102 protein-coding genes and 1 rRNA gene (2 of these 103 running past the window's edge) are annotated in these 113,651 nt (G+C 72.6%); 56 read left to right on the top strand and 47 right to left on the bottom strand.

What is annotated here, in order from left to right:
* Positions 1-284 carry the 5' portion of a hypothetical protein gene (locus tag OG764_RS16795; protein ID WP_328969229.1) on the bottom strand. The gene continues 73 nt to the left of window position 1, outside the view, so the window shows 284 of its 357 coding nt (coding positions 1-284); the start codon lies at positions 282-284; its stop codon lies beyond the left edge, outside the window.
* A 119-nt stretch (positions 285-403) separates the two neighbouring features.
* Between OG764_RS16795 and OG764_RS16790 the strand changes: the two genes are divergently transcribed.
* The gene (locus OG764_RS16790; RefSeq protein WP_328969228.1) at positions 404-838 is read left to right on the top strand and encodes a hypothetical protein; all 435 of its coding nucleotides are present in this window, start codon (positions 404-406) and stop codon (positions 836-838) included.
* Positions 839-1,483: 645 nt separating this feature from the next.
* On the opposite strand, the gene OG764_RS16785 is transcribed toward OG764_RS16790, so the two are convergent.
* Positions 1,484-1,750, bottom strand: a complete 267-nt coding sequence (locus OG764_RS16785) for a hypothetical protein (protein ID WP_328969227.1) — start codon at positions 1,748-1,750, stop codon at positions 1,484-1,486.
* A gap of 306 nt (positions 1,751-2,056) precedes the next feature.
* On the opposite strand from OG764_RS16785, the gene OG764_RS16780 reads away from it, so the two are divergent.
* Entirely contained in the window at positions 2,057-2,530 is a 474-nt protein-coding gene (locus tag OG764_RS16780) for a GNAT family N-acetyltransferase (RefSeq protein WP_328969226.1), read from the top strand.
* A 264-nt stretch (positions 2,531-2,794) separates the two neighbouring features.
* On the opposite strand, the gene pabB is transcribed toward OG764_RS16780, so the two are convergent.
* The gene (gene pabB, locus OG764_RS16775) at positions 2,795-5,041 is read right to left on the bottom strand and encodes an aminodeoxychorismate synthase component I (protein ID WP_328969225.1); all 2,247 of its coding nucleotides are present in this window, start codon (positions 5,039-5,041) and stop codon (positions 2,795-2,797) included.
* An 87-nt stretch (positions 5,042-5,128) separates the two neighbouring features.
* Entirely contained in the window at positions 5,129-5,842 is a 714-nt protein-coding gene (locus OG764_RS16770; RefSeq protein ID WP_328969224.1) for a class I SAM-dependent methyltransferase, read from the bottom strand.
* Between the two features lie 230 nt (positions 5,843-6,072).
* Between OG764_RS16770 and OG764_RS16765 the strand changes: the two genes are divergently transcribed.
* Positions 6,073-8,271: a helix-turn-helix domain-containing protein gene (locus tag OG764_RS16765; RefSeq protein ID WP_328969223.1), complete on the top strand. Its 2,199-nt coding sequence runs from the start codon at positions 6,073-6,075 to the stop codon at positions 8,269-8,271.
* On the opposite strand, the gene OG764_RS16760 is transcribed toward OG764_RS16765, so the two are convergent.
* On the bottom strand, positions 8,247-9,488 hold the full coding sequence (locus OG764_RS16760) for an IS701 family transposase (protein ID WP_328969222.1): 1,242 nt from the start codon (positions 9,486-9,488) through the stop codon (positions 8,247-8,249). The two genes, OG764_RS16765 and OG764_RS16760, sit on opposite strands and share 25 nt — an antisense overlap.
* A 334-nt stretch (positions 9,489-9,822) precedes the next feature.
* Here OG764_RS16760 and OG764_RS16755 point away from each other — a divergent pair, with 334 nt between their 5' ends.
* Both OG764_RS16755 and OG764_RS16750 read left to right on the top strand, forming a co-directional pair.
* Positions 9,823-10,335, top strand: a complete 513-nt coding sequence (locus OG764_RS16755) for a SigE family RNA polymerase sigma factor (RefSeq protein WP_328969221.1) — start codon at positions 9,823-9,825, stop codon at positions 10,333-10,335.
* Between the two features lie 81 nt (positions 10,336-10,416).
* A complete protein-coding gene (locus tag OG764_RS16750) occupies positions 10,417-11,661 on the top strand; it encodes a hypothetical protein (RefSeq protein WP_328969220.1) in 1,245 nt (414 codons plus the stop codon).
* A gap of 41 nt (positions 11,662-11,702) precedes the next feature.
* Here OG764_RS16750 and OG764_RS16745 read toward each other — a convergent pair whose 3' ends face one another.
* Positions 11,703-13,364 carry a bifunctional 3'-5' exonuclease/DNA polymerase gene (locus tag OG764_RS16745; RefSeq protein ID WP_328969219.1) on the bottom strand — a complete coding sequence of 554 codons (1,662 nt, stop codon included), beginning with the start codon at positions 13,362-13,364 and terminating at the stop codon, positions 11,703-11,705.
* A gap of 398 nt (positions 13,365-13,762) precedes the next feature.
* Entirely contained in the window at positions 13,763-14,956 is a 1,194-nt protein-coding gene (locus OG764_RS16740) for a DUF2786 domain-containing protein (RefSeq protein WP_328969218.1), read from the bottom strand.
* Positions 14,957-15,489: 533 nt separating this feature from the next.
* Here OG764_RS16740 and OG764_RS16735 point away from each other — a divergent pair.
* The gene (locus tag OG764_RS16735) at positions 15,490-17,535 is read left to right on the top strand and encodes an FUSC family protein (RefSeq protein WP_328969217.1); all 2,046 of its coding nucleotides are present in this window, start codon (positions 15,490-15,492) and stop codon (positions 17,533-17,535) included.
* A 149-nt stretch (positions 17,536-17,684) separates the two neighbouring features.
* Positions 17,685-17,924, top strand: a complete 240-nt coding sequence (locus tag OG764_RS16730) for a DUF397 domain-containing protein (RefSeq protein ID WP_328973039.1) — start codon at positions 17,685-17,687, stop codon at positions 17,922-17,924.
* A 111-nt stretch (positions 17,925-18,035) separates the two neighbouring features.
* On the opposite strand, the gene OG764_RS16725 is transcribed toward OG764_RS16730, so the two are convergent.
* Entirely contained in the window at positions 18,036-18,560 is a 525-nt protein-coding gene (locus OG764_RS16725; RefSeq protein WP_328969216.1) for an ATP-binding protein, read from the bottom strand.
* Positions 18,561-18,881: 321 nt separating this feature from the next.
* Here OG764_RS16725 and OG764_RS16720 point away from each other — a divergent pair, with 321 nt between their 5' ends.
* The 3 genes from OG764_RS16720 (at position 18,882) to OG764_RS16710 (ending at position 22,078) form a co-directional block, all read left to right on the top strand.
* Positions 18,882-19,745 carry a helix-turn-helix domain-containing protein gene (locus tag OG764_RS16720; protein ID WP_328969215.1) on the top strand — a complete coding sequence of 288 codons (864 nt, stop codon included), beginning with the start codon at positions 18,882-18,884 and terminating at the stop codon, positions 19,743-19,745.
* Positions 19,746-19,838: 93 nt separating this feature from the next.
* The gene (locus OG764_RS16715; RefSeq protein ID WP_328969214.1) at positions 19,839-21,296 is read left to right on the top strand and encodes an aldehyde dehydrogenase family protein; all 1,458 of its coding nucleotides are present in this window, start codon (positions 19,839-19,841) and stop codon (positions 21,294-21,296) included.
* Between the two features lie 191 nt (positions 21,297-21,487).
* Entirely contained in the window at positions 21,488-22,078 is a 591-nt protein-coding gene (locus OG764_RS16710; RefSeq protein WP_328969213.1) for a DinB family protein, read from the top strand.
* Positions 22,079-22,081: 3 nt separating this feature from the next.
* Here the strand turns inward: OG764_RS16710 and OG764_RS16705 are convergent, their stop codons facing one another.
* Positions 22,082-22,663, bottom strand: a complete 582-nt coding sequence (locus OG764_RS16705; protein WP_328969212.1) for a PadR family transcriptional regulator — start codon at positions 22,661-22,663, stop codon at positions 22,082-22,084.
* A gap of 43 nt (positions 22,664-22,706) precedes the next feature.
* Positions 22,707-24,053, bottom strand: coding sequence for a chloride channel protein (locus OG764_RS16700; protein ID WP_328969211.1), 1,347 nt, complete (start codon positions 24,051-24,053; stop codon positions 22,707-22,709).
* A 102-nt stretch (positions 24,054-24,155) separates the two neighbouring features.
* On the opposite strand from OG764_RS16700, the gene OG764_RS16695 reads away from it, so the two are divergent.
* Positions 24,156-24,917: a MerR family transcriptional regulator gene (locus OG764_RS16695; RefSeq protein WP_328969210.1), complete on the top strand. Its 762-nt coding sequence runs from the start codon at positions 24,156-24,158 to the stop codon at positions 24,915-24,917.
* A gap of 123 nt (positions 24,918-25,040) precedes the next feature.
* The gene (locus tag OG764_RS16690) at positions 25,041-25,739 is read left to right on the top strand and encodes a VTT domain-containing protein (protein WP_443055953.1); all 699 of its coding nucleotides are present in this window, start codon (positions 25,041-25,043) and stop codon (positions 25,737-25,739) included.
* A gap of 177 nt (positions 25,740-25,916) precedes the next feature.
* Here the strand turns inward: OG764_RS16690 and OG764_RS16685 are convergent, their stop codons facing one another.
* The gene (locus OG764_RS16685) at positions 25,917-27,557 is read right to left on the bottom strand and encodes a threonine/serine ThrE exporter family protein (protein ID WP_443055951.1); all 1,641 of its coding nucleotides are present in this window, start codon (positions 27,555-27,557) and stop codon (positions 25,917-25,919) included.
* A 152-nt stretch (positions 27,558-27,709) separates the two neighbouring features.
* The gene (locus OG764_RS16680; protein ID WP_328973038.1) at positions 27,710-28,201 is read right to left on the bottom strand and encodes an inorganic diphosphatase; all 492 of its coding nucleotides are present in this window, start codon (positions 28,199-28,201) and stop codon (positions 27,710-27,712) included.
* 181 nt (positions 28,202-28,382) lie between these two features.
* Here OG764_RS16680 and dacB point away from each other — a divergent pair, with 181 nt between their 5' ends.
* The 6 genes from dacB to folE all read left to right on the top strand — a co-directional run bounded on the left by dacB (position 28,383) and on the right by folE (position 36,083).
* Positions 28,383-29,861 carry a D-alanyl-D-alanine carboxypeptidase/D-alanyl-D-alanine endopeptidase gene (gene dacB, locus OG764_RS16675; protein ID WP_328969208.1) on the top strand — a complete coding sequence of 493 codons (1,479 nt, stop codon included), beginning with the start codon at positions 28,383-28,385 and terminating at the stop codon, positions 29,859-29,861.
* Between the two features lie 83 nt (positions 29,862-29,944).
* Positions 29,945-31,171 (top strand): zinc-dependent metalloprotease, encoded by a 1,227-nt coding sequence (locus tag OG764_RS16670; protein ID WP_328969207.1) that lies wholly within the window; start codon positions 29,945-29,947, stop codon positions 31,169-31,171.
* Positions 31,172-31,427: 256 nt separating this feature from the next.
* Positions 31,428-32,477, top strand: a complete 1,050-nt coding sequence (tilS, locus tag OG764_RS16665) for a tRNA lysidine(34) synthetase TilS (protein ID WP_328969206.1) — start codon at positions 31,428-31,430, stop codon at positions 32,475-32,477.
* Positions 32,478-32,541: 64 nt separating this feature from the next.
* Complete coding sequence (gene hpt, locus OG764_RS16660) at positions 32,542-33,102, top strand: hypoxanthine phosphoribosyltransferase (protein ID WP_030228417.1); 561 nt, start codon at positions 32,542-32,544, stop codon at positions 33,100-33,102.
* 225 nt (positions 33,103-33,327) lie between these two features.
* A complete protein-coding gene (gene ftsH / locus OG764_RS16655; RefSeq protein WP_328969205.1) occupies positions 33,328-35,349 on the top strand; it encodes an ATP-dependent zinc metalloprotease FtsH in 2,022 nt (673 codons plus the stop codon).
* A 128-nt stretch (positions 35,350-35,477) separates the two neighbouring features.
* On the top strand, positions 35,478-36,083 hold the full coding sequence (folE, locus tag OG764_RS16650; RefSeq protein ID WP_328969204.1) for a GTP cyclohydrolase I FolE: 606 nt from the start codon (positions 35,478-35,480) through the stop codon (positions 36,081-36,083).
* A gap of 46 nt (positions 36,084-36,129) precedes the next feature.
* On the opposite strand, the gene OG764_RS16645 is transcribed toward folE, so the two are convergent.
* From OG764_RS16645 to OG764_RS16620, 6 genes are all read right to left on the bottom strand, one after another.
* The gene (locus OG764_RS16645) at positions 36,130-36,624 is read right to left on the bottom strand and encodes a DUF3180 domain-containing protein (RefSeq protein ID WP_328969203.1); all 495 of its coding nucleotides are present in this window, start codon (positions 36,622-36,624) and stop codon (positions 36,130-36,132) included.
* 49 nt (positions 36,625-36,673) lie between these two features.
* Positions 36,674-37,282, bottom strand: coding sequence for a 2-amino-4-hydroxy-6-hydroxymethyldihydropteridine diphosphokinase (gene folK, locus OG764_RS16640; RefSeq protein WP_328969202.1), 609 nt, complete (start codon positions 37,280-37,282; stop codon positions 36,674-36,676).
* Positions 37,279-37,638, bottom strand: a complete 360-nt coding sequence (gene folB, locus OG764_RS16635; protein WP_150209025.1) for a dihydroneopterin aldolase — start codon at positions 37,636-37,638, stop codon at positions 37,279-37,281. Before folB ends, folK begins: the two co-directional genes overlap by 4 nt.
* 305 nt (positions 37,639-37,943) lie before the next feature.
* Positions 37,944-38,393: a nuclear transport factor 2 family protein gene (locus OG764_RS16630; RefSeq protein WP_328969201.1), complete on the bottom strand. Its 450-nt coding sequence runs from the start codon at positions 38,391-38,393 to the stop codon at positions 37,944-37,946.
* Entirely contained in the window at positions 38,390-39,265 is an 876-nt protein-coding gene (gene folP, locus OG764_RS16625) for a dihydropteroate synthase (protein ID WP_328969200.1), read from the bottom strand. Before folP ends, OG764_RS16630 begins: the two co-directional genes overlap by 4 nt.
* Before the next feature lie 30 nt (positions 39,266-39,295).
* Positions 39,296-41,158 (bottom strand): phosphatidylglycerol lysyltransferase domain-containing protein, encoded by a 1,863-nt coding sequence (locus tag OG764_RS16620; RefSeq protein ID WP_328969199.1) that lies wholly within the window; start codon positions 41,156-41,158, stop codon positions 39,296-39,298.
* Between the two features lie 149 nt (positions 41,159-41,307).
* Here OG764_RS16620 and OG764_RS16615 point away from each other — a divergent pair, with 149 nt between their 5' ends.
* Complete coding sequence (locus OG764_RS16615) at positions 41,308-42,417, top strand: alpha/beta hydrolase (RefSeq protein ID WP_328969198.1); 1,110 nt, start codon at positions 41,308-41,310, stop codon at positions 42,415-42,417.
* Positions 42,418-42,435: 18 nt separating this feature from the next.
* Here OG764_RS16615 and OG764_RS16610 read toward each other — a convergent pair whose 3' ends face one another.
* Positions 42,436-43,407 carry an ABC transporter ATP-binding protein gene (locus tag OG764_RS16610; RefSeq protein WP_328969197.1) on the bottom strand — a complete coding sequence of 324 codons (972 nt, stop codon included), beginning with the start codon at positions 43,405-43,407 and terminating at the stop codon, positions 42,436-42,438.
* 134 nt (positions 43,408-43,541) lie between these two features.
* Between OG764_RS16610 and OG764_RS16605 the strand changes: the two genes are divergently transcribed.
* The 5 genes from OG764_RS16605 to OG764_RS16585 all read left to right on the top strand — a co-directional run bounded on the left by OG764_RS16605 (position 43,542) and on the right by OG764_RS16585 (position 47,870).
* Positions 43,542-44,252, top strand: a complete 711-nt coding sequence (locus OG764_RS16605) for an ABC transporter permease (protein WP_328969196.1) — start codon at positions 43,542-43,544, stop codon at positions 44,250-44,252.
* Positions 44,253-44,256: 4 nt separating this feature from the next.
* Entirely contained in the window at positions 44,257-44,919 is a 663-nt protein-coding gene (locus OG764_RS16600; protein ID WP_328969195.1) for an ABC transporter permease, read from the top strand.
* A gap of 93 nt (positions 44,920-45,012) precedes the next feature.
* Positions 45,013-45,993 carry an ABC transporter substrate-binding protein gene (locus tag OG764_RS16595; RefSeq protein ID WP_328969194.1) on the top strand — a complete coding sequence of 327 codons (981 nt, stop codon included), beginning with the start codon at positions 45,013-45,015 and terminating at the stop codon, positions 45,991-45,993.
* 163 nt (positions 45,994-46,156) lie between these two features.
* Positions 46,157-47,230 (top strand): hypothetical protein, encoded by a 1,074-nt coding sequence (locus OG764_RS16590; RefSeq protein ID WP_328969193.1) that lies wholly within the window; start codon positions 46,157-46,159, stop codon positions 47,228-47,230.
* A 142-nt stretch (positions 47,231-47,372) separates the two neighbouring features.
* On the top strand, positions 47,373-47,870 hold the full coding sequence (locus OG764_RS16585; protein ID WP_328969192.1) for a peptidylprolyl isomerase: 498 nt from the start codon (positions 47,373-47,375) through the stop codon (positions 47,868-47,870).
* Positions 47,871-47,923: 53 nt separating this feature from the next.
* Here the strand turns inward: OG764_RS16585 and OG764_RS16580 are convergent, their stop codons facing one another.
* The 3 genes from OG764_RS16580 to OG764_RS16570 all read right to left on the bottom strand — a co-directional run bounded on the left by OG764_RS16580 (position 47,924) and on the right by OG764_RS16570 (position 50,258).
* The gene (locus OG764_RS16580) at positions 47,924-48,133 is read right to left on the bottom strand and encodes a hypothetical protein (protein ID WP_328969191.1); all 210 of its coding nucleotides are present in this window, start codon (positions 48,131-48,133) and stop codon (positions 47,924-47,926) included.
* Between the two features lie 12 nt (positions 48,134-48,145).
* The gene (locus OG764_RS16575) at positions 48,146-49,030 is read right to left on the bottom strand and encodes an arylamine N-acetyltransferase family protein (protein ID WP_328969190.1); all 885 of its coding nucleotides are present in this window, start codon (positions 49,028-49,030) and stop codon (positions 48,146-48,148) included.
* An 85-nt stretch (positions 49,031-49,115) separates the two neighbouring features.
* Positions 49,116-50,258, bottom strand: a complete 1,143-nt coding sequence (locus tag OG764_RS16570; RefSeq protein ID WP_328969189.1) for an NADH-quinone oxidoreductase subunit D — start codon at positions 50,256-50,258, stop codon at positions 49,116-49,118.
* 31 nt (positions 50,259-50,289) lie between these two features.
* Between OG764_RS16570 and OG764_RS16565 the strand changes: the two genes are divergently transcribed.
* On the top strand, positions 50,290-50,790 hold the full coding sequence (locus OG764_RS16565) for a PH domain-containing protein (protein WP_328969188.1): 501 nt from the start codon (positions 50,290-50,292) through the stop codon (positions 50,788-50,790).
* On the top strand, positions 50,787-52,112 hold the full coding sequence (locus OG764_RS16560) for a PH domain-containing protein (RefSeq protein ID WP_328969187.1): 1,326 nt from the start codon (positions 50,787-50,789) through the stop codon (positions 52,110-52,112). Before OG764_RS16565 ends, OG764_RS16560 begins: the two co-directional genes overlap by 4 nt.
* Before the next feature lie 48 nt (positions 52,113-52,160).
* Here OG764_RS16560 and OG764_RS16555 read toward each other — a convergent pair whose 3' ends face one another.
* Both OG764_RS16555 and OG764_RS16550 read right to left on the bottom strand, forming a co-directional pair.
* On the bottom strand, positions 52,161-52,841 hold the full coding sequence (locus OG764_RS16555; RefSeq protein WP_328969186.1) for a response regulator transcription factor: 681 nt from the start codon (positions 52,839-52,841) through the stop codon (positions 52,161-52,163).
* A gap of 3 nt (positions 52,842-52,844) precedes the next feature.
* Complete coding sequence (locus OG764_RS16550; RefSeq protein WP_328969185.1) at positions 52,845-54,047, bottom strand: sensor histidine kinase; 1,203 nt, start codon at positions 54,045-54,047, stop codon at positions 52,845-52,847.
* 107 nt (positions 54,048-54,154) lie between these two features.
* Between OG764_RS16550 and OG764_RS16545 the strand changes: the two genes are divergently transcribed.
* Positions 54,155-55,162 (top strand): SAM-dependent methyltransferase, encoded by a 1,008-nt coding sequence (locus tag OG764_RS16545; RefSeq protein WP_328969184.1) that lies wholly within the window; start codon positions 54,155-54,157, stop codon positions 55,160-55,162.
* Between the two features lie 108 nt (positions 55,163-55,270).
* Here the strand turns inward: OG764_RS16545 and OG764_RS16540 are convergent, their stop codons facing one another.
* On the bottom strand, positions 55,271-56,827 hold the full coding sequence (locus OG764_RS16540; protein ID WP_328969183.1) for a M28 family metallopeptidase: 1,557 nt from the start codon (positions 56,825-56,827) through the stop codon (positions 55,271-55,273).
* A gap of 329 nt (positions 56,828-57,156) precedes the next feature.
* Positions 57,157-58,422, bottom strand: a complete 1,266-nt coding sequence (locus tag OG764_RS16535) for a threonine aldolase family protein (RefSeq protein WP_328969182.1) — start codon at positions 58,420-58,422, stop codon at positions 57,157-57,159.
* Between the two features lie 43 nt (positions 58,423-58,465).
* On the opposite strand from OG764_RS16535, the gene OG764_RS16530 reads away from it, so the two are divergent.
* From OG764_RS16530 to OG764_RS16485, 10 genes are all read left to right on the top strand, one after another.
* A complete protein-coding gene (locus tag OG764_RS16530; RefSeq protein ID WP_443055949.1) occupies positions 58,466-59,446 on the top strand; it encodes a Rossmann-like and DUF2520 domain-containing protein in 981 nt (326 codons plus the stop codon).
* Positions 59,443-60,435, top strand: a complete 993-nt coding sequence (panC, locus tag OG764_RS16525; protein WP_328969180.1) for a pantoate--beta-alanine ligase — start codon at positions 59,443-59,445, stop codon at positions 60,433-60,435. Before OG764_RS16530 ends, panC begins: the two co-directional genes overlap by 4 nt.
* A complete protein-coding gene (locus OG764_RS16520) occupies positions 60,432-62,135 on the top strand; it encodes an L-aspartate oxidase (protein WP_328969179.1) in 1,704 nt (567 codons plus the stop codon). The genes panC and OG764_RS16520 overlap by 4 nt, the downstream gene beginning before the upstream one ends.
* A gap of 2 nt (positions 62,136-62,137) precedes the next feature.
* Positions 62,138-63,121, top strand: a complete 984-nt coding sequence (gene nadC / locus OG764_RS16515) for a carboxylating nicotinate-nucleotide diphosphorylase (protein ID WP_328969178.1) — start codon at positions 62,138-62,140, stop codon at positions 63,119-63,121.
* Positions 63,121-63,930 carry a type III pantothenate kinase gene (locus OG764_RS16510; RefSeq protein ID WP_328969177.1) on the top strand — a complete coding sequence of 270 codons (810 nt, stop codon included), beginning with the start codon at positions 63,121-63,123 and terminating at the stop codon, positions 63,928-63,930. Before nadC ends, OG764_RS16510 begins: the two co-directional genes overlap by 1 nt.
* Positions 63,931-64,496: 566 nt before the next feature.
* Positions 64,497-65,102 (top strand): hypothetical protein, encoded by a 606-nt coding sequence (locus tag OG764_RS16505; protein ID WP_328969176.1) that lies wholly within the window; start codon positions 64,497-64,499, stop codon positions 65,100-65,102.
* A gap of 14 nt (positions 65,103-65,116) precedes the next feature.
* Positions 65,117-65,296, top strand: coding sequence for a hypothetical protein (locus OG764_RS16500; RefSeq protein ID WP_328969175.1), 180 nt, complete (start codon positions 65,117-65,119; stop codon positions 65,294-65,296).
* A gap of 132 nt (positions 65,297-65,428) precedes the next feature.
* Positions 65,429-65,887: a BlaI/MecI/CopY family transcriptional regulator gene (locus tag OG764_RS16495; RefSeq protein ID WP_328969174.1), complete on the top strand. Its 459-nt coding sequence runs from the start codon at positions 65,429-65,431 to the stop codon at positions 65,885-65,887.
* Between the two features lie 10 nt (positions 65,888-65,897).
* Positions 65,898-66,467 (top strand): amino-acid N-acetyltransferase, encoded by a 570-nt coding sequence (locus OG764_RS16490; RefSeq protein ID WP_328969173.1) that lies wholly within the window; start codon positions 65,898-65,900, stop codon positions 66,465-66,467.
* Positions 66,468-66,630: 163 nt separating this feature from the next.
* The gene (locus OG764_RS16485; protein ID WP_328969172.1) at positions 66,631-66,969 is read left to right on the top strand and encodes a histone-like nucleoid-structuring protein Lsr2; all 339 of its coding nucleotides are present in this window, start codon (positions 66,631-66,633) and stop codon (positions 66,967-66,969) included.
* On the opposite strand, the gene OG764_RS16480 is transcribed toward OG764_RS16485, so the two are convergent.
* Complete coding sequence (locus OG764_RS16480) at positions 66,948-67,595, bottom strand: SCO3374 family protein (protein WP_328969171.1); 648 nt, start codon at positions 67,593-67,595, stop codon at positions 66,948-66,950. The two genes, OG764_RS16485 and OG764_RS16480, sit on opposite strands and share 22 nt — an antisense overlap.
* Positions 67,596-68,054: 459 nt before the next feature.
* On the opposite strand from OG764_RS16480, the gene OG764_RS16475 reads away from it, so the two are divergent.
* A complete protein-coding gene (locus OG764_RS16475) occupies positions 68,055-70,574 on the top strand; it encodes an ATP-dependent Clp protease ATP-binding subunit (RefSeq protein WP_328969170.1) in 2,520 nt (839 codons plus the stop codon).
* 87 nt (positions 70,575-70,661) lie between these two features.
* On the opposite strand, the gene OG764_RS16470 is transcribed toward OG764_RS16475, so the two are convergent.
* Entirely contained in the window at positions 70,662-73,784 is a 3,123-nt protein-coding gene (locus OG764_RS16470) for an NACHT domain-containing protein (protein ID WP_328969169.1), read from the bottom strand.
* A 397-nt stretch (positions 73,785-74,181) separates the two neighbouring features.
* Between OG764_RS16470 and OG764_RS16465 the strand changes: the two genes are divergently transcribed.
* Positions 74,182-74,886: a M23 family metallopeptidase gene (locus OG764_RS16465; protein ID WP_328969168.1), complete on the top strand. Its 705-nt coding sequence runs from the start codon at positions 74,182-74,184 to the stop codon at positions 74,884-74,886.
* Positions 74,887-74,910: 24 nt separating this feature from the next.
* Here OG764_RS16465 and OG764_RS16460 read toward each other — a convergent pair whose 3' ends face one another.
* Entirely contained in the window at positions 74,911-75,486 is a 576-nt protein-coding gene (locus tag OG764_RS16460; protein ID WP_328969167.1) for a TetR/AcrR family transcriptional regulator, read from the bottom strand.
* Between the two features lie 185 nt (positions 75,487-75,671).
* On the opposite strand from OG764_RS16460, the gene OG764_RS16455 reads away from it, so the two are divergent.
* Positions 75,672-77,204, top strand: a complete 1,533-nt coding sequence (locus tag OG764_RS16455) for an MDR family MFS transporter (protein ID WP_328973037.1) — start codon at positions 75,672-75,674, stop codon at positions 77,202-77,204.
* Between the two features lie 574 nt (positions 77,205-77,778).
* Here OG764_RS16455 and cseC read toward each other — a convergent pair.
* From cseC to OG764_RS16425, 6 genes are all read right to left on the bottom strand, one after another.
* Positions 77,779-79,092, bottom strand: coding sequence for a two-component system sensor histidine kinase CseC (gene cseC / locus OG764_RS16450; protein WP_328969166.1), 1,314 nt, complete (start codon positions 79,090-79,092; stop codon positions 77,779-77,781).
* Positions 79,089-79,790, bottom strand: a complete 702-nt coding sequence (cseB, locus tag OG764_RS16445) for a two-component system response regulator CseB (protein WP_328969165.1) — start codon at positions 79,788-79,790, stop codon at positions 79,089-79,091. Before cseB ends, cseC begins: the two co-directional genes overlap by 4 nt.
* A gap of 9 nt (positions 79,791-79,799) precedes the next feature.
* Positions 79,800-80,417: a hypothetical protein gene (locus OG764_RS16440; RefSeq protein WP_328969164.1), complete on the bottom strand. Its 618-nt coding sequence runs from the start codon at positions 80,415-80,417 to the stop codon at positions 79,800-79,802.
* A gap of 35 nt (positions 80,418-80,452) precedes the next feature.
* Positions 80,453-81,013 (bottom strand): SigE family RNA polymerase sigma factor, encoded by a 561-nt coding sequence (locus OG764_RS16435; protein ID WP_328969163.1) that lies wholly within the window; start codon positions 81,011-81,013, stop codon positions 80,453-80,455.
* A 171-nt stretch (positions 81,014-81,184) separates the two neighbouring features.
* Positions 81,185-82,162 (bottom strand): A/G-specific adenine glycosylase, encoded by a 978-nt coding sequence (locus tag OG764_RS16430; protein ID WP_328969162.1) that lies wholly within the window; start codon positions 82,160-82,162, stop codon positions 81,185-81,187.
* Positions 82,163-82,190: 28 nt separating this feature from the next.
* Entirely contained in the window at positions 82,191-82,796 is a 606-nt protein-coding gene (locus OG764_RS16425) for a phosphatase PAP2 family protein (RefSeq protein WP_328969161.1), read from the bottom strand.
* A 158-nt stretch (positions 82,797-82,954) separates the two neighbouring features.
* Here OG764_RS16425 and OG764_RS16420 point away from each other — a divergent pair, with 158 nt between their 5' ends.
* Complete coding sequence (locus OG764_RS16420; protein WP_328969160.1) at positions 82,955-83,782, top strand: hypothetical protein; 828 nt, start codon at positions 82,955-82,957, stop codon at positions 83,780-83,782.
* 151 nt (positions 83,783-83,933) lie between these two features.
* On the opposite strand, the gene disA is transcribed toward OG764_RS16420, so the two are convergent.
* Entirely contained in the window at positions 83,934-85,058 is a 1,125-nt protein-coding gene (gene disA, locus OG764_RS16415) for a DNA integrity scanning diadenylate cyclase DisA (protein ID WP_328969159.1), read from the bottom strand.
* 111 nt (positions 85,059-85,169) lie between these two features.
* Entirely contained in the window at positions 85,170-86,615 is a 1,446-nt protein-coding gene (gene radA / locus OG764_RS16410) for a DNA repair protein RadA (protein ID WP_328969158.1), read from the bottom strand.
* A 137-nt stretch (positions 86,616-86,752) separates the two neighbouring features.
* Between radA and OG764_RS16405 the strand changes: the two genes are divergently transcribed.
* On the top strand, positions 86,753-88,615 hold the full coding sequence (locus OG764_RS16405) for a BACON domain-containing protein (protein ID WP_328969157.1): 1,863 nt from the start codon (positions 86,753-86,755) through the stop codon (positions 88,613-88,615).
* Positions 88,616-88,779: 164 nt separating this feature from the next.
* Here the strand turns inward: OG764_RS16405 and OG764_RS16400 are convergent, their stop codons facing one another.
* A complete protein-coding gene (locus tag OG764_RS16400; protein ID WP_328969156.1) occupies positions 88,780-89,625 on the bottom strand; it encodes a hypothetical protein in 846 nt (281 codons plus the stop codon).
* Positions 89,626-89,706: 81 nt separating this feature from the next.
* Between OG764_RS16400 and OG764_RS16395 the strand changes: the two genes are divergently transcribed.
* The 4 genes from OG764_RS16395 (at position 89,707) to ilvD (ending at position 94,216) form a co-directional block, all read left to right on the top strand.
* A complete protein-coding gene (locus tag OG764_RS16395; protein ID WP_328969155.1) occupies positions 89,707-90,633 on the top strand; it encodes a Ppx/GppA phosphatase family protein in 927 nt (308 codons plus the stop codon).
* A gap of 121 nt (positions 90,634-90,754) precedes the next feature.
* Positions 90,755-91,588, top strand: coding sequence for a sugar phosphate isomerase/epimerase family protein (locus OG764_RS16390; RefSeq protein WP_328969154.1), 834 nt, complete (start codon positions 90,755-90,757; stop codon positions 91,586-91,588).
* Complete coding sequence (locus OG764_RS16385) at positions 91,585-92,235, top strand: TetR/AcrR family transcriptional regulator (RefSeq protein ID WP_328969153.1); 651 nt, start codon at positions 91,585-91,587, stop codon at positions 92,233-92,235. The genes OG764_RS16390 and OG764_RS16385 overlap by 4 nt, the downstream gene beginning before the upstream one ends.
* Before the next feature lie 130 nt (positions 92,236-92,365).
* On the top strand, positions 92,366-94,216 hold the full coding sequence (ilvD, locus tag OG764_RS16380; RefSeq protein WP_328969152.1) for a dihydroxy-acid dehydratase: 1,851 nt from the start codon (positions 92,366-92,368) through the stop codon (positions 94,214-94,216).
* Positions 94,217-94,315: 99 nt separating this feature from the next.
* On the opposite strand, the gene OG764_RS16375 is transcribed toward ilvD, so the two are convergent.
* Positions 94,316-96,634 (bottom strand): protein kinase domain-containing protein, encoded by a 2,319-nt coding sequence (locus OG764_RS16375; RefSeq protein WP_328969151.1) that lies wholly within the window; start codon positions 96,632-96,634, stop codon positions 94,316-94,318.
* Positions 96,635-96,733: 99 nt separating this feature from the next.
* Between OG764_RS16375 and OG764_RS16370 the strand changes: the two genes are divergently transcribed.
* From OG764_RS16370 to OG764_RS16355, 4 genes are all read left to right on the top strand, one after another.
* On the top strand, positions 96,734-97,021 hold the full coding sequence (locus OG764_RS16370; protein ID WP_328969150.1) for an SH3 domain-containing protein: 288 nt from the start codon (positions 96,734-96,736) through the stop codon (positions 97,019-97,021).
* A gap of 24 nt (positions 97,022-97,045) precedes the next feature.
* Positions 97,046-97,561 carry a hypothetical protein gene (locus OG764_RS16365; protein WP_328973036.1) on the top strand — a complete coding sequence of 172 codons (516 nt, stop codon included), beginning with the start codon at positions 97,046-97,048 and terminating at the stop codon, positions 97,559-97,561.
* 110 nt (positions 97,562-97,671) lie between these two features.
* On the top strand, positions 97,672-98,811 hold the full coding sequence (locus tag OG764_RS16360; protein ID WP_328969149.1) for a right-handed parallel beta-helix repeat-containing protein: 1,140 nt from the start codon (positions 97,672-97,674) through the stop codon (positions 98,809-98,811).
* Between the two features lie 35 nt (positions 98,812-98,846).
* Positions 98,847-99,905 (top strand): methyltransferase, encoded by a 1,059-nt coding sequence (locus tag OG764_RS16355; RefSeq protein WP_328969148.1) that lies wholly within the window; start codon positions 98,847-98,849, stop codon positions 99,903-99,905.
* 81 nt (positions 99,906-99,986) lie between these two features.
* On the opposite strand, the gene OG764_RS16350 is transcribed toward OG764_RS16355, so the two are convergent.
* The 7 genes from OG764_RS16350 to OG764_RS16320 form a co-directional block, all read right to left on the bottom strand.
* Complete coding sequence (locus tag OG764_RS16350; RefSeq protein WP_328969147.1) at positions 99,987-100,319, bottom strand: TcmI family type II polyketide cyclase; 333 nt, start codon at positions 100,317-100,319, stop codon at positions 99,987-99,989.
* A 53-nt stretch (positions 100,320-100,372) separates the two neighbouring features.
* Positions 100,373-100,852 (bottom strand): SRPBCC family protein, encoded by a 480-nt coding sequence (locus OG764_RS16345; RefSeq protein WP_328969146.1) that lies wholly within the window; start codon positions 100,850-100,852, stop codon positions 100,373-100,375.
* 1 nt (position 100,853) lies between these two features.
* Positions 100,854-101,111 (bottom strand): acyl carrier protein, encoded by a 258-nt coding sequence (locus OG764_RS16340; RefSeq protein WP_328969145.1) that lies wholly within the window; start codon positions 101,109-101,111, stop codon positions 100,854-100,856.
* A 57-nt stretch (positions 101,112-101,168) separates the two neighbouring features.
* Positions 101,169-102,419 (bottom strand): ketosynthase chain-length factor, encoded by a 1,251-nt coding sequence (locus OG764_RS16335; protein WP_328969144.1) that lies wholly within the window; start codon positions 102,417-102,419, stop codon positions 101,169-101,171.
* Positions 102,416-103,684: a beta-ketoacyl-[acyl-carrier-protein] synthase family protein gene (locus OG764_RS16330; protein ID WP_328969143.1), complete on the bottom strand. Its 1,269-nt coding sequence runs from the start codon at positions 103,682-103,684 to the stop codon at positions 102,416-102,418. Before OG764_RS16330 ends, OG764_RS16335 begins: the two co-directional genes overlap by 4 nt.
* The gene (locus OG764_RS16325) at positions 103,681-104,115 is read right to left on the bottom strand and encodes a cupin domain-containing protein (protein WP_328969142.1); all 435 of its coding nucleotides are present in this window, start codon (positions 104,113-104,115) and stop codon (positions 103,681-103,683) included. The genes OG764_RS16330 and OG764_RS16325 overlap by 4 nt, the downstream gene beginning before the upstream one ends.
* 106 nt (positions 104,116-104,221) lie before the next feature.
* Positions 104,222-105,340 carry a SchA/CurD-like domain-containing protein gene (locus tag OG764_RS16320; RefSeq protein ID WP_328969141.1) on the bottom strand — a complete coding sequence of 373 codons (1,119 nt, stop codon included), beginning with the start codon at positions 105,338-105,340 and terminating at the stop codon, positions 104,222-104,224.
* A 260-nt stretch (positions 105,341-105,600) separates the two neighbouring features.
* Here OG764_RS16320 and OG764_RS16315 point away from each other — a divergent pair, with 260 nt between their 5' ends.
* The 5 genes from OG764_RS16315 to proC all read left to right on the top strand — a co-directional run bounded on the left by OG764_RS16315 (position 105,601) and on the right by proC (position 111,382).
* Positions 105,601-107,238, top strand: coding sequence for an FAD-dependent oxidoreductase (locus tag OG764_RS16315; protein ID WP_328969140.1), 1,638 nt, complete (start codon positions 105,601-105,603; stop codon positions 107,236-107,238).
* A 40-nt stretch (positions 107,239-107,278) separates the two neighbouring features.
* The gene (locus OG764_RS16310) at positions 107,279-108,766 is read left to right on the top strand and encodes an MFS transporter (protein WP_328969139.1); all 1,488 of its coding nucleotides are present in this window, start codon (positions 107,279-107,281) and stop codon (positions 108,764-108,766) included.
* Positions 108,767-108,839: 73 nt separating this feature from the next.
* Complete coding sequence (locus tag OG764_RS16305) at positions 108,840-109,655, top strand: ABC transporter ATP-binding protein (RefSeq protein WP_328969138.1); 816 nt, start codon at positions 108,840-108,842, stop codon at positions 109,653-109,655.
* On the top strand, positions 109,652-110,389 hold the full coding sequence (locus tag OG764_RS16300) for an ABC transporter permease (protein ID WP_328969137.1): 738 nt from the start codon (positions 109,652-109,654) through the stop codon (positions 110,387-110,389). The genes OG764_RS16305 and OG764_RS16300 overlap by 4 nt, the downstream gene beginning before the upstream one ends.
* A gap of 183 nt (positions 110,390-110,572) precedes the next feature.
* A complete protein-coding gene (proC, locus tag OG764_RS16295; RefSeq protein WP_328969136.1) occupies positions 110,573-111,382 on the top strand; it encodes a pyrroline-5-carboxylate reductase in 810 nt (269 codons plus the stop codon).
* An 82-nt stretch (positions 111,383-111,464) separates the two neighbouring features.
* Here the strand turns inward: proC and trpS are convergent, their stop codons facing one another.
* Positions 111,465-112,463: a tryptophan--tRNA ligase gene (trpS, locus tag OG764_RS16290; protein ID WP_328969135.1), complete on the bottom strand. Its 999-nt coding sequence runs from the start codon at positions 112,461-112,463 to the stop codon at positions 111,465-111,467.
* An 869-nt stretch (positions 112,464-113,332) separates the two neighbouring features.
* Between trpS and OG764_RS16285 the strand changes: the two genes are divergently transcribed.
* A 16S ribosomal RNA gene (locus tag OG764_RS16285) occupies positions 113,333-113,651 on the top strand; it runs 1,205 nt beyond the window's last position.

Raw genomic sequence — 113,651 nt, 5'->3', positions numbered from 1 at the left:
ACCGCCTCGAACGCGCCGTCGGGGTAAGCGGCCAGTCGACCGCTGCGGATGGCCTGCGCGGCCGACGATGCCCGAGCGATCGACGCGAGCCGCTGCACGATCGCCCACTCGCCCGGACGGTCGGCGAGCTCCGTCGCGATCAGCGCGTGCTTGGTGTTCCGGCTGCGCGGCGGCGGCCCGGTGAAGACGACAGACACAAGATCCCCCATGTGTTCTCGGACAGGAACGGCGACGGGCACAAGCTGCCCGGTACAGACTGTTTGTCTGTTGCTGTTCTCGAACAAGAACAACCTAGTCTTGGCTGAATCTGCACGTCAACGCAGTTCCGGGGTGTGCAATCCGGGGTAATGGCTGGTTAGATAAGATCGTTCGCGTTCTGCGACAAGAACGGAGATGAGAACCCGTGTCCCCCATAGGCGGCGAGAGCTCGACGCCCTTCACCGACATGGTTCGCGAGGTGCTCGCCGTCCCGGGCGCGACCCTGCGAAGCGTGGCCGAGCGGGCAGTCGACCCCGAGACGGGCAAGAAGCTCCAGTGGACAACCCTCGCGAAGATCAAGAACGGCGAGAGCTACCGGCACGACAAGTGGATCGTCGGCGCAGTCGCGGCGGCGACCGGGCTCGATCCCGTCGAGGTGCGGAAAGCGGCGGCGGCCGAGTGGGTCGGATTGACGGCCGGCGACATCCTCGGCATGTCAACACCCAAGGTTTCCATCGTCGTTGCCTACCAGCCAGGAACACGGCCGGAGGATCTGCCGTTGGTTAAAGAGGCGCTCAAAAATCTTGATCTTGAAGATGCAACGATCACGATCGCTGAGGAGTCTTACGGAGCGTCGTAGTCGCGTGACCTGCGGCGATATGGGCGCTAATGTGGATCGAGCCTTGCCTCGGACATATGTTCGAGCAAGGTACTCGGCCATGCCACGAGGGGGGCATCTTGTACCGCGTCCGCCGTACCCGACTCGACGACGAAGCACCCGCAGCAGGGCGTGCCACCGCTGACAAGCGCGACATCCTGCTCGACGACAGACACATCACGGACACCGGGGCCATAGCCCTTGAGGCCGTCCTGAACGCCCTGCCCCCCACCGGTGGCGGTCGGGAACGAGCTTCGAAGTGTTCGCCGCGTCCCGAAGCGGGCGGGGCGTAAAGACGGCAAAGGGGCCGCGCGGCGCGAGCCGTGCGGCCCCTTCTGCATGTCAGGGTCCCGGTGTAGCGTGAGGTTTGAAGGTGCACCGTTTACGCAGGTCAGGGCCCCCTTTTTGAGTGCCCACCGCGTGCCCAATGCGTGCCCATCGCGTGCCCGAACTGCTCTGAACCGGTTGTCACGGGTTGGCACGGGGAAGTGCCATCACATCGCGTTGACCTGCGGAAACCGCCCCACGATGGCACCCCGTGAACCTATCCGACAGGAAGCGTCTGGGGCTCGTAATGCGTAGGTCTCGGGTTCGAATCCCGAAGGCGGCTCGGATCAGCCCCAGGACTCACTCGCCGTGACCTGGGGCTTTTTCATGCCCTCTGACTGCTGCGATGGCGTGTTTCCTCGTCATGTGGGACTGCCAGGCACGGCGGGACAGCCAGCCGGTGGCGAGGGAGGCGAGGGCGGCGCCCCAGTCGATGACGTGGGGGAGGCCGGGGAGGAAGGCGAAGCAGGCGAGGGATGCGGCGGTGCCTGTGGCGAAGGCGGCGACGCCAGTGCGCCGGCGCTCGGCTTTCGCGGCGCGGTCTTCCGGGGCGGGCTGGGGGGTCACGTGTGGCTCACTTCGTGGTGTGGTGGCACCGGCTGGCCCGGCGAGCGGCGTTGCTGCCTGGGTGCACGCACGCCTTGCCGAGGGTGTCTGTTGATCGGAACTCCTGCTCGTCTGCTCGGGGTGCTGTCCCCGGGAGCAGTCCACTGCGAAGAGTGATCGCCGGCCCGGCGCGATGACCACCCGTCACCGATTCCCGGGGTGCAGGAAGATAGGGGGAGTTGGCATGTGGTGTTGGGGTGAAGGAGAGGTTTTGTTGTGAGTGGTGGGGTGGCTGTGCGGGTGGCCGGGGTTGCGGAGTTGGGGGCTGTGGGTGAGCTGTTTCGGGGGTATCTCGACTTCTACGAGGTCGAGGTCGTCGATGAGGAGCGGCCGCGGGCGTACCTGGAGGAGCGGGTCCGGAACGGGGAGTCGTTGATCCTGCTGGCCGAGGACGGTGCGGGGGAGGCCGTCGGGTTCGCGCAGGTGTACCGGACGTTCTCGTCGCTGTCGATGGCGCCGGTGTGGGTGCTCAGCGACCTGTTCGTGGCGCCCGGCGGGCGGCGGACCGGGGCGGGGCGGGCGCTGCTGCGGGACGTGCTGGAGCGGGCCCGGGCCGAGGGCGTGGCCGGGGTCCAGCTGGAAACCGGGTACGACAATCACGTCGCGCAGGGCCTGTACGAGGCCGAGGGGTTCGAGCGCGACCCGTACCACATCTACTTCCACGGGCTGAAGGATCTGAAGGATCTGAAGGATCTGAAGGATCTGAAGGATCTGAAGGACCTGAAGGGCCCGAAGGAGTAGCCCTGGAGCGGGGTGTTCCGATGGACCTGACGTAGTGTCCCGGGCGGCGTTGCCGGGGGTGGGCCGCTGCGGTCAGGCTGGTGCCATGTCCGCAGCGTCCGAGTCGGGTCGCGTCGGTCACCGGGGAGCAGGCCCGACCACCCTGCGCCCCCGGACAGAGGCACGGACGCAGGCCTGCCTTGCACTCCCCTGGCCGGGCAGGCGCTGCGGAGCACAGCCCAACCCGCGAGGGGTGGCGGGGGCGATGGATGAGGGACGTCCCGGTCAGACGCTTTCGCGGTCCGGGAACGGCGCGGTGGTGAGGGACAGGAGAGGGGCGGCCTTCACGGCGGTCTCCTCGAACTCGGCCGCCGGGTCGGACAGGGCCACGATGGCGCCGCCCACGCCGTAGCGGACCCGGCCCGGTGTGACCACGGCCGTGCGTATGGCCACGCTCAGATCGGCCGCGCCCGAGAGCGAGAAGTAGCCGATGGCGCCGGAGTAGACGCCGCGCGGGCCCTGTTCCAGGCCGTCGATGATCTGCATGGTGCGGAGCTTCGGGGCGCCCGTCATGGACCCGGCGGGGAAGGCCGCGCGTACGCAGGCCACCGTCGAGCGGTCCGGCCGCAGCCGGGCCCGTACGGTGCTGACCAGCTGGTGCACGGTCGCGTACGTCTCCACGCGGAAGATGTCCCGGGCGTCCACCGAGCCGGTCAGCGCATGGCGGCCGAGGTCGTTGCGGACCAGGTCCACGATCATCAGGTTCTCGGCGCGGTCCTTCTCGTCGGTGAGCAGGTCCGCGACCAGCGCCGCGTCCTCCTGCGGCGTCGCGCCGCGGGGGCGGGTGCCCTTGATCGGCTTGGACTCGACGGATCCGTCCGCGCCGATCCGCAGGAACCGCTCGGGCGAGGTGCTCAGCACCGACAGGTCCCCGAAGCGCAGCAGCGCGCCGTACGGGGCCGGGCTGAGGCGGCGCAGCTTGCGGTAGGCGGCCCACGGGTCCAGGTCGCCGGCGGCCTCGGCCATGTTGGTCAGGCACACCTCGTACGTCTCGCCCGCCGCGATGTCCTCGTGGCAGGCGGCGATCAGCCGCAGGTAGTCGTCCCGGCCGTGCCGCAGCCGCAGGCCGGGCAGGGGCTCCGGGGCGGCCGGCCCGGAACCGGCCGGGGGCGGTCCGGCGAGCAGGGCGGCGGTCGAGTCCAGCCAGGCCCGTGCCGCGTCCGCCGTGTGCTCCTCGTCGTCCTCGACGAGCGCGAGCAGGGTGGTGGTGTTCTCGGCGTGGTCGAAGATCAGGGCCCGGTCGGCGAAGACCAGGGTGGCGTCAGGGTCCTCGGAGGTGTGGGCGGCCGAACCGCCGCACTCGGCCTTCAGCTCGTAGCCGAGGTAGCCCACCCATCCCAGGGTGAACGCGCAGTCCAGCGGAGGTACTTCGGTGTGCAGCGCGGCGAGGTCCCGGTCCAGCCAGTCGAAGAGGCCGCCGGTTATCTCCTCGGTGCCCGACGCGGACCGTACGGTCACGGTCCGGGCGCTCACGTCGGCCCGCGCGACCCGCGCCAGCGGTCCGGACGCGTCGCCCATCACGGAGAACCGGCCGGCTCCGCTGCCGCCGGTGCTGCCGTCGAGCCAGAACGGGTGGTCGCCGGTCCGGGCCGGAAGCCCGGCCCCGGCCGGATCCCCCGCCCCGGCCGGATCCCCCGCCTCGGCCGGATCCCTCGCCCCCGCCGGATCCCCCGCGCCGGCCTGAGTGCCCGGCCCACCCGGATGCCCCGGCCCGAAGAGCCTTCCGAAGGCGTCTTCTTCGGTCCAGGCGGTGGTCAGGGTCTCGGCGAGCACCCGCAGCTTGCGGGTGGCGGGGAGCGGCGCCGGGGTGGGCGGCCGGGGCGTGGCGGGTGCGGCGGCCGTGTGCTCCGGGACCGGCCGGACCGCGCGGGCCGGCCGCGCGGGTCGGGCCGCGTGCCAGTCGGCGGCCAGGCGGGTGAAGTTGGCCAGGAGGTCGTGCCCGTGCCGGGTGAGGATCGACTCGGGGTGGAACTGCACGCCCCACAGGGGACGTTCGCGGTGTTCGAAGCCCATCAGCACCCCGTCCGCGGTCCACGCGACGGGGGTCAGCGCGGCCGGCAGGTCCGTGACGGCGAGTGAGTGGTAGCGGACCACGTCGAACGGTGAGGGCAGGCCCGCGAAGAGGCCGGTGCCGGTGTGCGTCACGGGTGAGAGTCGGCCGTGCCGGGGCTCGGGGGCCCGGTCCACGGTCGCCCCGTGCAGCAGTGCGGCGCCCTGGTGGCCGAGGCAGACGCCGAGCGTGGGCAGCTCGCCCGCCGCCACGATCTCGCGGCAGATCCCGAAGTCGGCGGCGACCCCCGGGTGCCCGGGGCCGGGGGAGAGGACGACGGCGTCGAAGTCCGCCAGCCGGCTCATGTGCCAGCCCGAGTCGTCGTTGGGGATCACTTCGGGGTCGCGGCCGGTGATCTCGGCGAGGTAGTGGAAGAGGTTGTAGGTGAAGGAGTCGTGGTTGTCGACGAGGAGGATGCGCACAGGGGTTTCCGGGCTTTCGGGCAGGTGAGGTGTGTGAGGGCGGGCGGTCAGGCCGCCGTACAGACCTTGGCTGGGGTCACTGGGGGGTCACTGGGGGGTCGCGGCGGCGACCTCGAAGAGCAGGTGCTCCACGGTCTCCGCGCCCTCCGGGTCCCGGCGGGAGTCCAGCAGGCGCAGGCTCCGGCCGTGCCGCCGGGCCAGGGTGTGCAGCAGGTCGAGGTCGCCGCGGTCGCTGAACTGGAGCAGCACGCGGCCGCCGGGGGTGAGCAGGTCCGGCGCCTGGGCGAGGTACCGCTCGTGGGCCCGGTAGCCGGCGTCCACGTAGGCCCGGTCGTGGGTGTGCTCGTACTCGAAGTCTTCGGGCGCCAGCACGAAATTGGAGTGCCAGTAGATCGTGTCGAAGCGCTCGCCGGGTGCCAGCGCGTCGAACAGGTCGCTGTGCACCGCGCGCAGCCGGCCGGCCACCCCGTGGCGCCGGGCGTTGAGCTCGGTGTTGGCCACGGCCTGCGGGTTGATGTCGGTGGCGACCACCCGGTCGCAGCCGGCCAGGGCCGCCGACACCGCGATGATCCCGGTGCCGCAGCCGACCTCCAGGAAGGACCCGGTGTGCGGCCGCGGCGGCTCGGCGAGGCCGGCGAGTTCCATGGCGACCGCGCTGGAGCGCGAGAAGGGGGGCGCGAACACGTCGTCGAGCAGGTCCCAGGTGCGCCCGCACAGCGTGAACGTCTCGGGCCGGTCCTGCCGGGTCCGGGCGGCGCGGCTGCGCTCCAGGGACCGCATGTAGCTCGTGAACTCTGTCATTCCCACCCCTTTGTGAGCCGGAGGAGGTCAGGCCTCCGGTTCCCCCCGCGACCATCGTTACCGGGCGTCCGTGCGGGTGGGAAGGTGCGCGGGTGACACTGTCCCGCGCGGTTGAGGTGCTCGGAGCACACCGCCCGCAGCCACCCAAACCGCCCGGCGCCCCACGTTGCGGTATCTTACGATCCTAGGCCGATTTGACCCAAATTTTGCTGTATTCTGAGGGGCTTTGCGTGATATGGCATGAGGCGCCCGGTACGGGTGACGCCGATGCGCTGTCCGTCCTCGCGCTGCTCGCCCAGGAGGCCCCGCGCGAGCGCTTCGACGACCTGCTGCGCACGGCCCGGGGCAACCCCTCGATCACCCCGGAGCGGCTGGCCTCGCTCGACCAGGCGGTTCAGCTCGCGCTGACCGTGCACGCCTCGGCGGACCAGCGCCGCCGCCGCGAGTCCGGCATGGCCGCCCTCGTCGACACCGCGCGGGACATGACCTCCCCGTACGACCTCGACGGCCTGCTCAGCGTGATCACCGGGCGGGCCCGCCGGCTGCTCGGCTTCGACATGGCGTACATCAGCCTGCGGCGGCCCGAGGGCGGCTCGTACGTGCACTCGTCGGACGGCGAGACCACCATGTTCAACGTCGGCCTGCAGATCGACACGGGTCACGGCCTCGGCGAGGCCGCGCAGGACAAGCGGGCGCCGTTCTGGACCGCCGACTACCTCAGCGACACCGCGTTCCCGCACTCCGCCCGCATCGACGAGGTCGTACGGGCCGAAGGCCTGCGCGCGATCCTGGCGGTGCCGCTCTGCCACGGTGCGACGACGGTCGGCGCGCTCTACGGGGCCGACCGCAAGCTCCGCCACTTCACGCCCGACGAGGTCAGCCTGATGCGCTCGCTGGCCGACCTGGCGGCGGTCGCGCTGGAGAAGGCCCGGCTGATGGAGGGCACCAAGACGGAACTCGCGCAGCTGTCCCGGCGCAGCACCCGGGAGCGGGCCGTACTCGGCCGGGTCACGGCGCTCGCGGCCGGCCGGGACCGGCTCTCCGCGATGGTCCTCGACGGCGCGGACCTCGGCGAGGTCGCCGCGGTCGCCGGTGAACTGCTCGACGGGACCGTCCACATCCACGACCCGGCCGGGCGGCCGCTGGGACGCACCACCGAGGCGGCGGCGCGCGCCGGCCTGCTCCCCGAGGAAGCCGTGGCCAAGGCCGCGCTTGCGGCGCTCGCCGCCCGGGGGCCGGTGCCGGTCGCGGGGGCGCTTGCGGTCGCGGGTTCGGTCACGGCGGCGGGGATTGCTCCGGTCGCGGGGGCGGACGGGGTACCGCGTGCGGGTGCGGTCCTGGAAGCGGGCGCGGTCCCGCGCGCGGGTGCGGGCAGCGGGGCGGCCGCCGGCGCCGACTCCGCCGCCCAGTCCCAGTCCCAGTCCCAGCCCCACTCGGGGCCCGGGCCCGATGCGGGCGCACCCGCCGAGGTGCTGTGGGCCACGCCCGTGTGCGCGGGCACCGAGGAGCTCGGTGTGCTGCTGCTCCGGACGCGTACCGCTCCCGGACCGGAGGAGGCCGGATTCCTCGGGCACGCCGGCCGGGCCGCGGCCCTCGTGCTGCTGCTCCAGAGAGGCGCCGCCGTCACCGCGGGTCCGGTGCGCGACGAACTCTTCGACGACCTGCTGGTCGGCACCACCCGCTCGCCGCGCCAACTCGCCGAGCGGGCTCGCCGGTTCGGCATCGACACCGAGCGGCCGCACTCCGTGGTCGTGGTCCGCCCCGAAGGCGTCGAGCAGGGCCAGGCCGTGGCCTGGGCCTCCCTCTACGCCCACCGGAACGCCGGCCTGAAGACCGTGCACGGCGGCTGCGTCGTCCTGCTGCTGCCCGACCCCGATCCGTCCGCCGCCGCCTCGGCCGTACACCGCGAGATCTCGGGGCTGCTCGGCCAGCCCGTCTCGGTCGGCTCGGCCGGGCCGGCCCGCGTGCTGTCCGAGATCAAGGAGGTCTACGAAGAGGCGCACCGCTCCCTGGAGGCCCTGATCGCCCTCGGCGGCGAGGGCACCGCGGCCGCCACCGGCGACCTCGGCTTCCTCGGCATGCTGCTCTCCGACGACCTCGACGTGGACCGGTACATCGACTCGACGTTCGGCGCGGTCCTCAAATACGACGAGCAGCGCGACGCTGAGCTGGTCCGCACGCTGGAGGCGTACTTCGCCTCGCAGGCCAGTCCGACGCGCGCCGCCGGGATCCTGCACGTCCACCCCAACACCGTGTCGCGGCGGCTGGAGCGGCTGACCGAACTGCTCGGCGCCGACTGGCAGGAGCCGTCCCGGGCGCTGGAGATCCAGCTCGCGCTGCGGCTGCTGCACACCCGCGAGTTGCTGCGGCACCGGCAGGGCGGCACGCACCGGGGGCTGCCCCGTCAGGCCGACAGCGCGGACGGGTAGCCGGTCCGGCGCCTGGCCCCGGCCGGTGTGCCCGGGGCCGCCCGCTCGTGGCCCGGCGGCAGGTCGCCGAGGGCGGCGAGGGCGTGCGCGGCCGAGGCCAGCGTGATGTGGCGGTGCCAGCCGCGGAAGGACCGCCCCTCGAAGTCGCGCAGCCCGGCGGCTTCCCCGTACCGCTCCAGGTCGTGGTCGACGCGGGAGGTCAGCCGGGTGGTGCGGAGCAGGGTCTCGGGGCGCACCCGGGGCGTGTTGGTGACCCACAGGGCGGCCGGGCCGGAGCGCGGATCGGTCCACTCCCCGAGCAGCAGCAGCCCGCCGGCGGTGCCGGCTCCGGGGGCCGCCGCGGTGGTGGCCGCGCCGGGGGTGCCCGCGGCCGGTGCCGGGCCGGGCAGGCCCACCCGTACGGCGGCCACGAGCGAGGTGCGCGGCAGTGGCGACGCGACCGCCGGGTCGCTCCAGGTGGCGGGCCGGCGCAGGCCCGTGACGGAGGACAGGATCTGACGGGCCGGGAGCAGTCCGCGGCCGTGCCCGGGCAGCGCGGGGTCCTCCACACTGAAGCGGGTCTCGTCGCCGACCCGTACGACGGCGGGCACCCCGGCGGCGCTGAACTGGCGCAGCACCGCACCCACCCGGTTGACGGGCAGGTCCAGGACGACCGGCCGGCGCGGGCCGTACGAGAACCGGACGGCCTCCAGGGCGGCTTCGACCGCGCACTCCTCCAGGGTTTCGGTGCCGAACTCCGCCGGGATCTCGGCGCGACGGCGCCGCAGCCGGTCCTCGGTCCAGCTTTCCGGCAGGTGCAGCCGCCAGTGCACGGGGACGCCGAGGGCGGGCGCGGTCTGCCAGACCCCGAAAGCCTGCTGGCCGCGGAACGCGTGCCCGAGCCGGGGGTCGATGCCGCGGTCAACGCCGACCGAGCGCTCGCCGGTCTTGGGAATGGAGAGCGGCCGCACCACGAGGGCGTGCGGGGGGACGATCCGGCCGGTGCCGGCGGCGAGCGCGGCGCGGACCGGCATCCAGTCCCAGGTGGAGCTGGAGATGAAGTGGTGCAGGCTCTGCTCCAGGGCGGCCTCGCCGAGGTGGGCGGCGATGTTCCGGATCGACTTGCGGCCCTCGGAAACGAGCAGCCCCCGCAGGTACTGCTCGCCCTTGAGCCGCTGGTCCCGCCGGGCCAGGGAGGCGAACAGGGCGTCGTGGACCTCCCCCGCCTCCGCGCTCATGGCACTGCCGGATCTCGGCCGGCGCCTTTCCCGGACCATGTCCATGCTTTCCCCCTGGCGGTGACATCGGCGGACTATCCGCCGCCCCCGCACCAGGCTCGCCGTCAGGGGGCGGCCCGGAGAAGGTGCGCCCGCCACCTTCCTGGGCCTTCGCGCAGGTGCCCGGCCACCGCCGGGGCACGGTGGTGTACGGGGACCTGCGGCGCGGCGCGGCTGCGACCGCCGGTAACGGGGGTGGCCGGGCCACCGGTCGCCGCGAAAGAGTTTCCGTACGGGTGAAACATTGTGGCGGGGCCGGCGCGTCATTGAGGTGAAGCAGAAGTGAGGGGGAGTCATGAGGCAGTCGCGCCGTGACGGGTTCCGCGAGTTCGCGGACGCCCGCACCGGCCATCTGTTCCGTTCGGCCTGCCTGTTGACCAGCGGCGACACGCATCTCGCCGAGGACTTGGTGCAGGAGACCCTCGGTCGGATGTACCTGACGTGGGGGCGGATCGCGCGGATCGGCAATCCGGCTGCGTACGCGCAGACCGTCCTGGTGCGTACGTTCCTCACGCACCAGCGGCGCCGCTCGTCGACGGAGCGGCCCGTCGAGGAGGTCCCGGAGAGCACGTCCGCGTACGCGTGGGCCGATCCGGCGCTGCGCGTGACGCTGCTCGACGCGCTCGCCCGGCTGTCGGCGCAGGACCGGGCCGTGGTGGTGCTCCGCTACTGGGAGGACCGCAGCATCGAGGAGACGGCCGACGCCATGAACGTCAGCTCCGCCGCCGTCCGCAGCCGCGCCAACCGGGCGCTGGCCCGGCTCCGGGAGCAGCTCGGCGGCTCGCTGTGGGAGTTCGCCGCCCGCTGAGGCATCCCGCTCAACGCACCGTATTCAGCTTCAGCTCATCGCATCCACCTCATCCTCATTCCGCGGAAGGTCTGGTTTCCCATGCCCTTTGAAGACGAGCTCGGCGAGGCGCTCCGGAGCGCCGGGGGTTCCTTCGCCACCGACCGGCACGCCCTGGTCGAGGGCGGGGAGCAGCGCGGCCGGCGGCTGGTGCGCCGGCGGCGGGCGGCCGTCGTCGGAGGCAGCGTGCTCGCGCTGGCCGCGATCGGCACCACCGGCGCCTTCACGGCCGGTCTGCTGGGCGGCGGCGCGGAGAAGACCTCGGTCGCCGCGCCCGGCGAGCTGAAGCCGTCCCCGACGGGCGTCGACAGCAGGCAGCGGCCGACCGGGGGCGGGAACGTCTCCGGGGAGCAGCTGGTGCAGGTCCTCAAGGAGCTGCTGCCGGGCGGCACCCTCACCGGCACCACCGGCCGCGGCACCGCCGAGGGCCCGATGGCCGGCGGCGTGTACGACGACGGCAACGGCAAGGCCGCGATCAACGTGGGCATGTGGCGCCTCGACCCCGGCGGTGTCCAGGCCAAGGAACTGACGGTCTGCCCGGACCCGGACAACGTGCCCGTCGACGGATGCACGTCCAAGAACCTGGCCGGTGGCAGCCGACTGCTGGTCGTCAAGGGGTACGAGTACCCGGACCGGCGCGTCGACACCAAGGCCTGGCGGGCCACGCTGGTCACCAAGGAGGGATACGTCGTCGACGCGAGCGAGTGGAACGCCGCCGCCGAGAAGGACGCGCCGATCTCCCGGCCCACCCCGCCGCTGGACCCCACGCAGCTCGAGGCGCTGGTCCGGTCGGAGAAGTGGCTGCCCGCGCTCCGGGACCTGACGCCCGCGGAGAAGGAGCAGCCGGTTCCGCCGGGCCGGGGGCTGAACCGCCCGACGCTGCCGGTGCTGCTGTCCCACCTGCCCGACGACCTGACGGTGGTCCGCAAGGAGGGCGGCGGCGAGTTCGCCGAGGTGCGGCTCGACGACGGGAACGGCGTCTTCCACGTCACCGTCCAGCTCCAGGAGGGCATGAGCGGGGTGCTGGAGTCCTTCAACCCGAAGGGCCGCATCAAGACCCTGCCGGACGGCACCAAGATCGTGCGGGAGCAGCGGCCCGGCGAGAAGGGTGGCGAGGGCGTGGTCTGGTGGACCGTGGACACGGTCCGCCCGGACGGGGTGCGGATCATCGTCTCCGCCTTCAACTCCCCGGCCCAGCACCTGGCCGCGACCCGTCCGGAGCCGGGGGTGACCATGGCCCTGATGGAGAAGATCGCCACGGACACCCGCCTCACCCGCGACAAGTAGCGGGTACGGGGGCGACGGCCGGCGCGACGGCCGGCCCCGGTCTACTTCGCGTCGGCGTAGCACTCCACCACCGCCGTCGTGAAGGGGAAGCGGACCGGTGTCTCACCGAAGGCGATCCGCCCGGCCAGCCCGGCGGCCGCGCGGATCGCCTCCGTCACCTGCCCGGCCTCCTCGGCCGGGCAGTGCACGATCACTTCGTCGTGCTGGAAGAAGACCAGCTCGGCCCGCAGGCCCGTCAGCGCCTGCCGCAGCGCCGCCAGCATCAGCAGCGCCCAGTCGGCGGCGCTGCCCTGGACGACGAAGTTCCGCGTGAAGCGGCCGCGGGCGCGGGTGTTGGTGGAGGCGTAGCCCGGGGTCCACTCGTCCTGGGGCAGCCCGGCCTCGCCGCCGTCCTCGTCGGCGCCCGCGGCCGGCGGGCAGGTGCGGCCCAGCCAGGTCCGTACGAGCCGGCCTTCCTCGCCCGCCTTCGCCGCCTCGTCCACGTACGCCACGGCACGGGGGTAGCGGCGGCGCAGGGCGGCCAGGTTCTTCAGGCCGTCGCCGGAGGTCTGCCCGTACACGGCGCCGAGCACGGCGATCTTGGCGGCGTCGCGGTCGCCGGCGAAGGCCCGGTCGGAGACGGCCTTGTAGAGGTCGCCGGGCTGGCCGGCCACCTCCATCAGGCCCGGGTCCCGGGAGATCGCGGCGAGCACCCGCGGCTCCATCTGGTCGGCGTCCGCGACGACGAGCCGCCAGCCCGGGTCGGCGACCACGGCCCGGCGGATCACCTTCGGGATCTGCAGGGCTCCGCCGCCGTTGGTGACCCAGCGGCCGGTGACCGTGCCCCCGGGCACGTACTCGGGGCGGAAGCGGCCCTCGTGCACCCAGTCCTGGAGCCAGCCCCAGCCGTGCGCGGTGTAGATCCGGTACAGCTTCTTGAAGGCGAGCAGCGGCTCGACTGCCGGGTGGTCCAGCTCCTGGAGTTCCCAACGGCGGGTCGACTTCACCTTGATGCCGGCCTCGGCGAAGGCCTTGACCACGTCGGCCGGCAGGTCGGGGCTCACCCGGCGGCCGAAGGCCCGGGAGATGTCGTCGGCGAGTTCGGCCAGCCGGCGCGGCTGCCCGCCGCCCGCGTACCGCTCGCCGAGGAGTTCGGTGAGCAGCGCGCGGTGGACGTCGGCCCGCCAGGGCAGACCGGACCTGTTCATCTCGGCGGCCACCAGCATCGCGGCGGACTCGGCGGCCGTCAGCAGCCGCATCCGGCCGGGGTGTTCGGCCGCGTCGTGGCGGCGCTGCTGCTCCGCGTAGACCTCCAGGAGCGCGTCGAAGGACACCGGGGTGCTCTGCGGCTCGAACAGGGAGGACTGGCTGCCCGGCAGCGCGGAGCGCAGTGGCGGGTCCGGGGGGACCGGGGCGTGGCGCAGCCGGGCGTGGGCGGCCGCGGCCGAGCGCGGCTCGCCGAAGCGGCCCTCGTGGCCGAGGAGGAGCAGTTCGGCGTCCTCGATGTCGTAGCACCGCTCGACGCGGACGCCGGCGGCGAGCAGCCGCGGGTACACCTCGTGGGTGGCGCGCCAGACCCACCGGGTGCCCGCGGGCGCGGCGGCGACGGCCGCGGCGAGGTCCGGTGCGGTCCGGGCGGAGCCGGCCGGGAGCCCGTCGCGGCCCAGGGGCACCGTGTGCACGGCCCCGCCTTCGCCCTCCGCGAGGGCCCACCGCTCGTTCATGAGTGCGAGTGTGACACCGGGCACTGACAATGCCCGGCCACCACGCGGGCCAGGTCAGGGGTGTGTTCGAGGGCTTCTCGGGGGTCGGTCGGGGGCGGCTCGGGGGCGGATCAGGGGTGGCTGGGGGTGCCTCGGTCCCGGGGCGCGGGCAGGACTGGTTCAGGGCGTCGGTGTGGGGTTGGCGCCGGTGCCGGATGCAGGACCGAGGGGCGAGGGCGGGGGCAGCGATGTCAGAGGTTGTGGCGGTCGACGGGGTCGTGGCGGTCGACGGGGTCGTGGAGGCCGTGGAGGCCGACGAGGGCGTAGAAGTAGCGGGAGAGGTGAGGGCGGTGGCGGTGCCGGGGGCGGCGGTCGGGCCGCGGGTGCCGCGGGTGCCGGGGGTGGCAGGGGCGCCGGTGTCAGGGGAGGCGGGGGCGGCCGGGGGAGACGTTGGCGCGGTCGGCGGCAGCGGTGCCGTCCGTCCAGCCGTCGTAGTCGGTGGCGCCGCGCAGCCGGGTCGTGGTCGTCCGGGGGAAGAGCTCCTCGGCGCGCGAGGTCACCGCCACGTCGCGGGCCGCCAGCACGGGCAGCAGCGAGGCGCCGCCCGCGGCCTCGGTGGTGCGGGTCGCGGTCTCCTCCAGCCGGTGCCCGATCCGGCTCGCGTAGGCAAGGAAGAAGGACTGCCGGAAGGTCTTGGTGCGCTTGCGGCCGCCGGCGCGCTGGGCGTGTTCGGCCCGGGCCATCGCGGCGGTGCCCTGCACCAGCAGCGAGGTGTACAGCAGCTCGACCGCCTCCAGGTCCGCCTCGAAGCCGACCACCGTGGAGAAGTCGAAGCTGCCGTTCCACACGGCCCGGCACCGGTTCGCGGTCGACACCGCGTCCAGCAGGACCGCCTTCGCCTCCTCGTACGGCGGCTCGACGCCGATCCGGCAGGCGGCCGGCAGCTGCGCGGGGCCGGTGCCGCGGGCCGCGAGCAGCGCCTCGTCGACGGTGTGCCGGGCCATCAGTTCCTGGGCCTTGGCGCTGAGCGCCTCGGCCTCCTCCGGATACTGCGTGGCCTCCGCCTTGGCGAGCAGGGCCCGGATCCGGGCCAGCATCTTCGGGTCGCCGTGCACCGCCGCGACCGCGGCCAGCGGATCCCCGGGGGGCGGGCCGACCGGTTCGATGCCGGGCAGCCGGATCAGCAGCCGCAGGAGTTCGAGGAACGCGGTGGCCAGGGTGAAGCGGTCCGCGGCTTCGCGCCGGGCCAGCCCCGGGGCGTAGGCGGCGTCGCCGTCCCACCACACCGCGGCGGCGCCGTCGAGCGCGGCCAGCTGTGCCTGCCAGCGCTCAGGCAGCTGCGCGTACCGCCGGCCCTCCGCCGCGATCAGGTCGGCGCACAGCCGCAGGTGCCGTTCGTCGAGGTCCCGCCGGACCAGCCGGGCGACGTCCGCGGGCTGCCACCCCCGCTCCCAGGCCTGCCGTACGAAGTCCTCGCCGCGGCGCAGCAGCTCGCGGCCGGTCTCCGGCCAGGCGGCGGCGTCGGCGGCGAGCAGCGAGGCACCGGTGTCGAGGCCGGTGTCGTCCTGGGAGTAGAGGGCGGCCGCGAAGGCCTGGTCGACGAGGGTGCGCATGCCTTCAGGGTAAGGAGCGGCCGGCGCCGGCGAGCCGCCCGGCTGTCCACAGGGTGTGGACAGCCGATCCGCTCACCGCCTTGGGACGGGCCGGCCGGTCAGGGGCGGCGGGTCAGGTAGGGGGTGCAGGCCAGGGGCGGTGGTCCAGGTAGGGGGCGCAGGCCAGGGGCGGGGTGGGCGGACCGTCGCCGTCCAGGGTGCCGCGGACCCGGTCGGGCCGGACGTCGGGGGTGACAGCGACTGCGTGCGGGCCGGCGTGCACGCCGGCTGGCCTGCCCGGAGGTCGCCCGGCTCGGCCGTGAAGACGGTGCCGGCGACCCGCACCCCGGCTGGCGCCGGGCACCGGGCTCCGCCCGGACCCGCGCCTCGAACGCCGGCGAGGCTGGTGATGCCCCGGCCGCCGGCGAGGCTGATGATGCCCCGGGCGCCGGCGAGGCTGGGAGGCGCGCCCGGGGGCTGTTCGGGCAGTGGTGGGGTGGGGGGGGGAGAGGGGGATAAGTCCGGAATGGGGGTGGGAGGTTAGGGTCGGCGGTATGAGCTGGGTGCGGGCGCTGAAGGAGACCGTCCGGTCGGCTATGACCGTGGAGCGGACCCGCCTGGAACCCCTCGTCGCACTCCGCGCCGCCACCGGCCTGGCGATCGTCGTCTTCGCCGGCCTCGCCCTGTTCGGCCCCGGCTCCGCCGCCAGCTCGGCGTTCGGCGCGTTCCAGGCGGCCATCGCCACCTTCCAGCGCAGTTGGCGCCCCCGCCCCGTGCTCGCGCTGGCCTCCGGAGCGACCCTGGCCGCCAGTACGTTCATCGGCTACCTGGTCGGCTCCTCGCACACCGCGGCCTTCCAGGTCCTGCTCGCGGTGTGGGCGTTCGCAGCCGGCATGGCCTGGGCGGCCGGTCCCACCGCGGGCATCATCGCCTCCGGCAACGTGGCGATCATGCTGGTGACCGTCACCCTGCCGACCTCCGTCGCGCAGGCGGCCGGGCACGCCGCGCTGATCGCCGCGGGCGGGGTCGTGCAGGCGCTGCTGATCGTGCTGTTCCCGGTACGCCGCTGGGGCGCGCAGCGCGACGCGCTCGCCGACGCGCTGGCCGCCGAGGCCGACTACGCCCGCCGGCTGCGCCACGAGCCGCTCGCCGCCTTCGACCCGCAGCCGTTGATGACGGCCCGCGCGGCGGCCGCCGTCACCCCGCGCCAGGCACGCCGCCGCCCGCTGGAGCTGCACGGCGCCCGGGGCCTGGCGGAGCGGATCCGCCCGGTGCTCGCCTCGCTCGCCGACCCCGCGGTGGGCGTGCCGGAGGAGGGCCCGGCCCGGGACCGGGCCCGCGAGGTGCTCGCCGCGGCCGCCGCCGTGCTGGACGCCGCCGCCCGCGCGATCCGGCACGGGGAGCCCGTACGCCTGCCGGCGCCGGCGCTCTCCGTGCTCCGCTCGCCCGACACCGGTGACCTGCTGACCGGGGCGCCCCGCCGGGCCGCAGCCCGGCTGGCGCACCTCCTCGACGACGTCGTGGAGACCGCGGCGCCCGGTTCGGGGCGCACCGCCAGCCCCGAGGAATCGATCATCCGGCCCACCCTGCCCCGGCTGGTGCCCCTCGCGCTCAAGGAGGTCCGCGCGCAACTGCGGCCGGACTCGCCGGTCTTCCGGCACGCCGTACGCGTCTCGGTGGTGGCCTCGGCGGGCTACCTCATCGGGCAGGCGCTGCCGCTGGGCCACGCGTACTGGGCGCCGATGGCCTCCGTGATGGTGATGCGCCCCGACTTCTCGCAGACGTACTCCCGGGCGGTGGCCCGGTTCGCCGGCACCCTGGTCGGCGTCGCCGTCGCCACCGGCATCGTCCAACTCCTCCACCCGGGCATGTACCTGTCGGGGGTGCTCGCCGTGCTCAGCGCCGGCCTCGTGTACGCGCTGCTGCGCACCGGGTACGCCGTCTCGCAGGTCTTCGTTTCCTCGTACGTGGTCTTCCTGCTCGGCATGGGCGGCACCCGCTGGGACCAGACCGTGCCCGACCGGGTGGCGCTCACCCTGGTCGGCGGGCTGCTCGCGATGCTCGGCTACGCCCTCTACCCGGCGTGGGAGACCCCGCGGCTGCGCACCCGGCTCGCCGACTGGACGGCGGCGGACGGCCGCTACGCGGCAGCGGTGCTGAGACAGTACGCCGACCCGGCGGGCGCCCGGCGGTCCGAGGTCCGCGAAGCCCTGCTGGCCGTACGGGAGGCCCGGATCGCCTGGCGGGAGGCGGTCGCCCGGGCGGCCGGCGAGCCGGTACGGCACCGCGGGCTGTCCCGGGCGGCGGCGGACGCGGCGGACGAGGCGCTGGCTCTGCTGGGCCGCAACGCGATGATCCTGGAGGCGCACCTGCCCGACAGCGGGCAGGATCCGGCGCCGGGCGCGGCGGGGCTGGCGGACGCCCTCGCCGCGGCCACCGAGCGGGCGGCGAAGGAGATCCGGGACGGCAGGGTGCCGGACTGGGGCCCGGTGCGGGCGGCCCTCGCCGCCTGTGACGCCCCGGGCGCGGACGTCTTCCGGTGCGGCGCCGACCGTCTGGTGGCGGACCTGGAGGAACTTTCGGCAGCCCTCCGCACGTGAATCCTGCTGTGGGCACGCGTTCGCGGACGGCGCACCACTGATCGAGTGACGGGGCCGCCACCCCCCGTGCACGTGCATCTGCCCATGCAGGCGCATATGAACACAGCTATGATCCGGTGGAGTTGACACTGCACAATCGGGGGCGTCCTGTGGACCACGCGTACAACGGCATGGCGGCCACAGAACTCGACGGGGTGATCTGGCAGAAGAGCAGGCACAGCAACTCGCAGGGATCCTGCGTGGAGTTCGCCAAACTGCCCGGTGGTGAGGTCGCGGTGCGCAACTCGCGGTTTCCCGAAGGGCCGGCGCTGGTGTACACACCCGCGGAGATAGAGGCACTGCTGCTCGGGGTCAAGGACGGGGAATTCGACCACCTGATCGCCCCCTGACCGCACACGCGCAAGAGCGCCCGGCCATCCGGCCGGGCGCTCGCCCGTGTGTGACGCGCTGTCGTCCGCGGGGTCAGGTCCCGAGCGGGCGCCCGGCCTCCGAGCGGGGACTCAGTCCTGGAGCAGGAACAGGGCCCACACGACCTTGCCGGTGAGCCGGCCCGCCAGCGGGTGCCAGCCCCAGTTGTCGCTGTAAGAGTCCACCAGGAACAGCCCGCGGCCCGACTCCAGGTCGAAGTCCTCGGTCCGCTCCGGCGAGAACCGCTCGCCCGATCCGGCCGGACAGTCCTCGCTGGGATCCCGTACCGCGCACACCAGCCGGGTGCTCCACCGCATCAGGTGCAGCCGCACCGGCGACTCCGGGTCGCCCTCGCGCGGGCACGCGTCGCGCGAGCCGTCCGGCAGGGCGTGCCGCAGCGCATTGGTGACGAGCTCGGAGACCACCAGGGAGACGTCGTCGAAGCGGTCGTCGAGGCCCCACTGGCCGAGCGTGGAGCGGGTGAAGGAGCGGGCACCGCGGACCGCCTCGAAGCGGGGGGGCAGGGCGCACGACGCGGACCCGGAGACGGCCGTGGGGTCGACCGGGGGCAGCCCCTGCCGTAAAGGCTCGAGCATGGTCGATCCATTCGTCCCCATGCGAGGCACTCCCGGAAGTCGCGGACGGAGCGGTACTGCGGGGCGGGCCCTGTGCGCATGCGCGGATTGCACGCTGCTGCGCGGCACCATGGTTCCGAATGCGTAGGGCAGATGCAAGGGCAGATGCACGTGCACGCGCCGGACCTGTCCGCTCCCGTGACGGTTCTTGCTCATTTCTTCCTACGCATACTTACGGACTTCTTCACCGCGACCCCCGATTCCGTTACAGAACGAGTACGGCCCAATGCGTTTTGGTGGCAGACTGCGGGACCTCGGGGCACGGGGGCCCGCACACATACCGCGATGGGGAGGGTTGGAGAAGTGACCGCGACTGAATCCAGTGGATCAGTGGTGCGGCGCATCCTCCTGGGGTCTCAGCTCAGGCGACTGCGTGAATCCCGTGGGATCACCCGTGAGGCGGCCGGCTACTCGATCCGCGCGTCCGAATCGAAGATCAGCCGCTTGGAGTTGGGAAGGGTGAGCTTCAAGGCCAGAGACGTCGAGGATCTGCTGACCCTCTACGGAGTCACCGACGGCGCCGAGCGCGAGTCGCTCCTGGGTCTCGTGCGCGAGGCCAACGCGGCGGGCTGGTGGCACAGTTACGGCGACGTGCTGCCCGGATGGTTCCAGACGTACATCGGCCTGGAAGGCGCCGCCTCCCTCATCCGCATCTACGAAGTGCAGTTCGTCCACGGCCTGTTGCAGACCGAGGCGTACGCGCACGCCGTCGTCAGCCGGGGCATGCCCGACGCCTCGGCCGCCGAGATCGACCGCCGCGTCGCACTCCGGCTGGAACGGCAGAAGGTCCTCGTCGCCGAGAACGCGCCGGTCTTCCACGCCGTGCTCGACGAGGCCGCGCTGCGCCGCCCCTACGGCGACCGCGACGTGATGCGGGGCCAGTTGGAGCACCTCATCGAATTCTCGCAGCGCCCCAACGTGCGCCTGCAGGTCATGCCGTTCAGCTTCGGCGGGCACGCCGGCGAGAGCGGCGCCTTCACCCTGCTGCGGTTCCCCGAGTCGGATCTCCAGGACATCGTGTACCTGGAGCAGCTCACCAGTGCCCTCTACCTCGACAAGGACGAGGAGGTCGGCCAGTACGAGCGGGCCATGGAACGGCTCCAGGCGGACTGCCCGGGTCCGGATGCAACCCGGGATCTTCTTCGCGGACTGCTCCAACTCTCCTGAACCACAAGTAGGATGACGGCCATTCAGGGTAGTAGGAGTCATCGGGGTCCGGCGGGCGCAACGGTGCGCGCGCCGCTCGCAGTAAGGGATGGCATGTCCATATTCACCGAGCTGGCTCACCAGTACATAGACGGCGAATGGCTGGCCGGCACCGGCTCGTGGGACATCATCGACGTCAACCCGTACAACGGTGAGAAGCTCGCCGCGATCACCGTGGCCACCGTGGAACAGGTCGACCGGGCCTACCGCGCCGCCGAGCGGGCCCAGCGGGTCTGGGCCGAGACCAGCCCGTACCGCAGACGCGCGGTCCTGGAGACCGTGCTCCGGCTGACCGCCGAGCGCGAGGCGGAGCTCGTCGAGGCGATGGTCGACGAGCTCGGCGGCACCCGCACCAAGGCCGCCTACGAGATCTACCTGGCCCAGGAGTTCCTCCGCGAGGCCGTCCAGCTCGCCGTCCGGCCCGAGGGCCGGATCCTCCCGTCGCCCGTGCAGGGCAAGGAGAACCGGGTGCAGCGGCTGCCCATCGGCGTCGTCGCCGTCATCAGCCCCTTCAACTTCCCCTTCCTGGTCACCCTGAAGTCCGTGGCCCCGGCGCTCGCCCTCGGCAACGCCGTCGTGATCAAGCCCAACCAGAACGCGCCGGTCGTCGGCGGCGGTGTCATCGCCAAGCTCTTCGAGGACGCCGGACTGCCCGCCGGGCTGCTCAACGTCCTGGTCACCGACATCGCCGAGATCGGCGACGCGCTCCTCACCCACCCGGTGCCGAAGGTCATCTCCTTCGCCGGCTCGGACCGGGTCGGCCGGCACGTGGGAGCGGTCGCCGCCCGCCACTTCAAGCGGACCGTGCTCAACCTCAGCGGGAACAGCGCCCTCGTCGTGCTCGACGACGCCGACCTCGACTACGCCGTGGACGCTGCCGTGTTCAGCCGCTTCGTGTACCAGGGGCAGGTCTGCATGGCCGCCAACCGGATCCTGGTCGACCGCAGCATCGCGGACGAGTTCACCGCCAAGTTCATCGCCCGGGTCCGGGGCCTGAAGACCGGGGACCCCCGCGACGAGGACACCCAGATCGGCCCCCTGATCAACTCCTTCCAGGCCGATGCCCTCACCGCGCTCGTCGACCGCGCCGTCGAGGACGGCGCGACCGTGCTCGTACGCGGCACCACCCGCGGCAACCTGGTCGAGCCGACCGTCCTCACCGGCATCGACGAGGACTCGCCGCTGCTCGGGCAGGAGATCTTCGGGCCCGTCGCCCTCCTGGTGCCCTTCGACGGCGAGGAGGACGGGGTCCGCCTCGCCAACGCCACGCCGTACGGGCTCAGCGGGGCCGTGCACACCCGTGACGTGGAGCGCGGCGTCCGGTTCGCCCAGCGGATCGAGACCGGCATGATCCACGTCAACGACTCGACCATCGGGGACGAGCCGCTGGCCGCCTTCGGGGGCGAGAAGGCCTCCGGGCTGGGCCGCCTCAACGGCGACTCCACCGTCGAGGCCTTCACCACCCAGAAGTGGATCTCGGTGCAGCACGGCCGGACGGAATTCCCCTTCTGAGCCGTCCGAGCCGCCTGAGGCCGTCTGAGGTCTCTGCCTGGCGGGCCCGGGGCCGCCGGACCCGGGCGTTTTCCGAACTCCCGGCCCGCGCCACGCGGATCGAGGACAGAACCTGACCGCATTGGTTCGTAGTGTGTGTCTTGTCAGCAGGACGGCAACGGCAACACCCCGGACCACAAAGGCGGTTGAACATGGTGACCCACGTTCCCTCGGAGCAGTACGGCGACGAGCGCGGAGCGCTCCTGGCCTTCGCGCAGGCCCAGCGCGGCGCGATCCGCCGCTCGGTGCTCGGGCTGACCGAGGAGCAGGCCGCGAGCCGTCCCAGCGCCAGTGAGCTCTCGTTGTCCGGGCTGGTCAAGCACGTGGCGGAGACCGAGCTGGGCTGGCTGCGGCTCGCCCAGCAGCGGCCCAACGAGAAGGAGCGGACCCGGGAGACGTGGTCCGAGAGCTTCCGGCTGGTCACGGACGAGTCGCTGCCCGCCATGCTGGAGTTCTGGGACGCGGTCGCGGCGGAGACCGAGGAGTTCGTCCGCTCGGTGCCCAGCCTCGACGACACCTTCCCGCTGCCCGAGGCCCCCTGGTACCCCAAGGACAGCAAGGTCTCGATGCGCTGGCTGGTGCTGCACCTGATCGAGGAGTTCGCCCGGCACGCCGGGCACGCGGACATCGTCCGCGAGTCCCTCGACGGCCGGACCGCCTTCGAACTGATCGCGGACCTGGAGACGGCCGGCCGGTCCCCGGAGCCGGAGCCGGAGCCGGAGACGGAGTCCCGGGCCTCGTAGCCCTCATGGTCTCCGCAGGCGCCCGGTGTCGTCCGCGAAGGCGTACGCTCCGCCCTCGATGCGGGCCGCCAGCCCGCGGGTCCACTCGGCCTCCGCGTCCGCGGCGTGGACCCACATGTGTGCGACCTCCGCGAGGTGGGCCGGCCGCTCGGCGCCGTCGCCGGCCCGGTCCTGCCGGGTCGCGGCGCGGTGCCGGCCGGACAGCTGCTCCAGCCGTTCCCCGAGCAGCCGCAGCACCTCCGCCCGCGGCAGGTCCACCATGAAGCCGAGCGCCGCGGCGAGCACGTCCCGGTGCGGCTCGTGGCCGGCCAGCGCCGCGCGCAGCAGTCGTACGTACTCCTCGCGGCCGGCGTCCGTCAGCTCGTACTCGGTGCGCGGCGGCCCGCCCGCCGCGCTCGGGGCCACCTCGTGGGCCAGCAGGACGCCCTGCTTCGCCATCTGCTTGAGCGCGTGGTAGATCGAGCCGGGCTTGGCGTTCGACCACGCGTGGGCGCCCCAGGACTCCAGATCGCCCCGCACCTGGTAGCCGTGCGCCCGCCCGTGCTGGCGGACCGCACCGAGGACGAGGAGCCGGATCGCGGACATGCGCCAAGCCTAGGGCCGGGCCGGCGCTCGGTGTCCCGGCCGTTCAGCGCAGCGGAGTTCCGGCTTCCGTCAGCTGCATCTGCGGGCGGTCCGAGACCAGGAGCCAGGCCGGGAGGCTGGCCAGGCACAGCAGCGGGATCAGGCCCGGGGCCGCCCCGGCGAGCACCGCCGCCGTGAACAGGCTCAGCCAGCCCTGCCGGGTGACCGCCATCAGGACGCCCAGGACCGCGCACGTCACCCCCACCGTGGGGTGCACGGACGGCACGAGCGCGTGCGCGGCGAAGCCCAGGGCCACGCCCGCGAACACCGCCGGGAAGATCCGCCCGCCCCGGAACCCGGACGCCGACGCGGTCGTCAGCGCCACCAGCTTCACCGCCGCCATGCCCAGCAGCGCGGCCCCCGAGTACGCCCCCGGGTCCAGGGACAGCTCGTGGACCTCGTCCAGCCCCTTGAAGAGCGTCAGGGGGCCGCCCAGCGCCCCCAGCAGCCCCAGCACCAACCCGCCCGCGGGCAGCATCAGCAGCGGATGGCCCAGCCGGCCGAACGCCCGGTGCGCGTACGGGAACAGGAACACCGCGGCCAGCCCCGCCAGCGCCCCGGCCGACGCGACCACCAGGGCGGCCAGCAGGTCGGCCCAGCCCGGCCCGTCGAAGTCCGGCAGGGTCAGCTCGAAGGACGGGTGCGCGATCAGGGTCGTCGTCAGCCCGCCGGCAGCGGCCGCCACCAGCGGCGCGAACAGCCGGTCCCACAACGCCGGAGCCCGCCCCGCCCCGCCGGGCCCGCCCGCCGAGCCCGCGCTGCCCGCCCCACCCGTACCATCCGCCGCACCCGTACCGCCCGCACCAGCCGCCGCCCCCACCGCCGCCGGCCGGGTGGCGAGCATCTCCGACAGGACCAGCGCCGCCGCCACCGGTGTGCCGAAGAGCGCCCCGATCGTGCCCGCGGCCGCCAGCGCCGCCCACACCTGCGCCGGGCTGTCCGGTGCGAGTCTGCGCCCAAGCCACCACGCCAGCGCGATGTTCGCCGCGGTGATCGGGTTCTCGGGCCCCAGGCTCACCCCGCCCGCCAGCGCCAGCATGCTCGCGAGCAGCAGGCTCGGCACCACCGCGGCCGGCAGCGGCGCGTCCACCAGTCCGGTGGTCGCCGGGTCCGGCCCGGCGTGCCCGGGCACCTTCCACACCACCAGCCCCACGGCCATGCCGGTCGCGGTCAGGACGCAGAGGATCCACACCACCGAGTACCGGCCCAGCCCCATCGCGTCCGGCAGGGTTTCCCACAGCACGTCCTTGAAGGACTCGGCCAGTTCGCTGACGCCGAGCAGCAGCAGGCTCGCGCCCACTCCGACCACGAGCGCGGGTACGGCGGCACGCAGGAGCAGGCGAGGATCCATCGGCCCACCGTATAGGGACAAATGAGACGCGGCGGCTTCGGCTTGCACCTCACCCGACGTGAGGTCACACAGTGGGGTGCGTACCGAGAAGGAGCGGAAACGATGAGCTACTCCGTGGGCCAGGTCGCCGGTTTCGCCGGAGTGACGGTGCGGACCCTGCACCACTACGACGAGATCGGCCTGCTCTGCCCGAGCGGGCGCAGTGCGGCCGGCCACCGGCGTTACGAGGACGCCGACCTGGACCGGTTGCAGCAGATCCTGTTCTACCGGGAGCTCGGATTCCCCCTCGACGAGGTGGCGGTCCTGCTGGACGCCCCGGACTCCGACCCGCGGGAGCACCTGCGCCGGCAGCACGCGCTGCTGTCGGGCCGGATCCGGCGGCTCCAGGACATGGCCGCCGCCGTGGAGCGCGCAATGGAGGCACGCACGATGAGCATCAACCTCACCCCCGAGGAGAAGTTCGAGGTCTTCGGGGACCACGACCCCGACGCGTACGCCCAGGAGGCCGAGCAGCGCTGGGGCGACACCGACGCCTACCGCGAGTCCGCCCGCCGCTCCGCCTCGTACACCAAGGCGGACTGGGAGCGGATCCGGGACGAGGCCGAGGAGAACACCCGCCGGATGGTGGCCGTGATGGCGTCGGGGGCCGCCCCGGAGTCGGCGGCGGCGATGGACGTCGCCGAGGAGCACCGCGCCATGATCACCCGCAACCACTACGCCTGCTCGTACGAGATCCACCGCGGGCTCGCCGAGATGTACGTCGCGGACCCGCGGTTCACGAAGAACATCGACGAGGCCGCCCCGGGCCTCGCGCGGTACACCCGGCGGGCGATCCTGGCCAACGCGGCGCGCCACGATCGGTAAAAGCATGGCAAAGTTACCCCTGCCCGGTACTGGAACCGGGTGGGGGTGACGTGCGTTGATAATTGAAGGCGGACTCTCTGCCCCCGCATCGCCGCGACCCCTCAAGCCAGGAGCCCGGAACCCGTGTACACGACGACGCTTGCACTCGCCCCCGAGTGGCTGTCCCCGGACTACCTGATCTCGGAATACGGCTTGATCGGCATCCTGGTCATCGTCTTCGCCGAGTCGGGGCTCTTCGCCTTCCTCCCGGGTGACTCGCTGCTCTTCACGGCCGGTCTTCTGGTCGCCAACGGCGAGTACATCGACGAGCCGCTGTGGCTGGTCTGCACCCTGATCGTGGCGGCCGCCGTCGTCGGTGACCAGGTCGGCTACATGATCGGCAAATTCTTGGGGCCGAAGCTCTTCAACCGGCCGAACTCCAAGCTCTTCAAGCGCGAGAACCTCGACAAGGCGCACGAGTTCATGGACCACCACGGTCCCAAGGCCATCGTGCTGGCCCGTTTCGTGCCGATCATCCGCACCTTCGCGCCGATCGTCGCGGGCGCCGGCTCGATGAAGTACCGCACCTTCCTGACGTACAACATCATCGGCGGCATCGGCTGGGGCGCGGGCGTCACCCTGGCCGGCTACTGGCTCGGCCAGATCAGCCTGATCAAGAACAACATCGAGCCGATCCTCGTCCTGATCGTCCTGCTCTCCCTGATCCCGGTCGCCTTCGAGGTCCTCAAGGCCCGCAAGGAGGCCCGCAACGCCGCGGCCGGCGCGGTCGAGGACGGCGCCACCCCGGCGCCCGCCCAGCGCGGCCGCCACGCCAAGCGCTGACCCGGGCCGCAGGCCGCAGACCGGCCCCGACCCGGACGCCGACCCCGACCGCCGCCCGCCCGACCGCAGTCCGCGGACGGGCGGGCGGCGGCCGTCGTTGCGGCGGGCGGTCGCAAGCCCCTCGGCGGGCGGTTGCAAGCCCCTGGCTGGGGCAGTCGCAAGCCCCCGGGCGAGCCGTCAGAAGCCGCGCGTCCGCTTGGCCGCGCTGCGCTTGGCCGCCCCCGGGATCCGGATGAACAGACGGGACACCTCCGACCCCAGGTTCACCCCGATCGCGATGGCGAGCGCCACCGCCACCGCGTTGGTGAGCGAGCCGAGGCCCTTGTTCAGCTCGTTCTCGGCGATCGACAGCAGTCCGAAGTACGTGGCCGAACCCGGCAGCAGCGGGCCGATCGCGGCCGTGGTGTACGGCAGCGCCGAGCTGTGCCGGTAGCGCGAGAAGAGCTGGCCGAACAGGCCGACCACGCCGGCCGCGACCGCGGTCGAGGGCACCGGCGGGATGTCGCCCGCGTAGCGCATCGCCCCGAAGATCACCCAGGCCACGCCGCCGTTCAGGGTCACCATCAGCACCGTGGAGCGCTCCTGCTGGAGCAGGATCGCGAAGGTCAGCACCAGCACCATTGACGCGGCGATCTGCACCAGCGGCCGCTCGGTGATGTGCAGGACCGTCTCCGGGTCCAGCGGCGGGCCCAGCTGGAGGCCGAAGTACAGCACCACCAGCACGCCGACGATGATCCCGATGAAGAGGTACATGACCTCCAGCAGCCGGGCCGCGGCGGTGATGTAGTAGCCGGTCAGGCCGTCCTGCACGGCCGCGACCAGGGCCCGCCCCGGAAGCAGCGCGAACAGCCCGCCCGTGATCACCGCCGAGGCCTTCACGTCCGCGTGCATCAGGGACAGCGCCACCCCGATCGCGGCCGGCGGCATCGCGGCCACCGTGAACTGGTAGAACTCCGGCAGCCCGCGCCCGGCGGACAGCCACGCCAGCCGGTCGCCGAGGACCGCGCCGAGGGCCGCCGCGAAGAACACCAGCACCCCGCCGCCGACCAGCGTCGAGGCCGCGCCCGCCAGCAGCCCCGCGGCCCCGGTCAGCACCCAGGTCGGGTACGGGTGCCGGTTGCGGCGGATCTCGGCGAGCCGGCGGTACGCGTCCTCCAGCGTGATCTCGCTCTCCGGCGCGCTGATGTCGGCGACCAGCCGGTAGACCGCCGCCAGCCGGTTGTAGTCGGTGCCGCGGCGGCGGACCGTACGGCTGGCCGTGACCGGGTCCGCGACCAACGAGGGCTGGTACGAGATCGACAGCATGGTGAAGGTGACGGTCGGCTCGCAGCGGTCGAGCCCGTACGAGCGGCTGACGGCGAACATCGCCGCCTCCACGTCCTCCGCCCCTTCGCCGCCGGACAGCAGCAGCTCGCCGATGCGCAGGGTGAGGTCGAGTACGCGGCCGACCGGCGGACCGGCTTCGTCCGGTTTTGCCGCCGCCTCGGCCACGGGCCGCTCGCCGACCGGCATCCGGAGCATCGTGCGCATCCGGTCCTGCCAAGGTGACTCCGGCATCCGGCCGCCGGGAAACCCCTGGCCGGGCGGGTACCCGGTGCCGGGCTGGTGGGCGCTGTAGCTGCTCGGATGGACGAAAGCGGAACCCTCGGGCTCCGTCTGCGCGGCGGCCATGCCCGGCGGAATCGCGAATTCCGAGGACGGATGGTCCTCCTCGGGCGGCCCCCCGGGATCCGTTCCGGGCGGCGCCGTGAACGCGCTCCGCGCCTCGTCGGACCGTGGTTTACGGTCCTCTGCCCCCTCGGACTCCGCCACACGCACTCCATCTGTCCAGGCCCGTGATCACAGTATGCGGAATCGTTTCATCCAAGGGCACCGGGGATACGCCGACGGGCGGCACCCCCGTGGGGATGCCGCCCGTCGAAGCGGAATCGGACCGTGAGCGGCGCGCGGGCCGCCCGCGGCGCGCCGGCTCAGTGGCCGCCGTGCTCCTGCAGACGCTTGAAGGAGGCCTCGATCTCGACCTCGGCCTCGGCGCGGCCGACCCAGTTGGCGCCCTCGACCGACTTGCCCGGCTCCAGGTCCTTGTAGACCTCGAAGAAGTGCTGGATCTCCAGGCGGTCGAACTCGGACACGTGGTGGATGTCGCGCAGGTGCTCCACCCGCGGGTCCGACGCCGGGACGCACAGCAGCTTGTCGTCGCCGCCCGCCTCGTCGGTCATCCGGAACATGCCGATCGCGCGGCACTTGATCAGGCAGCCGGGGAACGTCGGCTCGTCCAGGATCACGAGGGCGTCCAGCGGGTCGCCGTCCTCACCCAGGGTGTTCTCGACGAAGCCGTAGTCGGCCGGGTAGCTCGTGGAAGTGAAGAGGCGACGGTCCAGGCGGATCCGGCCGGTCTCGTGGTCCACCTCGTACTTGTTCCGCGAACCCTTGGGGATCTCGATGGTGACGTCGAACTCCACGTCCTGCTCCTCCATGATCAGCTTCATGCTTCGAGACTGCATTGAATTCAATTGCGTGCGCGTCCGGCCCAGCCACCGCTGGGAGGTGCCCCCAGCCGGGTGGGGTGCCATGCTCGCGGCAAGACGCAGTGGTTAAGTGTCCCTCACGCAGTCGTGTGATCGCGAAAGGGGCTGGTCCGAGGTGCCTTTGGTCAGAACGTGGCAGGTCGCCGCGGGTTCGGCCGCCATTGGCCTGACCCTGGCGATCGGAGCGGTGGCCGCATCCGGTCCCTGGGACTCCGGCCAGCGTAAGGCCGAGCGGGACTGGGCCGCCTCCCGGAGCCGGATGGGTGGCGCAGATCACGGAGCCCCCGCCCCCGCCGCGCCGCCCACCGCAGCCCCCAGCGCCCCGGGTGTACTCCCCGCCCTGCCCTCCACGGCCCCCGCCGGCCCGGCGCACCGCACCCTCGCCGCCGCCCTCGCCCCGCTGCTCGCCGACCCGGCGCTCGGCCGCTCCCGGTCCGCCTCCGTCGTCGACGTCGCCACCGGCAAGGTCCTGTACGCCGCCGACCCCGCGCTGCCGCAGACCCCCGCCTCCACCATCAAGATCGCCACCGCGGCCGCCGTGCTCGCCGCCCGCGGACCCGAGTACCGCATCGAGACCCGCGTGCTCGCCGACCCCGGCGGCCGCCGCATCGTGCTGACCGGCGGCGGCGACCCCACCCTGACCGCCCGTACGGACCGCCCCGGCGCCGCCAGCCTCCTCGCCCTCGCCGACGACACCGCGGCCGCCCTGAAGGCCCGTACGGCCCCCACGGGCGCCCCTCGGGGCGCCGCCGGCACCCCCGGCGCCAAGAGCGCCGCCGCGCCCCCCGCGCCCGCCGTGACCCTCGCGTACGACGAGTCGCTCTACACCGGACCCGTCGACCACCCCATCGGCACCAACGGCAACCTCGCCCCCGTCACCCCGCTCATGGCCGACGAGGCCCGCCTCGACGACTCCACCTCCGGCGACCACGAGCGCAGCCTGACCCCCGCCCCCGACGCCGCCCGCACCTTCGCGCGGCTGCTGAGCGAACGCGGCATCACCGTCCACGGCGAACCCGCCGCCGGCCGCGCCGCCGCCGACGCCGCCCCGCTCGCCCGCACCCTCTCCGCGCCCCTCGCCGCCCTCGTCGAGCGCATGCTCACCCACAGCGACAACGACATCGCCGAGGCACTCGCCCGCCAGACCGCCCTCGCCGACGGCAAGCCCGCCTCCTTCACCGGCGCCGAACAGGCCGTCACCGCCCGCCTGCGCACCCTCGGCGTCGACCTGCGCGGCGCCCGCCTCGCCGACGGCAGCGGCCTCGACCGCGCCGACCGGATCAGCGCCGGACTCCTCACCTCCCTGCTCGTCCGCGCCGCCGACCCGGCCCGCCCCGAACTGCGCCCGGTCCTCACCGGCCTGCCCGTCGCCGGCTTCACCGGCACCCTCGCCGGCCGCAACGCCGACGGCGCCGCCGCCGGCCTGGTCCGCGCCAAAACCGGCACCCTCACCGGCGTGAGCTCCCTGGCCGGCACCGTCGTCGCCCCCTCCGGACGGCTCCTCGCCTTCGCCTTCCTGGCCTCCGACGGCACCGACCGCACCGCCGCCCCCGCGGTCCTCGACCGGCTCGCCGCCGCCCTCGCCGGGGTCTGAGCGGGCTCCGGGACCGCCCGGACCCGAGCGGACTCGCCGCGTACCCCTCACCGGGCGGGCGCCGGTCCACGTACGGTTGACGCATGACGAGCATCCGTGGTGCGGAGATGGTCGACTGGAACCTCGCGGTGGCGACCGCGACCCGACTGGTGCGGCCCGGTCCCGAGGTGACCCGGGACGAGGCCCGCGAAATCGTGGCCGAGCTGCGCAGACACGCCAAGGCCTCGGAACGGCACGTACGGGCCTACACCCGGATGCTTCCCGACGGCGCCGACGTGCACGACACCCCGGTCCTCGTGGTGGACCGGGCCGGCTGGGCCAAGGCCAACGTCGCGGGCTTCCGCGCGCTCCTCGGCCCCCTCCTCGACTCCATGCAGGAACGCCGCGGCCCCACCGCGGGCGGCGCCGTCCTCGGCGCGGTCGGCGGCAAGATCACCGGCGTCGAGCTGGGCATGCTCCTCGGCTTCCTCGCCTCCCGGGTCCTCGGGCAGTACGAGACCTTCGCCCCGGCCACCCGCGAGCTGCCCGGCTCCGGGCCCGCCGGCGGCCGGCTGCTGCTGGTCGCCCCCAACATCGTCCACGTCGAGCGCGAGCTGGACGTGAACCCGCACGACTTCCGGCTGTGGGTGTGCCTCCACGAGGAGACGCACCGGACGCAGTTCACCGCGGTGCCCTGGCTCCGCGACCACCTCCAGGGCGAAATCCAGTCGTTCCTCGGCGCCACCGAGATGGACCCCATGACCGTCCTGGAGCGGCTGCGCGAGGCCGCCCAGTCGCTGGCCGGAGCCCGCCCCGAAGGCGAGACCGGCGAGGCCGGACGCTCCCTGGTCGAGCTGGTGCAGACCCCCGAGCAGCGCGAGGTGCTCGGCCGGCTCACCGCCGTGATGTCCCTGCTGGAGGGACACGCGGACTACGTGATGGACGGCGTCGGCCCCGAGGTCGTGCCCACCGTCACGGAGATCCGCGAGAAGTTCCAGAAGCGCCGGGCCACCGGGGCCGGCCGCCTCGACGCGGCGCTGCGCAGGCTCCTGGGCCTCGACGCGAAACTCCGCCAGTACCGCGACGGCGAGCGCTTCGTACGGGCCGTCGTCGGCCAGGTCGGCATGGACGGCTTCAACCGCGTCTGGACCTCGCCCAACACCCTCCCCACCAAGGCGGAGATCGCCCGCCCCGCCGACTGGATCGCCCGCGTCCACGGCCGCCCGGCCGGCGGCGGGAACACGGCCGAGACCGCCGGGGAAACGGCCGGGGACACGCCCCGGGACGAGGACCGCGGGCAGCGCGGGGACCACGAGACGGGCGAGGGGTGACGCAACGCGAGTGACGTATGAGGCTCAAAGACGTCTCTGTGAGGGCCCCAGCATCACCCATCCGAGGGACCGTGAGCCGTGGATAGGCGTGCGATGCTCAGGGAATGGCTCGGCTCTGTCACCATCGACGCACTCTGAGTGACGTCCCACCGGCCCCGCCCCGGGCGGAAGCCGGCGGACCACCCCGAGCGCCAGCCCGAGCCACACACCCCGAAGCCACCCCGAGGCACCCCAACTCCACCGAAGGGCACCGGACATGGGTCCCCATCCTGCGGTCGCAGCGATACGCCTGGCGGTCCGCCGCGTACTCCACGACGTCCTCACCGACCTCACCGACGTCACCACCACCCCGGCCACCGCCGGCACCGAGGGGGACCGACCCCTCGTGCTCGTCGCCTGCTCCGGCGGCGCCGACTCGATGGCGCTCGCCTCCGCGCTCGCCTTCGAGGCCCCCAAACTTTCCGTTCGCGCCGGCGGGATCACCGTCGATCACGGCCTCCAGCCCGGCTCGGACCTGCGCGCAGCCGAAGTCGTCACCCGCATGACCGCCCTGCGCCTCGACCCGGTGGAATCCGTCGCCGTACGCGTCGGCCGCGACGGCGGACCCGAGGCCGCCGCCCGCGACGCCCGCTACGGCGCCCTCGACGAGGCCGCCGAGCGGCTCGGCGCCGCCGCGGTCCTGCTCGGCCACACCCGCGACGACCAGGCCGAAACCGTCCTGCTGGGGCTCGCCCGCGGCTCCGGCATCCGCTCGCTGTCCGGCATGGCCGAGAAGTCCGGCGGCACGGGATCCGGCTCCGGCACCGCCCGCTACCGGCGGCCCTTCCTGAACATCGACCGCCAGACCGCCCGCAAGGCCTGCATGGTCCAGTCCCTGCCCGTCTGGGACGACCCGCACAACACCGACCCCGCCTACACCCGCTCCCGGCTGCGCCACGAGGGACTGCCCGCCCTCGAGAAGGCCCTGGGCAAGGGAGTGGTCGAGGCGCTCGCCCGGACCGCCCAGCTCTCCCGGGACGACGCCGACGCGCTCGACTCCTGGGCCGCCTCCGCCGAGGCGACCGTACGGGACGAGGGCGGCCAGCTGGAGTGCGCCAAGCTGTACGCCCTGCCCCCGGCCGTCCGCCGCCGGGTGCTGCGCAGGGCGGCCGTCGCGGCCGGTTCCCCCGCCGGCTCGCTCTTCGCCCGGCACATCGAAGAAGTCGACCGGCTCATCACCGGCTGGCGCGGTCAGGGAGCCATCAACCTGCCCGGCCGGGTCGAGGCCCAGCGGCAGGGTGGCAGACTTGTCATCCGGCAGGGCTGATGGTGCTGAAACACGGCTGAGTCCTCCGGGGCACCCCCCGGAGCCCCGGCCGACAACGAAAGTGATGCGGGTGGACGAGAAGGACATGGGCAGCGACCTCCAGTCGGTGCTCATCACCAAGGAAGAGATCGACGCGAAGCTCGCCGAGCTGGCCGCGAAGATCGACGCGGAGTACGCGGGCAAGGACCTGCTCATCGTCGGCGTCCTCAAGGGCGCGGTGATGGTGATGGCGGACCTGGCGCGTGCCTTGTCCACCCCGCTGACCATGGACTGGATGGCGGTGTCCTCGTACGGCGCGGGCACCCAGTCCTCCGGCGTGGTCCGGATCCTCAAGGACCTGGACACCGACATCAAGGACAAGCACGTCCTGATCGTCGAGGACATCATCGACTCCGGTCTGACGCTGTCCTGGCTGCTGTCGAACCTGGGCTCCCGCCAGCCGGCCTCCCTGGAGGTCGTCACGCTGCTGCGCAAGCCCGAGGCCGCCAAGGTCGCCATCGACGTCAAGTGGGTCGGCTTCGACATCCCCAACGAGTTCGTCGTCGGCTACGGCCTCGACTACGCCGAGAAGTACCGCAACCTGCCGTTCGTCGGCACGCTCGCCCCGCACGTCTACGGCGGCTGAGCCACCGCTGCGCGCGACCCCGGCGGCCCAGGCCGCCGGGGAACCCTCCGGGGATTCCTGCCGTTGGAGCAGGGGAAGGCGGGTTTGTCAGCCGAACCGCGAGGTCACGGGTGACAATGCAGGGGTACATTCCGAAGAACCGAAGAACAGTTCTTACTCTCAGACTCACTCACAGCAGCATTTACCTACGGGCAGGAGGGACGGGGTGCACGCCGCCCCGTATGGATGGACGTGAAGCGATACTTCCGTGGGCCGGTCATGTGGATCGTGCTGGCCGTCCTCGCCGTGGTCGTGTTGATGAATGTCGTTGGTTCGTCCGGCGGCTACAAGTCGGTGGACACCAGCAAGGTTCTGCACGCGATCAGCCAGAACCAGGTCGAGTCGGCGAAGCTGACCACCGGTGACTCCCAGATGATCAAGATCGAGCTGAAGGACGGCCAGAAGCTCGGCGACGAAAGCGGCAGCAAGTTCCAGGCGAACTACATCGGCGACCAGGGCGTCGACATCGCCAAGCAGCTCCAGGCCAGCTCCGACAGCGGGCAGATCCCCAGTGGCTACTCCGTCTCTCCCGACAAGACGAACCCCTTCCTCGGGGTGCTGCTGTCGCTCCTGCCGTTCGTCCTCATCGTCGTGGTGTTCCTGTTCCTGATGAACCAGATGCAGGGCGGCGGCTCCCGGGTCATGAACTTCGGGAAGTCCAAGGCCAAGCTCATCACCAAGGACACCCCGAAGACGACCTTCGCCGATGTGGCGGGGTCCGACGAGGCCGTCGAGGAGCTCCACGAGATCAAGGAGTTCCTCCAGGAGCCGGCGAAGTTCCAGGCCGTCGGCGCCAAGATCCCCAAGGGCGTACTCCTGTACGGCCCGCCCGGTACGGGCAAGACGCTCCTCGCGCGCGCCGTCGCGGGCGAGGCCGGCGTTCCCTTCTACTCGATCTCCGGTTCCGACTTCGTCGAGATGTTCGTCGGTGTCGGTGCCTCGCGTGTCCGTGACCTGTTCGAACAGGCCAAGGCCAACGCTCCGGCGATCGTCTTCGTCGACGAGATCGACGCCGTCGGCCGGCACCGCGGTGCGGGCCTCGGCGGCGGTCACGACGAGCGCGAGCAGACCCTCAACCAGCTGCTCGTCGAGATGGACGGCTTCGATGTGAAGGGCGGCGTCATCCTGATCGCCGCCACGAACCGCCCGGACATCCTCGACCCGGCGCTCCTGCGTCCCGGCCGCTTCGACCGGCAGATCGCCGTCGACCGTCCGGACATGCAGGGCCGCCTGGAGATCCTCAAGGTCCACCAGAAGGGCAAGCCGGTCGCTCCGGACGTCGACCTGGGTGCTGTCGCCCGTCGCACGCCCGGCTTCACCGGTGCCGATCTCTCCAACGTCCTGAACGAGGCCGCGCTCCTCACGGCCCGCTCGGACAAGAAGCTGATCGACAACCACGCCCTGGACGAGGCGATCGACCGCGTCGTGGCGGGCCCGCAGAAGCGGACCCGGATCATGTCGGACAAGGAAAAGAAGATCACCGCGTACCACGAGGGCGGACACGCCCTGGTCGCGGCGGCCTCCCCGAACTCCGACCCGGTGCACAAGATCACGATCCTGTCCCGCGGCCGGGCACTGGGCTACACCATGGTCCTGCCCGACGAGGACAAGTACTCGACCACGCGCAACGAGATGCTCGACCAGCTGGCGTACATGCTGGGCGGGCGCGCGGCCGAGGAGCTGGTCTTCCACGACCCGACCACCGGCGCTGCGAACGACATCGAGAAGGCCACTGCCACGGCCCGCGCGATGGTCACGCAGTACGGCATGACCGAGCGGCTCGGCGCCATCAAGTTCGGCGGCGACAACACCGAACCGTTCCTGGGGCGCGAGATGTCGCACCCCCGGGACTACTCGGAAGAGGTCGCGGCGCTCGTCGACGAAGAGGTCAAGAAGCTCATCGAGACGGCGCACAACGAGGCCTGGGAGATCCTGGTCGAGAACCGCGACGTCCTCGACAACCTGGTCCTGGCGCTCCTTGAGAAGGAGACGCTGAACAAGGAGCAGATCGCCGAGATCTTCTCGACCATCGTCAAGCGCCCGGCCCGCCCCGCGTGGACCGGATCCTCCCGCCGCACCCCGTCCACCCGTCCGCCGGTGCTCTCCCCCAAGGAGCTGTCCCTGACGAACGCGGCGAACGGCAGCGCGGCCCCGGTCACCACCGAGAAGGCCCTCGACGTGTCCCCCGAGGACCGCCCCGAGGCCTGATCACCGGTCCCGGACAGCCCGGAATGGATGCCGCGCCCCCCAGGTTCTAGCCTGGGGGGCGCGGCACTTTCGCATGCGTACGAAACTTGCGTACGAACATGCGCACGGAACACAGGAACGAGGCACAGATGACCGACCCAGTGACTCTGGACGGCGAGGGCACGATCGGCGAGTTCGACGAGAAGCGCGCCGAGGCCGCCGTTCGTGAGCTCCTCATCGCGGTCGGTGAAGACCCGGACCGCGAAGGTCTCCAGGAGACACCGGCCCGCGTGGCCCGGGCGTACAGGGAGATATTCGGCGGCCTGTGGCAGAAGCCCGAAGAGGTGCTGACCACGACGTTCGACCTCGGCCACGACGAGATGGTGCTGGTCAAGGACATCGAGGTCATGTCCTCCTGTGAGCACCACCTCGTGCCGTTCCACGGCGTCGCGCACGTCGGCTACATCCCGTCCACCGACGGCAAGATCACCGGCCTGTCGAAGCTGGCCCGGCTGGTGGACGTCTTCGCCCGCCGCCCCCAGGTCCAGGAGCGCCTGACCACGCAGATCGCGGACTCCCTGATGGAGATCCTGGAGCCGCGCGGCGTGATCGTGGTCATCGAGTGCGAGCACATGTGCATGACCATGCGCGGAGTCCGCAAGCCCGGCGCGAAGACCATCACCTCGGCGGTCCGCGGCCAGCTCCGCGACCCCGCGACCCGCAACGAGGCCATGAGCCTCATCATGGCCCGCTGACCCCGCCCCACAGCGGGCGAGGACGCCCGGTAAGCCCCGCCGCCGCTCAGGCGCGGGCGCGGGTGGTGGTGGGCGGGGAGTCGTCGGGGTCTTCGGGAAGCTTGCAGACGCGCTCCAGGAAGAGGGCCGCCGCGATGACGCAGGCGCCCGCGAGGACCGCGAAGCCGGCGTAGACGGCCTGGTCGCGGCGGGCCGGTACGTCGAGGCCGTCGAGGACCAGGAAGAGCCCGGTGCCGCCGTACATGCCCGCCACGAGGGCCGCGACCAGCGCGCTGGACTGCCCGAAGACCACCGACCGGGCCGCCATCAGCGGCTCCACGCCCTTGGCGCCCGGCCGCCGCTCCCGCTGGGCCTTGAGCCGCGAGCGCAGCGAGAGCGCGGTCGCCAGCAGGACGACCGCGATCACGGCCAGCACGATGGGCGCCGCCAGCGGCACCCCGGGCAGCGTGCCGTGGGCGTTCCACAGCTTCGCGCCCGCCCACGACAGGACTCCGGCGATCAGGAAGATCCCGGTGAGGACGACCGGCCTCAATTGCTTCACGTGCCTGTTCCCCACTTTCGGCGACTCGCAGTGAACAGGCTACTAACGACTACTCCGGCAGGCGGAGTTCCAGGTCGGGGCGCGGCGTGACGACGGTGGTGTCGAGGGCCGCGAGGAGGGTGGCGACCGGGCCGTGGCCGGGGAGCTGGGCTTCCGGCTGGACGTCGTTCCAGGGGGCCAGCACGAAGGCGCGCTGGTGGGCGCGCGGGTGCGGGAGGGTGAGGACGGGGTCGTCGGAGACCACGTCCGCGTAGGTCACGATGTCCACGTCGATGGTGCGCGGTCCCCAGCGCTCCTCGCGGACCCGGTCGAAGGCCTCTTCGATGGCCTGTCCGCGCTCCAGGAGCGAGCCGGGGGGCAGCGTGGTCTTCACGACGACGACCGCGTTGAAGTACGACGGCTGGGAGCCGGGCTCGACGCCCCAGGGCTCCGTCTCGTACACGGGGGAGACGGCCTTGACCCGCATGCCCGGGGTGTCCCCGAGGGCGTCGATGGCGCCCTGGAGGGTGTCCAGGCGGTTGCCGAGGTTCGCGCCGAGGGCGATGACGGCCCACTTCGGGTTGGACAGGGTGACGTCGGCCGCGTCCACGGCCTCCACGACGGAGGCGGGTACGGGCTGTACGGTCGGGTCGCTCTGGGCGTTCAGACCGTTGTTCATGCGCGGCTCCGGGTGATCGTGATGGTCACGTCGTCGAACGGCACCGTGATCGGGGCGTCCGGCTTGTGGACGACCACCTCGACCTGGGCGACCGCCTCGTGCTTCAGGCACTGCTGGGCGATGCGTTCGGCCAGGGTCTCGATAAGGTCGACCGGCTCGCCCTGGACCACGTCGACGACCTCCTCGGCGACGACGCCGTAGTGGACGGTCTTGGCCAGGTCGTCGTCGGCCGCCGCGGGGCGGGTGTCGATGTGCAGCACCAGGTCGACGATGAAGGTCTGGCCTTCCTCGCGCTCCCGGGGGAAGACGCCATGGTGCCCGCGGGCCTTGAGGCCGCGCAGTGCGACACGATCCACGCGAATCACTCCTGCTTTCGTAGGTACTTCCGGGTCCGGGGCTCCCCGGTCCCATGGGCCTACGCCGAGTGCGGTCGGCGTCGTCCTCCTTCGAATTTACCTGCGAGCCATGACATCGGTCGCCCATGGGGTGGCCGAGGGCGGCTCCGCGCCTCGGGATCGGGTGTTCTGCCGGGGGCGGAGGCCAGGCTTCCGCAGGGTGGCCGGGGCGGGCCGCGGGGCGCCCGCCGGCCCGCCGGCCGGAGGCCGTCCGCGGGGCCGGGCCCTTGCGGCGCCCCGGCCCCGGGCGCGCGCCGGGGTGCCCGTCAGCTCCCGGGCTCGTCCTCGTCGTCGTCGGAGTCCGCCAGTACGGGCGAGCCGTGGTGGGACCAGATGCGCCAGCCCTCGGGTGTGCGCCGGAACACATTCGTGGCGACCACGAGCTGGCCCACGAGCGGGCCCAGCTCGCCGCCGTCCTCGGCGGGGCCGCCGCTGAGGATGTTCTCCGTGCACGTGACGACCGCGCTGTCGCCGATCACGGTGACCTTGGTGTCGGTGAGGAAGAACTGGATGTACTCGGTGTTCGCCATGATCAGCGCGTACGAGCGCAGCACCTCGCCGCGGCCGGACAGGACCGGCCAGCCGGGGTGCACGCAGGAGATCTCGTCGTCGAGCCAGAGCGCGGACAGCTCGTCGAAGTCGCCGCGTTCCAGTGCGTCGTAGAAGGCCGTGTTGAGCTGTTCGACGGCCTCGGCCTCGGAACGTCTCCGGGTCACCGGGCGCCCTCGACGGCCCGGGCCACGCGGACCGCGTCGGCGGTGGCCCGTACCTCGTGGACGCGGACGGCCCAGGCGCCCTCGTGGGCGGCGATCGCGGAGACGGCGGCGGTCGCGGCGTCGCGTTCGCGGGCGGGCGGCGGGGTGCCGCCGGGGGTGCCGGCCAGTACCCGGCCGAGGAAGCGCTTGCGGGAGGCGGCCACCAGGAGGGGGCGGCCCAGCGCGCGCAGCTCGCCGAGCCGGGCCAGCAGCGCGAGGTCGTGTTCGGCGTCCTTGGCGAAGCCGAGGCCGGGGTCCACGAGGAGGCGCTCGGGGGCGATGCCGCCCTCGATGACGGCGTCCATCCGGGCCCGCAGCTCGTCGGCTACCTCGGCGACGACGTCGCGGTAGACGGCCCGGCTGTTCATGTCGGCGCTGAAGCCGCGCCAGTGCATCACCACGAAGGGCACCTGCGCGGTGGCGACGGCGGGGATCATGGCGGGGTCCGCGAGGCCGCCGCTGACGTCGTTGACCAGGGCCGCTCCGGCGGCCACCGCCTGCTCGGCGACGGCCGCGCGCATGGTGTCGACGGAGACGGTGACGCCCTCGGAGGCGAGGCCGCGGACCACCGGGACGACCCGGCGCAGCTCTTCGTCGAGGTCGACGCGGCTGGCGCCGGGGCGGGTGGACTCGCCGCCGACGTCGACGAGGTCGGCGCCCTGGGCGACCAGTTCCAGGCCGCGCTTGACGGCGGCGCCGGTGTCGAACCAGCGGCCGCCGTCGGAGAAGGAGTCGGGGGTCACGTTGACGACCCCCATCACCGCACAGCGGTCCCAGTCCGGCAGTCCCTCGACCCGGCCCCTGGCGATGCCTGCACCGCGCAACGTGTTCATGGCATCAAGGGTAGGGCCGGGCGCCGTGGGTCATGCAGCGCGGATCTCGCGCTCGCCGGCCGGGGCCACGACCTTGGCGGGGGTGAGGGCGGCGTGGGCGCAGGGCCGCTGCTTGGGGCCGGAGCGGCGGGACAGCAGCCGGGGCAGGGCCAGCGTGACGAAGCCCTCGGCCTGCATGGCGGCGAAGCCGATGCGGGGCAGGTCGCGGGTGGTGCGGAAGACCACGAAGCGGGGTTCCCAGCGGGGGCGGAACTTCGCGTTGAACTTGTAGAGCGACTCGATCTGGAACCAGCGGGACAGGAAGACCAGCAGGCCGCGCCACATCCGCAGGACGGGGCCGGCGCCGATCTTCTCGCCGCGGGCCAGGGCCGAGCGGAACATCGCGAAGTTGAGGGAGACCTTCTCGATCCGCAGGCCGGGGGCGGCCTGCAGGGCGGCGCAGATCAGCAGCTCGTTCATGCCGGGGTCGGCGGCGCGGTCGCGGCGCATGAGGTCGAGGGACATGCCGTCCGGGCCCCACGGAACGAAGTGCAGGACGGCCTTCAGGTCGCCGTACGGGGAGGCGGGGTCGCCCTCTTCGGCGGCCCGGTGGGCGGTGGCGATGATGCAGTCGCCGTCGCCGGGCTCGCCGACGCGGCCCAGGGCCATGGAGAAGCCGCGCTCGGTGTCGGTGCCGCGCCAGGCGGAGGCCGCGGCCCGTACGTGCGCCAGCTCGGTCTCGTCGAGCTCGCTGACCCGGCGGACCTTGGTGGTGTAGCCGTTGCGCTCGATGCGCTTGACCATCTGGCGGACGTTGCGCATCGCGCGGCCGCTGAGGGAGAAGTCCGCGACGTCGACGATGGCCTCGTCGCCGAGCTCCAGGGCGTCGAGGCCGGTCTCGCGGGTCCACACCTCGCCGCCGGTCTCGCTGCAGCCCATGACGGCGGGGGTCCAGGAGTGGGCCTTGGCCTCGTCCATGAACCGCTCGATCGCGCCGGGCCAGGCCTCGACGTCGCCGATCGGGTCGCCGGAGGCGAGCATCACGCCGGAGACCACGCGGTAGGTGACGGCTGCCTTGCCGCTGGGGGAGAAGACGACGGCCTTGTCGTGGCGCAGGGCGAAGTGGCCGAGGGAGTCGCGGCCGCCGTGCCGGGCGAGCAGCTCGCGCAGCCGGGCCTCGTCCTCGGCGGTGAGCCGGGCGGCCGGGTGCTCGGGGCGGAAGGCCAGGTAGATGGTGGTGATGGCGGTCAGCATGCCGAGCGCGCCGAGGGAGTAGCCGACGGTCCAGGACACCCGGCCGGCGTAGTCGACCGGGCCTTCGAAGCCGAAGAGCCCGTAGACGACGTGGGTGATCTGCTCGGCGATGCCGGGGTTGCCGATCACCCGGCCGGGGTGGGAGTTGACGATGACCAGGCCCAGGCCGATGGAGCCGGCGCTCAGCAGGACGAAGTTGGCGAGGGCCTTCCAGCGGCTGCGCGGGTCGGGCAGCGCGTCGAATTCACCCTGGTGGCGCAGGAGCAGCGCGAGCAGGGCCGCGGCGATGAGCACGCCGATGATCGAGTGCCGGTAGGTGAACTGCGCCACGGCGCCGGCGGGCAGCAGGACGACGGCGGCCCGCCAGGCGCGGCGCTTGCGGCGCTTGAGCCCGTGCGCGAGCAGCAGCAGGAGGACGCCGGCGCTGAGCGCGAGGGCGGCGGCGAAGGGGCCCAGGGAGCCGGGCAGCACCTCGGTGACGGCGTGGATGCGGCTGTGGCGGAACCGCGGGAAGACGCCCGCGGCGATGTCGAGGAGACCGACGACGGCGGCCGCCGTGCCGACGAGGGAAGGCACCGACTCGGGCCGTGGCCCGCGGAGGATGCGACGGACCTTGTGCGGAACCTGTCCCGACTTATCGCCATCTATCCTGCTAGACATCGCTTCCCGTACTCCGTAAGTGATCCTGTGGCCGAGCTGCCACAGCGGCATCCGGACATGTGCGACCACTAGGACGGCGCAGACCGGGAGCGGGTTCACTGTTTTGGCAGAAAAAACTCCACCCGCCACCAGAAAGTCACTCACTGCTCATGGGTCTCACCAGCAATACGGTTCTGGCGCTCGCCATCGTCGCCGGTGTGCTGCTCTTCGCGGCCACCGTCTGGTTCTGGCCGCGGCTGGCGGGCCGCACCTGGCGTGCCGTCGTCGGCCGGGTCGCCCTGCTGCTCGCGACTCAGCTGGCCCTGTTCTCGGCGATCGGCCTCGGCGCGAACAAATCGTTTCTCTTCTACGGGTCCTGGGCCGACCTCTTCGGCCAGGAGACCGAGATGGGCGTGGTCGTCGACCACTCGGCCGGCGCCAAGGACATCCGCGTGGTCGACACCCGGAAGCTGGACGTGCCCGGCGGCGCCAATCCGGCGGTCGGCGGCCTGATCCAGAAGGTCGTGGTGGCGGGCGACCGCTCGAAGATAACCACCCCGGGATTCGTGTACCTGCCGCCGGAGTACTTCCAGCCGCAGCACGCCAAGGAGAACTTTCCCGCGGCGGTCGTGCTCACCGGATTCCCGGGCATCGCAGAGAACCTGATCAAAGGGCTCGACTACCCGATGACCGCCTACAAGCAGGTCAAGGCGGGCAAGATGAAGCCGATGATCCTCGTGATGATGCGGCCGACCGTGGCGCCGCCGCGCGACACCGAGTGCGTGGACATCCCCGGCGGCCCGCAGACCGAGACGTTCTTCGCCAAGGACGTGCCGCAGGCGGTCCGCGAGTCCTACCGGGTCGGCGGCAAGCCCGCGAACCTGGCCTTCGTCGGGAACTCCACCGGCGGCTACTGCGCGCTGAAGATGGGCATCCACCACCCCGGCACCTTCGGCGTCGCCGTCGGCCTCTCCGCCTACTACAAGGCGGCCGACGACCCGACGACCGGCGACCTCTTCCACGGCGACAAGGCCCTCAAGCAGCGCGCCGACCTGCTGCACAGCCTGAAGCAGAAGGCCCCGACGAAGACCTCGTTCCTGGTGACCACCAGCAAGAAGGGCGAGGACAACTTCCGCCCGACCAAGCAGTTCATCAAGGACGTGAAGTCCCCGGACCGCGTCTCCTCGATCGTCCTCGACAGCGGCGGCCACAACTTCAACACCTGGCGCCGCGAGATCGCGCCGATGCTGGCGTGGCTGAGCGGCCGCCTCCAGGCCTGACCGGCCGCCCCGCGCGCGTCAGGCGTCCTGCGGCTCCGCGCGGCGCAGTGCCCGGTGCACGCCCGCCGGGGTGAGCACCCCGACCCGCTCGCCCGACTCCGGGTCGGTCACCGCGATCCGCCCCGAGTCCTCCTGCAGCAGCAGCGCGAGCGCCTCCCGCAGCGAGACCCCCAGCGCCACCTCCGTCCCCGGCACCGGGCCGGTCCCGGCCTCCGCCGGTTCCACGTCGGCCGCCGCGACCGGCGTCACCGCGAGCCGCTTGAGCCCGCGGTCCGCGCCGACGAATCCGGCCACGTAATCGGTGGCGGGCGCCGCCAGCACCTCCGCGGGCGGAGCGAACTGCTCGATGGTGCCCTGCCCGTAGACCGCGATGCGGTCGCCGAGGCGCACCGCCTCCTCCAGGTCGTGGGTGACCAGCAGGATCGTCTTCCGGACAGATTTCTGCAGCGCCAGGAACTCGTTCTGGAGCCGCTCGCGGACCACCGGGTCCACCGCGCCGAACGGCTCGTCCATGAGCAGCACCGGCGGATCGGCCGCGAGCGCCCGGGCCACGCCCACCCGCTGGCGCTGCCCGCCGGACAGCTGCTCCGGGTACCGGCTCCCGTACACCGAGGGGTCCAAACCGACCAGTTCCAGGAGTTCGGCCGCGCGCGCCCGCGCCCTGGCCCGGCCGGCGCCGAGCAGCTGCGGGACGGTCGCGGTGTTCTCCAGGACCGTCTTGTGCGGGAACAGCCCGACCTGCTGGATGACGTACCCGATCCGGCGCCGCAGCTCCACGGGGTCCGCGGCGGCGATGTCCTCGCCGGCCAGCAGGATCCGCCCGCCGGTCGGCTCGATGAGGCGGTTCACCATCTTCATGGTGGTCGTCTTGCCGCACCCCGACGGTCCGACGAGCGTGACCAGTTCCCCCTCCGCGACTTCGAAGGAGAGGTCCTCGACGGCGGTGGTCCCGTCCGGGTAGCGCTTGGTCACATGCTCGAATCGGATCACACCGTCCATCTTCCCGCAGCCGTGCCAGGGTTGTGTGAAGGGCGTGTTGCCCCGGTGCAAAAGATCACCGCCCGGGTCGTCCCCCGGGGTTATGGTCGCTGTACACAGGGCTGGGGCTGACGGGGGGTGAGGGGATGGCCGGACGGAACTGTCTGGTGGCCAACGACTGGGTCTGCTGGGAGTACGTGCGCTCGCGCAGCGAGGAGCTGACCGACGCGACCGTCGAGCACGTCTGGATCACCGCGCTGTCCGTGCTCATAGGGATCGCGGTGGCCGTGCCCCTCGCGCTGCTGGCCCGCCGCGGCCGGGGCTGGGCGGCGCCCGTGCTGGGCCTGACCACGCTCCTCTACACGATCCCGTCGCTCGCCATGTTCTCGCTGCTGCTGCCCGTGTTCGGGCTGTCGGCCTCGCTCGTGGTGACGGGCCTGGTGCTCTACTCGCTGACGATCCTCGTGCGCAACGTCCTGGCGGGCCTGGAGGCCGTACCGGACGACGTACGGGAGGCCGCGCGCGGCATGGGGTACGGGCCCGCCCGGCTGCTGTGGCAGGTCGAACTGCCGCTCGCGCTGCCCGCGCTGCTCGCGGGGGTGCGGATCGCCACCGTCTCGACCGTCGCGCTGACGACCGTCGGCTCGATCGTCGGCAAGGGCGGCCTGGGCAACCTCATCGCCCCGGCCGTCAACACGTCCTTCAAGGCGCAGGTGCTCACCGCCTCCGTGCTGTGCGTGCTCCTCGCGCTCGTCGCCGACCTGCTGCTGCTCGGAGTGCAGCGGCTGCTCACTCCGTGGACGCGGGTGTCCCGGCTGCCGAAGGCGTCCCGGGCGTCCGCGGTGAAGGAGGCCTGAGGTGATGGGCGTGGTGGGACAGGCGGGGGACTGGCTGGCGGACGGCGCCAACTGGTCCGGGGAGAGCGGGGTGTGGCACCGGCTCGGCGAGCACGTGTACGTCAGCGGGCTGGCCCTGCTGATCGCCTGCGCGGTCGCGCTGCCGGTCGGCCTGGGGCTGGGCCACCTCGGCAAGGGCGGCGCGCTCGCCGTCAACATCTCCAACGTGGGCCGGGCGGTGCCGGTCTTCGCGGTGCTCGCCCTCTTCATGGTCTCGCCGCTGCGCAGCGCGGGGTACGTGCCGACGGTGACGGCGCTCGTGCTGTTCGCGCTCCCGCCGCTGCTGACCAACGCGTACGTGGGCATGCGCGAGGTGGACCGGTCGGTGATCGAGGCCGCCCGCGGCATGGGCATGTCCGGCGGCCAGCTGTTCCGCCAGGTGGAACTGCCGCTGGCCCGCCCGCTCGTGATGACCGGTCTGCGGTCGGCGGCCGTCCAGGTCGTGGCCACGGCCACGATCGCGGCGATGGTCGGCCAGGGCGGCCTGGGGCGGATCATCACCGCCGGCTTCAACACGTACAACACCCCGCAGGTCGTCGCGGGCGCCCTGCTGGTGGCGCTGCTGGCGCTGCTGGTGGAAGGCGTGCTGGTGGCGGCCGACCGGCTGCTGGGCCCGGTGCGCCGCTGACACCTGCCGGTCGTTCCGCCGGTCCGGCGTGCCCCGCGCCTCCGGCCCCCTCCCGACCTCCCCCCGTCCTGATCCCGTGAACGGAGAGTTCCCATGAGCAAGACCTCGCGCGTCCTCGGCGCGGCCCTGGGCGTGCTGGCGCTGACGGGCTCGCTCGCCGCCTGCGGTGGCGACAGCCTGGAGAAGAACAAGGACGGCGGCAGCAGCGCCGCGTCCGACACGGACAAGAAGGGCTCGCTGGTCGTCGGCTCGGCCGGGTTCACCGAGTCGAACGTGCTGGCCGAGCTGTACGCGCAACTGCTGGAGGACGCCGGCTACGGCACGTCGATCACCACGGTCGCCAACCGCGAGCTGTACGAGCCCGCCCTGGAGAAGGGCCAGATAGACGTCGTACCGGAATACGCGGCGACGCTCGCGGAGTTCCTCAACGCCAAGGTGAACGGCTCGAAGGCGGCGGAGCAGAAGCCGGTCGCCTCGAGCGACGTCGCGGCGACGGTGGCGGCGCTGGAGAAGCTCGCCGGGCCGCTCGGTCTGAAGGCGCTGGCGGCCGGTGGTGCGGTGGACCAGAACGCGTTCGCGGTCACCAAGGAATTCGCCGAGAAGAACAAGCTCAAGACGCTTTCGGATCTTGGGAAGTCGAAGCTGAAGGTGAAGATCGCCGCCGGTGACGAATGCGCCGTGCGGCCGTTCTGCGCGGTCGGCCTGAAGCAGAAATACGGAATCGACGTGTCCGGTATTGACCCCAAGGGAGTCGGTACCCCGCAGGCAAAGCAGGCGGTCAAGGACGGTGTCGACCAGCTCGTCCTCACCACCACCACGGACGCGACGCTGGAGAGCTTCGGTCTGGTCCTGCTGGAGGACGACAAAAAGCTGCAGAATGCCGACAACGTCCTGCCTGTCGTGAATGCGAAGGACGCCGGCGGCCCGGAGGTCGCGGCCGTCCTCGACAAGCTCACCAAGGCCCTGACCACGGCTGATCTCGTGGAACTCAACCGCAAGGTGGACGCCGAGCGGGCCAAGCCGGCCGATGTCGCGAAGGAATATCTGGAATCGAAGGGCCTGCTGAAGAAGTAGCCGTACGGCTGTGATCAACCTGTGGGGCAACTGCCGGGAACAGATTGCCGGGCGGTTGCCCCACACCCCGTCCTCGCCCTGTAAATTTCACGCCATGCCACGTGGACGCCACCGCCAATCACCTCCCCTGCACAGGCTGCTGACCCCCTCGGCGATTGCCGGTGTGTCCGTCACCAGCGCCGCCGTCGCCTGGCTGCTCGCGGAGCCCCTGGCGCTGCGTCTCCTGGTGGCGCTCACCGCTGCCGCCGGAGTGTCGGGTGCGGTCGTGATGCGCGGCTGGGACCGGGCGGCGGGACGCCGGGTGGCCGAACTGACCCGGGACCGGGTCCGCGACGAATGGCGCACCGAGGACCGGATAGCCGAACTGGAGTCCGATCTGGAGGAGTCCCGGGCGCTGCGGGCCAAGCTGGACAAGAAGCTGCGGGCCAAGCGCGTGGAGCTCGCCGGCCTGCGCGGCGAGCACGCGGCGCTGCTGCGCCGGTACGCGACCGCCGAGACCGAGCGGGCGAGCGTCCTGGAGGACCGCAGGCTGCTGGCCATCGAGGCCACCGCCCCGGCGGCGCCCAGGGAACTGCCCCCGGTCTCCGAGGACCGCACGGCGGCCGGCGCCCCGACCGCGATGGGCTACGCCCGGGCCAACGCCGCCCTGGCGGCCCTGCTCCGCAAGGCCGAGGCGGCGGAAGCGGAATCGGAGCCTGCGGAATCGGAGCCTGCGGAGGCGGCGGCCGTGGCCAAAGGAGCCGTCCCGGCCGGCAACGCGCCCGTGACCGATGCCGAGGCCGCGACCGAGATTGCGCCCGCGCCCGCGACCGGAGCCGACGCCCGGTCGGGCCACGGCTCCGGTGAGCACCGCCGGGCCGAGCAGGCACCGCGGAGCACCGCGGTCGCCCTCGCGGCGGGCGTCCCGCTGCCGGCCCGCCGCCCCGCACCGGCCGCCACCAGCGTGGAGCCGTCCACCGCGGCCCGCCACTCCGCCTCCCGCGTCGAGGGCGGTTTCGACTTCTTCGGCACCAAGACGGCGGCCGAGGCGCGCGAGGCCATCGAGGCCGTGCAGAACGAGGACCTCGCGGACGTGGTCGGCGCCGAGGCCCTCGCGGTCCACAAGGCGGAGTCGGCGGCCCCGGCGTTCAAGCCGCGCGACCCCGGCCACCGGGCCGTGGGTCAGGTGGTCGACCTGACCGAGCACGACGAGACCGAGCCCATCGACGTCGCCTCGCTGCGCACCGCGATCTCGTAGCCGGTCCGCGGGCCCGGGCGAGGGGCTCCCGGTCGGCCGAGGGTGTGGGCGCTGTGGCCTGGTGTGTCGTCCGGTGCCGTGGTCTGTCCGGGGTGTCTCCTATGCTCGGATGCGAACATTCGAATCCAAGAGGAGCAGAGCAATGAGCGAGAACAAGAACGTCTTCTTCGAGGTCACCGCGAACGGCGAGCCGCTCGGCCGCATCGAGTTCAAGCTGTACGACGACGTCGTCCCGAAGACGGCCCAGAACTTCCGCGAGCTGGCCACCGGCCAGCACGGCTTCGGCTACAAGGGTTCCCCGTTCCACCGCGTGATCCCGGACTTCATGCTCCAGGGCGGTGACTTCACCAACCAGAACGGCACCGGCGGCAAGAGCATCTACGGCGAGAAGTTCGCCGACGAGAACTTCCAGCTGAAGCACACCAAGCCGGGTCTGCTGAGCATGGCGAACGCCGGCAAGAACACCAACGGCTCGCAGTTCTTCATCACCACGATCGTCACCGGCTGGCTGGACGGCAAGCACGTCGTCTTCGGCGAGGTCGTCGAGGGCATGGACGTCGTCAAGGCCATCGAGGCCCTCGGCAGCCAGTCCGGCAACACCAGCAAGAAGATCGTCATCTCGGACTGCGGCACCGTCTGATCCCCCGGCGGACGGCCGGCGCCCACCCGGGTGCCGGCCGCCGCCATGCCGCGTCAGAACAGCGGCAGCTGGCCCGGCAGGTCGGGCAGTGTGAAGCCGTCCAGGACCGGCGCGGAGGCCCCCAGTACGACCCGGGCCCGCGAGCCCGGGCAGGAGACCAGGTCCCCGCGGCTGGCGGGCGGATCGTGGCGGGCGATGCGTCCGGCGGTGACGGCGCAGTCGCGCCCGCAGGCGGGGCAGGCGCGGCGGGGAGACGTGGACATGGCGCCAGTGTCTCAGCGGGCGCCGACGACGCGCCGGCCGGCCATCGCCGCGGCGCGTGCCGCCAGCCAGGCGTCGTGCGCCCGGCAGACCCGCTGCCACAGCCCGCTCAGGTCGTCGGGCGTCAGCCCCACCAGGGAGCGGCCGAAGACGGAGCCGAAGACCTCGAACCACTCGCGCTCGGTGGTGATCTCGTGCTTCTCGTTGCCGTCCGGCCGGATGCGCGTCAGGACCCGGCCGCGCAGGGCGTCCGTACCGCCGCGGTGGCGGCGCATCATGGCGAAGGTGCGGACGAACGGCGAGTCCTCGCCGGTGGTGAGCCGGTAGTGCGGGGTGTCGAAGTCGGTCATCTGCGCCGGGGCGGAGTGGAACACCATCCGCTCGAACGACCCGCGCGCGTCGTGGTGCAGTACCCAGCCCGCCGAACGGCCGGCCGCCGGGCCGCTCGTACGCTCCAGCCGGTACGTGAACCCCAGCTGCTCGTACGTGCCTTCGCGCAGCGGGAGCGGCAGCAGCGGGCCGTCGCCCAGGCCGACGTCGACCAGGTACTCCCTGCCGTCCACGCGGACGGTCAGCGCGAGGTGGTGGCCGTTGACGGTCTCGGACGGGACGACGTGGACGTCGCCGTAGTGGCGGGTGACGTCGTATCCGAGGTGGTCGAGGAGGGCGGCGAAGCCGCCGTTGAGGTGGAAGCAGTAGCCGCCGCGGCCGAGGGTGAACCGGAGAGCCGATAACTCCGGTTCGATGCACGGCGGGCGCCCGACCTGGATGCCGATGTTCTCGTACGGCACGTGCTCCAGGTGGGCCTGCTGGAGGTCGAAGAGGCCCTCTGCGGAAGGGGAGCCCCGGCCCTCGACACCGAGATGCCGAAGATAGTCCGCGTATATCCCAGAAATCATCTCTTCAGGCTAGGCAGGCGTCCGCGTGGCTGTCTTCCTCCGCCGTGCTGCCCGGATGCCTGCTGCAACTTGTCTGTTTCTGGCGTTACTTGTCGATGTCGCCGACGACGAAGAACAGCGAACCGAGGATGGCGACCATGTCAGCGACCAGCGTGCCCGGCAGCAGCACCGCCAGCGCCTGGATGTTGTTGTACGAGGCCGAGCGCAGCTTCAGGCGGTACGGGGTCTTCTCGCCCTTCGAGACGAGGTAGTAGCCGTTGATGCCGAGCGGGTTCTCGGTCCAGGCGTACGTCTGGCCCTCCGGCGCCTTCAGCACCTTGGGGAGGCGCTGGTTGATCGGGCCGGGCGGCAGTTCGGCGAGCCGGTCCAGGCAGGCCGTCGCCAGTTCGAGCGAGTTGTGAGTCTGTTCCAAGAGGCACTCGAAGCGGGCCAGGCAGTCGCCCTCCTGCCGGGTGGCCACCTTGAGGGTGTCCTGGAGCTCCCCGTACGCGAGGTACGGCTCGTCGCGGCGCAGGTCGAAGTCGACGCCCGAGGCGCGCGCGATGGGCCCGCTGACCCCGTACGCGTGGACCGCCTCGGCGGACAGCACGCCGACGCCGCGGGTGCGGCCGCGGAAGATCTCGTTGCCGAGGACCAGGTTGTCGTAGACGTCCATGCGCGTACTGACGTCCGCGATGGCGGCGCGCGCCCGGTCGAGCCAGCCCAGCGGCAGGTCCTCCTTGAGGCCGCCGACCCGGTTGAACATGTAGTGCATGCGGCCGCCGGAGATCTCCTCCATGACGGCCTGGAGCTCCTCGCGCTCGCGGAACGCGTGGAAGATCGGGGTGATTCCGCCCAGTTCGAGGGGGTACGACCCGAGGAACATCAGGTGGTTCAGGACCCGGTTCAGCTCGGCGAGGAGGGTGCGCATCCACACCGCCCGCTCCGGGACCTCCATGCCGAGCATCCGCTCGACGGCCATGACCACGCCGAGCTCGTTGGAGAAGGCGGACAGCCAGTCGTGGCGGTTGGCCAGCATGACGATCTGGCGGTAGTCGCGGGCCTCGAAGAGTTTCTCGGCGCCGCGGTGCATGTAGCCGACCACCGGCTCGGCGCTGACGATGCGCTCGCCGTCCAGTACGAGCCGCAGGCGCAGCACGCCGTGCGTGGAAGGGTGCTGGGGGCCGATGTTGAGCACCATGTCGGTGCTCTCCGCCGCTCCGCCGATGCCGACCGTCGTCTCCGTCATGCGCACAGTGTCTCAGCCCTAGGGTTGAAGAATGGATACGGGGACGACTGACGGGCACGGCGGGCGGACCGAGCCGCGGTGGACGGGGCTGCCGGGCGGCCTGCTGTCACTGCGCAGGCTGCTGCTGGCGCTCTGGCTGGGGGCGGCCGCGGTGGCGGCCGGGGTGCTGCTGTGGGTGTTCGCCGGCCCCGCCTGGGCGGCCTTCGCGGCGCTGCCGCTGGGCCTGCTCGGCTGGGGGTGGGTGCTGCTCGGCCGCAACTGGCGGTCCTGGCGGTACGCGGAGCGCGCCGACGACCTGCTGATCTCGCGCGGGGTGCTGTGGCGCGAGGAGACGGTGGTCCCGTACGGGCGGATGCAGCTGGTCGAGGTCACCTCGGGGCCGCTGGAACGCCGCTTCGGGCTGGCCTCCGTACAACTGCACACGGCCGCGGCGGCCACCGACGCCCGCATCCCGGGCCTGCTGCCCGCCGAGGCCGAGCGGCTGCGCGACCGGCTGACCGAGCTCGGCCAGGCAAGGTCGGCGGGACTGTGACCGGGCGGGTGCGGGAAGCCGGGCGGGTGCGGGACGGGGAGCGGCGGCTGCATCCGGTGACGCCGTTCCGGCGGGCCTGGGCGCCGGTGGCGCTGCTCGCCGGCCTCGTCTTCCAGCAGCCGGAGCGGGCCCGCGAGTGGTCCCACGGCCTGTCCACCGGCCTGGGCACGGCGATCGTCGCCGCGGTCCTGCTGGCGGCCGGCCTGTACGGCTTCCTGACCTGGTGGTTCACCTACTACTCGGTGACCGCGACCGAGCTGCGGATCCGGACCGGGCTGCTGTTCCGGCGGACCGCGCACATCCGGCTGGACCGGCTGCAGGCCGTCGACGTCACGCAGCCGCTGCTGGCCCGGGTGGCCGGGGTCGCCAAGCTCAAGCTCGACGTGATCGGCACCGAGGACAAGGACGAGCTGGCCTACCTCGCCGAGCGGGACGCCCGCTCGCTGCGCGCCGAGCTGCTGGCCCGCGCGGCCGGCTTCGCCCCGGAGGAGGCGGCGGCCGTCGGGGAGGCGCCGGTGCACGAGCTGCTGCGGGTCGGGCCGCGCCGCCTGGTGGTGTCGATGCTGCTGACCGCGGGGGTGTGGGCGGCCCTGGCCGCCGGGGTGCTGGCGCCGGTGGTGGTGTGGTGGCTCAGCGACAGCGTGTGGGTGGCCCTCGCGGTCCTGGTGCCGGTCCTGGGCGGCGCGTGGTCGGCCAGCGCCGGGCGGTTCCTGTCCGAGTACGACTGGACCGTCGCCGAGTCCCCGGACGGGCTGCGGCTCGACCACGGCCTGCTGGACCGGGCGCACGAGACCGTGCCGCCGGGCCGGGTGCAGACCGTACGGATCGTGGAGCCGCTGCTGTGGCGGCGGCGCGGCTGGGTCCGGGTGGAGCTGGCGGTGGCCGGGTCCTCGAACGAGGTCCTGGTGCCGGTCGCCGCGCGGGCGGAGGCGGCCGCGGTGATCGCCCGGGTGCTGCCCGGGGTGGACCTGGCCGCGCTCGACTTCGCGCCCGCGCCGCGGCGGGGCTCCCGGTGGGTGGTGCCGGTCTGGTGGAAGGGGTACGGGCTGGCCGTCTCGGACGAGGTGTTCGCCGCCCGACACGGCCGGCTGTGCCGGCGTACCGAGGTGGTGCCGCACGCGAAGGTGCAGAGCGTACGGCTGAGCCAGGGCCCGTGGGAGCGGGCCCGGGGCGTCGCGGACGTCCGCGTGGACACCGGCGCGAACGGCACCGTCACGGCCCGGCTGCGGCCCGCCGCCGAGGCGTCCGCCCTGCTGTGGGCGCAGGCCGACCGCTCCCGCACCGGCCGCGCCGACGCCCGCCCCGACCGCTGGATGACCTGAGGCCCGCAGCGGGCCCCGGGCCCGGCCCGGGCCCGGGGCCGCCGGGGGTTACGCCGCTCCGCCGCCCCCGCCGGCGCGCACCAGGCCCGTCTCGTAGGCGAGGACGACGACCTGGACGCGGTCGCGCAGGCCCAGCTTGGTGAGGATGCGGCCCACGTGGGTCTTGACCGTCGCCTCGGACAGCACCAGGCGGGCCGCGATCTCGCCGTTCGACAGGCCCTGCGCGACCAGCAGCATGACCTCGCGCTCGCGGTCGGTCAGCCGCTCCAGCTCCTTGTGCTGCGGCTCCTGCGTCGTCGTCGGCAGCATCGGCGCGAACCGGTCCAGCAGGCGGCGCGTGGTCGACGGCGCGACCACCGCGTCCCCGCTGTGCACCGAGCGGATCGCCGCCAGCAGCTCGGACGGCGGCACGTCCTTCAGCATGAAGCCGCTCGCACCCGCCTTCAGTCCCGAGAACGCGTACTCGTCGAGGTCGAAGGTGGTCAGGATGATCACCTTGGGGTGGTTCTCCGGCGCACAGATCCGCCGGGTGGCCTCGACCCCGTCGAGCCTGGGCATGCGGACGTCCATCAGGACCACGTCCACGGTCGTCGCCCGCAGCACCTCCAGTGCCTCAAGGCCGTCACCGGCCTCGGCGACCACCTCCATGTCCGGCTGTGCGGCCAGCACCATCCGGAAGCCGGTCCGGAGCAGCATCTGGTCGTCGACCAGCATCACGCGGATGGACATCTCTTAAGATCCCTTTCCCTTCAGGGGCAGCAGCGCACTGATCCGGAAGCCGCCGCCGGGCCGCGGCCCCGCGTCCAGCGTGCCGCCCACCATGCCCACCCGCTCCCGCATGCCGATCAGCCCGTGCCCGGCGCCGTCTGCGCCGCCGTCCTCGTACAACTCGTGTGCCGCGCCCCGCCCGTCGTCCTCGACCAGCAGGCCCAGCCCGTCGTCGAAGTAGACCAGCCGGACGCTCGCGCTGGCCTCGGGGCCCCCGTGCTTGCGCGTGTTGGTCAGCGCCTCCTGCACGATCCGGTACGCCGTCAGCTCGACGCCGCTCGGCAGTTGCCGGGGACTGCCCTCGACCTGGAAGTCGACGTGCAGGCCGGCCGTGCGGACCTGCTCGACCAGGACCTCGATCTGCTCCACGTCCGGCTGCGGCACGTAGTCCTCGGACTCCTGCGGCTCGCCCGTCCGCAGGATGCCCAGCAGCCGGCGCATCTCGGCGAGCGCCTGCCGGCCGGTCCCGGAGATCGTCTGGAGGGCCTCCTTGGCCTGCTCGGGCGCCGCGTCCATGACGTACGCGGCGCCGTCCGCCTGCACGACCATCACCGACACGTTGTGCGCGACGACGTCGTGCAGCTCGCGGGCGATCCGGGCCCGCTCGGCGGCCACCGCCGCCCGGCCCTGCGCCTCGCGCTCCTTCTCCAGCCGTTCGTTGCGCTCGACCAGTTGCGCGTAGTACGCCCGCCGGGTGCGCACCGAGTCGCCGAGCACCCAGGCCAGCGCGAACGGCACCGTCAGGAAGAACGCGAACATCGCGGTCTGCTTGGGGTCGCCCTTGTCGAAGTGCCAGCGCACCCCCGCCAGTGGCGCCGCGACCAGCCCCCAGGCCAGTGCCGTACGGGACACCCAGCGCGCCACGTCGCTCGCGGCCACGGTGTAGAGGATGGCCAGCATCGCGAGGTTCGCCAGCCCGGGCTGCGCGCCCGCGGCCAGCTGGTAGAGGCCGGTGCCGATGGTCAGCCACAGCATCTTCCGCGGGGTCCTGCGGCGCAGGGCCACGACCACGCACAGCGCGATCACCGCGGGCAGCGACAGGGCCCGATCCCGCCCGGACGGGTACGCCTCGGCCAGCTCCAGCGCGGCCACGCCGAAGAGCATCACAGCCCAGAAGCTGTCGACGCCCGTCGGGTGTCTGCGGAGGAAGTCATAGAGCCGTTGCACGTAACCCAGAGTAGGGAAGGACACCGGGTGCCCGAGTCAACCGGAGGGGCGATCCATGCCGGGGGCATGTACTCCCCAAGGTGGAGGGTGAACCTAACCTGTGCGGGATGAGGACTCACCGTGAAGAAGGACCGGCCGCCCCGCGGGCCCTGCCGGGCCCGCTGCGCTGGCGTCCGGCCATGGAGGCGGCCCTCTACGGCCCGGACGGCTTCTACGTGCGCCCCGGCGGCCCCGGACCGGCCGGCCACTTCCGCACCTCCGTGCACGCCTCCCCGCTGTTCGCGGGCGCGGTGGCCCGCCTGCTGGAGCGCGTCGACGAGGCCCTGGGCCGGCCCGCCGTCCTCGACCTGGTCGACATGGCGGCCGGCCGCGGCGAGCTGGTGTCCGGGGTGCTGGCCGCGCTGCCCCCGGACACCGCCGCGCGGGTCCGCCCGTACGCCGTGGAGCGGGCGCCGCGCCCGGCCGGCCTGGACCCCCGGATCGAGTGGCGCGCCGAACCGCCCGCCGGGGTGCGCGGGCTGCTCTTCGCCAACGAATGGCTCGACAACGTCCCCCTCGACATCGCCGAGGACGGCCGGTACGTGACCGTGGACCGGGACGGTACGGAACACCCGGGCGGCCCGCTCGACGCCGCGGACCGGGCCTGGCTGGAGCGCTGGTGGCCGGGCGGCGGGCTTCCCGGCGGCGGCCGGGCCGAGATCGGCCGGGCCCGCGACGAGGCGTGGGCGGCGGCCGCGGCCACCGTGGCGCGCGGGCTCGCGGTCGCCGTGGACTACTGCCACACCCGCGCCGACCGGCCGCCGTACGGGACCCTCGCCGGGTTCCGGGACGGCCGCGAGGTGCGCCCGGTGCCGGACGGCGGCTGCGACGTGACCGCGCACGTCGCCCTGGACGCGTGTGGCGGACCGGGGGCGGTGCTGCGCACCCAGCGGGAGGCGCTGGCCGCGCTCGGGGTCTCGGGGGCCCGGCCGCCGCTCTCGCTCGCCTCCACCGATCCGGCGGGCTACGTGCGGGCGCTGGCGGGGGCCGGCGAGGCGGCCGAGCTGACCGCGCGCGGCGGGCTCGGCGACTTCGGCTGGCTGGTGGAGGCGAAGGGGATCGACCCCCTGCTGTGAGCGGGCTGACGTGAGTACGGGGGCCGGGGCGCCCGTGCGCCCCGGCCCCCGGCCGTGGAACCGGCTGCCGGCCGCCCCCGTACACCGGGGCCGGCCGGTCTGCCGTGGTTACTCGGTCACGCCGTCGTGGCCGTGGCCCTCGTGCAGGCCGCCGCCGCTGCCGTCGCCGCCACCGGTCGGCTGCGAGACGACCGGCCGCGACAGCGGCGCCAGGTCGAAGGCGTAGTGGCCCACCGCGTCGGCGATGACATCGATGTTGATGTCGAAGGCCTTCATGTCGATGTTGGTGATGTCGTCGCCCTTGCCGTGGTAGTTCACGTCGTACGCGACCCCGGCCGTACCGCCGAACTTCGCGGCCTGGGCGGCCGTCTTGATGCCCTCGGCGCCGGTGAAGGTGCCGCCGGCCGGGATGCCGGCCTCGATGAACGGGCCGTAGTCGGAGCGGCCGGAGAAGTCGGTGCCCTCGTGCGGGATGCTCTTCGAGTCGAGGAAGTCCGTGATGCCCTTCTCGATCTGCGCCGAACCCTCGGGGCCGGGGCCCGCGCCCACGCCGTCCGAGTCGTCGCCGTCGTAGGCGAAGTACGCGGCGTTCGGCGAGGCGATCATGTCGAAGTTCAGGTACAGCTTGATCTGCTTCTTCTGGGCCTCGGTCAGCGAGGCCACGTACGCCTCGGAGCCGAGCAGGCCGAACTCCTCCGCCGACCACCAGGCGAACTTGACCTTGTTCTTGACCTTCTCCTTCGACTTGGCCAGTTCGAGGGCGGTCTGCAGGATGCCCGCCGAGCCCGAGCCGTTGTCGTTGATGCCGGGGCCGGCCGCCACCGAGTCGAGGTGCGCGCCGAGGAACACGGTGTTCGCCGCGTCGCCGCCCGGGGTCTCGGCGATGACGTTGAAGGTCTTGCGGTTCTCGCGCAGCTCGCGGATGTCGAGGGTGACCTGGACCGGGCCCTTCGCGACCTCCGCGGCCAGCGCCTCGCCGTCGGCCTGGGTGAGGCCGCCGGTCGGGATCCGGCCCACGGTCGGGTCGCCGAGGGTGCCGTTCAGGGCGCCCGCCGTGTTGTTGTAGATGACCGCGCCGACCGCGCCCGCGGCGTACGCGTTGGTCTGCTTGACGGCGAAGGTGCAGCCGCCGCGCTTGACCAGGGCGATCTTGCCGGTGAAGGCGCCCGCGGCGAAGTCGCCGGGCTCGCAGCCGTTGGTGCCGTCCGCGTCCACCGGGGCCACCGCGACGTCGGCCGTCACGCCGTCCTGCGGCCCGTTGGCCGTGTACGTCATCAGCTTGATCGGGACGTCCCGCTCGACGGGCGAGTTCACGTGCAGGGTTTCCGCGAGCGTCTCCGTGTACACGAATTCGAACTCGTGACGGGAAAGCTTGTAGCCGGCCGCCTTCAGCACGGCCTCTATGTACTTGGCGGACTGCTCGTGCCCCTTGGAACCGGCGACGCGCGTGCCGTTGTTGTAGTCCGCCAGGGACTGGAACACCTTCAGGTGCTTGAAGGCGTTCTTGGCGGTGGCGTCCTTGACCAGCTTGCGGGCCAGTGCGTTGCCGCGTGCGGCGTCGCTCGCCGGGCTGGTGGCCCCGGCGGGGCCCGCGAGGAGAAGCGGCGACACAAGGGCCGCAGCAGCGAGGGTGGCGGTGGCTGCGGCTATACGGCGTGAGGGCATGGAGGTCCTTTCACGGCAGGCAGGAGCGCGCGCTCTGAACGCGGGGTGGTCGGTGGTGCACGCACGTTAGACACCAAGTCGCCACTCTGGCCAGAGTTTTCACTGATTCCGGTTTATGAATTCCATATATCGGTACGTCGATACGACGCCGCGCGCCGACCGTGGGCCATCCGGCCCTGGCGTTCACGAGACCGACGGACCCGGAAGCCGCCGCAGTACGGCTCCCGGACACCGCCACCGCGGGGCTTCGGACACCATCCCGGCCCCCGGGCACCACCCCCGGCCCCCGGGCACCGCCCCCGCCCCCCGGGCGCCACGCCCGCGCGCCCTCACACCACCCGCCCCACGAAACCCCGTACCGCCTCGCGGACGTCCGCCGCCGTCCACTCCAGGGCCTCCGCCGTCACCGTCACCTCGGTGACCGCCACTCCCGGCGGGCCGTCCTCGAACCAGCGCCGGAACAGCGCGACCCCGTCCTCCTCCGCCTGCCGTACGCCCGCCTCCGTCAGCGCGTCCGCCGGGTACGGCAGCCACACCTGGAACTGGTGGGTGTGCGGGGCTTCCGGATGCACCCGGAACCACGGCACGCCGGCCGCCTCGAACCCCTCGCGCAGCCCCTGCGCCACCACCCGGGCGTGCGCCACGTACGACGGCAGCAGCGGAAGCTCCCGCTCCAGGCCGATCAGCGCGGACAGCGCCGCCGGGAACTGCCGGAACACCTGACCGCCGTACCGGTGCCGCCACACCCGCGCCTCCGCGACCAGCTCGGCGGGACCCGCCAGCGCCGCCCCCGAATGACCGCCGAGCGACTTGTAGAACGACACGTACACGCTGTCCGCGAGCCCGGCGATCTCCGCCAGCGGCCGGCCGAAGTGCGCCGTGGTCTCCCACAGCCGCGCCCCGTCGAAGTGGACCACCGCGTCCCGCTCCCGGGCCGCGGCCACCAGCTCCGTCAGCTCCTCCCACGACGGCAGCAGGAACCCGGGTTCGCGCAGCGGCAGCTCCAGCATCAGCGTCCCGAACGGCTCGGGCAGCGCCGCCACCTCCGCCGCGGTCGGCTGGCGCCGCTCCGCCGTGGTGTGCACCACCCGCAGGCCGCTGACAACCTGGAGCGCGTCGCCCTCATGGACCTCCGGGTGGGCCTGCGGGTGCAGGGCCACCACCGGGTTACCGGTCCGGCCCGCCCAGCAGCGCAGCGCCACCTGCTGGGCCATCGTCCCGGACGGGAAGAACGCCGCGTCGGCCGTGCCCAGCAGGTCCGCGACCCGGCGCTCCAGCTCCGCCACGACCCCGTTGCCGTAGATGTCCGCCGGTCCGTCCAGGTCGTACACCGCTTCCGCGTGCTCCGCCAGCCACGCCAGGTGCTCGCGCAGCGTCGGGTCGGCCGCCCCCCGGGTCAGTTTCCGCCCGGCCCCCCGCCACGCGGCCAGCCGCCGCCGCTCCCGGTCCCGCTCGGCCTGCTCGGAATCCAGCTCGGAATCCAGCTCTGGGTCCTGTCGGGGGTCCCGCTCATCGGCCCGCCCACCGGCCCGCTCGTCGTCCCGGCCTGCGCCCTGCCCTGAGTCCGGCTCGGGCGCCCGCGTCTCGTCCGTCATACGGCTGATCATGGCCCGGGACCGGCCCGCCTGGCCACGGCAAATGCAACGGCTAGCATGGCGACGTAACGTCCGGTACCCCCCGCGGACTGGAACGGAAGGCCCTTCCCGCGTGAACGCATCACCGCTCCCGGCAGCGCAGCCCCGCCCCGCACGGCTCACGGTGGGAGTCGTCGGCGCAGGCCGCGTCGGCCCGGCCCTCGCCGCCGCCCTGCAGCTCGCCGGACACCACCCCGTAGCCGTCTCCGCGGTCTCCGACGCCAGCCGCCGGCGCGCCGCCGACCTGCTGCCCGACGTGCCCCTCGTACCGCCCGCGCAGGTCCTGGAACGCGCCGACCTGGTGCTCCTGACCGTGCCCGACGACACCCTCCCCGGGCTCGTCGAAGGGCTCGCCGACACCGGCGCCGTACGCCCCGGCCAGCTGCTCGTCCACACCTCCGGCCGCTACGGCACCGCCGTCCTCGACCCCGCCCGCCGGGCCGGCGCCCTGCCGCTCGCCCTGCACCCCGCCATGACCTTCACCGGCACCGCCGTGGACGTCCAGCGCCTCGCGGGCTGCTCGTTCGGGGTAACCGCCCCCGAGGAACTCCGCCTCGCCGCCGAAGCCCTCGTCATCGAGATGGGCGGCGAGCCCGAGTGGATCGCCGAAGAGGCCCGCCCGCTCTACCACGCGGCCCTCGCCCTCGGCGCGAACCACCTGGTCACCCTGGTCGCCCAGTCGATGGAGCTGCTGCGCACCGCCGGCGTCGAACACCCCGACCGGATGCTCGGCCCGCTCCTCGGCGCCGCCCTCGACAACGCCCTGCGCTCCGGCGACGCCGCCCTCACCGGCCCGGTCGCCCGCGGCGACGCCGGCACCGTCGCCGCGCACGTCGCCGAGCTGCGCAAGCACGCCCCGCAGACCGTCGCCGGCTACCTCGCCATGGCCCGCAGCACCGCCGACCGCGCCCTCGCCCACGGCCTCCTCAAGCCCGAACTCGCCGAAGACCTCCTCGGCGTCCTCTCCGAGGGAGGCGAGCGGTGACCTGCGCCCTCCTGCACACCGCCGACGACCTGCACGCCCTGCCGCGCACCGGCCGCCGCGCCGTCGTGATGACCATGGGCGCCCTCCACGAGGGCCACGCCACCCTGGTCCGCACCGCGCGCGCCGTCGCCGGACCCGGCGGCCAGGTCGTCGTCACCGTCTTCGTCAACCCGCTCCAGTTCGGCGCCGGCGAGGACCTCGACCGCTACCCCCGCACCCTCGAAGCCGACGTCAAGCTCGCCGAGGCGGCCGGCGCCGACGTCGTGTTCGCGCCCGCCGTCGACGAGGTCTACCCCGGCGGCGAACCCCAGGTCCGGATCACCGCCGGCCCCATGGGCACCCGGCTGGAGGGCGCCACCCGCCCCGGCCACTTCGACGGCATGCTCACCGTCGTCGCCAAGCTCCTCAACCTCACCCGCCCCGACACCGCGCTCTTCGGCCAGAAGGACGCCCAGCAGCTCGCCCTCATCCGGCGGATGGCCGCCGACCTCAACTTCCCCGTCGAGATCACCGGCGTGCCCACCGTCCGCGAGGACGACGGCCTGGCCCTCTCCAGCCGCAACCGCTACCTCTCCGCGCCCGAGCGCCGCACCGCACTCGCCCTCTCCCGGGCCCTGTTCGCCGGCCGCGACCGGCTCGCCGCCCAGGCCGCCCTGCGCGCCCGCGCCGAAGCCGCCCCCGCCAGCGACGAACGCGCCACGGCCCTGGCCCGGCTCGGCGAGGCCCGCGCCTCCGCCGACGCGCACGCCGTCTCCGCCGCCGGAACCGGCCTGCCCTCCGCCGTACGGGCCGCCGCCCGCGCCGTACTCGACGACGCCGCGCACGCCGAACCGCCGCTGCTCCTCGACTACCTGGCGCTCGTCGACCCCGCCGACTTCACCGAGGTCCCCGACACCTTCGCGGGCGAGGCGGTCCTCGCCGTCGCCGCCAAGGTCGGCACGACCCGGCTCATCGACAACATCCCCGTGGAGTTCGGAGCACACCCGTGAGCACTGGCATACGACTGCACGCCCCCGCCCCCGGCTGGGCGATCGAGGCCGACGTCGTGGTCGTCGGCTCCGGTGTCGCGGGCCTGACCGCCGCACTGCGCTGCGCCGCCGCGGGCCGCCGTACGGTCGTCGTCACCAAGGCCCGCCTCGACGACGGCTCCACCCGCTGGGCGCAGGGCGGCATCGCCGCGGCGCTCGGCGAGGGCGACACCCCCGAGCAGCACCTCGACGACACCCTCGTCGCCGGCGCCGGCCTGTGCGACGAGGCCGCCGTACGCCTGCTCGTGACCGAAGGGCCCGACGCCGTACGGCGGTTGATCGACACCGGCGCCGTCTTCGACACCTCCGACGCCACCGGTGAGATCGAACTGACCCGCGAAGGCGGCCACCACCGCCGCCGGATCGCCCACGCGGGCGGCGACGCCACCGGCGCCGAGATCTCCCGCGCCCTGGTCGCCGCCGTCCACGACGCCGGCATCGAGACCGTAGAGAACGCCCTGGTCCTCGACCTGCTCCAGGACGCCGACGGCCGCACCGCGGGCGTCACCCTGCACGTCATGGGCGAGGGCCAGCACGACGGCGTCGGCGCCGTGCACGCGCCCGCCGTCATCCTCGCCACCGGCGGCATGGGCCAGGTGTTCTCCGCGACCACCAACCCGGCCGTGTCCACCGGCGACGGCGTCGCGCTCGCCCTGCGGGCCGGCGCCGAGATCTCCGACCTGGAGTTCGTCCAGTTCCACCCGACCGTCCTGTTCCTCGGCCCGGACGCCGAGGGCCAGCAGCCCCTGGTCTCCGAGGCGGTGCGCGGCGAAGGCGCCCACCTCGTCGACGCCGGCGGGGTCCGCTTCATGGCCGGACAGCACGAACTCGCCGAACTCGCCCCCCGCGACATCGTCGCCAAGGCCATCATGCGCCGCATGCAGGAACAAGGCGCCCACCACATGTACCTGGACGCCCGGCACTTCGGCGCGCAGATGTGGGAACAGCGCTTCCCCACCATCCTCGCCGCCTGCCGCGCCCACGGCATCGACCCCGTCACCGAGCCCATCCCGGTCGCCCCCGCCGCGCACTACGCCAGCGGCGGCGTCCGCACCGACCTCGACGGCCGCACCACCGTCCCCGGCCTGTACGCGTGCGGCGAGGTCGCCTGCACCGGCGTCCACGGCGCCAACCGGCTCGCCTCCAACTCCCTCCTCGAAGGCCTGGTCTTCGCGGAGCGGATCGCCGCCGACATCGCGGCCTCGTCCGCCCCCCGGACCGGCCCCGGCATACCGGTGCCGTCCACCGGCCCGCTGCTGAGCGGCGAAACCCGCCTGGACATCCAGCGGATCATGACCGAAGGCGCGGGCGTCCTGCGCTCCGCCGCCTCCCTGGAGCAGGCCGCGGACGCCCTCGAAGCCCTCTACGGCGCGGCCCTGACCGAACTGGAGACCCACGGCAAGACCGCCGAACCCGGCACCGACAGCTGGGAGTCGACCAACCTGCTGTGCGTGGCCCGGGTCCTGGTCGCGGCCGCCCGCCGCCGGGCCGAGACCCGCGGCTGCCACTGGCGCGAGGACCACCCGGACCGGGACGACGAGAACTGGCACCGCCACCTCGTCGTCCGCGTGTCCGAGACCGAGAGGCGCGCCCTGGTCGTCACCACGACCGACTCCGCGGACTTCCCGTCCGTACGCCACCCCCCGATCCAGGAGCAGTGACCGTGAGCACCCCCGAACTTCCCCTCGTATCCGACGACTCGGCCGGCGGCTGCGGCGACGACTGCGCCTGCGAGCCCGCCGAGTCCGGCCTGGACCCGGCCCTCGCCCAGCTGCTCGCCGACGCCGGCCTCGACCCGATCGAGGTCGAGGACGTCGCGCACATGGCGCTCTCCGAGGACCTCGACGGCGGCGTCGATGTGACCACCGAGGCCACCGTCCCCGAAGAGGCCGTCGCCACCGCCGACTTCACCGCCCGCGAGGCGGGCACGGTGGCGGGCCTGCGGATCGCCGAGGCGGTCCTGTCGGTCGTCTGCACCGACGAGTTCGAGGTCGAGCGGCACGCGGAGGACGGCGACCGGGTCGAGGCCGGCCAGGTCCTGCTGTCCGTCACCGCCCGCACCCGCGACCTGCTCACCGGCGAGCGCAGCGCGCTGAACATCCTGTGCCGGCTGTCCGGCATCGCGACCGCCACCCGCGCCTGGGCGGACGCCCTGGAGGGCACGGCGGCCCGGGTCCGGGACACCCGCAAGACCACCCCCGGCCTGCGCGCCCTGGAGAAGTACGCGGTCCGCTGCGGCGGCGGCGTCAACCACCGCATGTCGCTGTCCGACGCGGCCCTGGTGAAGGACAACCACGTGGTCGCGGCGGGCGGCGTGGCGCAGGCCTTCAAGGCGGTCCGCGAGCAGTTCCCCGACGTCCCCGTCGAGGTCGAGGTCGACACCCTGCACCAGGCCCGCGAGGTCATGGACGCCGGCGCCGACCTGATCCTCCTCGACAACTTCACCGTGCCGGAGACCGAGGAGGCCGTGAGCCTCAACCGCGGCCACAACCAGGGCCGCGCGGTCCTGGAGTCCTCGGGCCGCCTCACCCTGGAGAACGCCCGCGCCTACGCCGAGACCGGCGTCGACTACCTGGCCGTCGGCGCGCTCACGCACTCCTCGCCGATCCTCGACATCGGACTCGACCTGCGCGAGGCGGCACGCTGATGCTGCTGACCATCGACGTGGGCAACTCCCAGACGGTGCTCGGCCTGTTCGACGGAGAGGAGCTCGTCGACCACTGGCGGATCTCCACCGACCCGCGGCGCACCGCCGACGAGCTGGCCGTGCTCATGCAGGGACTGATGGGCATGCACCCGATGCTGGGCGAGCGGCTCGGCGCCGGGATCCACGGCATCGCGATCTCCTCGGCGGTCCCCTCCGTCCTGCACGAGCTGCGCGAGGTCACCCGCCGCTACTACGGCGACGTGCCCGCGGTGCTGGTCGAGCCGGGCGTCAAGACCGGCCTGCCGGTGCTGACCGACAACCCGAAGGAGATCGGAGCCGACCGCATCGTCAACACGATCGCCGCGGTCGAGCTGTACGGCGGCCCCGCGATCGTCGTCGGCTTCGGCACCGCCACCACCTTCGACGCGGTGTCCGTGCGCGGCGAGTACGTGGGCGGGGCGATCGCCCCGGGCATCGAGATCTCCGTCGAGGCCCTCGGCGCCCGCGGCGCCCAGCTCCGCAAGATCGAACTGGCCCGGCCGCGGAACGTGATCGGCAAGAACACGGTCGAGGCGATGCAGTCGGGCATCGTGTACGGGTTCGCGGGCGCGGTCGACGGGGTCGTCACGCGGATGCGGCGCGAGCTGGCCGGTCCGGACGGGGACCCGTCCGACGTGCGGGTCATCGCCACCGGTGGGCTGGCGCCCATCGTCCTGGGGGAGACCACCGTCATCGACGACCACGAGCCGTGGCTCACCCTGATCGGCCTCCGCCTGGTCTACGAGCGAAACGCCCCGGCCTTCTCCTGACGCCCGCCGCCCCCTCCCCGGGCGGAGCCCGGCAACCCCGCGCACCCTCCAGCCCCTCGGGCGCTCGAGGAGCGGGTCCGGGCAGGGCCCGGCGCCCCTGCGCACCTTTCAGCCCCTCGGGCGCTTGAGGAGCGGGTCCGGGCAGGGCCCGGCGCCCCTGCGCACCTTTCAGCCCCTCGGGCGCTTGAGGAGCGGGTCCGGGCAGGGCCCGGCGCCCCTGCGCACCTTTCAGCCTCTCCGGCGTTTGAGGAGCGGGTCCGGGCGGAGCCCGGTGCCCGGCGTCAGCCGGGTTGTCTTGGGGCTCCGCCCCGAACCCCGCGCCTCAAACGCCGGCGAGGCTGGGAATTGCCCGCCCGGCGGGATGTGTCCGCCAGCGGGGTGTGCCGCCCGGGCGTCGGCGGGGCTGGGGGTGTGCCCCGGGGGTGCCTCAAGGTGCCGGCTAGGCCCCAGGGGGTGCCCCAGGGCGCCGACGGGGCTGGAGTGGCGCGGGGTTGCAGGGGGGGCGGCGCCGCGCCGGAGGTGACCGGGTCAGGGGATTTTGTCCGATTAGCGCGTATCTTCTGGCCATGCCCACGCCCTACGGATCCCGCGGCGGCATGGCGTTCAGCGCTGCTGAGCTGCACGTGCTTCGGCGTTCCCTCGCCCACGCTCTCCACTCCGACACCCACCGGGCGGCCCTCACGGCCACGGAGGTCCAGGACTGCCTGCGCCTGTCGCACGCGGTCGACGAGGCGGTCTGTGAGGCGGGGCGCCTCAGAGCCTTCCTGCTCGCGGACCTCGGGCGGTACCGGGCCGCCCTGCCCGGCAGTCTCACCGGCTACCTGGAACTCCTCCAGGACGCCCTCGCCGCCGGCTACCAGCCCGTACCCGACGACCTCGCCGCCCTGCGCGCGCTGCGCGGCAACCCGGTCGCCGCCGCCCTCCTCGACCGCTGCCGCCTGCTCGCCGAGCGCGCCCTGCGCGGCCGCCTCGCCCCGGCGCCCCGGTCCCGGCTGCTGGCCCTGCGCGGCGGCCGGGACGGCGGCGAGGAGCGGCCGCCCCAGCCGCCCGCCGCCCCGGAGCCCGCGCAGCCCAAGCCGGCCAAGCCGGAGCGCCCGATCCCCACGCCGGGCGAGGTGTTCCCGCCGCGCCGCAAGCCCGCGCCCCCGCCGGACGCCCGCGCGGCGGGGTAGCTACGCTGAGGGGCATGGACTACGTTTCCGCGCTCGTGCCCCCCATCGTGATGGCCGCGTTCTTCATCGCCCTCGTCGTGACGATCGTGAAGACCCAGGGCGGCGCCAACAAGGCCAAGGAGGACGCGGTGGTGGACGCCGTGATCGCCCGCGCCGAGTCGGCCCGGCAGACCCCGAATACCGGCGCTTCCTGATCCGAGCTCCACAGCACTCCCCGGGCGTACGGCTCCCTATTGGGACCGTGCGCCCGTTTTTGTTGCGCGACTCCGGAGTGTGTTGGGGTGAATGGCCGGGCGATTTAGGACATCTCACACTATTGTGCTGCTGTGCCTCGCCCCTTGGGAGAACTCGAAGACGCCGTGATGACCCGGGTGTGGCAGTGGAACCGCCCGGTGACTGTTCGAGAAGTGCTGGAAGACCTCCAGCAGGAACGGTCCATCGCGTACACCACGGTCATGACCGTTATGGACAATCTTCACCAGAAGGGCTGGGTGCGGAGGGAAGCGGAAGGCCGCGCCTATCGATATACCGCGGTCTCCACCCGTGCCGCGTACTCGGCCGCACTGATGAACGAAGCCTGGTCCACCAGCGACAACCCCGCCGCGGCGCTGGTCGCCTTCTTCGGCATGATGTCGGCGGAACAGCGCGAAGCGCTCCGCGATGCCGTGCGCATCGTGCAGCCCCAGGAACCCGCGGAACCGGAAGCGGAAGGCCGCGCGGGGGCCGCCGGGCCCGCTTCCCCCGGTACGGATGCCGATGACACCCCGGGCCCCTCGGGACGATAGCGTCCGGTACATGGCCGCAGAGCACCCTCACCTTCATGACGATTCGCTTCCGCATCGGAATCCCGGTGCGAATGCAAAAGCAGTGACGATCCGCCGGGCACGCACCAGTGATGTGGCCGCGGTGCGCCGGCTCCTCGACCAGTACGTACACGAGCGGATCCTGCTCGACAAAGCGCCGGTGACTCTTTACGAGGACATCCAGGAGTTCTGGGTGGCGGAACGCGAGGATGACCGGGCGGTGCTCGGCTGCGGCGCTCTGCATGTGATGTGGGAAGACCTCGCCGAAGTCCGCACTCTCGCCGTCGACCGCGAGTTGAAGGGCTCGGGAGTGGGACACCGACTCCTCGCCAAGTTGCTGGAGACCGCCCGGGCGCTCGGGGTGAGCCGGGTATTCTGCCTCACCTTCGAAGTCGACTTCTTCGCCAAGCACGGTTTCGTGGAGATCGGTGAGACCCCGGTCGACACCGATGTCTACAGCGAGCTGCTGCGTTCCTATGACGAGGGTGTCGCGGAGTTCCTGGGTCTCGAACGAGTGAAGCCGAACACCTTGGGCAACAGTCGGATGCTTCTGCACCTCTGATCGATCACCCCGGTAATACGGCAGCGCTCCCACCTGTGGCCTATGTCCGAATCGCGCACGTTTCCCGTCCCAGTGAGGCCCTGAACCTCTCCCGGGGGTTTGTGTTTTCCTGGCAAAAGCGGTTTCCTTTCCGCGTACTGCATTTTCGATGAAAGGAAATCCGGTGGCGCAGAAGGTTCAGGTCCTTCTTGTCGACGACCTCGACGGTGGCGAGGCGGACGAGACCGTGACGTTCGCTCTCGATGGCAAGACCTACGAGATCGACCTCACCACCGCCAACGCGGACAAGCTCCGCACCCTGCTGGAGCCGTACGCCAAGAGCGGTCGCCGCACCGGTGGCCGTGCCGCGGCCGGCCGCACCAAGGGCGGCCGCGTCGCCGCCGGCGGCAACACGGACACCGCCGAGATCCGCGCGTGGGCCAAGTCGAACGGTTACAACGTGAACGACCGCGGCCGCGTCCCGGCCGACATCCGCGAGGCCTACGAGAAGGCCAAGGCCTGATTCGACCGCGTACGCAGCAGCCGGGCCCGGTGGCACTCCGTCGCCGCCGCGCCGACCAGCCGTACGAGATCGGGAGCCCCCGCGGGGGTCCCGGCGCCGGGCGGCCGCCCCAGGGCGGTCATCGCCGGCAGCCTTGCCTCACATCCCGCTTCGGGGGGCCGCAGCCACACGGCGGCCCCCTGACGGGTTTCCGGGACTTCCGTGTCTCCGGCGCCCTCCCGGACCTCCCCGGCCCGCCCCGGTACCCCCGGTGAGCGGCCCGGCGCCCCCGTCGGGGGCAGCGGGGCGGTGATCCGGCCGCCGGCGCCCGTGGCGGTGAGGTCCAGGGCGACCCCGCCCCACTCCAGCCAGTCGAGCAGCCCCGCCAGCTCGTCCGCGGCGCCCGCGGCCACCAGCATCCGCATGCGGCGCCCCAGCACGGCCACCGGCCCCGTGGCGATCCCGCGGCGCAATACGGCGAAGCCCGCGTCCGAAGGCATCTCCAGTACGTCGAAACAGACGCCCGTGAGCAACTGGACCGGCGGTCCGCCGGCCACCGGCCAGCCGAGCACGTGCGCGTACCAGTGCGCGACCGGGTCGCCCAACGGGTCGGACGGGGCCCGCGGAAGCGGGGCGGTGAGCGCCATACCGGAGCAACTCTCGAATCACCCTTGAGTTACGCAGGGTCGACCGTTCAATGCGGAGTGTGAAGATCCCCAAGCGGACGCGCGCATTCGAGGCCGCAAGCGTGTTCGCCCTTAGCGGAGGCGACCGGTGTTGGGGGCATGGACTGTCACCGGTTACGGGTAAGACATTCCTAGTGGATCGGGGTGACACGCCGATCCGACCGGCTTCCGTTCGCCATCGGCGTAGTGGCGGAACGGGTATCTGCCTGGCCTGCGGGAACATCGTCTCGCACCATCGGGTTGGAGCAGTTGTCGGCTGTGCAACGCGGATTCACCCCCTGACGACAAGGCCGACAGGGGTGAGCCGGGGACGGATGTCGGCAGTTGGAATGAGCTGTCCCGCCCCGCGGGACTAGCATGCGGAAGGACAGGGCGGGGACCGACCCCGAACTGCCCGACCGCTCTGAGGAGCGAATAACGATGTTCGAGAGGTTCACCGACCGCGCGCGGCGGGTTGTCGTCCTGGCTCAGGAAGAAGCCCGGATGCTCAACCACAACTACATCGGCACCGAGCACATCCTCCTGGGCTTGATCCACGAGGGTGAGGGTGTCGCCGCTAAGGCCCTGGAGAGCCTCGGGATTTCGCTCGAGGCTGTTCGTCAGCAGGTCGAGGAGATCATCGGTCAGGGGCAGCAGGCCCCGTCCGGCCACATCCCCTTCACCCCGCGGGCGAAGAAGGTCCTGGAGCTGTCGCTCCGAGAGGCCCTCCAGCTCGGCCACAACTACATCGGCACCGAGCACATCCTGCTCGGCCTGATCCGCGAGGGCGAGGGCGTCGCCGCCCAGGTCCTCGTGAAGCTGGGCGCCGATCTCAACCGAGTCCGGCAGCAGGTCATCCAGCTGCTCTCCGGCTACCAGGGCAAGGAGACGGCCACGGCAGGCGGCCCGGCCGAGGGCACCCCCTCGACCTCGCTCGTCCTCGACCAGTTCGGCCGCAACCTCACCCAGGCCGCCCGCGAATCCAAGCTCGACCCGGTCATCGGGCGCGAGAAGGAGATCGAGCGGGTCATGCAGGTGCTGTCCCGCCGGACCAAGAACAACCCGGTCCTCATCGGCGAGCCCGGCGTCGGCAAGACGGCGGTCGTCGAGGGCCTGGCCCAGGCCATCGTCAAGGGCGAGGTGCCCGAGACCCTCAAGGACAAGCACCTCTACACCCTCGACCTCGGTGCGCTCGTCGCCGGATCCCGCTACCGCGGTGACTTCGAGGAGCGCCTGAAGAAGGTCCTCAAGGAGATCCGCACCCGCGGCGACATCATCCTGTTCATCGACGAGCTGCACACGCTCGTCGGTGCGGGTGCCGCCGAAGGCGCCATCGACGCGGCCTCGATCCTGAAGCCGATGCTGGCCCGCGGTGAGCTCCAGACCATCGGTGCGACCACGCTCGACGAGTACCGCAAGCACCTGGAGAAGGACGCGGCTCTCGAGCGCCGCTTCCAGCCCATCCAGGTCGCCGAGCCGTCGCTGCCGCACACCATCGAGATCCTCAAGGGTCTGCGCGACCGCTACGAGGCCCACCACCGCGTCTCCATCACGGACGAGGCCCTCGTGCAGGCGGCCACCCTGGCCGACCGGTACATCTCGGACCGCTTCCTCCCGGACAAGGCGATCGACCTGATCGACGAGGCCGGCTCCCGGATGCGCATCCGCCGGATGACCGCGCCGCCGGACCTCCGCGAGTTCGACGAGAAGATCGCCGGCGTCCGCCGTGACAAGGAGTCCGCGATCGACTCCCAGGACTTCGAGAAGGCAGCTTCGCTCCGCGACAAGGAGAAGCAGCTGCTCACCGCGAAGGCCAAGCGGGAGAAGGAGTGGAAGGCCGGCGACATGGACGTCGTCGCCGAGGTCGACGGCGAGCTGATCGCCGAGGTGCTGGCCACCGCCACGGGCATCCCGGTCTTCAAGCTCACCGAGGAGGAGTCCTCGCGACTGCTCCGCATGGAGGACGAGCTCCACAAGCGCGTCATCGGCCAGAAGGACGCCATCAAGGCGCTCTCCCAGGCGATCCGCCGTACCCGTGCGGGTCTGAAGGACCCGAAGCGTCCCGGTGGCTCGTTCATCTTCGCCGGCCCCTCGGGCGTCGGTAAGACCGAGCTGTCCAAGACGCTCGCCGAATTCCTCTTCGGCGACGAGGACGCACTGATCTCCCTCGACATGTCGGAGTTCAGCGAGAAGCACACGGTTTCCCGTCTCTTCGGTTCGCCCCCCGGTTACGTGGGCTACGAAGAGGGCGGCCAGCTCACCGAGAAGGTCCGCCGGAAGCCGTTCTCCGTCGTCCTCTTCGACGAGGTCGAGAAGGCGCACCCGGATATCTTCAATTCCCTGCTGCAGATCCTGGAAGACGGTCGCCTGACCGACTCCCAGGGCCGCGTGGTGGACTTCAAGAACACCGTCATCATCATGACGACGAACCTGGGTACGCGGGACATCTCGAAGGGCTTCAACCTGGGCTTCGCCGCCCAGGGCGACGTCAAGACCGGATACGACCGCATGAAGGCGAAGGTCAACGAAGAGCTGAAGCAGCACTTCCGGCCCGAGTTCCTGAACCGCGTCGACGACACGGTCGTCTTCCACCAGCTCAGCCAGGAAGACATCATCCAGATCGTCGACCTGATGATCGCCAAGGTGGACGAGCGCCTCAAGGACCGCGACATGGGCCTTGAGCTCAGCGGTGACGCGAAGCAGCTCCTGGCCAAGCGCGGCTACGACCCGATCATGGGTGCCCGCCCGCTGCGCCGCACGATCCAGCGCGAGATCGAGGACATCCTCTCCGAGAAGATCCTCTTCGGTGAGCTGCGCCCCGGTCACATCGTGGTCGTCGGCACGGAGGGTGAGGGCGAGGAAGCCAAGTTCACCTTCCGCGGCGAGGAGAAGTCGGCGCTGCCCGACGTTCCCCCGATCGAGGCCACGGGCTCCGGCCCGGACCTGAGCAAGGGCGCGTAAGCGCACCGGTACCGCTGCACAGCCGGTACCGAAGGGGCGGCCCCGGAACCACTCGGTTCCGGGGCCGCCCCTTTGCGCGGGCGGCCCTCACATCGCGTGCACGGCGATGTGGCCGGGGAGCTGCGGTACGTGCACGTCGGCGTCCGCGTGGTCGACGTAGAGGTCGATCACTCCGGGGAACAGCACGGGCACCCTGTCCACCGCCGCGGGGGCCCGGGCGTGGTCGTTCAGGTACAGCTCCCGCACCTGGGGCAGGCACAGGTCCGCGGGTGCCGGGAGCAGCGAGGCGGCGGTCACGTTCAAGTGGGTGAGCTGCGGCAGTGCGTCCAACTCCGCCCAGTCCGCCGCGTCCCGGGGGCTCCCCTCCCGGTCCAGGTACAGCCCTCCGAGCTGCCGGTGCCGGGACAGCCCGCCCAGGCCGTCCGTCAGCGCGGTCCCGCTGAGCGAGAGCACCTGGAGCGGGGCCTCCGGGGACAGATCGGCCACGCGCCACTCGGCATCCTTCAGGAACAGTCCCAGGCGCCGCAGGCGCGGCAGGGTGGCCAGCAGCTCCAGGCCGCCCGGGTGCCGGGGGACGCCGAGGACCACCGATTCGAGGGGCAGCCCGCCGAGCCCGTCGAGGTCTTCCAACGCCTGGCAGCCGGCGATCTCCAGGCGTAGCAGCCGGCTCTGGTGCCGGAGGAAGGACAGGTCCCGCAGGCCGGGGTTGTGATGGACGGTCAGGTCCTGGAAGCCGTGCCGGTCCGCGTACGCCCGCAGGGCCGCCGTCGAGACCTCCCCGTCCGCCTTCAGCCGCTCCACGCTCCCCGACGTCAGCCCCAACGCCATCAGCTGCTCGTCCGAGCGGACCGTGAAGCGCACCCGGGCGGGGTCCAGCCGGGCGATCACCTCCTGTGCGTACGACAGGGGGTCGAAGCGGCTCCACGCCGCCATCAGCTCCTCCTGGACCCGCGGGGACGGGTGGGAGGAGAAGCGGGAGAGGAATCCGACGGTCCGGTCTGACATCACGTGGGAGGCGGCGAGCACCACGTGGTGGGCTGCCGTCTCGCCGAGCCAGTCCGGCCCCGGCAGCAGTTCCAGCACGATCGGGCCGGCCTCGGCGAGCCGGCGGGCCTGCTCCGGGCCGGACGGCGGGATCAGTCGGCGGGCCCGGCCCTCCACCTCCTCGCGCACCCCGACGTCGAGCTCCGCCGCGTACTCCAGGCAGGCGAAGGCCAGCAGGGTGGCCCGGTCGCCCGGGTCGGCCAGCAGGGCGCGGATCAGCTCGGCGCGTTCGCGGGGCCGGGCGTGGGCCACGGCCATCCGGATGACGTCCTCCCACTGGTCGTCGCCCACGTGCGCGGCCAGCTCTCCGAAGCCGCCCTCGTCCACGGCGGCCCGCGCGCCCAGGTAGTCCTGGAAGGTGCGGTGGACGAACTCGACCGTGCCGGGCACCGGCTCCCGCAGCAGACCGCTGCGGGCCAGGAAGTACGTGAAGGCAGCGCGCGCGTCGCCGAAGACGACCTGCGCCTGGTGGACGGAAGGCAGCGCCTCGGCGATGAGGGCCTCGGCCCGGTCGCGGTCCATCTCGGTGCGCCCGTTGCGGATCAGCCAGTAGGCCAGCCGCTGGAGCAACTGGAGCTGCGGCTCCTCCGCGAGTTCGGCGGTCATGTGCACCCGCCGCTCCCGGTCCCGCCGGGTCAGCAGCATGGACAGGGCCGCCGCGTACAGGCTGTGGCGGCCCAGCGGCAGGAAGCCGTGCCGGTCCCGGTGCAGGGCGCAGATCAGCCCGCACATGAGCGGGTTGGTGGCGAGCCGGGCCAGGTCGGAGGTGCGGCGGACGGACTGCCGGAGCCGGGCTTCCAGGTCGGGGAGCGCCGCGTCCTCGTCGGGGCGGCCGGTGACGGCGGCGGCGTGCCAGCGGCCGATGAAGGCGGCGACGTCCCGGCCGGTCATGGGGGCGAGGGCCAGCTCGGCGAAGTCCTCGTCGGTCAGCCAGTCCTCCCGGACGGCCGAGGGCCGGGTGGTCACCAGCCAGCGGTTGCCGGGGTACGCGGCGATCAGCCCGCTCAGCCACTCCCGGGTGGCGTCCCGCTCGGGCTCGGGGATCTCGTCGAGGCCGTCGACCAGGACCAGGGCCCGGCCGGCGTCGAGGACGCGGGTCTCCCAGCCGTCCGGCCGGGCGCCCGCCAGCGGGGAGCCGACCGCGTCGAGGAACCCGCCGGGTGCGGGCAGGGCGCCGTGCCGGGCGAGGGTGCGCAGGGGCAGCACGTACGGGATCCGGTCCCGGATGTAGCTCATCCGGCCGTCGGGTTCGGGACGGGCGGCGGAGACGGCCAGCCACTGGACGAGGGTGGTCTTGCCGGAGCCGGCCTCGCCGCGCAGCAGGACCCGCTGGTGCGCGGCGAGGGCCTGGTCGGCGGGGAGCGGGGCGGGCCGGGCGGGGGCCTCGGCGGGGCGGCCGGCGGCGGCGGGCAGGCCGCCGGCCAGGCCGCGGGCCGGGGCGCCGGGGCCGGCGGGCTGCGGCGGCCGGCCGGTGGCCTCCAGGCTCATGTACGCGGCGTCGAGCGGCCATTTCGCGGAGCCGGGCGGCAGGTCGATGCCGTAGATGGTGAGCGCGCTGTGCCGGCGGGCCACGTAGGCGAGGTAGCGCTGCTCGAAGGCGGTGTCGCGGGCGTCCTGGCGGGGGATGCGGACGATCAGCTCGTCGATCTTGGCGATGAGTTCGGCCTGGCGGCGGGTCTGGTGCACCAGGGCGGCGGCGACGAAGGTCGAGCGCTGCGTGAAGAAGTGCAGGACGTGCAGGCAGGTGGTGTCGAGCAGGCGGTCGTGGAAGTAGCCCGCCTCGCGGGACAGGCCCGGGTCGGGGGCGGCGGCGCGGAGCCGGGCGGCGAGCGCCTCGGGGCCGAGCGCCACGGCCTCGACGTCGGTGAGGGTGAGGTCGCCCAGGGCGTGCAGGGTCCGGGTGAGGGCCTCGACGACACCGGCCTCCTCGCCGTCGGGGAGCGGTCGCTCGCCGGGCGCGGCCAGGGCCCGGTCGACGAGTTCGGCGGCGAGCCGGCGCAGGTCCGACTCGGTGAGGGTGCGCTGCTCCTTGAAGGAGACGTACGAGGAGAGCCGGACGGGGCGGTCGACCAGCCCGGCGCCGGGCCCTTCGGTGCGGAACAGCTTCTTGACCAGGGGGGCCAGGGCGCTCGACGCGAGCCGGATTCCGATCTGGGTGGGGTCCACGACGGGTGAGCGTAGCGGCCGTTGCCGGGTCTTTGGTCCCGAAACGGACATTCGGGGATCCCGGGGGTCCGCCGGAGGGCCACCGCCGCCTCCGGGCCGGTGACAAGCCGCACAGGGCAAATCGGACGTACTACTCATTCTAGTAGATCCACAAGGGTGTGGCGGGGGTCCCGTGACCCAGGAGGATGCCGGTCAACAGGGACGAATTCCCCCGGGGCTGCTACGAGCGCCGGTAGTACAAGCGGTGTTTGGAGTGTCCGGGGAGCGCGGGTTACCAAGGATGAGCAAGCCCGGCATCTGCGCCGAAAGCGCGCCATCGTGCCGGGCCCATGCATGCCCCCTCGATCCGAGTGGTGGCGATGCGCGCCCCCCGTTGCCTCGTGATTGGTGATTCCGCATGTCGAAGAGCGTTCGTACCGGTGCCCGTCGTCCGTCCGGCCTCCGCACCCGCACCGCCGTCGTGGCCGCTGGGCTCGGTGCCGTGATGGCCTTCGGTGCCGGTCACGCCTTCGCCGCGGAGGCCGCCGCCCCGGCCGACGTCGCCAGTGTCCTGACCGGCCCCGCCGACCTGCTGGCCGCCCAGGCCACCGCCCAGGCCAAGGTCGCCGACCGGCTGGCCCAGGCCCAGGCCGACGCGAAGGCGAAGGCGGCGAAGGCGAAGGCGGCCAAGGCCGCGAAGGCCGCCGCCTGGCACGACCCGGTCGACCACTACACGCTGTCCGCGACCTTCGGCAAGGGCGGCAGCATGTGGTCCCACAAGCACTCGGGCCAGGACTTCGCCGTCCCGGTCGGCACCCCGGTCAAGTCCGTGCACAGCGGCGTGGTCGTCAAGGCCGGCCCCAACGGCGGCGGCGACGGCCCCGCGTACGGCAACGCCATCGTGATCAAGCACGCCAACGGCACCTACTCGCAGTACGCGCACCTGTCGAAGATCCAGGTCCGCATCGGCCAGCAGGTCGCCTCCGACGAGCGGATCGCACTGTCCGGCAACACCGGCAACTCCAGCGGCCCGCACCTGCACTTCGAGATCCGCACCACCCCGAACTACGGCTCCGCGGTCAACCCGGTGGCCTTCCTCCGGGCCGAGGGCGTCAAGGTCTGACCCGCACGGGCCGGACCGGTCCCCTCAGGCCCCGTGGGCCTGGGTGATCAGATCGATGGCGACTTCGAGGGCGGCCTGCCGGGTCTCCTCGGGGTCGCCTTCGACTTGCTGGAGGAAAATCATCCCGGCGTGCAGCGTGAACAGCGCGCTGACGCAGCGGACCTGGTCGGTGAGCGGCGCGTCCCGCTTGAGCAGCAGCTCGACCATGGTGAACAGCCGCCGCCGGACCGTCTCCCCGATGCTGAGCTCGCGCATCGTCGCCTGGTTCTCCTGCATGAAGCGGTACAGCTGGGCGCCCGCGACCATCGCGTTGCTGTAGCGCCGCAGCATCTCCTGCTTGGTCTCCAGCGTGGGCGGCTGCTCCTGCGCCCAGGCGATCACTTCGTCGATCGGCCGCGTCTGGTCCTCGAAGATGCTGACGAGGATCTCTTCCTTGGTCTTGAAGTGGTAGTACAGCGCCGCCTTCGTGACCTCGAGGCGCTCGGCGATCTCGCGCAGCGACGTCTTCTCGTACCCCTGCTCGGCGAACAGGTCCAGGGCCACGTCCTGGATGCGCTGCCGCGTGTTCCCGCGGCGCTGCGGCGGAGTACTGCCGGCCATCATCTCGCTCCCGAGTCCTCAATCAACTTACTTGACGCCCGGCAAGTTACGGGGCTACCTTCCCCAGTGTAGTGAACTAGCCGGGCGGCAAGTAAGTGCCAGGGGAGCGGGACGTGAGCCAGTTGAAGAAAAACGACGGGGCGGCGGCGGAGGAGCCACAGCCGCGCAGCGTGCGCGTGGTGCTGATGGCACTCATGATCGCCATGCTGCTCGCCATGCTCGACAACATGATCATCGGTACGGCGATGCCGACGATCGTGGGCGAGCTCGGGGGCCTGGAACACCTCTCCTGGGTGGTCACCGCCTACACCCTGGCCACCGCCGCATCCACCCCCATCTGGGGCAAGATCGGCGACATGTACGGGCGCAAGGGCGCCTTCCTCACCTCGATCGTGATCTTCCTGATCGGCTCGGTGCTCAGCGGCATGGCCCAGGACATGGGCCAGCTCATCGGCTTCCGCGCGATCCAGGGCCTGGGCGCGGGCGGCCTGATGGTCGGCGTCATGGCGATCATCGGAGACCTGATCCCGCCCCGCGAGCGCGGCAAGTACCAGGGCATGATGGCCGGCGTCATGGCCCTCGCCATGATCGGCGGACCGCTGGTCGGCGGCACCATCACCGACCACATGGGCTGGCGCTGGTCCTTCTACATCAACCTGCCGCTCGGCGCGGTCGCCCTGGCGATGGTCACGGCCGTCCTGCACCTCCCCAAGAAGGAACGCGGCACCGTCCGCATCGACTACCTCGGCGCGGCCCTGCTCACCGTGGCGATCACCTCGACCGTGCTCGTCACCACCTGGGGCGGCACCGAGTACGCCTGGGGCTCGGCGGAGATCCTCGGCCTGATCGCCGCGGGCGTCGTCTCCCTCGTCGCCTTCCTCTTCGTGGAGCGGCGCGCGGCCGAGCCGATCATGCCGCTGCACATCTTCCGCAGCCGCAACTTCACGCTGATGTCCGTGATCGGCTTCCTGACCGGCTTCGCGATGTTCGGCGGCGTGCTCTACCTGCCGCTGTTCCAGCAGTCCGTACAGGGCGCCTCGGCCACCAACTCCGGCCTGCTGCTCCTGCCGATGCTGCTGTCGATGATGGTCGTCTCCCTCATCGCCGGCCGGGTCACCACCAACAGCGGCAAGTACAAGGTCTTCCCGATCGCGGGCGGCGGCCTGATGGTCGTCGGCATGTTCCTGCTGGCGCAGATGGACACGGACACCTCGCGCCTGGTGTCCGGGCTGTACATGGCGGTGCTCGGCGCCGGACTCGGCTTCCTGATGCAGGTCACCATGCTCGTCGCGCAGAACAGCGTCGAGATGAAGGACATGGGCGTGGCCTCGTCCTCGGCGACGCTGTTCCGGACCCTGGGCGGTTCGTTCGGCGTGGCGCTCATGGGCTCGCTGTTCACGACCCGGGTGCAGGACACCATGACCGAACGGCTGGGCCCGGCGGGCGCCGGCGCGGCCGGCGGCTCGGCCCAGCTGGACGCGGCGAGCCTGGCGAAGCTGCCGGAGGCGGTGCGCGAGGCGTACCAGCACGCGGTGGCGGCGGGCACGCACTCGGCGTTCCTGCTGGGCGCGGCGATCGCGGTCCTCGGATTCGCGGCGGCCTGGTTCGTGAAGGAGGTCCCGCTGCGGGGTGCCGGGCCGGCGACGGAGCCCGAGCCGAAGGCGGCGCCCGCCACCGCCGGCCCCGGTACGCACCCGGAGTCCACCCTGGTCGGCTAGGCCGCCCCGCCCGCCCCCAGCCTGGGCGGCAACCTCCCAGCCTCGCCGGCTGGCCGAGGCGCGACGTCCAGCCCGCCGGCTGCCCGGGGCACTCCCAGGCTCGCCGGCTGGCCGTGGCGCGACGTCCAGCCCGCCGGCTGCCCGGGGCACTCCCAGGCTCGCCGGCTGGCCGTGGGGCAACTCCCAGCCTCGCCGGCGTTTGAGGCGCGGGTCCGGGCGGAGCCCGGTGCCCGGCGTCAGCCGGGTTGTCCGTTGGGGCTCCGCCCCAAACCCCGCGCCTCAAACGCCGGCGAGGCTGGATGTTGCGCCCCCAGGGCACCGGCGAGGCGTGGGCGGGCTCCGCCGAGGCCCGCGCCTCAAACGCCGGCGGGGCTGGAGGTTGCACCCCAGGGCGCCGGCGAGGCTGCGTGTTGTCCGCAGGGCACCGGCGAGGCTGGATGTTGCGCCCCAGGGCACCGACGAGGCTGCGTGTTGTCCGCAGGGCATCGGCGGGGCTGGGGGTGGCCGGGCAGGCTGGGAGTTGGGCGTCAGGGGGCGGCCAGGTGGGGGTTGTGCCCAGGGCGTTGGCCGGGGGTCAGGTCGGGAGTTGGACGATGGGGAAGCTGCCGGTGGTGGTGGGGGCGTGTTCCGGGAGCCAGAGGACCGCCACCGCGCCCGCAGACGCCCCGGCCCGTTCGACACCCCCCGGCGCCGCCACGTTGCGGAACGTCAGCCGCGCCCCCAACACCCGCGCCTGCCCCGCGGCAATGGTGAGGCCGAGCCCGTGGCCGACCCCGGCCCGGTCCGTGGAGCCCGTACGGAACCGGCTCGGCCCCTCGCGCAGCAGCGCCTCGGGGAAGCCCGGCCCGTGGTCGCGGACCCGTACCACGCGGCCCTCGACGTCCACTTCCAGCGGCGGCTTGCCGTACCGGGCCGCGTTGGCGAGGAGGTTGCCGAGGATCCGCTCCAGGCGGCGCGGGTCGGTGGCGACGATCTCGTCGGCCACGATCCGGACCGTGGCGTCGGGCATGAGCGTCGAGACCCGGCGGGCCACGAACTCGCCCAGCGCGATCTCCTGGAGCTCGGCCCGCTCCGACGCGCTGTCCAGCCGGGCCACTTCGAGGACGTCCTCGACGAGGACGCGCATCGCCTGGGCCCGGTCCCGCACCAGTTCGGTGGGCCGGCCGGGCGGCAGCAGTTCCGCCGCGGTGAGCAGACCGGTGACCGGCGTGCGCAGCTCGTGAGCGATGTCCGCGGTGACCCGGCGTTCGGCCTCCAGGCGCTGCTGGAGGGCCGCCGCCATGGCGTCCACGGCCCGGGCCAGGTCGTCGGTCTCGTCGCGCACGACGCCGCCGACGGCTTCCCGTACGCGTACGTCGGTGTTGCCCTGGGCGACCTTGCCCGCCGCCGCGGCCGCCTTGCGCAGCCGCCGCGAGATCTGGCCGCCGATGAGCACGCCGAGCGCCGACCCGGCGACGACCACCGCGAGGGAGCCGGCGATCAGGGCCTGGTCGAGGTCCTTCATCATGTTCGCGTTCAGGGTGAAGCTGCCGTGCACGGACAGGATGTGCCCGTTGCCGAGCGGCACCGCGGCCCACACCTCGGGCGCCTCGTTCGGGTGCTCCTGCACGTACGAGCCGCGCCGGCCCGAGCGGACCTTGTCCAGCAGCTGCTGCGGCAGGTCGGGGTCGTTGACCTTGGCCCACGGCGGCGGCTTCTTGGTGATCTCGGCGCTGCGGGAGATGAAGGTGACCCGCTCCATCTGGACGTCTCTGGCGCTTTCGAGCATCGAGACCCGGGCCGCGTTGTGCACGACCAGGCTCAGCGCGGTGGCGATCAGCGCGCCGACGGCGGCGATGGCGAAACTGATCTTCCAGCGGATTCCCGTGCGCAGGGTGAACCGCCTCATGCCTTCAGCTTGTATCCGAAGCCCCGGACCGTCTCGATGCGGTCCTGCCCGATCTTGGTCCGCAGGCGCTGGACGTGGACGTCCACCACCCGGGTGTCGCCGCCCCAGTCGTAGTCCCAGACGCGCTCCAGCAGCCGGTCGCGGGAGAGCACGGTGCCCGGCGCGGAGGAGAACTCCAGCAGCAGGCGCATCTCGGTCGGGGTCAGCGCCACCGGTGCGCCGTCCTTGCGGACCTCCATGCCCTCGGTGTCGACCTCCAGGTCGCCGAAGGACAGCACGCCTCGCTCGCCCGCGGGCGAGTCGTCGGCCGCCTGCCCGTTGGCCCCGGCGTGGCCGAAGCGGCGCAGCACGGCGCGGATGCGGGCCACCAGCACCGATCCGTCGAAGGGCTTGGTGACGTAGTCGTCGGCGCCCGCTTCGAGGCCCAGCACCACGTCGATCGAGTCCGCGCGGGCGGACAGCATGATCACGGGGACGGTCGACTCGTCACGGATGCGGCGGCACAGGCTGACGCCGTCCATGCCGGGCACCATCACGTCCAGGAGCGCGATGTCCGGCCGGTCGGCGCGGAACGACTCCAGCCCGGACAGTCCGTCGGGCATGGCGGTGACCATGAAGCCGTCGCGTTCGAGCGCAAGGGTCGTGGCCTCGCGGATGACGTCGTCGTCCTCCACGAACAGCACATGGGTCTCGGCCATCCGCCCGCCTCAGTTCTTCTGTGTGACGGCCGGGGCGGGCTGGCCCCCGCCGTCGACCGTGTTGCTGTAGTCGGTGTGCACGCGGTCGCGCACCGTGAACTTGTCACCGGACCAGTGGTACGTGATCACGTCCTCGCCCGACGGGTACGCGAGCGCGTCGCTCTTCGCGTAGACGGGCTTGGTCAGCACCAGGTCGCCCCGGTCGATCTCCGCGTAGACCGGAGGCTGCTCGTCCGCGAACACATTCTCGTACGTGCCGCCCTTCACGCGGTACACGTACGAGCCCACGCCGACCGCGTCGGCGCAGGACAGGACGTTGACGACCACGTCGTCCACGGTGTTGCCGGTGACCTTCCCGTACGTCACGTCGACCGGGTACTCCTTGCCGACGCACGGCTTCAGGTCCCGCTTGACCTCGGAGCTGACCTTCGGGTCGGCCTTCACCAGCGCCACCGCGTCGACCGTCTCGAAGGTCGGGGCGGCCGGTGAGGCGGCGGGGGTCGGGGCCGCGGCCTTCGCCGCCTGCTCCGAACGGGCGGGTCCCTCGTCCTTCAGGCCGGCGCCCCCCGATGAGCAGGCGACCATGAACAGCACTGAGCCGGCGAGGACGAAGGTCCCCGCCGACATGGCAGTGAGTGAGCCTCTTCCGAGGCGTCTGCCGCTCAGGCCGCGCACCGCTCCCGCCCCTCGTCACGCACGTTGTGGTCACCGCGTTCCAGCGCGCGCATGTCGAGGTTCCGGCTCTCCAGCTCCTGGCGGAGCCGGGCCAGCGCCCGGTGCAGCGTGCTCTTCACGGTACCTGCCGACATTCCGAGCGCCGTGGCCGTCTCCTCGGTGCTCATCTGCTCCCAGTGTCGCAGCACGACCACGCTCCGCTGCTTGGGCGCGAGGACTCCGAGGATGTCCATCAGCAGGGCGCGGTCGGCACGCTGGTCGGAGCCGTCCTCGACGCTGGCGTCGGGGAGTTGCTCGGTGGGGACCTCTTCGAGCTTGCGGGCGCGCCACCACTCGGTCCGCGTGTTGATCATGACGCGGCGCAGGTAGGCGTCGGCGAGGGACTTGTCGGCGATGCCGTCCCAGCGGCCGTACGTGCGGACGAGGGCGGTCTGGAGCAGGTCCTGCGCGTCCACCGGGTCCGGAACCAGGCGTCGGGCGCTGCGCAGCAGCGCGTCCTGACGGGTGCGGACGTACTCTTCGAATTCGAGTACCTCGCCGTGCGCCATCTCAGACCGCCTCCGTTCCGTTACCGCATCACCTGTGGGGCTTACGGATTCGAAGGTACGGAGGCGTTGTCACGAGGCTGTGCGGGCCAGACCTCGGCGGGCGCACGGACGTCCATAGGTTGTGTAACAGCCCCCGGCGGGCGGGGGCCGTTTCCCGCGCGTACGGGCGGGTCAGGCGACGGGCCGGCCCTGCGGGAGCCGGTACGCGCCGCCCTCGAGGGGTTCCACCAGTCCGTCCGCCACCAGCCCGTCCAGAGCGCGGGCCCGCTGTACGGGCTCGTCCCAGACGGTGTCGAGCGCGGCCTGCGGCACGGGTCCGACCGCCTCGCGCAACACGGCGAGCAGCTTGCCGCGCACCTGCCGGTCGGTGCCGGCGTACGTCTGGCCGCGCCGCGGCGGGCCGTCGTGTGCGGGCTTGCCGGCGAGCCGCCAGGCGCACTGTCCGGCGACCGGGCAGCGGGCGCAGTCCGGGCTCTTGGCGGTGCACACGAGCGCGCCGAGTTCCATGGAGGCGGCGGCCCAGCGGGCCGCGGTCGGCTCGTCGGCGGGCAGCAGGGCGCGGGCGAGGCGGCGTTCGGCGGCGGTGGTGGCGTTCGGGGGGTACTCGGTGCCGGTGGCCAGCCGGGCGAAGACCCGGCGGACGTTGGTGTCGAGGACCGCGTGCCGCTGCCCGTACGCGAAGGAGGCGACGGCGGCGGCCGTGTACTCGCCGATGCCGGGCAGGGCGAGCAGCTGGGCGTGCTCGCGGGGCACGTCGCCGCCGTGCCGTTCCGTTATGGCCACGGCCGCGCCGTGCAGCCGCAGGGCGCGGCGCGGGTAGCCGAGCCGGCCCCAGGCCCGTACGGCCTCGCCGGGTGCCTCGGCGGCCAGGTCGGCGGGGCGGGGCCAGCGGGCCAGCCACTGCTCGTACACGGGGAGCACCCGGGCGACGGGGGTCTGCTGGAGCATGAACTCGCTGACCATGACGCCCCAGGAGCCGGCTTCGGGCCGACGCCAGGGCAGGTCCCGGGCGTGCGCGTCGAACCATGCGACGACGGGCTCGTGCAGGACGGCGGGATCGGCGGGGACTCCCGGTGCCACGGGGGCCGGGGCCGGGGCCGAGGGGGCCGGGGAGACGGGGGGCGCGGGGGTGGGAGGCATCGCAGTCATGGCAGACGCATCCTGGCACGTTTCGCGGTCAGCGCGCGGGGCCCGGACCGGTGAACCAGACGGCGCCGACGGCCCGGCTGTCCCGCACCGAGCGGACGATCCTACTCATCGGCCCGGCGAGCAGGACCATCGCGAGGGCGGCGACCGATCCGCCCAGCAGCAGGCCCATGGCGACGTCGTGCGGGTAGTGCACGCCGACGAAGACCCGGGAGAAGGCCATCAGCAGCGCCATCGGCACGGTCAGCAGGGCGAGCTTGCGGACGGTGGCGGCCAGGGCGACGGCGGCGGCGCCCGCGATGGCGGAGTGGTTGCTGGGGAAGGACCAGTCGCCGGTCGGCGGACAGGCCACCAGGGAGGTCACCGCTCCGGCCACCGCCCGGCAGGGGCGCTCCTCGTCGACGACGGACTTCACCGACTCGGAGACCACGTATCCGAGGGCGGTCACGAGCGGGGCGAGGACGGCGAGGGCCGCCGCACGGTCGTCGAGCCGCCGGGCGCGCCACCACAGGGCGGCGAACAGGGCGCCGAAGAGCAGGAGTCCGGCCTCCGTCCACACCTCGACGAAACCTCGCACCCACTCGGGCGTGCGGTGGGCGAACTCGGTGACGTCCCGATAGAGGGCGGAGGTGTCCATTCCATAGACAGTACGAAAAGATGTGTAATCAAAAGATCAAACTCTTGGCCCGATTTCGCCGTCGGCCGGGCCGTGGCGGGATGATGATCGGCAAAACCTGTGCGCTGCGCGGCGGGTGGGGCGCGGATCGCGGGCCGATCTCTCGTAAGGTTCCGTCCGTGGGATCTCTGCGCAATCCGGTCGGACCGCTCCCCTCCTCCATTTACTGGCGCCGGAGGGCCGTCCTCGCGTCCGTCGCGGCACTACTCGCCATGCTCGCCGTATGGGCCGTCAGTTCCGGTGGCGGCACGGGCGTTTCGGACGCCAAGGGCCCCGGCCGGAACGACGGGCAGGGCGGCTCCATCGCGCCCGGACCCGACCCGTCCGGCTCGGCGATCAGTCAATACCCGGGCGGCCGCGACGAGTCGGGCGCCGGCGGCACCGGCGGCGACCACGGCGACACCTCCGCCGGCACCGGCGCGAGCGGCGGCACGGGCACCGGCACCGGGCCCGACGCGGGCGGCGGCAAGAACGGCGAACCCGGCGGCACCCCTGCGGGCGGCGGCTCCGACGGCGGCACCCAGGTCCCGGCGAACTCCCCGGTCCCCACCTGCGCGCCCGGCGCGGTCCGGTGGAAGGTCGAGAGCGCGAAGATCGCCTACGAGCTCACCGACACGCCGCGCTTCGACCTCGTCGCGACCAACACCTCCGGCACCACCTGCAAGGTCGACCTCGGCCCCCGCACCGCGGTGCTCACCATCACCAAGACCGACGCCGACAAGCCCCTGTGGTCCTCGGCCGACTGCCCCGCCGGCGCGGGCAGCGTCTACTTCCGGGTGCCCGCGGGCTCCGAGGTCACCCACGCCATCGCGTGGAACCGCAAGGCGAGCGCCGCCCGGTGCGCCACGCCGCCCCCGGGCGCGGCGCCCGCCGGCACCTATCTCGTCGAGGTCAAGGCCGAGGGCCTGCCGGTCCTGCGGGCCTCGTTCCGCCTCAACCAGGACTGAGGTTCACCCTCACGCGGGACCGGGGCTCCGCCTCGACCTGGACCGGGCGCACCGGGCCGCGGGCGCACCGCCCCGCACGCGCCGCGGCCCCCCTCACACTCGAAGGTGAGGGGGGCCGCGGCGCGTCCGGGGCGGGCTCGGCGCCGCCGGGTCAGACGTACCGCTCCAGGATCGAGGACTCGGCCAGCCGGGACAGGCCCTCGCGGACGCTGCGGGCGCGCGCCTCGCCGACGCCGTCGACCGTCTGCAGGTCGTCGACGCTCGCCGCGAGCAGCTTCTGCAGCCCGCCGAAGTGCTCCACCAGCCGCTCGATGATCGCGCCCGGCAGCCGCGGCACCTTCGCCAGCAGCCGGTAACCGCGCGGCGAGACCGCCGAGTCGAGGGTCTCGGGCGAGCCCGTGTACCCCAGCGCCCGCGCCACGACGGGCAGTTCGAGCAGCTCGGCGTGGGTCAGCAGGTCCAGCTCGGCGAGCGCCTCGTCCACCGTGCGGGAACGCTTCGCCGTCGGCTCCGGGACGTAGTCGCGGATGACCAGCTCGCGCTCCTGCTCGATGCCGACCGTCAGCTCGTCCAGCTGGAGCGACAGCAGCCGGCCGTCCGTGCCGAGCTCCACCACGTACTCGGCGATCTCCGTGGCGATCCGGCGCACCATTTCCAGCCGCTGCGCGACCGCCGTGACATCGCGGACCGTCACCAGGTCCTCGATCTCCAGCGCCGACAGGGTGCCCGCCACCTCGTCCAGGCGCAGCTTGTACCGCTCCAGCGTGGCCAGGGCCTGGTTGGCGCGGGACAGGATCGCCCCGGACTCCTCCAGCACCCGGCGCTCGCCGTCCACGTACAGCGCGATCAGGCGCATGGACTGCGAGACCGACACCACCGGGAAGCCGCACTGCTTGGAGACGCGGTCGGCGGTGCGGTGCCGGGTGCCGGTCTCCTCGGTGTGGATCGACGCGTCCGGGACCAGCTGCACGCCGGCCCGCAGGATCTTGGTGATGTCCTTGTCGAGGATGAGCGCACCGTCGAGCTTGCACAGCTCGCGCAGGCGGGTCGCGGTGAACTCCACGTCCAGGACGAAACCGCCCGTGCACATCGACTCGACGGCCTTGTCCATGCCCAGGACGATCAGCCCGCCGGTGTTGCCGCGGACGATCCGCTCCAGCCCGTCACGCAGGGGCTGACCAGGGGCGACCGCGCTCAGCGAGGCACGCATCAGGGCCTCGTGTCTGGAGCTCGCGCCGGACTTCCCGGATGCTGCTGCCCCGTCCTTGGCTGCCACTGCACTCCTCCGGTCGCGGGTTGCGCCACCCGCACCGGGGGCACCAGGACGTGCGTACGGGCGGGCGGACCAGCACAAAGTCTACCGGCGCCCGCTGCGCTCCCGTGGGGGCTACCGCCGACCGGACGGTGCGGACCCCTCCGGCCGACCCTCGGCGGAACCATTCCTTCCGCGTTCCGGCCTGCGCGGGAGCACCCGCAGGGCGTCCCCCATGTCCGCCACTTCGAGCACCTTCATGCCCGGCGGGACCTTGCCCGGATCGCTCGGCACCAGGGCGTGCGTGAACCCCAGCCGGTGCGCCTCGGCCAGCCTGCGCTGCACCCCGGTGACCCTGCGGACCTCGCCCGCGAGACCCACCTCGCCGATCGCCACCAGGTTGTTCGGCAGCGGTGTGTCGCTCGCCGCGGACGCCAGCGCCAGCGCGATCGCGAGGTCGGCGGCCGGCTCGGACAGCTTCACCCCGCCCACGGTCGCGCTGTAGATGTCCCGCTTGCCCAGCGCCGTGATCCGCCCGCGCTGCTCCAGCACCGCCAGCATCATCGACACCCGGGAGGTCTCCAGGCCCGAGGTGGTCCGCCGCGGCGAGGGGATCTGCGAGTCCACGGTCAGCGCCTGCACCTCCGCGACCAGCGGCCGCCGGCCCTCCAGCGTCACCGTCAGACAGGTCCCGGGCACCGGCTCGGCGCGCCGGGTCAGGAACAGCCCGCTCGGGTCCGCGAGTCCGGTGATCCCCTCGTCGTGCAGCTCGAAGCAGCCCACCTCGTCGGTCGCCCCGTACCGGTTCTTCACTCCGCGGACCAGCCGCAGCCGGGCGTGCCGGTCGCCCTCGAAGCTCAGCACCACGTCCACCAGGTGCTCCAGCAGCCGCGGGCCGGCGATCGCCCCGTCCTTGGTCACGTGCCCCACCAGCAGGGTGGCCATCCCGCGCTCCTTGGACGCCCGGATCAGCGCGCCCGCCACCTCGCGGACCTGCGCCATCCCGCCGGGCGCGCCGTCGATCGCGGGGGATGCGACGGTCTGCACCGAGTCCAGGATCAGCAGGGACGGCTTGACCTCGTCCAGGTGCCCCAGCACCACCGACAGGTCGGTCTCGGCGGCCAGGAAGAGGTGGTCGTTCAGCGCGTTGATCCGGTCGGCCCGCAGCCGCACCTGGCTCGCGGACTCCTCGCCCGTCACGTACAGCGTCCGGTGCTGCTCGCTCGCCGCCTTGGCGGCCACGTCCAGCAGCAGCGTCGACTTGCCGACGCCCGGCTCGCCCGCGAGCAGGACGACCGCCCCCGGCACCAGCCCGCCGCCGAGCACCCGGTCCAGCTCGTCCACGCCGGTGCTGCGCGCGGTCGCCTGCCGTACGTCGACCTGACCGATCGGCACGGCGGCGGCGGACACCCGGCCGGCCGCGGTGGTGCGCACGGCGACCACGCCCTGCTCCTCCACCGTCCCCCAGGCCTGGCACTCGGGGCAGCGGCCGAGCCACTTGGCCGTGGTCCAGCCGCACTCGGTGCAGCGGTAGGACGGCCGGTCCTTGGCGGACGATCGGGATGTACGGGCAGCAGCCATGCCGGACACGGTAGCGGGCCCCACCGACAGCCGGGGTCAACAGGCTCTGTCCCCCTTTGTGCGATCTGTTCACCCGTAAGGATTAAAACCCCTCAAGGCTTCCGGGGCGTCGCTTGCGCGGCCCCTACGGTCACGGAGTGACAAGCAGCAGCCAGGGGCAGCCCGCGCCGAGCACCGGCGCACACCGGGCGCACGGGCGTGCGCCCGGCGGCAAGGAACAACCGCCGTCCGTCCGCCACGAGCCGTATCTGGACGGCCTCTTCACGTACTGCCTGTCGGTCCTGTGCGACCACGACACGGCCACCGAGGTGCTCGCCGACGTGCTCGCGGTGGCGGAACGGCAGGCCGGACGGTGCCCCGGGGACCCGGGCGGCCGCCGGGCCTGGCTGTACGCGCTGGCCCGCTGGGCGTGCCTGCGGCAGCTCACCGAGCAGCGCCGGACCCGGCCGGGGGCGCATACCGCCCGGCGTGCGCCGGAGCGCGCCCGGGAGCACGACCGCGCGCCTCTGGGCGCCCATGCGCCCGGGGGAGCGGGTGCCGGGCACGGCCCTGGGCACGGGCCCGCCAGCGGAGCGGGACCGGGCGGCGACCCGGCCGCCGGAGCCGACTCCGCCGCCGGAGCCGACTCCGCCGCCGGAGCCGACCCCGCCGCCGGCCCCGACCCCGCCGCCGGGGCCGGGATCCGGCAGACGGAGCTGGCCCGGCTCGCCTGGCCGGAGGCCGCCGGCACCACCCCCGAGCAGCGCGAGGCCCTCGAACTCGCGGTCCGCCACTGCCTCCCCGTCACCGAGGTCGCCGCCGTCCTCGGCATGGCTCCGGCCGCCGCCCGCGAACTCCTCGCCGGCGCCGCCTGCGAGGTCGAGCGCACCCGCGCCGCCCTCGCCGTCGTCGAAACCGGGAACTGTCCGCACGTCTCCCGGCTCACCGGCGACAGCCAGGTCCTGCTCTCCAGCGCCCTGCGCGCCGAACTCGTCCGGCACGTCGACGACTGCCCGCGCTGCCGCCGCGCCGCCGAGCGCGTCGGCATCGGCAGCCCCTGGCCCGGCTCCGGCGGCATCGGCACGGTGACCCTGCCGCTCGTCGCGGCCCCCCGCTCGGCCGTGCACCTGGCCCGCCTGCGCATCCCCCGGGCCCGCGGCGCCGGCCCGCGCTTCGACCGCAGGGGCTTCCCCATGGACCCCAAGGACCGCGCCGCCCGCCGCGACCGGCTCCGGGCGCGCGCCGTCACCACCACCGTGGTCGCGACCGTCGTCGCCGCCCCCGTCCTCGCCCTGTGGGCCGCCTACCGCGGCGCCCCCGCCACCGGCGAGGGCGCGCCGGGCGCCATCGGGGTGTCGGTGAGCGACGACGACCGCCACACCCGCGCGGCCGGCGGCCCGTACGAGGTCTACGAGAACGCGGGCAACGCCCGGCCCCGCCCCGGCTCCCGCTTCACCGCCGGCGGCCAGGGCCCGGACGTCCACGTCGAAGTGATCAGTCCCGGCGCGCCCGCCGAACCCGCAACCCCCGGCAGCAGCCAGGGCCCCGGCCGGCTCACCGTCGGCGCGGTCTCCAACGGCGGCACCACCCTGGTCACCCTCAAGGCGACCGGCGGCTCGGCCGTGGCCTGGCAGCTCTGGTCGGACGCGCCGTGGCTCTGGGCGAGCCGCAGCTCGGGCGTCCTGGAGCCAGGCGAAACGTTCATCGTACGGATCACGGTCGACCGCCACGGCGAGCCGGCGGGCTACTGGAGCGCCCGCATCGGGGTCGACCCCGGCGGTGCGGTGATCTCGGTCGAGGGCCGTGGCAACCCCTGGCCCACCCAGCCCGGCGGCTCCGGCACGCCCCGCCCGACGCCCACACCCACCCCGACCCCGACGCCGACCCCCACTCCGACCCCGGAACCCACCCCCACTCCGACCCCGACGCCCACCCCGAGCCCCTCGGCGACCGAGGCGACGGCGTCGCCCGGCGAGCCCGGCGGCCCGGGCCCCTCCGAAGCCTCCCCACCCACCGGCTGACCCGGACGTACGAGGGGCAGGGCGTACGGAGACCGCGTCGCGCAGGCAAGGCGCGTACGGAGACCGGGGGCGCGCAGGGCAGGGCGTACCCACGTCACGGCGTAGGCGGGACAGGCCCGACCAGGCCCGTCCCGTCCCGTCCCGTCCGGGTCTCCGACCTCGTCTCAGACCTTCTCGACCGGCACCACCGGGTCGGCCGGGTGCGGAGCCATCGGCAGCAGCGACGCCAGCCGCTGCTCGCACAGCTCGACCAGCTTCCCGTAGGCCTCCTTGCCCATCAGCTCGGTCAGCTCGGCCCGGTACGACACGTACACCGGGTCGCCCGCGCCGTGCGCCGACGTCGCCGACGTGCACCACCAGTGCAGCTCGTGGCCGCCCGGCCCCCAGCCGCGCCGGTCGTACTCGCCGATCGAGACCTGGAGCACCCGCGTGTCGTCAGGCCGGTCGATCCAGTCGTACGTACGGCGGATCGGCAGCTGCCAGCACACGTCCGGCTTCGTCTCCAGCGGCTCACGGTCCTCCCGCAGCGCCAGGATGTGCAGCGAGCAGCCCGCGCCGCCCGCGAAACCGGGACGGTTCTGGAAGATGCACGAGCCCTCCCAGCGGCGGGTCTGCCGCTCGCCGTCCTCGTCCTTCTGCACCCAGCCGGTGGCCGTGCCCACGTCGTGGAACTGCCACAGGTCGGGCGTGAGCCGCGCCACGTGCTCCGCGACCCGCTTCTCGTCGTCCTCGTCGGAGAAGTGCGCGCCCAGCGTGCAGCAGCCGTCCGAGGCCCGGCCGGCCTGGATGCCCTGGCAGCCGCTGCCGAAGATGCAGGTCCAGCGCGAGGTCAGCCAGGTCAGGTCGCAGCGGAAGACCTGCTCGTCGTCCGCCGGGTCGGGAAACTCCACCCACGCGCGCGCGAAGTCGATCCCCACCTCGTCGCCCACCGGCCGCTTCTTCCCCGCCTTGGAGCCCTTGGCGGCGGCCTTGGCCGATTTCGTCTGCTTGGCCTTCTTCGTATTTGGCACAACACAAGCCTAAGCGGGCCTTACCCGTTCCATACCCGCCGAGTGGCGGCGTTGCGGCCGAGTCGCAGTAGCGTTCCGTCCATGAGACTCGGTGTCCTTGATGTGGGTTCGAACACGGTTCATCTGCTGGTGGTGGATGCGCACCCGGGTGCGCGGCCGCTGCCCGCGCACTCCCACAAGGCGGAACTGCGCCTGGCCGAACTGCTGGACGCGGACGGCGCCATAGGAGCCGAGGGCATAGACACACTCGTCGGTGTGATCGCCGGCGCCGCCCAGGCGGCCGAGGACAAGGGCTGCGAGGCCGTGCTGGCCTTCGCGACCTCCGCCGTGCGCGAGGCCGGCAACGCCGACGAGGTACTCGCCCGGGTCCGCGAGGAGACCGGCATCGACCTCCAGGTCCTCAGCGGCGCCGAGGAGGCCCGGCTGACCTTCCTCGCCGTCCGCCGCTGGTTCGGCTGGTCCGCGGGCAAGCTCCTCGTCCTCGACATCGGCGGCGGCTCCCTGGAGGTCGCCTTCGGCATCGACGAGGAGCCCGACGCCGCGGTCTCGCTGCCGCTGGGCGCGGGCCGGCTGACCGCGGGCTGGCTGCCCGGCGACCCCGCGGACCCCGCCGACGTACGGGCGCTGCGCCGGCACGCGCGGGCACAGATCGCGCGGACGGTCCGCGAGTTCGCCCGCTTCGGGGCGCCGGACCACGTCGTGGCCACCTCCAAGACCTTCAAGCAGCTCGCCCGGATCGCGGGCGCCGCGCGCTCGACCGAGGGCCTCTACATCCAGCGCGGGCTCACCCACAAGTCGCTGGAGGAGTGGGTGCCGCGGCTGGCCGCCATGACCGTCGAGGAACGGGCCTCGCTGCCCGGCGTTTCCGAGGGCCGGGCCGGGCAGCTACTCGCCGGGGCGCTCGTCGCCGAGGCCGCCATGGACCTCTTCCGCGTCGACGAGCTGGAGATCTGTCCCTGGGCGCTGCGCGAGGGCATCATCCTGCGCCGCCTCGACCACCTTCCGTAACCGCACCCGGGGAGGGGCCGGCGCCCGCGGGGGTGGGGGCCGGCGGCCGCGGGGAGGGGCCGGCCCCCGGAGCGCGGTGGTCCCGCGCACCCCCTCCCGCGCCGCCCCGTACCCTGTCTCCGTGGCAGATCCAGTGGTGCGCATCCCCGGTGCGAAGGTCGCGCTCTCCACGGCCTCGGTCTATCCGGAGTCGACGGCGACGGCCTTCGAGATCGCCGCGCGCCTGGGCTACGACGGCGTCGAGGTCATGGTCTGGACGGACCCCGTCAGCCAGGACATCGAGGCCCTGCGCCGCCTCAGCGACTACCACCGGGTCCCGATCCTGGCCATCCACGCGCCCTGCCTGCTCATCACCCAGCGGGTATGGTCCACCGACCCGTGGACCAAGCTGCAGCGCGCACAGGCCGCGGCCGAGAAGCTCGGCGCGTCCACCGTGGTGGTGCACCCGCCGTTCCGCTGGCAGCGCCAGTACGCGCGCGACTTCGTGCAGGGCATCTGGCGGATGGCCGACGAGACGGACGTACGGTTCGCGGTCGAGAACATGTACCCGTGGCGCTACCGCGACCGCGAGGTCCTCGCCTACGCACCCGAATGGGACGTCACCAAGGACGACTACCGGCACTTCACGGTCGACCTCTCGCACACCGCGACCGCCCGCGCCGACGCCACCGCGATGATCGACCGGATGGGCGACCGGCTCGCCCACGTCCACCTCGCCGACGGCAACGGCTCCGCCAAGGACGAGCACCTCGTCCCCGGCCGCGGCACCCAGCCCTGCGCCGAGCTGCTGCACCGGCTGGCCCTCGGCGGCTTCGACGGACACGTGGTCATCGAGGTCAACACCCGCCGGGCGATGTCCGCGGCCGAACGCGAAGCGGACCTCGCCGAGGCCCTCGCCTTCACCCGCGAACACCTCGCCACCGAACTCCGCACCCCGCGCGTGCACCGCCCGTGACCGGGCCCGACCCCGCCCCCGACGCCGGCTCGGGCGCGACCCGCCCCCGCCGCGGCCGCGGCCGCCCCTCCCGCGCCGAGGCCGACGACGCCCCCGGCGGCCTCCAGGAGCGCATCCGCCTCGCCGCCCGCGACGAATTCGCCGAACGCGGCTACGACAAGACCTCCGTCCGCGGCATCGCCAAGGCCGCCGGCGTCGACCCGGCCCTCGTCCACCACTACTTCGGGACCAAGGAAGAGGTCTTCGAGGCCGCCGTCGAGATCAGCATCGAGCCCGCCCTGCTCGTGCCCGCCCTCCTCGGCCAGGGCCCCGACGGCATCGGCGAACGCCTCGCCCGCTACTTCCTCGGCGTCTGGGAGAACCCCGCCACCCGGGCCCCGCTGCTCGCCGTCATCCGCTCCGCCCTCACCCACGAGGCCGCCGCGAAGGTGCTGCGCCGCCTGGTGCTCCGCCGGCTGCTGGAGCGGGTCGCCGCCGACCTCGACGTACCGGACCCCACCTTCCGGGCCGAGCTCGCCGCCTCGCACATGGTCGGCATCGCGATCCTGCGGTACGTCCTCCAGGTCGAGCCGCTCGCCTCCGCGGACCCCGAGGACATCGTGGCGATGGTCGCCCCCACCCTGCAGCGCTACCTCACCGAGGCCTGACGCGCCCCGGTGCCCGGACCTGACCGAGTACTGAGCCCCGCGTCCCGCGATGCGGACATGCTGTCCAGATCTTGGAGCCGAGGCGTAGGCTCGTAAACGTCAGATCCGTGTCTCCTGGGGAGTGAACCCGATGCCCGAGCTCCGGTCCCGCACCGTCACCCACGGCCGCAACATGGCGGGCGCGCGCGCCCTTATGCGCGCCTCGGGCGTAGCGAGCGAGGACATCGGCAAGCCGATCATCGCGGTCGCCAACTCCTTCACCGAGTTCGTCCCCGGCCACACCCACCTGGCACCCGTCGGCCGCATCGTCTCCGACGCCATCCGCGCCGCCGGCGCCATCCCGCGCGAGTTCAACACCATCGCCGTCGACGACGGCATCGCCATGGGCCACGCCGGCATGCTGTACTCGCTGCCCTCCCGCGACCTCATCGCGGACAGCGTCGAGTACATGGTCGAAGCACACTGCGCCGACGCCCTGATCTGCATCTCCAACTGCGACAAGATCACCCCCGGCATGCTCATGGCCGCGATGCGCCTGAACATCCCCGTGGTCTTCGTCTCCGGCGGCCCGATGGAAGCCGGCCAGGCCACCCTCGTCGACGGCACCGTCCGCAAGCTCGACCTCGTCAACGCCATCGTCGACGCCGTCAACGAGAACATCTCGGACGAGGACATCCTCCGCATCGAGGAGAACGCCTGCCCGACCTGCGGCTCCTGTTCCGGCATGTTCACCGCCAACTCGATGAACTGCCTCGCCGAGGCCATCGGCCTGGCCCTGCCCGGCAACGGCTCCGTCCTCGCCACCCACACCGCCCGCCGCGCCCTGTACGAGGACGCCGGCCGCACGGTCGTGGAGATCACCAAGCGCTACTACGAGGGCGGCGACGAGTCCGTCCTGCCCCGCAGCATCGCCTCCCGCCAGGCCTTCGAGAACGCCATGGCCCTCGACATCGCCATGGGCGGCTCCACCAACACGATCCTCCACCTCCTGGCCGCCGCCCAGGAAGCCGGCCTGGACTACGACCTCAAGGACATCGACGAGGTCTCGCGCCGCGTCCCCTGCCTCGCCAAGGTCGCCCCGAACGTCGCGCCCGGCGGCACGTACTACATGGAGGACATCCACCGCGCCGGCGGCATCCCCGCGATCCTCGGCGAACTCCACCGCGGCGGCCTCCTCAACAAGGACGTCACCTCGGTCCACTCCGACGGCCTGGACGACTGGCTGGCGAAGTGGGACGCCCGCTCCGGCACCGCCACCGCCGAAGCCATGGAGCTGTGGCACGCGGCCCCCGGCTGCAAGCGCTCCGCGACCGCGTTCTCCCAGTCCGAGCGCTGGGACACCCTCGACCTCGACGCCGAGGGCGGCTGCATCCGCTCCGTCGCGCACGCCTACTCCAAGGACGGCGGCCTCGCCGTGCTGCGCGGCAACATCGCCGAGGACGGCTGCGTCGTCAAGACCGCCGGCGTCGACGAGTCCATCTGGACCTTCGAAGGCCCGGCCGTCGTCTGCGAATCCCAGGACGAGGCCGTCGACAAGATCCTCACCAAGCAGATCAAGGCCGGCGACGTGGTCGTCATCCGCTACGAGGGCCCCAAGGGCGGCCCCGGCATGCAGGAGATGCTCTACCCCACCTCCTTCCTCAAGGGCCGCGGCCTCGGCAAGACCTGCGCCCTGGTGACCGACGGCCGCTTCTCCGGCGGCACCTCCGGCCTCTCCATCGGCCACGCCTCCCCGGAGGCCGCCTCGGGCGGCACGATCGCCCTCGTCGAGGACGGCGACCGCATCCGCATCGACATCCCCCACCGCAGCATCGAGCTGCTCGTCGACGACGCGACCCTGGCCGCCCGCCGCGAAGCCCTCGGCGGCGTGTACGCCCCGAAGGACCGCGTCCGCACCGTCTCGGCCGCCCTGCGCGCCTACGCCGCGATGGCAACCAGCGCCGACAAGGGCGCCGTCCGCGACGTCTCCCAACTGGGCTGACGCCCGGCTCCCCCGACCCCGGAACCTCCCGCCCGCCCGGCGCTTGAGGACCGGGGCCGGTGGGGGAAACGGACCCGCAAGGTGCGCCGCGTCCCGCCGCTACCAGGCGGCGGGATCACGCCCGTCGGCCGCGAACACCGACCCGTCGGGCGCGCTCGCGAACACCCGCCCCCCGGCCACCGGCAACGGCGCAGGCAGCGTAGGCGCAAGCAAACCCGTATCCCCGCCCCGCCGCGGCTCCGTCTGACCCAGCAGCCGCCCCGTACCCGCGTGCACCGCCAGCACCCTGCCGTCCGCCGCCGACAGGTACACCCGGTCCCCGGCCGGAGCCGGCCGCGACACCCGCGACACCAGCGTCTCCAGCCGCCACCGCTCCGCCGGCTTCGACGCGTCCGCCGTCTGCACGGCGGTCAGCCCGCCCGCGAAGCCGATCAGGTACACGGTCCCGTCCGCGCCCACCGCCGCCTGCGCCTGGTCCACCGGCGACCCCAGCACCAGCCGCCGCACCGACCGCGTGGCCAGGTCGATCCGCACCACGGCGTCCGTGAGCGAGAACCGGTCGCTGCGCAACAGGAACAAGGCCCCCGCCGTACTCCCCGCCGGAGCCAACTGCCCGTCCACGCGCAGCCGCCACCGCACCACACCGCTCTCCGCCACCACCGCCACCACGGAGGTCGAAGCCCCGTCCGCAGTCGGCGTCGCCACGAACACCAGGCCGCGCCCGGCACCGGCACCGTCACCCGAGGCCGCACCAGCACCGGCACCGGCACCGGCACGGGAAGCCGCACCCGCACCAGAAGTGGCACCCGCGTCCGCCCCCGCCACCAGCGCCGCTCCGACCCCGCCCACCCGCTTCGACCACAGTCGGCGGCCGGTCGCCGAGTCCAGCGCGGTGACCTGCCCGTCCGGGGCGCTCACCAGCACCGTCGCCCGGCCCGCGCCCGCGTGCACCAGCGACGCCGACACCGGCAGTCGCTCGGACCACCGCACCGCGCCGGTATCCGGATCCCGTGCCTCCAGCCGGCGCCCGTCCGCCGCGACCGTGTGCACCAGCCCGCCGGCCGGCACCGGAGCCCGGTCCTCCGACACCCGGGTCCCGCCGTCGGCCGCCTTCACCGACCAGCGCACCGACCCGTCCGCCTGCGCCAGCCGGGCCGCCCCGACGCCCGGCCCCTTGCAGTACAGCGCCCCGTCCCCGGCGGCCGAGCACACCGGCATCCCGCCGCCTTGCCCCAGCCGTACCGACCAGGGCGCGAGCACGCCCGGCGCCGCCGCGACCCCGCCCACCGGCCGACTCCCCGGCCGGTCATCCGTACGGTCCGCACCGCCCGCACCGCCGAAGACGTACGCGGCCACCCCCGCACCCGCGAGCAGCACCCCGGCGCCCACGACGGCCGGCCACCGCGACCGCCCCGACCACGCCCGGACCCGTCGGCGAACCGACCCCTCCGGCTGCGCCGACCCCTCCCGCTTCGCCGGCTCCTCCGCCCCTAGCGGCTCCGCCGACGCCGTGTGGATCCGCGCCCGCCGGTGCGTGGAGACCTCGTCCGTCCGCGGCTGCCGCGGGGCGGGTATGAACGCCCGGGTGTCCTCCGACGTCGGATACGCGGCCGACCGCAGCGCCGCGAGCAGCGCGTCCGTCGTCGGCCGGTCCTTCGGGTCCTTCTCCAGGCAGCGCGCGATCAGCGGCGCCAGCGCTGCGGGAACCCCCGTCAGATCCGGTTCGTGGTGCACGACCTGATAGGCCACCAGGTACGGGCTGTCCGAGTCGAAGGGGCCGCGCCCGGTGGCGGCGTGCACGAGCACCGCGCCCATCGCGAACACGTCCGCCTCGGGCCCCACCTCCCGCGGCCGCTGGAACTGCTCCGGCGCCATGAACGGCGGCGTCCCGATCAACTTCCCCGTCTCGGTGCGCAGATCACTGTCGTACGGACGCGATATGCCGAAGTCGATGACCTTCGGGCCGTCCGCCGCCATCAGCACATTGCTCGGCTTCAGGTCCCGGTGCACCACCCCGGCGCGGTGGATGTCGCGCAGCGCCTCGGCGAGCCCCGCGCCCAGCCGGCTCAGCTCCACCGTGTCCAACGGCTTCCGCTTCACCTGCTCGGCGAGCGTGGGCCCCTCCACGAACAGCGTCGCCATCCACGGCCGTTCGGAGTCCGGGTCGGCGTCGACGACGGCCGCGGTGAAGGCGCCGGAGACCCGGCGGGCGGCCGCGACCTCCTGCCGGAACCGCGCTCTGAACTCGGGATCCGCCGCGAACTCCGCGTGCACCACCTTGACGGCGAGCCGCAGCCCGGACGCGGACGTGGCCAGTTGCACGACCCCCATGCCGCCGGAACCCAGGACGGATTCCAGCCGGTACTGCCCGGCGTATTCCGGATGGGCCGACTGCGCTGAATCTGCTGGGCGCGGCATGCCCACCCCCCGTGTGCTTGTCGCCGACGCGCCCATCGAGCCTAGTCGACCCTTGCTAACCTGCGCGAGTGACGCACGGTGAAGCATTGGGGGAGAGCAATGGGGGAGGGGCAGCCGCAGATGGCCACTGAAGCAATTGCCACGCGCTATCCGGTCGCACCGGGCTACCGCGTGAACGTCCGCAGCGGACCGGGCACCAGCTATTCGATCGTGAAGGTCCTGCCGTACGACGCGTACGTGCCGATCTACTGCCAGTGCACCGGCACCACGGTCAGCGGCCCGTACGGCACCAGCAACATCTGGGACAACATCGCGAACGGCCAGTTCGTCGCCGACGCGTACGTGAACACGGGCCGTGACGGCTACGTGGCGCCCCGCTGCTCCTGAGGCCGGGGGCGCGACCGGGGGATAATCGCTGATGTGAGCGATGACCCGAACACCTCGACCGGCCTGCCGGCCGGACCGCAGCCGGAGCCGATCCGCTTCTTCGGCACGACGTGGCTGAACCACGACGGCGGCTACGCACTGCGCCGCGTCGGCTTCGCCGCCGGCTCGCTGGCCGCCGCCGTGGCCTCGGCCTTCGTCCTGAAGTTCGCGTACGAAGGCCTTGAGATCGGAAACGTGGGCGGCTTCGTGTCGCTCACCGTCGTCCTGATGTTCGCGATCTGCAGCGCGATCGCCTTCACCAAGACCTGGGAGGGCTTCGGCCGCCGCCTTTCGTCCGCCGCGGACGAGTCCTCGCTCAAGGGCCTCAAGGCCATCGGTTTCATCGGTGTCCTCGCGGCCTATTTCATCCGTTCCCTCTTCGAGGCCCCGGGCGAGAAACTCCACCGCGCCGAATACGAAGCGGCCACCACCCAATTCCACCGCCGCCGCTCCACCCGCACCGGCAACCCGGCCGCCCGGCAGCCGAAGCGCAAGAAGTAGGTCGCCCCTCCACCCGGACGGCACAGCGTCCGTCGGCGTGTCGCGCCGTGGGGTATCCATCTGGCTACCCCGTGTGGCGACCGCCGGTGATCGACCATAACTTCACAAATATGACGAAACGCCAGCTTATGTGCCTCGCCTGCACGGCAGTCGTCGTGGCCGCGGGCACCGGTGCAGCCGCGCCGTCCCCCGCTCGGGCCCGACACACGGTGCGCCCCGGGCACTCGATCCAGGCCGCGGTGGACGCCGCCAGGCCGGGCGACATCATCATCGTGCTGCCCGGCACCTACTACGAGAACGTGCTGATCACCAAGAGACTGAGCCTGCGGGGCCAGGGCACCAAGACGGTGATCAGGCCTCCGGCCACGGCTGCCGCGCCGGGCACCCCGGTCGCGCCCGCGGCCCCGGCCGCCTCCGGGACGCCGGCCGCCTCCGGGACGCCGGCCGCCTCCGGACGGGCGATCGCCTGCTCGCAGGCCGACAGCGGCATCTGCGTCATGGGAACGGCCGAGCATCCCCTCGTCGGCGTGGACATCCGGTCGCTGAAGGTCTCGGGCTTCAAGCGCAACGGCATCTGGGCCTCCTACACCGACCGGCTCAGCGTCCAGCGGGTGACCGCCGCGAAGAACGGCGTCTGGGGCATCGCCCAGGAGAGGTCCACCCGCGGCCTCTTCAGTGACAACGTCGCCCGCGACAACGTCGAGTCGGGCCTGTTCATCGCCAACACCGTCGACCGTGAGGGCGGCGCCACCGACACCCGGGGCACAGTGGTCCGGAAGAACACGCTGACGGGCAACCGGATCGGAGTCACCGTCCGGCGGGTCAGGAACCTCGCGGTGCACACCAACGACGTCACCGGCAACTGCGGCGGCATCTTCGTCGTCGGGGACGAGGGCGAGCCCGGCGCCGGAGACATGACCATCCGCGACAACCGGATCCACAAGAACAACAAGTTCTGCAAGGGCAACAGCCGTCTCCCCGACATCCAGGGCGTCGGCATCGTCCTCACCGGCGCGGAGGAGACGCTCGTGCGGCGGAACTCCATCCGCGACAACGTCGGCTCCTCCCCGCTGTCGGGCGGAATCCTGCTGTTCAAGAGCTTCGTGGGCGCGACGAACACCGACAACGTCATCCAGGACAACGTGGTGAGGGACAACAAGCCGGCGGACCTCGCCAACCAGGGGACCGGAACCGGCAACCAGTTCGTCGACAACCGGTGCGATACCTCCGTACCGGCCGGGATGTGCTGACGAGTGGCCCCCCTGATCAGCAGAATCGAGGCCCCATGACCACGGTAAGTCCCACCCCCACCCCGGTCCCCGCCCCCCAGCACACCCCCCTGCCGGCCATGCGGCTGCGCGAGCTCGTCTTCGGAGCCGCCTGCGCCGCGGCGGTACGGGCCGCGGCCCGCCTCGGCGTCGCGGACGCGCTCGGCGAGACGCCCGCCACCGCCGCCGAACTCGCCACGGCGCTGACCTGCGAGCCCAAACCCCTGCACCGGCTGATGCGCGCCCTGTCCTGCTACGGCGTCTTCGCGGAGACGCAGGACGGGAAGTTCGTCCACACCGAGATGTCCCGGCTGCTGCGCGAGGACGACCCGCACAGCCTGCGCTACATCACCCTGTGGTGCACGGAGCCCTGGACCTGGCAGGCCTGGCCGAAGCTCGACGACGCGGTGCGCTCCGGCGGGAGCGTGTTCCACGACCTCTTCGGCAAGGGCTTCTTCGACTACCTCCACCAGGACGCGCACGAGTCGGCCCACGTCTTCAACCAGGCCATGACCACCTCCAGCGTGCAGTCGGCCCTCGACGTCGCCGGGCTCCTCGACCTCACCGGGGTGTCCGTGGTCGCGGACATCGGCGGCGGCCAGGGGCACGTACTGGCGAGCCTGCTGGAGAAACACCCGACGGTACGGGGCGTGCTGCTCGACCTGCCCGGCGTGGTGGAGCGGGCGGATCCGCGGCTGCGGGAGGGCGGATCGCTCGCGCCGCGTGCCGAGATCCTCCCCGGCGACTGCCGCGACGGCATCCCGGTCGAGGCCGATCTCTACATCATCAAGAACATCCTGGAGTGGGACGACGACAGCACCCGCAGGACCCTGCGGAACGTCATCGAGGCGGCCCGCCCCGGCGCCCGGGTCGTCGTCATCGAGAACCTCGTCGACGACACCCCGTCGATGAAGTTCACCACCGCCATGGACCTGTTGCTGCTGCTCAACGTCGGCGGCGCGAAGCACACCAAGCAGAGCCTGGTCGACCGGATGGCCGAGGCCGGGCTGGTCGTGGGCGAGGTCCGGCCGGTCAACCCGTACCTGCACGCGTTCGAGTCCACCGTGCCCGCATAACCCGCGGGCTCCGCAGCCCCGCGCCCCGGCCCGGCGTCGTCGTCGGGTCGGGGCGGGGCGGTCGGGCGGTCCTGCGGTGCGTCAGGGGGTCGCGTCGCGCTGCCACCGGTAGAAGGCGTGGGCCATCGCGTCCTTCGGGTCGCGCCAGGTCTCGGGGTCGTACGGACTGACGAACGACGTGAGCCGGCGGCTGATGTCCTGGAACGACTCGTGATCCTTCACCTTCGCGATCGCGGGGCCGGGGGGCCGGTCGCCCTCGATCAGGTGCAGGTAGACGTCACCGAACTGGAACAGCGTGCGCCTGGTGACTCCCACCAGGCCGGGCAGTTCGCCGGAGTCCGAGGCGGCGAACAGCTCCGCGATGTGCGGCGCCGAGTCCGGTGCCATGCGGGCGACGATCAGAGCTTGGTGCATCGGTGCGGATCCCTTCTCGGTCCGCCGGGGACGGCGGACCGTGGCGGCGGATGTCAGGTGGCCGTGACCGAGGCCGTTCGGCGCTCCGGGTCGCGCTGCTCGATCCGGTCCCGGATGAGTTCCATCTGGACGCGCGAGTTGCGGTTGATGTTCGCGGTCATCCAGTCGTCGTCGACCGGCGCGTCGGGCCGCATCGCGAAGTCCTGCGTCCAGTGCATCAGGACGCCGCCCGGCACCTCGGAGTACTCCCACAGGATGTCCATGTGCTGGAACGGGCCGGGTTCGATGCGGCGGGCGCGGACCGTGAGCGCCTTGCGGTCGGTGACCCGCTCCGAGACCCAGCTCCAGACCTTGCCGTTCTCGTCGGGGTGCATGGTGAGGCGGAACGCCGTCCGGTTGCCCTCCCGTTCGAGGACCTCGACCGACGCGTACTCGCTGAACAGCCGCGGCCAGTTCTCGATGTCGTTGGTGACGTCCCAGACGAGGTCCAGGGGGGCGGCGATGACGATCTCGTTCTCGGTGTGTCCGGGCACCTCAGACTCCAGTCTTCAGGGTGGCGTTGACGAGGTCGAGGAACTCCCTCGGCGTCTTGCACTTGTCCGCGTCGGTCGGCAGCGGCCGGCCGCTGCGGTTCTCCAGCTCGCCCACGATGCCGAGCAGTCCCAGCGAGTCCAGGCCCCACTCGTCGAACGGGGTGTCGGGGCGGCTCGCCATGTCGACGGCGTCGACCGTGACGCCGGCTCCCGACTTCATCAGGGTGGCCAGCTCTTCGATGCTCAGGTGATCGGTCATGATGACTTCTCCTTGGCTGCGTTCCTCACGGTGCTTCGGCTGCGTTCCTCACAGTGGTCACGAGGGGTGGTCGGTGGCGCGCCGCAGTACCAGCGCCGAGTTCGAGCCCATCAGCCCGCGACTCAGCACCAGGGCCGTCCGGACGTCGGCGGGACGCGCCCGTCCGGTCACGAGGTCGATGTCGTGACAGACGTCGAAGACGTTCGGCGTGGGGGGGATCAGGCCGTGTTCCATGGCCAGTACCGCGGTGGCCGCGTCCAACACGGGCGCACCGCAGTACGCCCTTCCGATGCCTGACTTCGGGGCCGTCACCGGCACCCGCCGGCCGTGGTCGCCGAGCGCGTCGGTGAGGGCCAGTGCCTCGGCGCGGTCGGCCTCCGGCGTCCCCATGGCGTCGGCGAAGACCACGTCGACGTCCTCGGGTGCGCAGTCGGCCTCCCGCAGGGCGCCGCGGATCGCGTGGGCCAGGCCTTCCCGCGACCGCTCCCAGCGTGCGGGCCCGGTGAAGGTCGCGGCGTGACCCGCGACCGTCGCACGGACGGATGCCCCGCGGCGGCGAGCCGCTCCCTCTTCCTCGACGACCAGGACGGCACCCCCTTCGGCGGGCACGAAACCACAGGCCTCGGAGGTGAACGGGCGGTAGGCCCGGTCCGGGTCCCCGCTCGTGCTCAGATCCTCGTATCCCAGCTGGCAGACCATCGAGTAGGGCGCGAGCGGAGCCTCCGCGGCACCGACCACGACCGCATCGGTGCCCAGCCGGACGGCCCGGGCGGCGTGGGCGAAGGCGTCCAGGCCGCCGGCCTCGTCGCTGGCGACGACCCCGCAGGGGCCCTTGAGCCCGGCGCGGATGGAGATCTGGCCGGTGCTCGCCGCGTAGAACCAGGCGATCGACTGGTACGGCCCGACGAAGCGGGGGCCCTGCCCCCACAGCCGCTGGAGCTCGCGCTGGCCGAATTCGCCTCCACCGGAACCGGCCGCCGTGACGACGCCCACCGCGTAGGGGGAGTCCTCGTAGTCGGCGCGGCCGAGCCGGGCGTCGTCCATGGCGAGGTCGGCGGCGACCATCGCGTAGTGCGTGAACCGGTCGGTCTGGACGAGGTAGCGCTCTTCGATCAGTTCCGCGGGGTCGAAGTCGCGCACTTCGCCCGCCACCCGGAGGGGCAGGTGCTCGCACCCCTCGCGCGTCACCCGGTCGAGGACGGCGATGCCTTCCACCGTCGCCTTCCAGAAGACCTCGGCGCCGATGCCGTTGGGGGCTACGACGCCCAGGCCGGTGACCACCGTCCGCCGGTCCGTGCCGGAACTCATGAGGTCCTCCCACCGGGACGGGTCATGACGACCGCCGACTGGAAGCCGCCGAAGCCGCTGCCGACCGACAGGACGGTCCGCAGTTTCAGGGGCCGGGCCGTGCGCGGCACGTAGTCCAGGTCGCACTCGGGGTCCGGCGTCTCGTAGTTCGCCGTGGGCGGCGCCACCTGGTGCGTGAGAGCCAGGGTGCAGGCCACGAGCTCGATCGCGCCGATGGCGCCCAGGGAGTGGCCCACCATGGATTTGATGGAGCTCATGGGGACCTTGTAGGCGTGTGCGCCCAGGGAGCGTTTGACCGCCGCGGTCTCGTGCCGGTCGTTCTGTTTGGTGCCGGAACCGTGCGCGTTGACGTAGTCGACGGCCGAGCCGGCGATCCGGGTGTGGGCGAGGGCGGTGTCGATGGCCTTGGCCATCTCCAGGCCCTCGGGGGTCAGCCCGGTCATGTGGTACGCGTTGCCGAAGGTGGCGTACCCGCGGATCTCGCAATGCACGGTCGCACCGCGGGCCTTGGCGTGTTCGAGCTCCTCCAGGACGAGGACGGCCCCGCCCTCGCCCATCACGAACCCGTCCCGGTTGGCGTCGAACGGCCGCGAGGCGTGGGCCGGGTCGTCGTTGTTGGGAGACGTCGCCTTGATCGCGTCGAAGCAGGCCACGGTGATGGGGGAGATCGGCGAGTCCGACGCGCCGGCTATGCAGACGTCGACCCTGCCCTCCTCGATGGCGTGGAAGGCGTACCCGACCGCGTCCAGCCCGGACGTGCATCCGGTCGACACGGTCTGCACCGGCCCGTGCGCGCCGATCTCCTCGGCCACAGCGGAGGCCAGGGAGCTCGGGGAGAACGCCCGGTGCAGGTGCGGGTCCGCCCGCCGGTGGTCCACGTCCCAGCGGGCTCCCTTGCTGCTGACACCGACGTAGTCGTGTTCCAGCCGCGTGGTGCCGCCGACCGCGGTGCCCAGGGAGACCCCGATGCGCCAGGGGTCCTCCTTCTCGGGGTCGAGACCGGCGTCCCGCACTGCTTCGCGGGCGGCCACGAGGGCGAACTGCACGTACCGGTCCGAGCGGGCGATCTGCTCCGCGTCGAGGCCGAGTGCCAACGGATCGAAGTCGACTTCGGCGGCGATGCGCGAGCGGAACCCCTCCGCGTCGAAGAAGGTGATGGCCCGCGTCGCGGTGCGGCCGTTCGACAGGAGGTCCCAGAACGCGGGTACCCCCACGCCTCCGGGGGCGACGACGCCGAGACCGGTGACCGCGACCCGGCGGGTCACGAAACCACCCCGGCCCGTTCGGGCGGCCGGCCCTGCTCGACGCCTTCGACGTGCTCGGTGTCGACGTGCCCCAGTTCCGGGCGGGGTGCCAGCGGGCCGAGGTGGAAGACCATCCTGGCCTCGCTCTTCCCGACGTTGCGGAACCGGTGCCGCACGTCGATCGGGATCAGCAGCCCCTGGTCGGGCCGCAGCGCGTGCGGCTCCCCGTCCAGGTCCACTTCCAGCAGACCCTGCACCACGTACACGAACTCCTCGGAGTACGGGTGGTAGTGCTCGGCGATGCTCTCACCGGGCTGAATCAGCGCCAGCCCCATGAAACCGCTGGTGGCACCGACGGCGGTCGGTGTGAGCATCGCCCGCAGGTCGCCTCCGCGCCTGCGGTTGGGCTGGACGTCACTGAGATCCACGATGAGATGGCTGTGCGTGGTCATGTCTGCGTGCTCCAGTGGTGTGTGCAGAAGGGGGAGTGGGTGCCGCCGCCGCACGCGACGGCGCCGCGTGCGGGCTGTCGGGGAATGCGGGGCGCCGGGGGTGGGGTCAGGCGCCGTCCGGCGCGTGCCGGTCGGTGAGCAGGCTCATCCGCGCCTGCGTGAGGAACCGCGCGATATCGCGGTCCGTGGTGGGGGCCTCGACCTGCGCGGTGTCGAGCAGGCGGCCGAGCACGGCCGCCTTGCGGGGGCCCTCGATGCCCAGGGCCAGTGCGGGCCGCGAGTCGACGGGGCCCCGCACGTCGAGGAGGCGCACGACGATGTCGTCCCGCTGGAAGATGGTGCTGCTGACGACGGGGCTCGTCGGGTCGTCGGCCGCCGCCTCGTCCTGGCGGGCCAGCAGCCGGGCCAGGGCCATGCCGCAGCCTTCCTTGGCCGGGTAGAACAGTCCGTGGCGCTCGACGTCCGTGTCATCGCTGCCATCGGCGGCCAGGTGGTGGACGGCCGGCAGCGCCGCCCGGGTGAAGAACACCCGCGCCGAGTTCGGGTCGCTGAGATCGCGGTCCTGCTCGAGATACGGGTTGACGGCCTCTTCGAGGGCCCGGACCTCGGGTTGCCGCGCCACGTGCCGCAGTGCCGCCAGCAGGTCGCCCTCGACCTCGATGGCGCGGACCACGCGGTTGCCGTGCATGAAGAGGGAGGTGCGGCGCAGCCGGGTGGTCTCGTCCACCCGGGCGGACGGAGAGGTGTAGCCGGCCAGGAGCTTGGCGACCTTCTTCTCGCTGCCGGGCTTGACCGTGAAGGTCAGCGCGTGGCGGACCACGCCGTCGCCGATCCGCGGAGCCGCCTGCAGGTTGCCCTTGCCCTCGGGGAACCCCTCGTGGGGCATGTGCGTCTCGCGCAGGACGCTGAAGCGCAGCGAACGGGTGTCGCGGACGCAGCCGTGCAGCGGCTGGACCGTCTGCACGTGTTCCTCGCTGTTGACCCAGGCCAGGAACGGCGGTGCGCTCTCCCATTCGCTGGTGATCAGCCACTGGGAGGGGTTCTCGATCGACTGGCAGAGCTGGTCGCTGATGTGACCGGGTACGGAGGCCACCTGATTGCGCAGGTGCTCGTACGCCTCCAGGAACTGCTTCTGGGCGCCTTCGTGGAGGTCCAGCAGCAGGACGACCCTGAGCCGGGAGCCGTCGAAGGCGGATTGCGATATTCGTTCGGACAGGGTTGTCATCTTCGCTCCTTCGCGACCGGGTGCTGTCCACGTCCCGCGACGCACCGTCAGTCGTCGGTGGAATCCGCGTGGGTGACCCACGGACGGACCGCGGAGTCCGGCGCTGTCTTGCGCGCCGGCGGCACTCCAGAACCGATGTTTGTCCGATGGGGCGATTGGCGCGACATAGAGGAACCAAGTGGGTGAAAACGTGAGGAAACGGCCACCGTACCGGGCATGGAAGTTCAGTCCCCGTCGTGCGGCCGGAGCTGGAGCAACTGATGAACGAGAACGTCGACCACCGCGTGCCGGTCCTCATCGTGGGGGGCTCCCTGGTGGGCCTGTGCACCTCACTGTTCCTGGGCCGCCACGGCATCCGGCACATGCTGGTGGAGAAGCACGCGGGCACCTCCCTGCACCCGCGCGGCCGCGGCATCAACGTGCGGACGATGGAGCTGTTCCGCGTCGCGGGCGTCGAGCGGCAGATCCGGGAGGCCGCCGCCGTCCTCGCCGACAACCACGGCATCCTCCAGGGCGGCTCCCTCACCGGGGACGACTCCGAATGGCTGTTCAAGGAGATCGACCCGGGCGGCGCCCTCGCCCGCTTCAGCCCGAGCGGCTGGTGCCTGTGCAGCCAGAACGCCGTCGAGCCGGTGCTCCGGAACCTCACCCCCTCGCTCGGCGCCGACCTGCGCTTCTCCACCGAACTGCTCTCCTTCGACCAGGACGAGAGCGGCGTGACGGCACTGGTCAAGGACCGCGAGACCGGCGAGCACAGCACCGTGCGCGCCGACTACCTCGTCGCCGCCGACGGCCCGCGCAGCCCCGTGCGCGAACAGCTGCGCATCGGCCAGAACGGGCCCGGCGACCTGTTCCACAACGTCAGCATCACCTTCACCTCCCGTGGTCTCGCCCAGGTGATCGGCGACCGGCGCTTCATCGTCTGTTACCTGACCAAGCCCGGCGCGGACGGGGCGCTGCTGCCCGTCGACAACCGGGAGCAGTGGGTGTTCCACGCGCCCTGGAACCCCGACCGGGGCGAGACCATGGAGGACTTCACCGACGAACGCTGCGCCGAACACATCCGCCGGGCCGTCGGCGCACCCGACCTCGACGTCGAGATCACCGGCAAGGCCCCCTGGCACGCCGCGCAGCGCGTCGCGGAGCGGTACGGCTCCGGCCGGGTCTTCCTCGCCGGCGACTCCGCCCACGAGATGTCGCCCACCGGGGCGTTCGGCTCCAACACCGGTATCCAGGACGCGCACAACCTCGCCTGGAAGCTCGCCGCCGTGCTGTCGGGCACGGCCGGCCCCGGCCTGCTGGATACGTACGAGGCCGAACGGCTGCCGGTGGCCCAGGCGACCAGCGAGCGCGCCTCGGCCCGTTCCGTGGAGCACAGCCACCCCGGATACGCCCCCGCTCCCGGTGCCGGCGGCGGCCGCCAGGGCGGGGTCCTCACCGTGGCCATGGGCTACCGCTACAACCGCGGTGCCGTCGTCGGTACCGACCCGCACGCGCCCGTCGTCCCCGAGCGGATGGAGCTGACCGGCGATCCGGGCACCCGGGCCCCGCACATGTGGCTGCGCAGGTCCGGCGAACGGGTGTCCACCCTCGACCTCTACGACACGGCCTTCGTACTGCTCAGCTCCGAGGGCTCGCCGTGGCAGGACGCGGCCCGCCGGGTCGCCGAACGACTCGGTGCACCCCTCGCCGCCCACACGATCGGCACCGGGCCCGCCGCCGACCTGACCCCCGAGGCCGGCAGCGACGACGACTGGGCGCCGCGCCACGGCACGAGGACCGACGGCGCGGTCCTCGTGCGTCCCGACGGCTTCGTGGCCTGGCGCTCGGCAGCGGCCGCGACCGACCCGGAAGCCGAACTCCACACCGTCATGACCGCACTGCTGCACCGCACCTGACCGCCGGGACGGACAGGACGGGACGGGACAGGGAGTGGACATGCGCAAATGGGGACCGGTGACGGCGGTCTGTCTGTCGACGTTCATGCTGCTGCTCGACGTCACGATCGTCGTCGTGGCCCTGCCCGACATGGCGCGCGTGCTCGGCGCCTCCCTCTCCGACCTGCAGTGGGTCATCGGCGGCTACGCCCTGGCGCTCGCCGCCCTCGTCCTCGGCTTCGGGACCGCGGCCGACCGGTTCGGGCGGCGTCGCGTCCACGTCCTCGGCGTCGCCCTCTTCGCCGCCGCCTCCCTGGCCTGCGGGCTGGCCTGGTCGCCGGACCTCCTGGTCGGCGCCCGGATGGTCCAGGGCGTCGGCGCCGCCGCCATGTTCGCCACCACCCTGCCGCTGCTCGGATCCGTCTACCGGGGCGAGGACCGCGCGGTCGCCCTGGGCCTGTGGGGCGCCGTCAGCGGGACCGGCTCGGCCATCGGCCCGATCCTGGGCGGGCTGCTCACCCAGGGCCCCGGCTGGCGGTGGATCTTCTTCGTGAACATCCCGCTCAGCGTCGTCGGCATCTGGCTCACCCGGCGCACCGTGCCCGAGTCCCGCTCCCCGCAGGACATTCGCATCGACTGGGCGGGCACCGCCACCTTCGCCCTCTTCGCCGGGGCCGCGACGTACGGCGCCGAACGTGCCGGCGCCCTCGGCTGGGCCGCTCCGCGCACCCTGGCGACGCTCGCCGTCGCGCTCCTCGCCCTGCTCGCCTTCATCGTCGTGGAGAACGGTACGGCCCACCCCCTCCTGGACCTGTCGCTCTTCCGCACGCCGGCCTTCGTCGCCGTCATGGCCGGGGCCTTCGCCTTCAACGCCGCCGCGTTCGCCGTCCTCCCGTACCTCTCCATCTGGCTCCAGACCGTGCTCGGACTCAGCCCGGCCCGGGCGGGCCTCGCGGTCCTCCCGCTCGCCGCCACGGCCTTCGTGGTCGCCGCGGTCGGCGGCCGTCTGCTGCGCGGGGTCAGCCGCCGTCTCGTCATCGGCCTCGGACTGGTGCTCGTCGGGCTCGGCACCGCAGCCCAGGGCTTCGTCTCCGCCGGCTCTTCCTGGACCGTGCTGCTGCCCGGCCTCGCGCTCGCGGGCATCGGCACCGGGCTGGTCTCGCCGGCCCTCGGCGGCGCCGCCCTCGACTCCGTCCCACGGGAGCGCGCCGGCATGGCGGGCGGAGCCGTCAGCACCTTCCGCCAGCTCGGCTACGCCGTGGGCGTCGCCGTCGCCGGCACCATCCTCACCAGCCGCATGACCCCGCCCCTCACCGGGGAGCAGGCCCACGTCCTGGCCGGCGGCGGCGCCCGCGAACTGGCGGACACGCTGTCCGTGCACGCGCTGCGCGCGGCCTTCGCCTCCGCCCTCACGACCACCACCCTGGTCGCCGGCCTGGTCGGCATCCTCGCCGGAGCGATGGCGCTGCTGCTGATCCGCGACCCGCACCCGGCCCCGGCACCGCAACCGGTCGCGCCTCGCAAGGCCCCGGCTCCCCGGGACTCCTGACGACCCGGCTCCAGACGAGAGAGAAGCGCCTCGACGATTGACGGGAGACAGTGGCAGGAGCATTATTCATCGCATGATGAATAAAGTGGAGGCGGGGACGCAGCCACCCGCCGTGCACGCCCGCGCGCTCGTCGTCACCCGCGGCCCCCGCACCGTCCTGCGCGGCATCGACTTCGACGTGCCCCGCGGCCGGATCACCGGGCTGCTCGGGCCGTCCGGCTGCGGCAAGTCCACGCTCATGCGGTCCATCGTCGGTACGCAGGCCCAGGTCGCCGGCACGCTCGACGTGCTCGGCAGCCCCGCCGGCGCCCCCGCGTCGCGGTCCCGGATCGGGTACGTCACCCAGGCGCCCTCCGTGTACGACGACCTCACCGTCCGCCAGAACCTCGACTACTTCGCCGCCGTCCTCGACCCCGGCCGCGCAGCGGCCGACCGCCGACGCGCCGACGTCGACCGGGCCATCCGCGACGTCGACCTCGCCTCGCACACCGGCGCGCTCGCCGGCAACCTCTCCGGCGGCCAGCGCAGCCGCGTCTCGCTCGCCGTCGCCCTGCTCGGCTCCCCGGAACTCCTCGTACTCGACGAACCCACCGTCGGCCTGGACCCCGTACTCCGCCGGGACCTGTGGAACCTGTTCCACGACATCACCGCCACCCGCGGCGCCACCCTCCTCGTCTCCTCCCACGTCATGGACGAGGCAGAGCGCTGCCACCACCTCCTGCTCATGCGCGAAGGCCGCATCCTCGCCGCGGACACCCCGGAGGCGCTCCGCGCCCGCACCGGCTCGGCAACCGTCGAAGAGGGCTTCCTCCACCTCGTCGACCAGGCCGCCGCCACCCCGGAAGCCCCGGAAACGACCACCACCTTCGCCGACCGGGAGCCCCGATGAACCTCGCCCGCACCCTCGCCACCGCCGCCCGCGTGCTGCGCCAACTGCGCCACGACCCGCGCTCGATCGCGCTGATGCTCCTGGTCCCCGTGCTGATGCTGGTCCTGCTCCGCTACGTCTTCGACGGTGACCCGCAGACCTTCAACAGCATCGGCGCCTCGCTCCTCGGCATCTTCCCGCTGATCACGATGTTCCTGATCACGTCCATCGCGACCCTGCGCGAGCGCACCTCCGGCACCCTCGAACGCCTCCTCGCCATGCCCCTCGGCAAAGGGGACCTGATCGCCGGCTACGCCGTCGCCTTCGGCTCCCTCGCCGTGCTCCAGTCGCTGCTGGCCACCGGCACCGCCCTCTGGCTCCTCGGCCTCGACGTCATCGGCTCGCCCTGGCTGCTCCTGCTCGTCGCGCTCCTCGACGCGCTGCTCGGCACCGCACTCGGCCTGTTCGTCTCGGCGTTCGCGTCCTCCGAGTTCCAGGCCGTCCAGTTCATGCCGGCGGTGATCTTCCCCCAGCTGCTGCTGTGCGGACTGTTCGCGGCCCGCGACACCATGCAACCCGTCCTCGAGTCGATCTCGAACGTCCTTCCCATGTCCTACGCCGTCGACGGCATGACCGAGGTCCTCACCCACACCGACATGACGGCCGACTTCGTCCGCGACGCGCTCGTCGTCGCCGGGTGCGCCCTGCTCGTCCTGTGCCTCGGCGCGGCCACCCTCCGCCGCCGCACCCCGTAACGCGAACCGCCCCGCCCGCACTCCGGACAACCCGTCACCGTTCCCCGGCCGGGTGCAAGGATGAGGACGACAAGGATGAGGACGACGACGTACCCCCGGCGCAGCCCCCACGGGAATCCGCCTCGGGATCCGCATCCGCATCCGCAGCACGTGTGCAAGAACCGCTCGGCGAGGTGAGCCCGTATGACCCAGACAGTCGCAGTCCTCGGCACCGGCAAGATCGGCGAGGCCCTGCTCAGCGGGATGATCCGAGGCGGCTGGCCGGCCGGGAAGCTGTTGGTGACCGCCCGTCGCGCCGAGCGCGCCGAGGAGCTCCGTACGCGTTACGGCGTCGAGTCCGTCAGCAACGCCGAGGCCGCGAAGCGCGCCGACACCCTCATCCTCACCGTGAAGCCCCAGGACATGGGCAAGCTCCTGGAGGAGCTCGCCCCGCACGTGCCCGCGGGCCGGCTCGTCATCAGCGGCGCCGCGGGCATTCCCACCGCCTTCTTCGAGGAGCGCCTCGCCCCGGGCACGCCCGTCGTGCGCGTCATGACGAACACCCCCGCCCTCGTCGACGAGGCCATGTCCGTCATCTCCGCCGGCAGCCACGCCACGGCCGAGCACCTCGCGCACACCGAGGAGATCTTCGGAGGAGTCGGCAAGACCCTCCGGGTCCCCGAGTCCCAGCAGGACGCGGCCACCGCGCTCTCCGGCTCGGGCCCCGCCTACTTCTACTTCCTCGTCGAGGCCATGACCGACGCCGGCATCCTCCTCGGCCTGCCCCGCGCCCAGGCCCACGACCTGATCGTGCAGGCCGCCATCGGCGCGGCCGTGATGCTCCGCGACAGCGGCGAGCACCCCGTCAAGCTCCGGGAGGCCGTCACGTCCCCCGCCGGTACGACCATCAACGCGATCGTCGAGCTGGAACGGCACGGCGTCCGCGCGGCCCTGATCGCCGCCCTCGAAGCCGCCCGCGACCGCAGCCGCGAACTCGCCTCCGGCAACAGCTGAGCCGCCTCTCCCCTCCCCTTATATGCACGCACGCACAGAAGGGGAGGGAAGGGGGAGGGCGAGAAGGCGCCCCCACGGCTCTTCACATGGCCGGCAGCAGCCCGATCGCCCGGTACGCCTCGTCGACGACCGGCCGCGACAGCGCCCGCGCCCGCTCGGCGCCCGCCCGGAGCACCGACTCCAGCCGGCCCGGGTCCGCGCACAGCTCCGCGTGCCGCTCCTGCACCGGCCGCAGCAGCTCCACCACCGCGTCCGCGGTGTCCTTCTTCAGAGCGCCGTACGAGTCGTAGACCTCGGCCAGCTTCGCCGGTTCGCCGCCGGTGCACGCGGCGAGGACGTCCAGCAGATTGCTGACCCCCGGCTTGGCCTCGCGGTCGTACGCGACCTCGCCGCCGCTGTCGGTCACCGCCCGCATGATCTTCTTCCGGACCACCCCCGGCTCGTCGAGCAGGTAGACGATGCCGGCGGTGGAGTCGTGGGACTTCCCCATCTTGGCCGTCGGGTCCTGGAGGTCCATGACGCGCGCCGCCACCGGCGGGTGGGTGGCCCGCGGGACGGTGAAGGTGTGCCCGTAGCGCTGGTTGAAGCGGACCGCGATGTCCCGGGTGAGTTCCACGTGCTGCCGCTGGTCCTCGCCCACCGGCACCTCGTCGGTCCCGTACGCCAGGATGTCCGCGGCCATCAGCACCGGATACGTGAGCAGCGACAGCCGCACGCTCTCCCCGGCCGCCTGCGCCCGCGCGGCCTTCTCCTTGTACTGGATCATCCGCCGCAGTTCGCCGTCGGTGGCCGTGCACTCCAGGAGATAGGAGAGCCGCGCGTGCTCGTCGACGTGGCTCTGCACGAAGAGGGTGCATCGGTCGGGGTCGAGCCCGGCCGCCAGCAGCAGTGTGGCCGCCTGTCGACTGAGCCTGCGCACGCGCGCCGGTTCGTGTTCGACGGTGAGGGCGTGCAGGTCGACCACGCAGAAGACCGCCTCGGCCTGGAACTGGTCGGTCTCGACCCACTGCCGCACGGCCCCGAGGTAGTTGCCGAGGGTCAGGTGTCCGGTGGGCTTGATCCCGCTGAAGATCCGCGTCATCTCTCTGTCTCTCCTTGTGGTGTGGGCGGTCGGGCGCCGGTTCGGTGGCCGGCGCTCCCACGGGGGAGAAACGAGAACGGCCGCCGAGAGCGGCGGCCGTGAGCGCATGCGTGCGTTCGCGTGGAAGGACGGCCGCCGTCAGGCGGCCCACCAGCGAAGGCTGAGCGCATGCGTAGTCATGGACACCAGCGTAGACCTCCGGGGTGACGTCTGTCCGGAGGTTGACACGACTCGCCTGGATCCGTAGTGTTCTCCGAGTTGTCCGACGTGAGCGCCGACCCCGGTCGGTCCCCGGACAGCCATTCCGCAACAACCATTCGAACGAACGACGCGCTTTGTCGTCTCGTTTTCATGCGTATTTGCGAATGGGGAATCCGTGTCCGAGAGACACAGTCGCCGATTAGGTCGGGGACAAGGAATCCGCTAAGGTCTCACTCGTCGGAAGGGCCCAACAGCCCGGAAGGCAAACCCCGCTGACTGGGAGTCAGGCCCGAAAGGATCTGATAGAGTCGGAACCGCCGGAAAGGGAAAACGCGAAAGCGAAGAACCTGGAAAGCACCGAGGAAGTCGGGCCCGAAAGAGTCTGATAGAGTCGGAAACGCAAGAACGAAGGAAGCGCCCGGAGGAAAGCCCGAGAGGGTCAGTACAAAGGAAGCGTCCGCACCTTGAGAACTCAACAGCGTGCCAAAAATCAACGCCAGAAGTTGATACCCCGACTCACTTCGGTGAGTTGAGGTTCCTTTGAAAAAGTCCTGGCAGGTCTTCGGATCTGGCAGGCAACACTACAGCGAGGACGCTGTGGACGATCTGCCTTATTCCGGCGTGATCGTCCCGCTCTTGCGTGGTGTGCACCCGATTACGGGTAAACATTCACGGAGAGTTTGATCCTGGCTCAGGACGAACGCTGGCGGCGTGCTTAACACATGCAAGTCGAACGATGAAGCCCTTCGGGGTGGATTAGTGGCGAACGGGTGAGTAACACGTGGGCAATCTGCCCTTCACTCTGGGACAAGCCCTGGAAACGGGGTCTAATACCGGATAACACTCCTGCCTGCATGGGCGGGGGTTAAAAGCTCCGGCGGTGAAGGATGAGCCCGCGGCCTATCAGCTTGTTGGTGGGGTAATGGCCTACCAAGGCGACGACGGGTAGCCGGCCTGAGAGGGCGACCGGCCACACTGGGACTGAGA

This window comes from Streptomyces sp. NBC_00239 (assembly GCF_036194065.1).
Classification (GTDB): domain Bacteria; phylum Actinomycetota; class Actinomycetes; order Streptomycetales; family Streptomycetaceae; genus Streptomyces.
This window is presented reverse-complemented; position numbering and strand designations above follow the sequence as displayed.

Excerpts from the sequence above, each read along its gene's own strand:
- OG764_RS16770 (WP_328969224.1), bottom strand. The coding sequence starts at position 5,842 with ATGACAGAGTTCACGAGCTACATGCGGTCCCTGGAGCGCAGCCGCGCC.
- OG764_RS16760 (WP_328969222.1), bottom strand. The coding sequence starts at position 9,488 with ATGAGCGCGGAGGCGGGGGAGGTCCACGACGCCCTGTTCGCCTCCCTG.
- OG764_RS16755 (WP_328969221.1), top strand. The coding sequence starts at position 9,823 with ATGAGGCAGTCGCGCCGTGACGGGTTCCGCGAGTTCGCGGACGCCCGC.
- OG764_RS16750 (WP_328969220.1), top strand. The coding sequence starts at position 10,417 with ATGCCCTTTGAAGACGAGCTCGGCGAGGCGCTCCGGAGCGCCGGGGGT.
- OG764_RS16745 (WP_328969219.1), bottom strand. The coding sequence starts at position 13,364 with ATGAACGAGCGGTGGGCCCTCGCGGAGGGCGAAGGCGGGGCCGTGCAC.
- OG764_RS16740 (WP_328969218.1), bottom strand. The coding sequence starts at position 14,956 with ATGCGCACCCTCGTCGACCAGGCCTTCGCGGCCGCCCTCTACTCCCAG.
- OG764_RS16735 (WP_328969217.1), top strand. The coding sequence starts at position 15,490 with ATGAGCTGGGTGCGGGCGCTGAAGGAGACCGTCCGGTCGGCTATGACC.
- OG764_RS16725 (WP_328969216.1), bottom strand. The coding sequence starts at position 18,560 with ATGGGGACGAATGGATCGACCATGCTCGAGCCTTTACGGCAGGGGCTG.
- OG764_RS16715 (WP_328969214.1), top strand. The coding sequence starts at position 19,839 with ATGTCCATATTCACCGAGCTGGCTCACCAGTACATAGACGGCGAATGG.
- OG764_RS16710 (WP_328969213.1), top strand. The coding sequence starts at position 21,488 with ATGGTGACCCACGTTCCCTCGGAGCAGTACGGCGACGAGCGCGGAGCG.
- OG764_RS16705 (WP_328969212.1), bottom strand. The coding sequence starts at position 22,663 with ATGTCCGCGATCCGGCTCCTCGTCCTCGGTGCGGTCCGCCAGCACGGG.
- OG764_RS16700 (WP_328969211.1), bottom strand. The coding sequence starts at position 24,053 with ATGGATCCTCGCCTGCTCCTGCGTGCCGCCGTACCCGCGCTCGTGGTC.
- OG764_RS16695 (WP_328969210.1), top strand. The coding sequence starts at position 24,156 with ATGAGCTACTCCGTGGGCCAGGTCGCCGGTTTCGCCGGAGTGACGGTG.
- OG764_RS16670 (WP_328969207.1), top strand. The coding sequence starts at position 29,945 with ATGACGAGCATCCGTGGTGCGGAGATGGTCGACTGGAACCTCGCGGTG.
- tilS (WP_328969206.1), top strand. The coding sequence starts at position 31,428 with ATGGGTCCCCATCCTGCGGTCGCAGCGATACGCCTGGCGGTCCGCCGC.
- hpt (WP_030228417.1), top strand. The coding sequence starts at position 32,542 with ATGCGGGTGGACGAGAAGGACATGGGCAGCGACCTCCAGTCGGTGCTC.
- ftsH (WP_328969205.1), top strand. The coding sequence starts at position 33,328 with ATGGACGTGAAGCGATACTTCCGTGGGCCGGTCATGTGGATCGTGCTG.
- folE (WP_328969204.1), top strand. The coding sequence starts at position 35,478 with ATGACCGACCCAGTGACTCTGGACGGCGAGGGCACGATCGGCGAGTTC.
- folK (WP_328969202.1), bottom strand. The coding sequence starts at position 37,282 with ATGAACAACGGTCTGAACGCCCAGAGCGACCCGACCGTACAGCCCGTA.
- folP (WP_328969200.1), bottom strand. The coding sequence starts at position 39,265 with ATGAACACGTTGCGCGGTGCAGGCATCGCCAGGGGCCGGGTCGAGGGA.
- OG764_RS16620 (WP_328969199.1), bottom strand. The coding sequence starts at position 41,158 with ATGTCTAGCAGGATAGATGGCGATAAGTCGGGACAGGTTCCGCACAAG.
- OG764_RS16615 (WP_328969198.1), top strand. The coding sequence starts at position 41,308 with ATGGGTCTCACCAGCAATACGGTTCTGGCGCTCGCCATCGTCGCCGGT.
- OG764_RS16605 (WP_328969196.1), top strand. The coding sequence starts at position 43,542 with ATGGCCGGACGGAACTGTCTGGTGGCCAACGACTGGGTCTGCTGGGAG.
- OG764_RS16600 (WP_328969195.1), top strand. The coding sequence starts at position 44,257 with ATGGGCGTGGTGGGACAGGCGGGGGACTGGCTGGCGGACGGCGCCAAC.
- OG764_RS16595 (WP_328969194.1), top strand. The coding sequence starts at position 45,013 with ATGAGCAAGACCTCGCGCGTCCTCGGCGCGGCCCTGGGCGTGCTGGCG.
- OG764_RS16585 (WP_328969192.1), top strand. The coding sequence starts at position 47,373 with ATGAGCGAGAACAAGAACGTCTTCTTCGAGGTCACCGCGAACGGCGAG.
- OG764_RS16580 (WP_328969191.1), bottom strand. The coding sequence starts at position 48,133 with ATGTCCACGTCTCCCCGCCGCGCCTGCCCCGCCTGCGGGCGCGACTGC.
- OG764_RS16575 (WP_328969190.1), bottom strand. The coding sequence starts at position 49,030 with ATGATTTCTGGGATATACGCGGACTATCTTCGGCATCTCGGTGTCGAG.
- OG764_RS16570 (WP_328969189.1), bottom strand. The coding sequence starts at position 50,258 with ATGACGGAGACGACGGTCGGCATCGGCGGAGCGGCGGAGAGCACCGAC.
- OG764_RS16565 (WP_328969188.1), top strand. The coding sequence starts at position 50,290 with ATGGATACGGGGACGACTGACGGGCACGGCGGGCGGACCGAGCCGCGG.
- OG764_RS16555 (WP_328969186.1), bottom strand. The coding sequence starts at position 52,841 with ATGTCCATCCGCGTGATGCTGGTCGACGACCAGATGCTGCTCCGGACC.
- OG764_RS16545 (WP_328969184.1), top strand. The coding sequence starts at position 54,155 with ATGAGGACTCACCGTGAAGAAGGACCGGCCGCCCCGCGGGCCCTGCCG.
- OG764_RS16540 (WP_328969183.1), bottom strand. The coding sequence starts at position 56,827 with ATGCCCTCACGCCGTATAGCCGCAGCCACCGCCACCCTCGCTGCTGCG.
- OG764_RS16535 (WP_328969182.1), bottom strand. The coding sequence starts at position 58,422 with ATGACGGACGAGACGCGGGCGCCCGAGCCGGACTCAGGGCAGGGCGCA.
- OG764_RS16530 (WP_443055949.1), top strand. The coding sequence starts at position 58,466 with ATGCAACGGCTAGCATGGCGACGTAACGTCCGGTACCCCCCGCGGACT.
- OG764_RS16510 (WP_328969177.1), top strand. The coding sequence starts at position 63,121 with ATGCTGCTGACCATCGACGTGGGCAACTCCCAGACGGTGCTCGGCCTG.
- OG764_RS16505 (WP_328969176.1), top strand. The coding sequence starts at position 64,497 with ATGCCCACGCCCTACGGATCCCGCGGCGGCATGGCGTTCAGCGCTGCT.
- OG764_RS16500 (WP_328969175.1), top strand. The coding sequence starts at position 65,117 with ATGGACTACGTTTCCGCGCTCGTGCCCCCCATCGTGATGGCCGCGTTC.
- OG764_RS16490 (WP_328969173.1), top strand. The coding sequence starts at position 65,898 with ATGGCCGCAGAGCACCCTCACCTTCATGACGATTCGCTTCCGCATCGG.
- OG764_RS16480 (WP_328969171.1), bottom strand. The coding sequence starts at position 67,595 with ATGGCGCTCACCGCCCCGCTTCCGCGGGCCCCGTCCGACCCGTTGGGC.
- OG764_RS16475 (WP_328969170.1), top strand. The coding sequence starts at position 68,055 with ATGTTCGAGAGGTTCACCGACCGCGCGCGGCGGGTTGTCGTCCTGGCT.
- OG764_RS16465 (WP_328969168.1), top strand. The coding sequence starts at position 74,182 with ATGTCGAAGAGCGTTCGTACCGGTGCCCGTCGTCCGTCCGGCCTCCGC.
- OG764_RS16460 (WP_328969167.1), bottom strand. The coding sequence starts at position 75,486 with ATGGCCGGCAGTACTCCGCCGCAGCGCCGCGGGAACACGCGGCAGCGC.
- OG764_RS16455 (WP_328973037.1), top strand. The coding sequence starts at position 75,672 with ATGGCACTCATGATCGCCATGCTGCTCGCCATGCTCGACAACATGATC.
- cseC (WP_328969166.1), bottom strand. The coding sequence starts at position 79,092 with ATGAGGCGGTTCACCCTGCGCACGGGAATCCGCTGGAAGATCAGTTTC.
- cseB (WP_328969165.1), bottom strand. The coding sequence starts at position 79,790 with ATGGCCGAGACCCATGTGCTGTTCGTGGAGGACGACGACGTCATCCGC.
- OG764_RS16440 (WP_328969164.1), bottom strand. The coding sequence starts at position 80,417 with ATGTCGGCGGGGACCTTCGTCCTCGCCGGCTCAGTGCTGTTCATGGTC.
- OG764_RS16435 (WP_328969163.1), bottom strand. The coding sequence starts at position 81,013 with ATGGCGCACGGCGAGGTACTCGAATTCGAAGAGTACGTCCGCACCCGT.
- OG764_RS16430 (WP_328969162.1), bottom strand. The coding sequence starts at position 82,162 with ATGACTGCGATGCCTCCCACCCCCGCGCCCCCCGTCTCCCCGGCCCCC.
- OG764_RS16425 (WP_328969161.1), bottom strand. The coding sequence starts at position 82,796 with ATGGACACCTCCGCCCTCTATCGGGACGTCACCGAGTTCGCCCACCGC.
- radA (WP_328969158.1), bottom strand. The coding sequence starts at position 86,615 with ATGGCTGCTGCCCGTACATCCCGATCGTCCGCCAAGGACCGGCCGTCC.
- OG764_RS16395 (WP_328969155.1), top strand. The coding sequence starts at position 89,707 with ATGAGACTCGGTGTCCTTGATGTGGGTTCGAACACGGTTCATCTGCTG.
- ilvD (WP_328969152.1), top strand. The coding sequence starts at position 92,366 with ATGCCCGAGCTCCGGTCCCGCACCGTCACCCACGGCCGCAACATGGCG.
- OG764_RS16375 (WP_328969151.1), bottom strand. The coding sequence starts at position 96,634 with ATGCCGCGCCCAGCAGATTCAGCGCAGTCGGCCCATCCGGAATACGCC.
- OG764_RS16370 (WP_328969150.1), top strand. The coding sequence starts at position 96,734 with ATGGGGGAGGGGCAGCCGCAGATGGCCACTGAAGCAATTGCCACGCGC.
- OG764_RS16360 (WP_328969149.1), top strand. The coding sequence starts at position 97,672 with ATGACGAAACGCCAGCTTATGTGCCTCGCCTGCACGGCAGTCGTCGTG.
- OG764_RS16355 (WP_328969148.1), top strand. The coding sequence starts at position 98,847 with ATGACCACGGTAAGTCCCACCCCCACCCCGGTCCCCGCCCCCCAGCAC.
- OG764_RS16350 (WP_328969147.1), bottom strand. The coding sequence starts at position 100,319 with ATGCACCAAGCTCTGATCGTCGCCCGCATGGCACCGGACTCGGCGCCG.
- OG764_RS16340 (WP_328969145.1), bottom strand. The coding sequence starts at position 101,111 with ATGACCGATCACCTGAGCATCGAAGAGCTGGCCACCCTGATGAAGTCG.
- OG764_RS16335 (WP_328969144.1), bottom strand. The coding sequence starts at position 102,419 with ATGAGTTCCGGCACGGACCGGCGGACGGTGGTCACCGGCCTGGGCGTC.
- OG764_RS16325 (WP_328969142.1), bottom strand. The coding sequence starts at position 104,115 with ATGACCACGCACAGCCATCTCATCGTGGATCTCAGTGACGTCCAGCCC.
- OG764_RS16320 (WP_328969141.1), bottom strand. The coding sequence starts at position 105,340 with ATGACAACCCTGTCCGAACGAATATCGCAATCCGCCTTCGACGGCTCC.
- OG764_RS16315 (WP_328969140.1), top strand. The coding sequence starts at position 105,601 with ATGAACGAGAACGTCGACCACCGCGTGCCGGTCCTCATCGTGGGGGGC.
- OG764_RS16310 (WP_328969139.1), top strand. The coding sequence starts at position 107,279 with ATGCGCAAATGGGGACCGGTGACGGCGGTCTGTCTGTCGACGTTCATG.
- OG764_RS16305 (WP_328969138.1), top strand. The coding sequence starts at position 108,840 with ATGATGAATAAAGTGGAGGCGGGGACGCAGCCACCCGCCGTGCACGCC.
- OG764_RS16300 (WP_328969137.1), top strand. The coding sequence starts at position 109,652 with ATGAACCTCGCCCGCACCCTCGCCACCGCCGCCCGCGTGCTGCGCCAA.
- proC (WP_328969136.1), top strand. The coding sequence starts at position 110,573 with ATGACCCAGACAGTCGCAGTCCTCGGCACCGGCAAGATCGGCGAGGCC.
- trpS (WP_328969135.1), bottom strand. The coding sequence starts at position 112,463 with ATGACGCGGATCTTCAGCGGGATCAAGCCCACCGGACACCTGACCCTC.